Raw genomic sequence first — 104,568 nt, forward strand, 5'->3', positions numbered from 1 at the left:
GTTCATGGTCGGTGATGTGAAGCAGAGTATCTATCGGTTTCGTCTGTCAAGGCCGGAGCTGTTTATGGAGAAATACGACACTTACAGTCAAAAAGACAGCGACCGGCAGAGGATTGATCTACACAAGAACTTCAGAAGCCGGGAGGAAGTCTTAAGCAGTGTCAACTTTATTTTTGAACATATCATGCGGAAAGAATTGGGCGGAATACTCTATGATGAGCAGGCGGCACTTTATCCGGGGGCTGCTTACGACCCCCAGACAGATGAACGGGGGAACACAATCAATCAGGCCGAACTTCTGCTGGTGGACACGTCCGCGGACCAGATACCGGATGAGGTACGTGAGAATGCAGACGACAGCATGGATATTATAGAAGGGACCGGAAAACAGATGGAGGCCCGGGCCGTGGCAAAGCGCATCAAGGAGCTGATGCAGTCCGGCCGTGTTCTCGATAAGGCAACGGGAAATTACCACACTCCCATGTATAAAGACATCGTGATTTTGACCAGAAGCATCAAAGGCTGGGCGGATGTGTTTGCCGAAGTACTCGGGGAGGAGGGAATACCGGCCTATGCGGGGAGCAGGGAGGGGTATTTTGAAACTTATGAGGTCAGCATTCTGCTGGATTATCTCCAGATTCTGGATAACTTCCGTCAGGAACTTCCGCTGACGGCGGTGCTGACATCACCATTTGCAGGACTGGATGCACAACAGCTCGCAGATATCCGGAACACATTCCCGGAGGCCCCGTTTTATGATGCAGTCAACAGATATGCCTGTGAAGCATTGGAAAATGCAGGAGACGAAAGTGCTCACACAGAGGACGGACCAGAAATAAACTCTGAGATCAGAAAAAAACTTCAGCAGTTTTTAAAGGTGTACCGGCAGTTCCGAGATACCGTGCCATACACGGCAATCCATGAGCTTCTCTGGCATATTATTGAAGATACCGGCTATGGCATCTATATCGCATCCATGCCGGGTGGTGCCCAGCGTATGGCAAATGTAGAGATGCTGGTAGAGAAAGCGTCGGCCTTCGAAGGTACCAGTTATAAGGGTCTTTTTAATTTTGTGCGCTATATTGAGCAGCTTCAGAAATACGACGTGGATTACGGGGAGGCGAATATAGCAGACGAGCAGTCCGACACGGTGCGAATCATGACGATCCACAAGAGTAAAGGACTGGAATTCCCGATCGTGTTCGTTGCGGGGATGGGAAAACAGTTTAACACACAGGATGTAAAAGGCAGTATTGTGATCCACCCTGAGTGGGGAGTGGGAATTGATTCCATCGATCTGGAAAAACGGACAAAGATTCCAACAATTCTGAAAAAAGTGATTCAGGAAGAGATCACAAGGGAGAATCTCGGTGAAGAACTCCGGGTGCTCTATGTTGCCCTGACAAGGGCAAAGGAAAAACTAATCATGACGGCGCAGCTTCCCCATGCCCAGGAAGTACTGGAAAAATTAAGCGCAGACCCGCGGCAGGGAAAGCAGACGGAGGCCCTTCCGTACTACATGCTGGCCAGTGCCCGGTCTTATCTGGACTGGGTCCTTCCGCTGGTTCCATTGGTTACGGAGGAAATTCCTCTGGAAGTCCGTATAGAAGACTGCTGGAATCTGTCTGTGAATGAAACCGCGGACAGAAAAGCCGAAGAAATAGCAAAAGACGTGCTTCAGCACTGGGATACTGGGAAAGTTTATCATGAACAACTGGGGAATCAATTGAAGGAACAATTGGGGTATATTTACCCGTATGAGCCGGAAGGAAAACTGAAGCTTAAGTTTACCGTATCTGAGTTAAAGAAACGTGCCTACCTCGAAGAAGAGCCGGCAGAGGAGTTATACAAAGAGGCTGAGGTCGTACCTCTTCTCCCCGGGTTTCTGAAAGAGGAAGCCGAACTCAGCGGTGCATCCCGGGGAAGCGCTTACCACAGGCTGCTCGAGCTTCTGGATTTCAGACAACAATATAATGAAGAAACACTGGGTCAGGAGATCGAAAGGCTGGCAAAAGAAGGCAGACTTTCCGAAGACATGGCGCAGTGTATACGCATAGCAGACATACTGGGCTTCCTGAACTGTGAAAGCGGGCAGAGAATGCATCAGGCCGCTGCCAGAAATCAGCTAAGAAAAGAGCAGCCGTTCGTGCTGGGCGTAAAAGCCGAAGAAATCTATCCCGAAGAACAAAGTGGCGAGACCATCCTTGTTCAGGGAATCATAGACGTATATTTTGAAGAAGACGGTGCCCTGACCGTGCTCGACTACAAGACCGACAAGGTGCGTACTGCGTTGGAGCTCAAAGAAAAATACCATGCCCAGCTCGACTACTACGCTCAGGCATTGGAGCAGCTTCTCGGAAAGAAAGTGAAAGAAAAAATTATCTATTCATTCACCCTGAAAAAAGAAATTCAGGTTTAAAATAGGCGGCTGAATCACTATTCTGCACACCCGCAGGGGGCACAGCAATGATTCAGCCGCCAAAAAAACTACAAGAGAGGAGAACGATAGTGCAGCATAAATACATCATCATATACCTGATACTAATAAACCTCATTACCTTTTTCACCTACGGTGCCGACAAACAAAAAGCCAGAAAAAACAAATGGCGCATTCCTGAAAATACCCTCATCCTACTTGCCCTCTCCGGCGGCTCCATAGGGGCATACCTCGCAATGCAGACCTTCCGTCACAAAACCCAAAAACCTAAATTCAAGATAGGAATTCCCATAATCATACTGCTTCATGCAGCCCTTCTGGTGCGATTAATCTGGTAAAGCAATACATAGGATTAAAAACAGGGGTAGTCAATATGGCTGCTCCTATTATTCTTGAAATATTAAAAAGTCGTAGTTACTTCTGATTCTAAATTTTACTATTAAAATATTCCTGAGTCACTTTTAACTGTTTCTTCATAATTTCTTTCCACATATGTGAGTGTATTTCTCCTGAACCCTTAGACACTTTTGTCATGCGTATATTTCCATCTTCATCAATTTTTCTGTAGAAGTAATGGTCAGTATCTTTATATAATTCCCACCCATCCCTATCACAGAATCTCTTTAGTTCTTTCCATCTTGGCACTGTATTATATCTCCTATCTTTTTAGGATCATCCATAATTAATGCTTTAAATATATACGGAATATGCTTTTCCCTATTCGGGGTATGAGAATATAACTGATAATTACTATAATACTCCAATGAATATTCTATTATTGCATTTCCGAGGTTAACTCTCGCTTCTGATTCATCCTTTCCATTTTCAATCAAATCGATTTCATTTAGGGATAATGTAATAGAGCCATCATTTTCTATAAATTTTTCCGCTGTAAAAGAATAAATATCTAAGATTACAGACATTGTATTCAAATCAGAAAACCACATTTTGTCGCGAGTACGTTTTATAAATTTAGGTTTCTCCCTAATAACACTGTCACAAACCGCACTCCATTCTTTTCTAACTGTTGATGCTTGTGTCATTAACATATCGATCATCTCCTTTACTATCTCCATTATATCATAATTGTACACTTTGTCAATAATGTACAAAACGTACACTTATATAATCGTATGGATTTTCATACTGTTTTATTCATAAAAATCTTCCAAAGATTCCTAAAGATATTCTAAAGGTTTATAATAATGATTGACAGATGATATTATACATAATATAATATAGAAAAATAAATAATATTAATGAGTTCGTAATATTAAGCACATGATAATATTAAAAGATTCATAATACTATGATAAGGGAGTGATTATATGGTATTTAACACCGGTGCAGCACTGTTGGATGCAATTGTCCTTGCGGTTGTCTCCAGAGAAAGTGAAGGTACTTACGGTTATAAAATTACCCAGGACGTACGCAGGGCGATTGATGTATCGGAATCAACGCTGTATCCCGTACTGAGGCGTCTTCAGAAGGACGAATGCCTGGAAGTTTATGACAGACAGTTTGACGGCCGCAACAGGAGATACTATAAAGTAACAGAAAAGGGAATGGCACAGCTGAATTTGTACAGAGTTGAATGGAAGACTTATTCGAACAAGATTAACGAGATATTTGAGGGAGGTGTAACGGCATGAGTCGAAAAGAATTTATGGATAGGCTTGAGGCATTGCTGGCAGTAATTCCGGCGGAGGAGAGAAGTGAGGCTCTTCAGTTTTATACAGATTACTTTGAAGATGCCGGGGAAGAGAATGAGGCACAGGTGATAAAAGAACTGGGAAGCCCGGAGCAGGTAGCTGCGATGATCAAAGCTGATTTAAAGGGTGATAACAGTGACAGCGGTGAATTTACGGAACATGGATACTCAGATTCCAGATTTGACCAGAAAAACAACCCGGTACCGAGGCCGAACCGTTATAAGAGGGCAGAGGGCGGCTATACCTACCACAGTACAGACGGCGGCCAGTCATATGGAAAGCAGGGTTACGGCAGTGATTCATATAAGAACGGGGAAGAATACAAAGAAGGGCCCAGAACAAGCAAGACGTTAAAAATTGTCCTGATTATCCTGATCGCTCTGGCGGTTATCCCTGTAGGATGGCCGATCCTGCTCGGTATCGTGGGAATCTGCATCGGACTTGTATGTGCCTCGTTTGGACTGTTCGCCGGATTAGTTATAGGTGCCCTGGTATTGATGGGAGCGGGACTTTTCATCTTTATTCTGGGCCTGACCAAGATAATTGCGGCACTTCCGGTTGCACTTTTGACAAGCGGATCAGGATTAATCATCTTTATTCTGGGCCTGATTGCCGTTGTAGCGTCGGTCAGACTCTGCATTATAGTATACCCGGCGATTTTCAGATGCATTGTGAATATCTGCAGATGGCCGTTCCACAGAAAGGCGGTGTCATAACCAATGAAAAAAGGATGGAAGATTTTCTGGATTGTATGTATATCTGTTTTAGGCGCAGGCATCGTATTATGTATTGCAGGCACTATTATGGGGGCTACGCTGTCGGAAGTCCGCAGTGCCTACGGAACAGAGGAATACTACAGACATGGGGTTTTATGGTACCATAATAATTGGGGCGATCGGGAAGATTACGACGATTATGAGGATGATTATGACGATTACGACTATTATGACCATTATGATCAGGAAGAACATGAGGACCATTACGATGGAGAAACGCATGTGTCAGCGTCTGGACAGGATGTGCATAACTTTCAGGGAATCAGAGAAATTGATCTGGAGCTCAGTTACATGCAGGTAGTTGTCAAGGAAGGCAGTGGTGATTCAGTCATAGTAGACACAAGTGATGTAAATGAAAAGCTGAAAGACCGCCTGATTCTGGAACAGGAAGACGGTGAATTGAAAATAGAAGATCAAACAACTCATAACCTATGGAAAAAAATCAGCATAAAAGATGCAGGGACAATGGTCATTCAGGTTCCGAAGGACAGGGCCCTGGAAGATGTATCGCTGGAAGTAGGCGCGGGCCAGCTTTCAATAGAAAGTATAAATGCCGGGTGCCTGGATCTCAATGTGTCGGCAGGCAGGGCAGTTGTGAAGCAGTTTGAAGTAAAGGATCTCAATGTTGACTGTGGTGCCGGTGAGGCAAAATTATCTGGGACCGTAACACGCAATTCAGAAATTGAGTGCGGGGTAGGCCGTATAGAACTCGCCCTGACAGACGGTCAAAACGATTATGATTATGAATTAGACTGTGGTATAGGCCAGTTGAAAGTGGGAAATGACAGCTACACCGGTCTGAGCAATAAGCGCCATATAGACAATGGCACCGGCAAAAAAATGGAGATAGACTGCGGTATAGGAGAAATAGAAGTATCCTTCGGAGCATCATTATAAAGTCCCCTGTCCTTTGCAGTTACGGGAGAACCAATCACATTTAGTATCGATAATAGAGGAGGAATCATTATGTCACAGAAAAAATTATACCGTTCAAGAAGCAACCGCATGATTTGTGGAGTATGTGGAGGAGTAGGGGAGTACTTCAATATTGACGCAACTCTGGTACGTCTGTTGTTAGTCCTGCTGGGCTGTACAGGGTCAGGGATTGTGGCGTATTTTATAGCCGCTATCATCATTCCGGATGAGCCGGTTTAATACAAAGCATCTTGAAAACAGGCGCTGTGCCAGATGGACTACGGTAAACGGTACAGTATAATATCAGGATATGAAACATAAAAATCCGCCGCGGGAAGCAAACGGTTCCGCGGCGGATTTTATGCATTCTATCATTTTTTCTGCCCCTTCTTTGAATGTCTTCCGGCATACAGGCAATACTCCTACCAAACAAGAAAGGTAGGTAAAAAAATATGTCAGCAAAAAAAGAAAAACCAATAGACTTGAAAAATCTGGAACCGGATGAAAAAGTAAAGTACGAAATAGCCGAAGAATTAGGGCTTCTTGATAAAGTGATGGCGGAAGGATGGCGTTCATTATCCTCAAAAGAAACAGGCAGGATCGGAGGCCTCATTACGAAAAGAAAACGAAAGAGTTGAAAAAACTATGATTTTTTGATACAATTGTACGACTGGGGAGAAGAAGCATAGGTGATGTGAATGGAAAAGAGGATTAATATCTTTGATGTGGAGATTGACGGCTTCACAGCAAAGGCTGCCATGAAGGCGGCCGTTGAGTACATGCAGAGTGAGTCCATCAATACGATAGAAATTGTTACATTGGATATGCTCATGCAGGGACAGGACAGCCCTGAATGGAAAGAAGAGACGAAAGAGATAGACCTCGTGCTCCCAGGTGAAAAAGAAATCCTGGAAGCCGCTGAGATACTGGATAAAAGTTTATTGAAAGATGTTACAAATAAAATGTTTTTAAAGATGTTCCTCCGTTATCTCCAGAGGAACAGGAAGCGGATATTTCTGGTTGCAGGTTCAGAACAGGAGCTTGAGAAACTCAGAGAGGCCCTTGAGAAGTATAATAAAGGAATCATAGTCGTTGGAACCGGCATCCTGGATGCTGAAGGAAAATCAAAGGAAGAAGTGATCAATGAAGTGAACGGCGCGGAGACGGACTGTATATTTTCCGTGCTGCCGTCACCGCTTCAGGAAGAGTTCATTGTAAATAACAGTGCTTTGCTCAATGCCAGAGTGTGGCTGGGGTGTGGCCAGACACTTGTCCGCAATTACGGCGAGAGACAGACGGGCAGGGTACGCCGGTTTTTTATCAAAAAGATATTCCGCTACAGGGTGGAAAAAGAAAAGAAAGAGAATTAAAAGTTACTGTTAAAAAGCAGCCCGGACTCTCCGGCGGCCCCGGAAAATTATGGAAGCATTTTTGAACGAAGAATAATTTTGTGAACTATGTATAGTTTCGAAAATATGAATTTTTTGTAAAATATATGAGGAAATGCATAAAAAAGGTGGATTTCCTCTTTATTTTTTTGACGTTATGCATTAATATATAATTTATATATGTGCGTTCTCAATCTTACGGGAACTAAAACTTTGTGAAAAATGCACATGAGAATGAGCGGAGGAGATAAAGTATGATTTCAAATCAAATACTTCAAAACACGATTGAAGGCCTTAAAGGGATTTCCAGAATTGATTTCTGTGTTCTGGATACGGAAGGGAAGGCGCTTGCCACTACATTTGATGATTCGAAGGAATATGAGAGTGCTGTCTTATCTTTTGTAGAATCTCCTGCTGACAGCCAGGTGATTCAGGGATGCCAGTTTTTTAAGATTTTTGACGAGCAGCAGTTAGAGTATGTACTGCTTGCCGGCGGTGAGAGCGAAGAAGTATACATGGTCGGCAAGATTGCAGCATTTCAGGTTCAGAGCCTGTTAGTTGCTTATAAGGAGAGATTTGACAAAGATAACTTTATTAAAAATCTTCTTCTGGATAACCTTCTGTTGGTGGACATTTATAACAGGGCCAAAAAATTACATATTGACACAGAAGTAAAACGTGTTATCTTTATTATTGAGACATCTCATGAAAAAGACAGCGTGGCACTCGACAATGTAAGGAACCTTCTCGGAGGAAAGTCCAAGGACTTTATTACAGCTGTTGACGAGAAGAATATTATTGTCGTAAAGGAACTTTCTGACAAAGACGGCGGCAGGGAACTTGAGAAGATGGCAAAAGATATGCTTGATACACTGAGGGATGAGAGTGATGAAGAACATATCCATATTGCATATGGAACCATCGTCAGCGATATCAAGGAAGTTTCCAAGTCTTACAAAGAGGCAAAGCTTGCACTGGATGTAGGCAAGATCTTCTTCGATGAGAAAGACATAGTGGCATACAGCACGCTCGGTATCGGCAGACTGATCTACCAGCTTCCGATTCCGCTTTGCAAGATGTTTATCAAGGAGATATTCGAGGGGAAATCTCCGGACGATTTTGATGAGGAGACATTGACGACTATCAATAAGTTCTTTGAGAATAGCCTGAATGTATCAGAAACGTCAAGACAGCTGTATATTCACAGAAATACTCTGGTATACCGGCTTGATAAGCTGCAGAAGAGCACAGGCCTTGACCTTCGTGTCTTTGAGGATGCGATCACGTTCAAGATTGCCCTTATGGTAGTGAAGTACATGAAGTATATGGAATCATTGGAATACTAGAATCTATCAGATAAGAGGGGCGGGACGCATGGGGACCGCTTGGGATGATATACACGGAGTATGAATAATTAGGAGGAACATATGATTGAATTAAGAAATGTAACGAAGGAGTACTCTAAAGGCAATGCCGCGCTAAACGGCGTGTCTGTAAAAATTGAGCGTGGCGAATTCGTTTTCATTGTGGGAGACAGCGGTTCAGGTAAATCAACTCTGATTCGCCTGATCATGAAAGAACTGGATCCAACAGAAGGGACGATTATCGTTAACGGGCAGAACCTGAACCGGATGAGACATCGTCACATTGCAAAGTACAGAAGGGGGCTGGGAGTCGTTTTCCAGGACTTCCGTCTGTTGAAAGACCGTAATATTTATGAGAACATTGCATTTGCACTGCGTGTTACAGAGACACCTACGCGTGTGATCAAAAGGAAGGTGCCGGCGGCACTTTCACTTGTGGGACTGGCACAGAAGTATAAGTCATTCCCGAAGGAGCTGTCAGGGGGAGAGCAGCAGCGTGTAGCAATTGCAAGGGCAATTGTAAATGAACCTGCTATTTTGTTGGCCGACGAGCCGACTGGTAACCTGGATCCAACAAATTCATGGGAGATCATGAGTCTGTTGAAAGAGGCGAATGAGAGAGGGACAACTGTTTTGGTTGTTACTCACAACCAGGAAATCGTAAACGAGATGAACGAGCGCGTCATAACGATGAAACAGGGCGTTATCGTCAGTGATGAACAAAAAGGTGGGTATTTCGATGAGGATTAGTACTTTAGGATACGTAGGAAAACAAGGTGTTAAGAATATCGGCAGGAATAAGATGTTCTCGCTTGCATCTGTCGCAACGATGTCAGCCTGTATCTTCCTGTTTGGTCTGTTCTTCTCCATCCTGCTGAACTTCCAGCATATTATTAAGTCAGCAGAGGAAGGGGTGGCCATCACCGTATTTTTTGATGATGAGGCAACACAGGACCAGATCGACAACATCGGGGAGCAGTTAAGGAGCAGAGACGATGTTGCAGATGTGAAGTTTGTTTCAGCAGATGATGCATGGGACAAATTTAAGAATGATTATTTTGGTGATAATGCAGAACTGGCGGACGGTTTTAAGAATGATAACCCGCTGGCCGGATCTGATAACTATGAAGTATATATGAAGACAGGTGATAATGATGAAGAGAGCCTTTCGGTCAGGAGCAAGTCTCTTGCGGCGACACAGCAGGATCTTGTGAAGTTTGCAAAGAGTCTCGACGGGGTCAGAAAGGTCAACAAGTCTGATGTTGTGGCAAATACATTGTCCAGCGTGAATGTGCTCGTCGGCTATGTTTCCATTGCAATTATCATCATCCTGTTTGGTGTTTCCATCTTCCTGATCAGTAATACGGTTACGATGGGTATTACGGTCCGCAAGGAAGAGATTGCAATTATGAAATATATTGGTGCGAAGGACTTTGTTGTCCGCTCACCGTTCGTAATTGAAGGTCTGATCATGGGTCTGATTGGTGCGATTATACCGCTGGCATTACTGTACGGATTGTATGGCAAGGCGGTAGAGTATGTACTGACGAAGTTCCAGATACTGAATAACATTATCAATTTCCTGCCGGTAACGTATGTATATCGTTTCCTGCTTCCAATTGGTTTGTTATTAGGTGTTGGTATTGGTTTTATCGGAAGTTATTTCACAGTACGCAAGCACTTAAAAGTATAGGGGGAGCCTATGAACAGACGAAAGAGGAGTATAATAAGCGCGGTACTGGTGATTGTCCTTTGTTTTGGCATGGCTTTGAATGTGAATGCCGAGACAGTCGATGAGGCAAAGAAGAAGGCACAGGAACTGGAAGACAAGAAGAATGCGGCGGAAAAAGAAAAAGAAGCACTTGCCGCACAGCTGAATGCAGTCATCAGTGACATGGATAAGATGAGGGAAAAACTGGAAAAGAAGCAGGCTGAGATCGAGCAGGCAGAAGAAGAGCTTGTGCAGGCTAAGGTTGATGAGAACAACCAATATGAAAGCATGAAGAAGCGTATCAAGTTTATGTATGAGAACGGTAATTCCCAGTTGATTGAAATCTTGATAGAAAGTGATAATATTGGTGATTTTTTAAATAAGGCGGAGTATGTTTCTCAGATATCTGCATATGATAGAGAGATGCTCGTTGAGTTCCAGGATGTTGTAAAAGATGTAGAGGCTAAAGAAGAATCACTTCAGAGTGAATATACAGAGCTGAAGGGACTGCAGGATGACCTGATCGCGAAGCAGAATGAAGTTCAGACACTTTTGGAGGATAAGAAGGTTCAGATCTCCAGTCTGGATAAGCAGATCGGGGAGAACGCGGCGAAGCTTGATGAATTGATTAAGCAGGCCGAGGAGGAGCGCCAGAAGCAGATTCAGCAGCAGGAGGCGGCAAGGGCCGCGGCGAATAACAGCGGCGGGGGCGGAAGCTACGCACCACCTAGCAGTACGCCGGTAATCAGCGGAAGCGGACAGTTTACGAATCCCTGCCCCGGCTCATCGATATCCAGTACATTTGGATACAGAGATTTTGACGGAGCTTTCCATAAGGGGCTGGATTTGGCAGCCGGAGAAGGAACGCCTACATATGCAGCGGCGGACGGCTATGTTGTCATTGCAGGCTGGAGCGACAGCGCCGGGAACTGGGTTGTTATCAATCATGGAAACGGACTGGTAACAAAGTATATGCACCACTCAGCTCTTGCTGTTTCAGCAGGACAGACAGTATCCAAAGGTCAGCAGATCGGATACGTAGGAAATACTGGAAATTCATTCGGGGCACATCTGCATTTTCAGGTGGAACTGAATGATGTGGCAGTTGATCCGCAGGGGTATCTGTAAGAGATTACGGGTATCCGCAGAGGAAGGAAAGCCAATGGGCTTTCGTATATGAAAATCTCGAAGATTGGACATAGAATATGGAGAATCGTAATAAAAGTTTTATAAAGGGGGCGCTGTATGGCGCCCTCATTATGCTATTAATCGTTACAATGGGCGGCTGTGCATGGAGGTTTGTGAGTGACAGGACCCAGTCCCCGGGTTCGGCAGCCGTAAAAGCGGAGTCAGACAGTGCAACAGATGAGAAATTAAAACAGCTGGGAGAGCTGATTGATAAAAACTATCTGTATTCCGATGATATTGATACAAAGGCTCTTCAGGACGGCATTTACAGCGGTTATGTAAGCGGCCTTGGCGACCCCTATACCGTGTATTACAACGAGGAACAGACAAAAGACCTGATGGAATCGACAACGGGTGAGTATTCAGGAGTGGGAGCCGTCCTGACAAAGGATCTTACTACTGGTCTGATCACAATTGTAAATGTATACAAAGATTCGCCGGCGGAGAAGGCCGGACTGGAAGACGGTGACATTCTGTATCAGGTAGATGACCACGAGATTGCGGATGAGGACCTGACAGAAATTGTGTCGTGGATCAAGGGGGACGAAGGAACCGGTGTGACACTGCACGTTTACCGCGGGGATAAGCTGGAAAAGGTAGAATGCAAAGCGATACGCGGCGTAGTGGAAGCGCAGACTGTAGAGTATGAAATGAAGGACGGCGGTACCGGATATATCCGTGTGACCGAGTTTGATACGGTTACTTACGAGCAGTTTAAGAATGCTCTGGCTGATCTGGAGAATCAGGGCATGACCGGACTTGTGATTGACCTTCGTTCTAATCCCGGAGGGAATCTGGATACTGCCGTGGATATGTTGAAACTGATACTGCCAAAGGGAATGATTGTATCCACGAAAGATAAGTACGGTAATACAACCGAGTATTCAAACGAAGAAGACCACGAATTTAAGAAACCGCTTGCTGTTCTGGTAAACCAGTATAGTGCGAGTGCAGCCGAAATATTCGCCGGAGCCGTGCAGGATTACGGAACAGGGCAGATAGTAGGCGTCACCACTTATGGAAAAGGAATTGTACAGCAGCTCTTTGACCTCGGGGACGGAACCTGCCTGAAGGTAACGATTTCAGAATACTTCACACCAAACGGCAGAAACATTCATAAAAAAGGGATTACACCCGATGTAGAAGTAAAATTTACGGCCGATGAAAACAATAAAGAAGCAGATAACCAGCTCGATAAGGCTCTGGAAGTTATTAAGGGGGAATAAATTTCCTCTTGCAATTTGGAAAGTTGTGTGCTATTATTGGTAAAAGTTTTAACAGATTAAAGTGTTAAACGATAAAGGCTGTGAACAAGACTCTGATTTTCAGAAGCTGACAGGAAGCAGGCGTCACCGACTGAGAGCGCCGGACAGTGGAGAAGATTAAGGGAACACTTGGGAGCTGACCCGCTGAATGATTCAAAGTAGGCCGGTACGTTTTGCATACGTTACATGCACAAAAGTGGGATAGGTGTTATTTATTGCCTGTTCAATGCGGGTGGTACCGCGGATTATATGATAAGAATCCGTCCCGGGATGCAGATGCATCCCGGGACTTTTTGTGTTTACAGAAATACTATTTCAATCCGGGATGTATCAAAATATGAGACAGAAAGGAGAAAGAAAATGGAAATTGTAACTGGAAGAATGAAAAAAGACACACTGGAACTTCATGAACTGCTTAGAGAGGGAATTACTGGAAATCGTGTCAAAGTAAACGGTACAGTCCATACAATCCGGGACATGAAAACGGTAGCATTCATCATTTTGAGAAAACGTGAGGGACTGGTACAATGCATTTTTGAGGAGGGATTTTCAAAATTTGACTTGAAGGATCTGCGGGAAGCTGATACAGTCGAAGTAACAGGAATACCTGCACAGTCAGAAAAAGCTCCCGGGGGCATTGAGATCAGGATTGAAGATATAAGAGTATTGAGCAGTCCGGCAGAGACGATGCCGCTGCCAATCGCAAAGTGGAAGATGAAGACTTCCCTTGAGGCAAAGCTGAATTACCGGCCGATTGCACTTCGCAATGTCAGGGAGCGGGCGAAGTTTAAGATACAGGAGGGCATTGTCAGGGGATTTCGGGACTTTTTGTATGAGGAAGGATTTACAGAGATCCACACACCGAAGATCGGGGCAAAGAGCGCAGAAGGAGGGGCGAACCTGTTTAAGCTCGATTACTTCCACAGACCGGCGATCCTCCAGCAGAGTCCGCAGTTCTATAAGCAGATGATGGTGGGCGTGTTTGACAGAGTGTTTGAGACGGCACCTGTATTCCGGGCCGAGAAGCATAACACGAAACGGCATCTGAACGAGTACACGAGCCTGGATTTCGAGATGGGATTTATCGATGGTTTTGAAGATATCATGGCGATGGAGACTGGATTTCTTCAATACACGATGAAGCTTCTCGAGAAGGACTATGCGGCAGAGCTTGCGCTTCTGGATGTCGAACTCCCGAAAGTGGATGAGATCCCGGCAGTCAGATTTGATGAGATTAAGAAGAAGGCAGCGGAAAAATACGGCCGGAAGATCAGGACTCCATACGATCTTGAGCCGGAGGAAGAACAATTAATAAGCCGATATGCAAAAGAGGAATGGGATGCAGATTTCGTATTTGTGACTCACTATCCATCCAGAAAACGTCCGTTCTACGCAATGGATGACCCGGAAGATGAGACCTGTACTTTAAGCTTTGATCTTTTATTCAGGGGAATGGAGATTACAACAGGCGGACAGCGTATCCATGATTACAAATCCCTAATGGCTAAGATGGAGGCCAGGGGGATGGAAGATGAAGGGATGGAGCAGTACCTGAGTGCATTCAAACATGGCATGCCGCCGCACGGAGGCCTTGGTATAGGGCTGGAGCGGCTGACCATGAAACTGGTTGGAGAAGAGAACGTACGAGAGACAACATTGTTCCCAAGAGACTTAGGCAGGCTGGAACCATAAACAGTTTTCAGATACCGGGCTGAACTGCAGGGCACAGACACCTTTGCAAAAGAGGCCGGATACGGAATGAGAGGGGCCTATGTTTGAAAAGAGATGTTATTTATGCGGAGGGAAACTTGCAGATGGAAAATGTATAGACTGCGGACTCGATAATACAAGAAATGAGAAGATGACGTACCGCCTGAACCAGAGCAGCAGCTCAAGGATGGCGAAGGAGCGTTCCCACATTGAATCTACATGGGGGAAGCATGACAGGAGCGGGGAGGGCCAGAAAAGTGCAGACAATACAAATGCCCCGCATGCTGCAAAGCATAAGAGCAGTACGGACAGAATCAATCCTCCTGTAAGTCTGGGGAAAAAGGCAGGGACGCAGCAGAATGGAAATGTGCTAAAAGCGGCTGGCATGATTCTTGTATTAGTAGTCATGGTATCAGGAATTGTTTTCAATATGAAAAAGCAATATGATGAGAGCCTTCCTGCTGATTATGGGAATGTAACTTTAGTAGAGGATGAAGATCCGTATCAGTTTGCCGAAAGGGAGTTGTTAGCTGAGGGAGAAGACTATCGTGTTACGCTGGATCCCGGGGAATACCGGGTCGGTGTACATCTCCCGGAAGGGAATTACCAGGTAATTCTGGATGATGGGAGCGGGACAGTATCTGTAGACGATTATGAGAATTCTATCTACCTGTGGCAGGGGATCGGACCGGATGAGGAATACGATGAGCTTAAGGAATGGATTGATGTGAGGCTGTATCAGGGCGCGATGGTGGAAGTAAGTGGTAACCTGCGTGTAGAATTTATGACAGAAAATGGCCGGACCGACTGCATGGAAGAGCAGACAAAGAATCCTCTGACAGAACAGGTAGTACTGAAAAAGGGCACCGAGTTAACGGCAGGGAAAGACTTCCCGGCCGGAGTTTATGACATAGGGTCTGGCGGCGGGTGGACCAACATCAGGTACGAGGTTCCTTTATATACAGATTATGAGGATGAGGAGATGAATTTCTTAAGCCGCAGCAGATTTGTATCGGCCGACGAGATTGATTCCGTATACCGCAACACCGTTCTCCCCGGGGGGACGAAGATATGCGCATTGGATGCAGATGCACGCCTTATACCGAGTGAAGTGATAGAGACAGAAGATTACGATGCTTACTATGATGAGTACAGATAGTCAGAACATGTAAAGGGGTATGACCCTGAGAGTAAATGAAAGGTGGTTTTTATGTCCAACAAGATTTCAGACGAGACAATAGAATATGTGGGTATCCTCTCCAAGCTGGAGCTGTCCGGTGAGGAGAAGGAGGACGCAAAGGCAGACATGGAGAAGATGCTGGATTATATCGATATATTAAACGAACTGGACACGGACGGGATCGAACCGATGTCCCACGTATTCCCTGTAAATAATGTTTTCCGTGAGGATGTTGTTACCAATGGTGACAACAGGGAGAAAATATTGGAAAACGCACCTCTTAGAAAGGATGACAGCTTTGAAGTACCGAAAACGATTGGTTAGGAGGAGACAGGAAAGATGGGGATATTAAGTCTTACAGCTTTAGAACTTGCAAAAAAGATTCAGGATAGGGAGATTTCAGCAGTAGAGGCGGCAAAAGCAGCCATTGCACAGGCAAAGGCCGTGGAGCCGAAGATTCACAGCTATGTGACACTGGATGAGGATGGCGCCGTACAACGTGCAGAAGAGATTCAGAAGAAGATAGAAGAGGGTGTATTAACAGGACCGCTGGCAGGTGTGCCGGCAGCGGTAAAGGATAATCTGTGCATCGAGGGACAGCTTACCACGTGCAGTTCCAGAATCTTATCCAACTTCAGGCCTGTATTTACGGCACAGGCAGTCGTAAATATTCAGAAGTCAGGGGCGGTCGTTTTAGGAAAGACAAATATGGATGAGTTCGCTATGGGCAGTACGACAGAGACGTCTTACTTTGGCCCTACGAGGAATCCGCATAATCCGGAACATGTTCCGGGCGGTTCTTCCGGCGGCTCCTGTGCGGCCGTGGCAGCCCAGGAGTGCTGGTACGCGCTTGGTTCCGATACAGGCGGTTCCATACGCCAGCCGAGTGCTTTCTGCGGGGTTGTGGGACTGAAACCAACTTACGGGACGGTTTCCCGCTATGGGCTGATCGCTTATGGTTCTTCTCTGGACCAGGTCGGACCGGTTGCGAAAGATGTTGCAGACTGTGCGGCCATACTGGAGACGCTTGCTTCCCATGACGAGAAGGACAGTACTTCAGTGAAACGTGAGGACATCCGTTTTACCGATGCCTTAAAGGCAGATGTAAAGGGGGTACGCATCGGAATCCCGAAAGATTATATCGGGGAAGGGCTGGATCAGGAAGTCAGGCAGGCGCTTCTGGATGCGGCAAAGCTTCTCGGGAAAAAAGGGGCGGTTGTCGAGGAGTTTGACTTAAGCCTTGTGAAATATGCGATCCCGGCTTACTATGTGATCGCATCTGCGGAGGCAAGCTCCAACCTTGAACGGTTTGACGGAGTGAAATATGGATATCGGGCGGGGGACTATGAAGGGCTCCATAATATGTACAAGAAGACCCGTTCAGAAGGCTTCGGACCGGAAGTGAAGCGGCGGATTATGCTGGGGTCTTATGTATTAAGCTCCGGTTACTATGATGCCTACTATCTGAAGGCGCTGAGGACAAAGGCGCTGATCAGGCAGGCTTTTGACCGGGCATTTGAAAAATACGATGTGATCCTTGGCCCGGCGGCTCCTTCTACGGCGCCAAAGCTCGGTGAATCACTGAAAGATCCTTTGAAAATGTATCTGGGGGATATCTATACGGTAGCGGTCAATCTGGCCGGACTTCCCGCGATGTCCGTTCCGGCCGGAAAAGACAGCAGGGGGCTTCCCATCGGGATGCAGCTAATAGGAAACAGTTTTCAGGAAAAAACGCTGATTCGCGCAGCCTACACTTTTGAATGTGAGACAGAGAAACAGTTTGTTACTCCGGCAGCAGGAAAGGGGCGTGAATAATATGGGAAAACAGTATGAGACCGTCATCGGATTAGAGGTCCATGTGGAACTGGCGACAAAGACAAAAATATTCTGCGGGTGCAGCACTGCGTTCGGGGGCGCGCCCAATACCCATACATGCCCAGTGTGTACTGGACAGCCGGGGTCACTTCCGGTTTTGAATAAACAGGTAGTAGAATACGCGATGGCAATTGGCCTGGCGACAAACTGTGAGATCACCAGGGTAAGCAAATTTGACAGGAAGAATTATTTCTATCCTGATAATCCGCAGAACTACCAGATTTCACAGCTTTATCTGCCGATTGCCAGAAACGGATATGTGGAAATAGAGAGCGGTGGTGTCACCAAAAAAGTGAGAATCCATGAGATGCACATGGAAGAGGATGCCGGAAAATTAATTCATGATGAGTGGGATGATACAACACTGGTGGACTATAACCGGAGCGGCATCCCTCTGGTGGAAATCGTCTCAGAACCGGATATGCGTTCGGCAGACGAGGTGATCAGCTATTTAGAGAAGCTGCGCACGATCATCCAGTATCTGGGGGCATCTGACTGTAAGCTTCAGGAAGGCTCTATGCGGGCGGATGTCAATCTTTCCGTGCGGGAGGCAGGAAGCACGCTGTTTGGTACAAGAACCGAGATGAAGAACCTAAACTCTTTCAAAGCGATTGCCAGAGCCATTGACGGTGAGCGCAATCGGCAGATCGAACTGCTGGAGGCAGGAAAACCGGTAATTCAGGAGACAAGGCGCTGGGATGATAATAAAGAGCATTCTTATGCGATGCGTTCGAAAGAAGATGCACAGGATTACCGCTATTTTCCGGAGCCGGACCTTGTCCCGATTGTGATCAGCGAGGAATGGATCAAAGAAATAAAAGCGAAGCAGCCGGAACTGCGCTCTGAAAAATTGGAGCGGTATAAAAGAGAATACGATATCCCCCAATATGATGCGGAAATCATCACAGATTCCAGAATCATTGCGGATATCTTTGAATCGGCGGCAGCTTTATGTGGAAAACCGAAAAAAGTCTCCAACTGGCTGATGGTGGAAACACTGCGTCTCTTGAAGGAACATAATATGGAGCCGGAGGACATCCGTTTTTCACCGGAGAATCTGGCAAAGCTTGTAGATCTTACAGAGGCGGGCACGATCAACAGCTCTGTGGCGAAGGAAGTATTTGAAAAAATATTCGCTGACAATACAGACCCGGAGCGGTATGTGGAAGAAAATGGCCTGAAAACGGTAAACGATGAGGGGGCCCTGAAATCAGTCATAGAAAAAATTATCGCAGATAACCCACAATCCGTGGCCGATTACAAGGGTGGAAAAGAGAAAGCAATCGGCTTCCTTGTGGGTCAGGCGATGAAGGCAATGAAAGGGAAGGCAAATCCCCAGATGGTCAGCCAGATGCTCAAACAGGCAGTCACAGAAGGTGATTCATAATTTGCAATCATTTCAAACAGAGACACTATATGGTCTGATTCCGATACTGCTTCGGTGTCAGGCCATATGTTTTCTTAAACACATTCTGGAAGTAGGCCTGACTGGAGAAACAGAGGTAATTACTGATTTCGCTCAGAGTCTTGTCGGAGTAGGAGAGTAAACCTTTCGCTTCCTCCAGTTTACAGCGCATAATGAAGCTGCTGATATCGAAGCCGAGTTCTTTCTTGAATTTCTGTGTGATGTAGGACCTGCTTTTTCCGGAAAATGCCGCAACATCATCGACTCGTATCAGTTCATTCGTATGCTGCGAGATGAATTGTACACAGTCAAAAATATCCCTCGACAGGCCCTGGGGAATCTTACTTTGGGCAACTCTCTCCGTAAAATCATAAATGACTGTGCGCTGGAGCCCAAGTACGGCCTCCACAGTCTGCATCTTTTCCCCCTCCTGGATATATATGTCACTGAGCTGGTAAGCCTGTTCGATATCCATGCCTCCTGCAATTGCTGCCCTGGTGGTAAGGGTTGTGCATGCAATCAGCAGATTTTTGGCATTTCTTAACGGGGTATCACCAATCAGGCCGGTAACCAGATTGTGCTTTGCCTCTTCTGTCATCTTCATTAAACGCCAGGTCTCACCCTCACGGACGCATTCCAGATACTGCTGTTCAAAGGAATATGTATTATGGTAGATATGCCCCTCTTTCGCCTCATACACATTAGCCGAATGCATGGCTGAGATATCCTTTGATGACGGTATATCTGTCAGCCGGAAATGCTGTTCATAAACATCCGAACCGTGCTTTCAGTGACAGGCACACTGAAGACAGGGCCGATCACGATGAATTCGTCATGGCTTTCACGGGCCACATATCCAAAATAACTGAAGGACTGCATAATCACGTAGTCCGGGTTCTTTTCAAAATGAAGGAGTGACGGAAGCGATGAGTGCGTATCGTGCAGGCCCTCGAAAACTGTGGGATAAGAATAGAGTACATTTCCAGGGGTCCTGCACACACTAACAGGTATAAAAGTAGACGCATAAAACAGGCGGCAAAACTCTTTTAGATTCTCAATCATTTATGGATAAACTCCTTTCGGTATCTGATAATCGTATGAATGCTGTGATGGCGATATTTTCCCTGATGAGATGATTTTATAATAAAATGATTATAATTACAATACTTCCGGGCGGCTATATGTTATTTTATATAAAGCAGCATTAGTTATGATGATAATTTTATAATCAGAAGATCATGTAAAAGAAGGGAGTCAGCAATATGGAACAACAGAAATTAAAAGAATTGATTGCACAGATGACGTTAGAGGAAAAGGCTGGGTTATGCTCCGGTGCGGATTTCTGGCATACGAAAGGAGTAGAACGCCTTGGTATTCCGTCAGCAATGGTAAGCGACGGACCTCACGGCTTAAGAAAACAGGATGATAAAGCGGACCATCTGGGAGTCAATGATAGTATTAAGGCGGTATGTTTCCCGGCAGGCTGTGCCACGGCATCCAGTTTCAACAGGGAATTGGTGGAGCAGATGGGAGAGACTCTTGGAGAAGAGTGCCAGGCAGAGGGAGTCAGTACATTACTCGGGCCGGCAATGAATATCAAGCGTTCTCCACTGTGCGGACGTAATTTTGAGTATTATTCAGAAGACCCGTTTTTATCCTCCGAGATAGCGGGGGCGTTTGTACATGGCGTGCAGAGTAAAAATGTAGGTACGAGCCCCAAGCATTTTATGGCAAATAACCAGGAGTACCACAGAATGACTAGTTCTTCCGAGATGGATGAGCGGACGATGAGAGAGATTTACCTGGCATCCTTTGAGGGGATGGTCCGCAAAGAAAAACCGTGGACCATCATGAATTCCTACAATCGTCTGAACGGGACCTACCTCTGTGAAAATAAAGAAATGCTTACAGACATTCTGAGGGAAGAATGGGGATTTGACGGATACGTCATGACAGACTGGGGTGCTATGAATGACCGCGTAACCGCGTTAAAGGCAGGCTGTGACCTTGAGATGCCTGCTTCACATGGAATCACGGACGCACAGATTGTAGCGGCGGTACAGGACGGGACACTAGAAGGGGAAGTACTGGACCGGACCTGTGAGAGAATCCTGAACATTGTATACAGATTTGAAGACAACAGGGATAAGGAAGCTGTTTTCCATCTGGAAGAGGATCATGAGAAAGCACGTACAGTTGAAGAAGAGTGCATCGTGCTTCTAAAGAATGAGGATTCGATCCTGCCTCTGAGTGGCAATATGAAAGCTGCATTTATCGGGAAGTATGCTGAGACACCGAGATATCAGGGCGGCGGAAGTTCCCATATTAACAGCTTTAAAGTAGAATCAGCTCTCGAGGCTGCCCGCGGACTGGAAGAGTCTGCCGGTATAGAAGTTTCCTATGCAAAGGGATTTGACGATATCAAGGATGAGACAGATGAGGCACTTTTAAAAGAAGCCGTGGAAAACGCGAAGAATGCAGATGCTGCCGTAATCTTTGCAGGACTTCCGGATAACTTTGAGTCCGAAGGATATGACAGAAAGCATATGAGGATGCCGGACTGCCAGAATCGTCTGATTGAAGCAGTTACAGAAGTTCAGCCTAATGTCATTGTTGTTCTGCACAATGGCGCCCCTGTGGAAATGCCGTGGCTCAGTAAAGTGAAAGCGGTTGTAGAAGCTTATCTGGGCGGACAGGCAGTCGGAGGCGCGGTTGTCAACATCCTGTACGGCAGGACAAATCCGAGCGGCAGGCTGGCAGAGACCTTCCCGGTACGCCTGAATGATACACCGTGCTATCTGACATATGGCGGAGAGCATGATAAGTCTGCATATACGGAAGGTGTCTTTGTTGGATACCGTTATTATACATCAAAGGATATGCCGGTATTATTTCCATTCGGTTATGGGCTTTCCTATACAACATTTGAGTACAGCAATCTGGTACTTGACAAGAAAGAAATTAAGGAAAGTGAAAAGCTCTGTGTATCTGTCGATGTGACCAATACCGGCAAGTGCGCCGGAAAAGAAGTGGTCCAGCTCTATGTATCGGCAAAAGACAGCAAGGTGATCCGCCCTGTAAGAGAACTGCGTGCATTTGATAAGATTGCACTTAACCCGGGAGAGACGAAGACAGTCCGTTTCGAACTTGATGCACGTGCTTACACATACTGGAATATGGATATCCATAACTGGCATGTGGAAAGCGGAAATTATGAAATACAGATTGGAAAGTCAGCCAGTGAGATCGTCCTGAAAGAGAATGTGAAGGTGGAATCCGGGACTGTGATACCAAAGGAATATAACATGAACTCCACAATGGGTGAGATCCTTGCAGACCCGAAAGGTAAAGCAATTCTGGAACAGGCAATGGGGGCTTTGTCCGGCGGAATGGTGCCGGATACAATGGCTGAAGATGACGGCGGCGGAGCCATCGGCAAAGAAATGATGGAAGCCATGATGGACGGCATGCCGCTCAGACAGCTCTTGAGCTTTGTGCCGGGGATTCAGAAAGAAACATTGGAGCAGCTCATTGTGGCGCTGAATAGTTAGTTTACATATAGCCAGAACCAGCAAATTAACGGTTCTGGCTATTTATATTTTGTTAGAATTAGCACTCAGGGGTTGACAGTGCTAAAAATGCGTGTTATATTACAAGTAGAACAAAAAAGAGATAAATGTAATCTCCTTCTTGTTCTTTCTAAATAGATAACACCTCGGATTTCTCCGACAGTGCTATGTAACAAGATCAACTAATGTCATACCCAGAGATCTTTGTTTGAGACCCTGGGAAGATATGCGGCAGCATGAAAGGTTTAATAGGAAAGGAGATATGACTTATGATGATGCCTAGTATTTTTGGAGAAAATTTATTTGATGACCTGATGGATTTCCCGTTTGAGAAGGACTTCTTTGGCGGCAAGAACCCGCTGTATGGAAAGCATGCAAGGAACATGATGAAGACCGATATCCGTGAGACGGACAATGGATACGAAGTAGACATTGACCTTCCGGGATTCAAGAAAGAGGAGATTAATGCGAAACTGGAGAATGGATATCTTACCATATCCGCAGCAAAAGGACTTGACAAAGATGAGAAGGACGAGAATGGTAAATATATCCGCCGTGAACGCTACGCGGGCAGCATGAGCAGAAGCTTCTACGTTGGAGAAGAAGTAACGCAGGAGGATGTTCATGCGAAGTATGAAGACGGTATTCTGCGCCTGCAGGTTCCGAAAAAGGATGCACCTGCCGTAGAGAAGAACGACTATATAGCAATTGAAGGATGATCGTAAAAGGAAAAGGCTCACCGGCCCATGACAGGCCGGTGCGCCTTTTTTGTAAACAAATTCTTTCCATATCAGATTACATATTCCATAATATAGTCATCCATGATATAGCCATTACCTATATCAGCCTGCTGTGTGTTGATTGTCTCGAAGCCTAAATGACGGTATACAGCCAGGCTTCCATCATTATGTTTGTTGCAGGTGAGCCATATGGAGGTTAGCCCTCTTTCCCTGCACAGTGCCTTTAAGAAGTCAAATGCCTTTGATGCCAGCCGGCGTCCGCGGCATTCTTTTTTTACATAGAGTTTGCTCAGGAACAGTTTCCCGTTCTCTGGGTGTATGCCGCAGTAACCACAGAATTCCCCGCCGTCAAAAAGCTGGTAATACTCATATCCGTCTCCCAGCTGGGATTTCAGGGCCGGTACAGACTGGAATTTGTCTACCATGTATTCTACCTGTCCGGTTCCGATGATCGGTGTAAAATGTTCATGCCAGATGATATCTGCCAGTGCCGCTACTTCTTCAACCTGATTGTCGGTGTCTACTTTGATTGTCTGAAATGTGTCGGTCATAGTTGATACTCCTTTTATGTATAATAATTAAATAAGATGAAACATACTGTGTATGAATCAAATACATGCTAAAATAGCTGTAAATAAGTATAACACTTTTTACGGTGAAAGGTAAATGTCCGGGAAGTTTATAAATATTTTATATTTTTAATAATTTTATTAGCACTCACTTCAAAAGAGTGCTAATTTCTTATTGACTTTTAAAAACCAGTGTATTAGAATATCTACTAGATGACAAAGGGTCACATAAACTTGTACTATAATGAAAAGGAGTGTTATATATGGGAACAAAAAAAGGTAACTTATCCATTGACAGTGAGAATATATTTCCGATTATTAAGAAATGGGTATATTCTGACCATGATATTTTTATGCGTGAGCTTGTATCAAACGGCTGTGATGCCATCACAAAGCTGAAAAAGCTTGATATGATGGGAGAATATGAACTGCCGGATGATTACAAGGCTAAGATTCAGGTAATTGTCAATCCGGAAGAGAAGACTTTAAAGTTTATTGATAACGGTCTTGGAATGACGGCCGACGAGGTAGAAGAGTACATTACACAGATCGCGTTCTCAGGTGCAACACAGTTCTTAGAGAAATATAAAGACAAGACGACAGAAGATGATATGATCGGACACTTCGGTCTGGGATTCTATTCCTCATTCATGGTTGCTGACGAGGTTCACATCGATACTTTATCTTACCAGAAGGATGCCGCTCCGGTACACTGGGTAAGTGAAGGCGGTACCGAATATGAGATGCAGGAAGGGAATAAGACAGAAGTCGGAACTGAGATCACACTGTTCCTGAATGAGGACAGCCTCCAGTTTGCCAATGAATACAGGGCAAGAGAAGTGCTTGAGAAATACTGTTCCTTCATGCCAGTGGAAATTTTCCTGTCAAAGGCGAATGCAGAGCCTGAATATGAGACAATCGACGAAGAAGACATTCTCGATACAGATGAAGTTGTAGAACATATCACGGAGGAACCAAAAGAAGGAGAAGAGGGCGAGCCGAAGAAGAAAGCAAAGATCGTGAAACGTCCTGTTTCTTTAAGCGATATCCACCCATTGTGGGCGAAGAGTCCAAGTGAATGTACGAAAGAAGAATATATTGATTTCTACCGCAAGGTATTTATGGATTATAAAGAACCACTGTTCTGGATCCACCTGAATATGGACTATCCGTTTAACCTGAAAGGAATCCTCTATTTCCCGAAGATCAACACAGAATATGATTCCATCGAGGGAACAATCAAGCTGTACAATAACCAGGTCTTTATTGCGGACAATATCAAAGAAGTGATTCCGGAATTCCTGATGGTCTTAAAGGGCGTGATCGACTGTCCGGACCTGCCGCTAAATGTATCAAGAAGTGCGCTGCAGAATGACGGATTCGTAAATAAGGTTGCAGATTACATCTCCAAGAAGGTTGCAGACAAGCTGAACGGTATGTTCAAGACCGACAAAGAAAATTATGAAAAATACTGGGACGATATTAGTCCGTTTATCAAGTTCGGATGCCTGAAAGACGAGAAATTTGGTGAAAAGATCAAAGATTCCATCATCTTTAAGAATCTGGACCACAAGTACCTGACTCTGGAAGAGTGCATTAAGGCTAATGGCGGTCTGGAAGAGACTCCGGAAGAGGGAAAAGACACTGCAGCGGAGCCAGAGGCAGAAAATAAAGATTCCGATGCGGCAGAGAATGCTGACGAGAATGAAACAGAAGAAAAGAAGACAAATATTTACTATGTAACAAATGAACAGCAGCAGAGCCAGTATATCAAGATGTTCAAGGAACAGGGACAGGATGCGATCCTGTTGACACATAATATCGATTCCGCATTTATCACTTATCTGGAGCAGCGCAATCAGAATGTAAGCTTCCAGAGAATTGATGCAGAGGTGCATGATTCACTGAAAGATGAAGTGACAGAGGAAGAGAAGGAAGTATTCCAGAAAACAACAGACAGTCTGGTAGAAATTTTCCGTAAGGAATTGAACAATGATAAACTGGACGTAAAAGTTGAAAAGCTCAAAGATGATAATGTTGCGTCTATGGCAGTGCTGCCGGAACAGTCCAGACGTATGGAAGAGATGATGAAGATGTACGGCATGGGCGGAATGGATGCAGGTATGTTCGGAAGCCAGGCAACACTGATCCTGAATGCGAACCATCCGCTGGTACAGTTTGTTGTGGAGCATAAACGCAGTAAGAGTGTACCGGTAATCTGCAAACAGCTCTATGATCTGGCGATGCTGGCACATAAGCCGCTGAGTCCGGAAGAGATGACCGCATTCGTACAGCGCAGTAATGAGATTATGCTGCTGCTTACGAAGTAAAAGACTATTTATATAAAAGAAGAGCCCTGACGGGCCCATCTGTAGACTGAAATTACGGATGGGGCCCGTCAGGGCTTTTCTTCATTTTATATAGTTCATCGTAATCATAACTGCATCAGGATAAACTTTCGAAAGGAATCTGTTTTTGTGCAAGGTATCTTTGCACCATATTGTCCCATGCGTGCTCCAGAGACTTGTCCATCGAGAAGCTTTTCAGGGAAGTTCCGGTAATACACTGGAGCATGGTTCCGTCATAGCGTATATTCATGTAAAGCCCCTGTACCTGGCCAGGTTGGAAATCTAAATTATTTTGCTCGATGAGCCTGGCTATATTTTTAGGGGACAGGCTGAATATGAATTTGAAACTTAGTGGAGTCTTTTTGCCTTTGATAAGGGAAAAACAATAGTCCCGCAGAGATTTCCAGCTGGAGTATTCAGGCAGGTCCTCTTCTTCGGGGAAGAAGGGCTTCTGGATGAAGCCGTCTATTGTAAAGGTGTTGAAGGTTACGATTTCCCCTTCTATAAATAGGAAACTGTCGAATGTTTCGGATAACAGTAAGTGGGACATAAAATCTTTTACGCTGGTAAGGTGCAGGGATATCATATATGTTAACCTCCGTAGTGTGTTCTTGAATTAAGCTCGAAAATATCTCGCTAAGTGTAAATAGTATACCATAAATACGAAACTCGTGAAATACCTCGTTAAGTTTTTATGATTTTCTTAAAATTCGGTTCCCACGGGACAGAAACGTTGACTTTTGCAGGCAAAAAAAGTATGATAAAATGTATATTTACTATGTTATAAATAATGAAGGTATTTTGCAGGAGAGGTCTTAAATACGGATGATGAAGAAAAAGAAACATAAAGTGGCTAAATACTGCTGTATAGCTGTAGGCATTCTGATCCTTGGAATTTTGATTGCAGAAGGAATCAGCAGCCTGTCCCGCGGGAAGGTTGATACTTCGGAGGGACTCAAGATTATAAAGCAGGCTAAGAAAGCAGATGTGACTGCGATAGAGAATAAGATTGAGAAGCTGGAGGAGAAGGATAAGGCGGACAACAAGGAGAAAGACAAGGAAGATGAGGATACAGACAGAAACTATAAAGCGATATTCGCAAACGCCGTGATTATGGGAGACTCTATCTCAGAGGCATTTACAGAGTATGATATTCTGAACGCCTCAAGTGTGATTGCGAAGATCGGTGTGGAATTGGATGAGTTGGATGACCAGGTGGCTAAGGTGGAGAAGCTGAATCCGCAGGTGATTTTCCTGTCATACGGTATGAATGATATTATCGCGACAAACGGGAATACAGATGAGTTCGTGAAGCAGTATGACGCCCTGTTGAAGGAGCTGCAAAAGAAGCTCCCGGACACGAAGCTGTTTGTGAATTCGATTTTCCCGGTTCAGGATCAGGAGATAGAGAGGCAGCCGGTTTATGAAAAGCTGGCCGATTATAATGAAGTTTTGCGTGAACTCTGTGACAAGAGACAGATCGCCTTTATTGACAATACAGATCTGGCTTCAGATAGTGATTATGAAGAGGATGGTGTGCATTTTAAGGCGGAATTCTATCCTTACTGGCTGAACCGGATGGCGGAGGTGGCCGCATTATGATGCAGGAGAAAAATATACAGAGGCGTGGACCCGGAAAGAATATGATACTGAAATACTTCGTATTGGTGATGATCATTGCTTATATCGTCGTCCTTATGATTTATACGAGTGGCAGCACCAAGTCGTTCGATAAGATTGAAAAGGCTGTTGAGTCGTCCCTTGATACGGAAAATCTCACGAAAGTGGATGTTCAGGGCCTTAAGCGTTACTACGGGCTTAACAGTGCGGACTATGACGGTGTTATGCTTTACAGTTCACAGAAAAGTATGTCGACAGAGGAAGTCCTTCTGATTAAGGTGAAGAATGACGGGCAGATGCAGCACGTAAGAGATGCGGTCCAGAAGAGAATTGAGAACAGGAAGAATGATTTTGAGGGGTATGCGCCTGAGCAGGTAAAGCTGCTTGAGCAGGCGCAGCTGTCTGTGCGGGGAAAATACCTTTTCCTGGCCATTGCTCCTAAGGCAGAAGCCTACAAGGATGCCTTTGCAAAGAGTCTTTAAATACGGGGAGAGGAAGCTAAAAGATGTTATTTAGCAGTGTTACTTTTTTATTTGTGTTTCTGCCGGTTACAATGGCATTGTATTATATCGTCCCTCAAAAGTTCAGAAACGTAATCATGCTGATTGCCAGCCTGATTTTCTACGCATGGGGCGAGCCGATCTATATTGTTTTGATGGTTCTGTCCATACTGCTGAATTATATCTGCGGTCTGGACATTGAAGATAAGCGGGATGATCCCCGGAAGATGCGCAGAAGCCTGATATTTGCGGTAGTGGTGAATCTGCTTTTGCTGGGATTTTTCAAGTATTACGGATTCCTGCTGGACAGTCTGAATGCGGTGCTGCCTGTTGATATTCCTTACAGGGACCTGCCGCTGCCGATAGGGATTTCGTTCTATACATTTCAGGCAATGTCATACATCATAGATGTTTACAGGGGAGAGGCGAAAAGCCAGAAAAATATTCTGTATTTTGCTCTGTATATCAGTATGTTTCCACAGCTGATAGCAGGTCCGATTGTACGTTACGTCGATATCGAAGCGCAGCTTAAGAACAGGGTGCTTTCCATGAGGAAGTTTGGCCTTGGTGCTGAATATTTTATTATCGGTCTGGCGAAGAAAGTGATTCTGGCCAACTCTATCGGCCAGATTTATGAGCAGATCGCTAGTCTGCAGATGGGAAGCTTTTCCGTTTTAACTGCATGGGTCGGTTGTATCTCCTATGCATTCCAGATCTATTTTGACTTCAGTGGATACTCGGATATGGCTATCGGGCTCGGGAAAATGTTTGGTTTCGAATTCCGGAAAAACTTTGATTATCCGTACATTTCTACCAGTATCACCGAATTCTGGAGAAGGTGGCATATATCCTTAAGCACATGGTTTCGGGAATATGTGTACATACCGCTGGGAGGCAACAGATGCACACAGTCCAGACAGATCATGAATCTGCTTGTTGTATGGATGCTGACAGGGTTATGGCACGGGGCGGCATGGAACTTCCTTTTCTGGGGACTTTACTACGGTATACTGCTTGTGCTGGAGAAGTTTGTGTGGGGCAGGAAGCTGGAGCGGCTCCCTTCAGCTGCAAAGCATATTTATTCGATGGTATTCGTTCTCATCGGGTGGGTGTTCTTCTTTAGTCCGAGCCTTGGGTATGCATTCAATTATATCGGAGTGATGTTCGGCGCCGGGGCGAGTGCGTTTGCCGACAAACAGGCACTGTTCTACGTGTTTACACACTGGCTGCTTTACCTGATTGCAATTCTCGGGTCTTCTGCCCTTGGATTAAACCTCTTAAAGCAGATAATTGGTGGGTTTAACAGCGCCCGGATCAGAAAAGTGGCTGCAGGAGTAGTCTACATTAGTATATTTCTGATTTCGGTGGCATATCTCGTGACAGAGACATTCAATCCATTTTTATACTTTAGATTCTAGGTGGGAATATGAACAATAATAAGAGAAAAAAGAAAAGATGGCCGGAAAGCTTTGTTGGTAAGGCATTTATAATCTGCCTGCTTGTATTGATTGCGGCAAATCTTTTGTATCCTTCGAAAAAGAAATCTACAGAAGAGAATAGAATGCTGACAGAAAGGCCGAAAATGACGGTAAGTGGTCTGGTTTCAGGCAGTTATATGAAACAGTACGAGAGCTATCAGGCGGACCAGTTTATAGGACGTAATTTCCTTAGGAAATTGAAAGTCACACTGAACCGGATCGGTGGCAGCAAGGAAGAGAACGGCGTATTCATCGGGAAAAAGGGGCAGCTTTTGGAAGATATAGCTGTGCCTGAACAAGACTCTTTAAAAAGTAATGTTGATGCAATTAAGAACTTTGCGGAATCTTACGATGATATTCCGGTCAGCATGATTCTTGTACCGGATGCGGCAAGTGTGTTAAGCAGCAGACTGCCTTCGCTTGCGTCCGTTGCAGACCAGAATGCATGCATCAGCCAGGTAAAAAAGGAACTGGGCAGTTCTGTACAGTGGATCGATGCCGTACAGGCAATGAATAAGCATAAGGAAGAAAAGATATACTATAAGACAGATCATCACTGGACCACGCTTGGTGCTTTTTATACTTTTCAGGAAGCAGCACCGACGCTGGGAATCAGTACAGATGTATCCAGTTCCTTCGTTTCCTACCCGGTAGCCACAGATTTTAACGGGACACTGGCGGCAAAGAGCGGGTGCAGGATGGGTGAAAAAGAAGAGATTGACATCTATGTGCCGAAGGATGCGGATAATGATGTCATCGTGAATTATGTGGATGAGCAGGTGAAGGAGACGACGCTTTATGAGGCAGATATGCTGAAAACAAGGGATAAATACGCAGTTTTCCTTGGCGGCAATACGTCTCTTATCGACATTAAAACACTGGCGCCGGGACAGAAACGGCTTCTGGTGGTAAAGGATTCCTACGCCAACAGTTTTGTTCCGTTTCTGACTCCTTACTTCAGGGAAATCGTCATGCTGGATCCAAGATACTATACAGGGAATATACAGGATGTGATGGATACATATAACATTACGGATGTTTTATTCCTTTACAACGGCAATACTTTTTTCCAGGACAATAATATAAGCGGAGTACTGAGCAGTGAGCAATCGGATTAAACAGGAGTTTACAGAGAAAAAGGAGCCAGTAAGGCTGAATAAATATTTAAGCGAGGCAGGCGTCTGCTCCAGACGGGAGGCAGACAGGCTGATCGAAAGCGGACAGGTGAGCGTTGACGGGAAACGGGCGGATATGGGGATGAAGGTGTCCCCGGGGCAGACCGTGAAGGTCGGGCGAAAGACCGTGTCCCGCAGTGAAGAGATGGTCGTGCTTGCGGTGAATAAACCGAAGGGGATTGTCTGTACAGAAGAGCGCAGGGAACGCAGCAGCATTATCCGGTTTCTGAATTACCCGGTCAGGATTACGTACGTGGGCCGTCTGGACAAGGACTCCAGAGGCCTGCTTCTTATGACTAATAACGGCGATATCATTAATAAAATGATGCGTGCGGGCAACCGGCATGAGAAAGAGTACAAAGTGACCGTGGACAAAGAACTGACACCGGCATTTATCGAAAAGATGTCCAATGGAGTTCCGATTCTGGATACTGTGACGAGGCCGTGTACCGTAAAGAAGATCGGAAAGTATACATTTACGATTATTCTTACGCAGGGGCTTAACAGACAGATCAGAAGGATGTGCGAGGCACTCGGATACCAGGTGAAAGATCTTGTGAGAACGCGAATCATGAACATAGAATTGGGAAGGCTAAGAGAAGGGGAATACCGGAAGCTGACCGACCGGGAACTGAATGAACTCTATGAGCAGATCAAGGACTCATCCAGTGAAACGGTGATAGATGGAAGAGATTAAGAACAGGCAGGAGAGTATATATGGCAGACAAGAATAAAAGAATGCAGGAGCTGGTGGAGCTTCTGAATCATGCGCGCCGTGCATATGAGCAGGAAGACACGGAAATCATGAGCAACTTTGAATATGATAAATTATATGATGAATTACTGGGACTGGAACAGGAATTGGGAACGACTCTTGCATCCAGTCCTACCATTAATGTAGGCTACGAGGTGCTGAGTGAACTCCCGAAGGAACGCCATGAAAGGCCTATGCTGTCACTGGATAAAACAAAAGAAGTAGAACAGCTTAAAGATTTCCTAAGGGATCAAAAGGCCGTTATTTCATGGAAACTGGACGGACTGACAATCGTGCTGACTTATCAGGACGGGACGCTTTCGAAAGCTGTTACAAGAGGAAATGGCGAGGTGGGAGAGGTCATTACGAATAATGCACGGGTGTTCAAAAACCTGCCCCTTCATATTCCGTTTAAAGGAGAACTGATCCTGCGCGGAGAGGCTGTCATTGGATATAAGGATTTCGAAAAGATCAATGCAGAGATTGAGGATGTAGACGCAAAGTATAAAAATCCACGTAACCTGTGCAGCGGTTCCGTCCGTCAGTTGAATAATGAAATCACCGCAAAGAGAAATGTGTGTTTCTTTGCATTTACGCTTGTGAGTGCAGAAGGGGCGGACTTTAAAAACTCCCGCTATGAACAGCTTGAATGGCTGGGACGGCAGGGGTTCGAAGTAGTTGAGCACCACATGGTAACAGCAGATACAATAGAAAAAGAAGTTGAGTGGTTTGCAGGGGAAATAGCCGGTAATGACTTCCCTTCCGACGGCCTCGTACTGATTTATGATGACATCGCATACGGGCAGTCATTGGGAACGACGGCCAAGTTCCCGCGTGATTCCTATGCGTTTAAATGGGCCGATGAAATAAAAGAGACCACGCTTGAGGAGATCGAGTGGAGCCCGTCGCGTACAGGACTCATCAATCCCGTCGCGATCTTTGACCCGGTCGAGCTGGAGGGGACAACTGTCAGCCGTGCGAGTGTCCATAATATCAGTATTATGGAGGAACTGGAGCTGGGAGCCGGCGACAAGATTCAGGTATACAAGGCGAACATGATCATCCCCCAGATCGCAGAAAACCTGACGCGCAGCGGAGTAAAAGACATACCATGTGCCTGTCCGGTCTGCGGAGGCGCGACAAAGATTTCGATGGAGAATGACACAAAGACTTTATACTGTACAAACCCTGAGTGCCAGGCAAAACAGATCAAATCTTTCGCCCTGTTCGTCAGCCGTGATGCATTGAATATAGAGGGGCTTTCCGAGGCAACCCTTGAAAAGTTTATCGTAAGGGGATACATCAAAGACTTTGCAGACATCTTCCATCTGGACCGTTATGAGGAAGAAATCAAAACAATGGAAGGATTTGGTGAAAAATCCTATGTAAATTTGATTAACAGTGTGGAAAACTCAAGAACAACGACCCTCCCGAAACTGGTCTATAGTCTAGGTATTGCAAACATAGGGCTTGCAAACGCAAAAGTCATATGCCGGGCCCTTGATTATAATGTGGACAGACTGTACAGTGCAACCATAGAAGAGCTAAACGAAATCTCCGGGGTGGGGGGAGTTATTGCGAAAACATTCGTCGATTACTTTGCGGATGAAAAACACCGTAAAATCTTTGAAAAGCTCTTGAAAGAGGTTAACATCCCGAAAGAAGAAGTAGAGAAAGAAGAACAGATATTCCAGAACATGAACTTTGTAATCACGGGAAGCGTGGAGCACTTTGCCAACCGCAGCGAAGTAAAGGAACTCATCGAATCAAAGGGCGGCAAAGTAACCGGATCGGTCACATCAAAGACAAACTACCTGATCAACAACGATGTGCAGTCCACCTCGTCTAAAAATAAAAAAGCAAGAGACCTTGGGATCCCGATCATATCGGAGGAAGATTTCCTGAAACTGCTGGAGGGGAATTAATCTCCCTGTCAGCGGCTTTAGAAAAACTTCATTTGTATATAACGATATTCTGAGTTATAATGTAAGACATAATTTGTTATTGAAAGAAGGGAGAATTATGTCAGATAAAGATTTTATAATTATAGATGAACTGGAAAATGAGAAAAAGGATGAATATGATGTCGATGTGGCAGACGAGAAGAAGGGACATTCTGTAGTAACGCAGGAGAAAGCGGACAAGGATGACGACGGATATGAGAAATACTGTCTGATCTGTCACCGTCCGGAGAGTGTTGCCGGCAAGATGATCGATCTTCCGAATAATATTACAGTCTGCTCTGACTGTATGCAGAAGAGTTTTGATGCAATGACGAATGGTTCCATCGATTATACGAAGCTGTTTAATACACCGGGGATTCAATTTATGAATATGTCTGATCTCGAGAACATGACCCCGAAGAGTCAGAAGATCAAGAAGAAAAAAGAAAAACCAAAAGAGTTCCGTAAGCTTGATATTAACAATATCCCGGCCCCGCATAAGATCAAGGCACAGCTGGATGAATATGTGGTAGGACAGGAGTATGCCAAGAAGGCGATGTCTGTAGCGGTTTATAATCATTACAAGCGTGTGGCTACAGATACGATGGATGATATAGAGATAGAGAAGTCCAATATGCTGATGATCGGGCCGACAGGAAGCGGTAAGACATATCTGGTTAAGACTCTTGCAAAGCTTCTGGATGTGCCGCTTGCCATTACGGACGCGACTTCCCTTACGGAAGCGGGATACATAGGCGATGACATAGAAAGTGTTGTTTCCAAGCTGCTTGCTGCTGCAGACAATGATGTGGAAAAGGCGGAACAGGGGATTATCTTTATCGATGAGATCGATAAGATTGCGAAGAAGAAGAACTCCAGCCAGCGTGATGTCAGCGGTGAGTCTGTGCAGCAGGGGCTTCTGAAGCTTCTGGAGGGAAGCGAAGTGGAAGTGCCGGTGGGTGCAAACAGCAAGAATGCGATGGTGCCTCTTACGACGGTTAATACGAAGAATATCCTGTTCATCTGCGGGGGTGCATTCCCGGATCTGGAAGAGATTATTAAAGAGAGACTTTCTCACAAGACATCGATGGGATTCAATGCAGAGTTAAAGGATAAATATGAGCATGACAAGGAGATTCTTTCCAAAGTAACGGTAGAAGATCTGAGAACCTTCGGCATGATACCTGAATTCATTGGAAGACTGCCGATTATCTTTACCCTGAAAGGGCTTGATAAAGACATGCTTGTGAAGATCCTGAAGGAACCAAGAAATGCAATCCTTAAGCAGTATAAGAAACTTCTTGCGCTCGATGAGGTGAATCTGGAATTTGACGACGGATCACTCGAAGCAATTGCGGAGAAAGCAATGAAGAAAGATACCGGTGCCAGAGCACTGCGTGCGATCATAGAAGAATTCATGCTGGACATCATGTATGAGATACCAAAGGATGATAATATAGGTCAGGTTACCATTACGAGGGCATATATAGAGGGAACCGGAGGGCCGATTATACAGCTTCGCGGACAACAGGCGATCCCAAGATTGAGTTAAGCAAATATGGCAAAGAGACAGGCGGAATTATCTGCTTGTCTTTTTTTCTTTTATTATGTAGAAAACACATAAAAATAGTCGTAAAATGCTTGAAAATCTTATACAAAAGGTGTATTCTTGTATCTGTTCGAGTTGATGAGAGTAAGAAATGTGAGGAAAATAATTATGAGCAGCTACAGTTATTTGTTAGATTTGGCAATTATTTTGTTATTCACGAAAGTGTTGGGCCTTTTGACGAAGAGGGTCCAGATGCCGCAGGTCGTCGGGGCGCTTCTGGCGGGTCTGATTCTAGGACCGGCAGGGTTTGGAATCTTGAGTGAGACGTCATTTATCCATGAAATTGCGGAGATCGGAGTCATTGTACTGATGTTCTGTGCCGGTATGGAAACCGATATTAAAGAACTGAAAGCAAGCGGAAAGGCTTCCTTTGTCATCGCCCTCTGTGGTGTCATCGTACCTCTTGTGGGTGGTTTTGCGGCGGCATATTTCTTCAATAAACCGGGAATGATCGTTTCAGATGCAGATGCAAGCGTATTCCTGCAGAATATATTTATCGGGGTTATTCTGACAGCGACATCTGTAAGTATTACGGTTGAGACCCTAAAGGAGCTTGGCAAGCTGAAGACACGTTCTGGCAATGCAATTCTGGGGGCTGCAATTATAGATGATATTCTCGGTATTATCGCACTGACGGTTGTGACAAGTCTGGCGGATTCTTCCGTAAAGCTTGGGACAGTCATGCTGAAGATTGCCGGATTTTTTGTGTTTGCCGGGGTGGTCGGATTTATTTTCTACCGTTTATATAAAAACTGGGTGGATACAGCGAAAAAAGAGCTGCACCGCCATACAATCATTGCGTTTGTATTCTGCCTGCTGATGTCTTATATTGCAGAGGAAGTCTTTGGTGTGGCAGATATTACGGGTGCTTTTATCGCAGGACTGATCATTTCCAATGTAAGGCGGTCCGATTATTTACAGAGTAAGTTTGATACGATCTCATATCTGCTCGTATCACCGGTATTTTTTGCCAGCATTGGTCTGAAAGTTGTGCTGCCTGAAATGTCCGGATCGATCGTCGGATTCGCGGTTGTCCTGACAATCGTGGCAATCCTGACGAAGGTTGTCGGGTGCGGCTTAGGTGCTAAAATGTGTAAATACCAGAACTATCAGGCGAAACGTATTGGTGTGGGAATGATCTCAAGAGGTGAGGTCGCATTGATCGTTGCAAGCAAGGGAGCGAGCCTGGGGCTGCTGGGAACGGCATTTCTCGGTCCGATTATTATTGTGGTAGTAATCACGACAATCATTACGCCGGTATTTTTAAAAGTCGTGTTCAGGCCGGGAACAGCACCCGCACAGGAGCAGCTGGTTCCTGAGAGCGAGATGGTTACAAGCTATTATGAAAATGCAAATGAAATACGTGGAGAAGGACGCTGATAAGGCGTCCTTCGTTATTTTCAGGACGTTTTATATACTGCGTATTTCTTCGAAAATATTATAAACATTGAGCTGCCCGTACCCCCATTCCCGGTTGGGGTATGTCATGAATCCTGGCCGCATGGCTCCCAGTATAAACAGGCTTTTAATCTGATAGGAGTCGATTCCCGGGGTGCCGATCTGGTAGATGATCCATTCCATGAGAAGGGCGGCGGCGCCTGCAGTGATGGCGGTTGAAATACTGGAGCCTGAACGCACGGCAAAGCGCCCGCCGGGAAGCGCTCCCTTTACATTGATGCCGGGGGCGGTAATATCCGGATTTATCCGTTCATTCCGCGTGTAGCCCCTGCCCGAACTGAGGGCAATACTGTTATTACTTCCATCATAATAAGATACAACAATCGTACTTATGGTATTTGCAGGATTCGTCAGGGTATAGTATGGGTCAGGCTGCAGGAAATAAACTTCACCACTCAAAAATTCTTTCACCGGCAGCCAGATGTGGAAAAGTCCGTTGATTACGCGTACAGGTTCTACGATCAGTTTCCAGATACCGGCCATAGGCGTACTGAACCGGAAATAGATCAGTTCGGAGGTGCTTCTCTCAACGATGATCCGATAATCAACAGTGACCCGGGTCCTGTCAAGTATAAAATCAAGGACAGAGGAAGCCGAAGTCTGGAGCGGGACTGTCGGTGTGGCTTCCCCGGTAGGTGAGATAAGCGATATTGAGAGGATATTAGGGATTTCCGTCCATAGTTCCATTGTAAAACCGGTTACATTTTCTCCCACCCTTATTTCGACTGTATCCGTAGGGGAGCCGTCCCGGAGGGTATGTGAGTAGTGATGGCGCTGGTCTGCTTCATTACCGACGCCGATAACCGGAATCCGGTTCGTTGAAGTGCCATAATATTCAAAAATAGTAGAGAGCGGCAGAACACCGATATGTCCGCCCATATTAGTACCCACTGCGGTACACATGACCAGAGGCATGTTATTGCGTGCTGCAAGGTCACTCAGATATTTGAGGGCGAGTAGGATATCGGTTTCCTGAAAACAGGGGGCAGTGTCGGGTATGTAATAGAAATCGCGCAGGTATTGCTTGGCAGGCTTCAGTTTGACAACTGCCAATGTTGATTCGGGGGCGGCACCGATAAATTGTTCTGCGGGTTCTCCGCTTCCGGCCGCCAGGCTGGCGACAAAGGTTCCGTGGCCATTTATATCTTCCGATGGGACAATGGATTTTGGAGCATCTGATCTCAATGCCTGGTCGATCATTTCTCTTGTATACTCTGAACCGTAGACAAAGTCTTCTGGGGGAATACCGGTTTGGATTGTCTGATCCCAGATTCCGGCAATGCGGGTGTTGCCGTCTAAATTGCGGAAAAGGGGGCTTGTATAATCGATGCCAGTATCGACAAAGCCGATCATGACATTATTTCCTTTCAATTGGAGCGTTGGATAATTTTGTATTGGCAGAATACCTGCCTGGTTCATTGCGTCCATGCTTAAAAGAGTATAACATTTTGGGATTGATGTATAAAAAAAGCGGTCGAGATTGAGCGGGTCAGCAAGGAATTTCGGAAGATATATACAGCGGTAATCGAAGTCTGCCTCCTGTTCGCACAGCTGATCAGGAGGAATTTCTCCAATATTAAGAGGGCGGGTTTTAGAAATAATAAAATCACGATAGTCTTCGGATAAGATACGTTCTTTGCATATAGCAGGATCCATAATTGTTTTCCTATCATTTTTTATAAACAATATATGTATGGTACATCTGGAATTATAACCCGCTGGCAAGTTATTATATTAATATTAAATAAAAGAAAATCGGTTGAAGTTGTGCATTTATGGGGTATAATGTATATAAATAAGGAATCGCTGCATTGTGTTTCCGGACTATAATCCGGAAAGATAACGGATTCAAATACGAAGGGAGACTGACAGACATGAAATCATTTTTTGAAGACTTGGGGAGAAAGATTGGTGAGACTGCGGAGACAGTGACAAATAAAGCGGGTGAGGCAGTTGAGGTACAGCGCCTGAAGAATCAGATCAGGACACTGGAACGCGGCAATGAGAGAGATTATATGGATCTGGGAAAGATGGTATATGACCATTATAAAGAAGGGGAAGTCGTAGATGCGGAGGCAATCGGTATCTGCGAAGCGATCCAGAACAGGGAGGAGAGTATTGGAAAGTATGAGCAGCAGATTTCCGATGTGAAAGGCGATGTGACCTGTGACGGATGCGGAAAGTCTGTGGCAAGGGACATGGCTTACTGTCCGTACTGTGGAGCAAAAGCTCCTGAGAAAGCAGCGCAGGAGACAGCAGATTATGCCGATGCAGTGAAGGAAAAAGCTGAAGATGTGGCGGAGACTGTCAAAGATAAGGCAGAGGATGCAGCAGAGACTGTCAAAGAAAAGACAGCCAATGCAGCAGAGACTGTGAAGGAAAAGACGGCAGATGCAGCAGAGACTGTGAAGGAAAAGACAGCAGATGCGGCTGAAACGATAAAAGAAAAGACGGCAGATGCGGCTGAAACAATAAAAGAAAAAGCGTCTGATGCAGCGGATATGATGCGGGACAAAACGGCAGACGCGGCCGATCTGGTGAAAGATAAGACAGCGGACTTTGCAGAATCTGCTAAGAAGATGGCGGAAGAGGCCGAGGAAAAAGTAAAACAGATGATGGAAGATTAGGGGGGATTTTATGGCTATCCTGGTTATTATGAGTCTGACCCTCTGTTTGACTCTGATTGATATCGCTGCGAAATCATATGTGGAAGGTTACATGAAACGTGGGGAGGAACGTACTTTTGGAGGCGGGAAAGTGATCCTGCGCAAGGAGTATAACAAGGGAATGTGCCTGAACCTGCTGGAGAATGAACCTGAGTTTGTAAAGGTGTCATCCACGGTAGTAGCAATGCTCCTTACGATTTACCAGCTGATCACTCTGATGCGGAAAAAGCATTTCCTGAAAAAGGCGGGACTCTCACTGATGACAGCGGGGGCATGGAGTAATATATTTGACAGGTGGATCCGCGGATATGTGATTGATTACGTGGGTTTTCGTACCAAATGGAAAAAAATCACAGAAATTACGTATAATCTCGGTGATTTTTTCATCCTCGGGGGCAGTATTTTAATGGTTTTGTCCTCGCTGTTCCATGTTAAGAAAAGAAAGAACTGATCTGGCCCGCAATGATATCCATAAGCCGGGTGCGTGATTCCACACTCGCCCAGCCGATGTGGGGTGTGATAAAGAGTTTTTTGCTGTCCTGGATCTGAAGGAGAGGACTGTGCTTTGACATCGGTTCCTCTGAGAGCACATCCAGACCGGCAGCAGCGATCTGATTTTTATTTAATGCAGCGGCAAGCGCGTCTTCTAATACAATCTGGCCACGGCCAAGATTCAGGAAGATGGCATGCGGCTGCATTTTTTGAAATGCTGACTGATTCATAAGACCGTTAGTATGTTCATTCAGAGGGGCATGGACAGATACAATATCAGAGGAGGACAGCAGTGTGTCAAGATCTGTCTGCTGATAACCTTCCTGCGGTGCGGCGCCTGACGGTGAGTAATAGATGATTTTTGCGCCGAAGAGGCTGGCAATGTCAGCTACCCTGCGCCCGATATTGCCGAGCCCGATGATGCCCCAGGTCATGCCATGCAGTTCATGGAAGTGTTCCCCGAAATGAGAGAAGTCGGTATCACCCGCATACCGCCCGCTTTTTACATAGTCGTCATAATAGCGGAGCTTTTCCATCAGATAGAAGAGCATGGCAAAGGTATGCTGTGCGACTGACTCCGTAGAATAGCCGGCTACATTGCGCCAGGCAATGCCTCTTTTTTCCAGATAGTCCTTGTCCAGATTATTAGTGCCCGTGGCAGTGACGCAGACCAGCTTCAGGTTCCGGGCCGTGTGGATGGTTTCCTCATTAATCTGTATTTTGTTGACCACGAGTACATCGGCATCGGTGACTCTCTCAGGAACTTCTGCAGCGGAGGTAAAGGGGTATTTAACAACTTGACCGAGCCCGTCATAGCGGGAAAGGTCAATATCTTCCCCAATTGTTTTTGCATCCAGAAATACGATTTTCATATAAGACTCCCTTCATATACTAAAATAATTGTAATAGAATACATTATTAATATCTCTATTATTTATTAGTCCAGAGTAAATGTCAACATGATGTATCCGGTGGAATCTCTATTTTTATATTTAAGTCCATATGAAAGTGTGGTATGATGGAAGAGGAATTTATGAAAGCAGGGAGAAAACATGATTCAGGACATAGCACCACACGAGTATAGGAACGAGTACAGGCCTCTGCCTCCCGAGAAAGACAGTATCGCGCTGTATTATGAAGACCATACCGTACTAATGAAGAAGACCGCAGAAGGGATCGAATACCCGACGTTTGCAGATCTGGAGCATTTAAATGAAGAGATTTATGAGGATTATACATATTTATTTTCCATAGACAATGAGCGCTATTATCTGGTCGAAGAGATAAACCGGGAGCGCCTGTCGCCTTTTACGATGGAAAATACAGAGCTCTTCAGGGCAGGTGAACCACAGTACCGTGCGTTCGCGGGCATCACCGGATACCAGCTTTATACCTGGTACAAGAACCACAGATATTGTGGGCACTGTGGTACGATGATGAAGAAAGATACAAAGGAGCGGATGCTCTATTGTGAAGAGTGCCATAATATGGAGTATCCGAAGATCTGTCCGGCTACGATTATCGGAGTGACGGATGGTAACAGGATACTGATGTCAAAGTATGCAGGCAGAACTTATAAGAAGTACGCACTGCTTGCCGGATTTGTCGAGATCGGTGAGACGGTGGAAGAGACGGTTAAGCGGGAAGTCATGGAGGAGGTCGGCCTGAAGGTAAAGAACATACGTTACTATAAGAGCCAGCCGTGGTCCTTCAGCGATACGTTACTTATGGGGTTCTATTGCGATCTGGACGGGGAAGACAGCATTACGCTGGACGAGGAAGAGCTTGCACTCGCCGAGTGGTTTGAGCGGGAAGATATCCCTGTGGAACCATCCCGGGACAGCCTGACAAACGAGATGATTATGAAATTTAAAAATGGAGAGGTATAGGAGGAACGTAATATGAGAGCAGAATTTGATGAATCTTTGGTAACAGGAAATGAAATGATCGACGCACAGCACAAGGAGCTGATTGACAAGATCAATAAGCTGCTGGACAGTTGTGAGACCGGCGAGGGAAAAGTAGCAGCGATCAAGACGCTGGATTTTCTGGCTGACTACACAGAATTCCATTTCGGTGAGGAAGAAAAACTTCAGGCTGAGATTGAGTATCCGGGGATTGAGAAACATAAAGAAGAGCATGAAAAGCTCAGAATAGTCGTAAAAGAACTCTACGAGATGCTCGAGGAAGAAGAAGGACCATCAGCAGCATTTGTTGAGCAGGTGAATAAGAACGTGATTGAATGGCTGTACAGACATATCAAAGGGTTTGATACATCTGTTGCAGAGTACAAGTTTATGCGCGAAGACGGCGAAAGACTGTAGATAGAAGGTGCGTAAGCGGTAACTCTTGTATTGGAAAAGAAATTCCTTTTGCGGGTGTTGACAAAAGAACGGAATTAGATTAGACTAAAGGATAGAAGAGCACATGCGAATTATAATTTATAATTTGTAGGTGTTCTTTTTTGTGCTTAATTGGGGAAAACTATGATTCAGAGAGGTGAGACAGATGAAAAAAACGAACATAAAAAAACTTGCGTATGATATTATGATTGACGTGGCCGGAGGCATTCTGATCGGTATCGGTATTTACAATTTTGCGGCAAACGCGTCATTTCCACTGGCCGGAATTTCAGGTATTGCCCTGATTTTCTATCATTTATTCGGACTTCCGATTGGCTGGGTGACCATGCTTCTAAATGTGCCGATCGCGATTGGGTGTTACAAGACTCTTGGGAAGGAGTTCTTCATCCGGTCGGTAAGGTCGGTTATTATTACATCCCTGATCATTGACTATGTAGTGCCGCTTCTGCCTGTATATTCCGGTGACAGGATGCTGGCTGCTATCTGTACCGGTATTTTTTCAGGGCTCGGATATGCACTGATCTTCATGAACAACTCTTCCACAGGGGGGATGGATTTCATTACGGTTGCAATCAAGGTGAAGCGTCCGCACCTTACATTAGGGAGAATCGTATTCATAACAGATGCGATTATTGTAGCTATCGGCGGGGCAATCTTTAAAGATGTGGATGGGACGATTTATGGATTTATTATTACCTATCTGCTGACCCTTGTTATTGATAAGATTATGTACGGTATTGATTCCGGAAAGATGACTCTGATCGTAACGGAAAAAGGACAGGAAGTGGCTGACAAGATAGACAAGTATTCCGGCAGGGGGTCTACCCTTCTGAAAGGACGCGGCAGTTATTCAGGAATTGAAAAAGAGGTGGTTATGTGTGCCTGCAACAATAAGCAGATGTATACCATCCGCAAGATGGTACGGGAGGTTGATCCTTCAGCATTCACGGTCATCATGGAATCTAACGAGGTTGTGGGGGAAGGGTTCAAGGAAGAATAGAAACTTTTCCGTTGCTTCTATTAGTGTTACTTCTAAATTTTTAAGAATACATCGTCCGGTAACCAGTCGGACGATGTATTTCGTTATGAGTATTACTATCAAATCTTTTACAATCCCAAATGAAATATAATGTATATCAATTGACGGAATAAAACTAAAAGAGTAAAATTATATTAATATAAATAACTGAAAAATCAGAATATTTCGATTTCATAATTCATTGTACACGTCTGACCGGGAGGTGGTTGAATGGAACGGATAGCCCGCAAGGTGACGATACACAGGAAGCTGGTCGTGGGGATTTTCCTTGTGCTCACCTGCATATGCGCTGTTTTGATGACAAAGGTAAAGGTCAATTATACTTTAGCAGATTATCTGCCGGAAGATGCAGAATCTACGGTGGCCCTCAAGGTTATGGATAAGGAGTTCCATGCAGCAGTGCCGAACGAGCGGGTCATGATCTATGATGTCACTTTACCGGAGGCGCTGGAGTATAAAGAACAGCTCGAAGCAATTGACGGCGTGGATGCCGTGATGTGGCTGGATGATGTGGTAAACCTGAAGGAACCCCTTGAAACACAGGACAGAGATACGGTGCAGTCCTACTATAGGGACGGGAATGCGCTGTTTACAGTGACGGTACATAAGGGAAAAGAGATGGATGCCACCAATGCAGTCTATGAGCTGATTGGCGAAGAAAATGCTGTCGACGGAGACGCAGCCTCCAATGCATTCTCACAGAAAATCTCGGTGAAGGAATCGATGAACGCGATGATGATTCTGGTTCCCCTGATTATTGTGATTCTGCTGCTGACCTCATCTTCCTGGATTGAGCCGGTTCTCTTTCTTGCGACCATCGGGATCTCAGTCCTGATTAATATGGGAAGTAATTTCTTCCTCGGGGAAATCTCTTATATTACCCAGGCAATAAGCCCGATTCTCCAGATGGCGGTATCTCTGGACTACGCGATTTTCCTGCTTCATAACTTTGAAGAGCAGCGTAAGCTCACGGATGATGTGGAGAGTGCGATGGTAAAGGCGATGCATCTGGCATTTCCTTCGGTAGCGGCGAGTGCGGCGACTACTTTGTTCGGCTTTATGGCGCTGATGTTTATGCGTTTCCGGATCGGTTCAGATCTGGGACTGAACCTTGTAAAAGGCATTATCTTCAGTTATCTGTCGGTTATGGTGTTCCTGCCGGCGCTTACATTATTATGCTGCGGTCTGATCGACCGGACGAAACACAGGAAGCTTATTCCAGAACTGAAATGGGCAGGGGATGTGCTGCTTAAGCTGCGGATACCGGCATTTATCGTTGTGCTTCTGCTGATTGTTCCATGCTATCTGGCGCAGGCCAGATCGAATTTTATCTATGGCATGGGGGAAGCCAATGCAGCCATGAAGCTGGGACAGGACAGCCGGAAAATCAACGAAGTATTCGGACAGTCGACGTCTGTCGTGCTGTTGGTGCCGAAGGGCGATATGGCTAAGGAACTTCTGCTGAGCAGGGAGTTGGAAAAGATGGACCATGTGAACAGTGTCGTTTCCTATGCGGTAAGTGTAGGCAGTACGATTCCGCCAGGGTATCTGGACAGCCGGATTTTAGATAACTTCTATTCGGAGCACTATGCACGGATTGTGGTCGATACGGATACAAAGGAGGAAGGGAAAGAAGCATTTGATCTGGTAAGCAAAATCAGGAAGACGGCAGGGAGCTATTACAGTGAGTACTATTCATGCGGTCAGAGCACGAATCTGTATGACATGAAGCAGGTCGTATCCAGTGATACGAAACTGGTAAATGGCATTGCAATTGCGGCGATTGCCCTCGTACTTTTCCTGACCTTTAAGTCACTGCTCATTCCGGTTATCCTTTTGTTCATTATAGAAGCAGCCATCTGGATTAACCTGTCGGTGCCATATTTTGCAGGGAATTCTCTTGTATACATCGGCTTCCTTGTCATCAATACGGTACAGCTGGGCGCAACCATAGACTATGCGATTTTTATTACCAGCAATTACATGAACCGCAGAAAGGAAATGGGGAAGAAGGAGGCAATAACGGGTGTGCTGAACCGGAACCTCATTGCAATCATGACTTCTGCGCTGATCCTCGCCTCCGCGGGGTTCTGCCTGAAACTGACCTCTTCCAACCCCATCGTAGCCGAGCTGGGACTGCTGCTGGGCCGGGGGACATTCCTTTCACTGGCGATGGTTGCCGTCATACTTCCTATGCTGCTGCTTCTGCTGGACAAGGCAATCGGGGCAGTAACGTACCACTGTACATTTTACCGGGAGGTGAAGAAATGAGAAAACATAGAACGTGGACAGGCAGATTCCTGCCTGCGATATCAATCCTGTTGTCTGTAGCACTCTGCATGACGGGCATGCAGGTGTATGCCGGGGAGCCCGCGCAGATTACGAAGGAAGAGGTAGTATATTCTTCAATGAAGCCGGACGGGCAGGTGAAGGAAATATACGTTGTAAATGCATTTGATATGCCTCAGGACGGCACAATTACGGACTATGGGGACTATGCCCTTCTGGAAAACCTGACGGATATGGGTGAACTTCATTATACAGGTGATAAAGTGAGTGTGGATGCCAGGAAGGGAAGATTTTATTATCAGGGGAATATGACTGGAAAAAATCTTCCGTGGGTAATAGAGATTACTTATACTCTGGACGGAAAAGCGGTCCCTGCGGAAAAACTTGGCGGCGCATCAGGGAAAATCGGAATCGAGATTGACACAAGGCAGAACCCGGAGGCGGATAAGATATTTTATGAAAAATATATGCTGCAGGTAACAATAACACTGGATACTTCTATCTGCCGTAATATAAAGGCAGAGGATGCGGTGCTGGCAAATGCCGGGTCAGATAAGCAGATCACGTTTACTGTCATGCCTGAGACTGTTGGAAAGATGCGGATCAGTACAGATGCGGATACATTTTCCATGAGTGGGATTTCTATAGCGGCCGTCCCATTTTCGGCGGGGGCGGACATGATTGATATCGGTGAAATCGACAGGCTTACAGACGGACTGAACCAGCTAAGCCAGGGGGTAACAGAACTGGACAGCGGGGCAAAACAGTTAAAAAACGGTGCGTCGGCCCTGCATGGAGGCACCGCGGAACTCAAAAGTGGTGTGAACGAATTTAATCAGGGGATTGGCCGGCTGAAAGAAGGTGCCGAGAGTATCAGCAGCGGTGCGGGGCTTTTACAGTCAGGGTCGGGTGAGTTTCAGGAAGGTCTGAACCAGATGGCGTCCCTCTCCGATGAACTGCTTAACGGTTCCGGGGAAATCAATCAGGCACTACAGATGTTGAAAGCAGGGGTACAGGATTTTGGAAACCTTGATCTTACACCGCTGAAGGAGCTGCCCGGAGGACTGGACAGTCTGGCCGGTGCGCTGGAACAGGTGCAGACAGGATATGCCGGCCTGTTTCAGGTAATGGACCAGGTTATCGCACAGTACCCAATGCAGGATGTCACGGCAGAAGAATTATATGCGGCTTCGGAAGAACTGAAAGGAACATCTCCTGAGACACAGGCGGTGTTTGGGAAACTGGTAAACAACTATACAGCAGCTATGGCTGTAATCGGAACTTATCAGGGAATCAAACAAAATCTGGAACAGCTTCAGGGCGGGATGACAGAGATGGTGCAGAATCTGCGGGGAATGTCCACGCAGCTAGGAGCTTTGGATGGTATGGACCCGGAAGGCCTGAAAACGCTGTCTGATGGGATGACACAGCTTGCCGGCCAGTACGCAGGATTCCATGAGGGACTGTCCAAATATATGGACGGAGTAAAAAGCCTTGCAGGGGGATATGCAGAAATTCACAGCGGTATCGGCAGTCTGGCGGAAGGAACTGCAGGACTGTCAGGCGGTATCAGCCAGACAGCAGATGGTGCATCCGGCCTGCTTGGCGGTGTAAACAGTCTGGATGACGGGGCAAAGGAACTGTCGGACGGGGCGGCCCAGCTGTCAGGAGGGCTGGACACTCTGAATGAGTCCACGGCAAAGCTGCCGGAAGAAATCAGGAAAGGCATTGATGAAATGCTGGATAAATATACGAACAATGATTTTAAGCCGGTATCTTTTACATCTGTTAAAAACAGAAATGTCGGGGCGGTACAGTTCGTACTCTCTACAGAAGGGATCAGCAGGCCGGAGACTGAGAAGCCGGAGACAGAAGATACAAAAAAAGAAAGTGCATGGGAGAAGTTTATAAATCTTTTTCGGTAGGAGTGAAAAACATGAGTAGTCATAGATAGAATTTGTTATAAAAGTATATCTAATCAGTTAAAGTCCGGACTCCCGCCCGGACTTTTTTGTTTCATAGGATGTACATCCTATAAAGCATTTTCAACTGCGGACATTTCTTTATCTAAATGATAGAAATGCATTATAAAAATCGCGCCAGCGCATAGAGCAATAGGTATTACCAGGTAAACAGCCTCGATAGAATGTATGGCGGAGGGGGACTGCACAGACAGTTTTTGATTATACCCTCCGATTGAAAGAACAAATCCTGTCAGGGCGCCTCCGGTACTGGACGCAAGCTTTTCCATAAAAGTGGCGGCAGAGAAGGTGACTCCCTGTGTGCGGATTCCTGACTTGTATTCTCCATAATCGATCGCATCTGCAATCATAGCATATAGAAGTCCGGTTGCAAATCCATTTCCAAATCCAGAAATAAACATTCCTATATATAAAACAGACACTTTACTGCATATCAGAATCAAAATCCTTCCAAGAATCCCCAGAAAAAATCCAAAGCATACAAGATTTCTTTTCGAAAATCTTCTGTTCAAGCGTGGTATGGTCAGCATTGCAATGACAGAAGCATAATTCATGAGCGAAAGTGTAGACATCAGTGCGATGTTATGGACCTTGTATTTCAGATAGTACATGGCTCCGGAATTATAGACAGTCATATACACACTATGAAAAAACGTCAGCGCCATCAGGCAGTACAGTGGTACATTGCCCCTTAGTCCGCGCAGGGAGTCCCTTACCCCCAGCTTCGCATGCGCCTGCTTCTCAGACACATTTTCCCGAATCATCGTATAACAGAATAACAGACAAGCTCCGGCGAAAATCCCGTAGAGGGCAGCTGTCTTAAAATAGCCGGCCTTTTCATTTCCGCGGCCCAGATATGCAACTAACGGTATTGTGATGACAGAAGAGACGGCTCCGGCAAGCTGTCCAAAGACCATCCTCCAGGTGTTTACATTTGTGCGCTCCTGCGGGTCGTTAGTCATATTAGGCAAAATGGCGCCAAGAGGAATATTAACCGCTGTCGCTGCAATGCCATAACCGATATATGTGATGTAGGCAAATGCCAGTTTAAAGCCCCCGGACATGTCTGGAGAGAGAAAACACAGCGCTCCGAAAACTCCGAGAGGGACTGCATCGCCTAAAAACCAGGGACGGCATTTCCCCTTTCGGGAGTGTGTATTATCTACCAGATAACCGAAAAACGGATCATTGACCGCATCGAAAATTCTGGCAGCCAGAAACATAGTACCTACGGCTGCCGGATGAATGCCGGCCACGTCAGTATAAAAGTAGGTAAGATACGACATCTGAACCAGCCTTAGTAAAGTAGTTGATGCATCGCCCAGACCATATGCAGTTTTCGACAGGGCAGAAACCTTCGCTTGTTTGCCGGATTCCATTCTGATCATACCTCCCCGGATGTGTCCGATCAGGATTCTGAACGGTTACCTGTATTGTACTATATCCACAGGGTTTCCGGTACCTCATTTGACAATTTTGTGATTCATAATATGAATCAGGACTTGCAACTATCGGCTGATATATTTTCCTTTTCTTCGTGTATTCTGAAAAAAAGAAAAGAAAGGAGCAGCAGAATCATGGACAAGAATTTAGTATTTATGTATGTCAGTTCCTGGGCAGAGCACGGCGGTGTTCCGGGCCTGGGACAGTATACGTTTGATCAGCAAAACGGAGAGATCAGGTTTGTCAGGCAGATTAGTAATAAGGAGTCATTTAACGGCTCATATATTGACAGCCGGAAAAACAAACTGTATGTGAACAACGAGGTCATGCATTTCATGGGTGCACCCTGTTCTTCCGGGCGTATTTTCATATATGATTTAGACCCCGTAAGCGGCGAAGCAAAGGAAAATATGAGACTTGTTACGGAGTGCCCCAATCCGGCTTATGTTACGGTAGATCCAACCGGGATGTATTTATTTGAGGCACATCATTCATTCCCAATGGGAGTAGCGGTTCATAGAAGAAGCGCGGACGGTACAATTGAGACAAAAGTGACTTATGCGGAGGCCGATCTGCAGGTATACAGCCTGAATGAAGCCGGGAATCCGGTGCGCCTGGTAGAAAATGTCAATCACGGGGACGAAACCGGAAAGAAGGAAGCACATCCGCACTGTGCGGTATTTTCGCCCTCCGGGAAACTGATTGCAGTGGCAGACAAGGGAAATGGGTTCCTGTATCTGTATTCATTTGACTACAATCAAAAAAGGTTAAGACTGCTGAGCAGGACATTAACAGATACCGGGAATGCCTCTCCGCGATATGTCGTATTCCACCCGGAAAAACCGTATCTTTTTGTGAACCATGAGGCGTCATACGACGGCAAATGTTATGTGACGGCCTTTCGTTATGAGGAAGACGGAAATGTGGAAAAAATCTGTATAGAAAATGCACTGGACCAGAGTCTTCCTGTAAAGAAAACGACGAGGCTGGAGCAGCAGGGGTTTGTGATTGATCCCGAAGGAAGGTACCTGTATACATTAATCAATGCGGCCGATGTCATCGCAGTGATGGCGATCGATCAGGAGAGCGGGGCTTTAACACGGATTCAGAATCTTGCGGTGCCCGGGAACCGGCCGAGAGGCCTGGCGATTTCCCCGAATGGAAGGTATATCGTGTCAGCCTGCCTGGTCGGCGGTGAACTGACTTCCTACGAGATCGCAAAGGATGGTACGTTATCAGCCGCCTGCCAGGGGCCGGTACAGCCGGGGGCATCGTATATATCCTTTTACTGTCCGGAATAGGAGGCAAATATGAAAAGTGTAAAATTAATTGATTTTTCCAGCAGACATGAGCAGTATATTCAGAATCCGGACGGCTCATTCAGCCATATGGATGAAGCATACTTTGAGTCGGTGAAAACAGCCCCGGGGACGTGGAGAATTCTCAGTTCAGGAGATTTCTCTTATCTTGTGGAGGGAGAAAATGAAGCGCTTGCAATTGATACGGGCTACGGGGCCGGAAATATCCGTGAATATATGCAGAGCCTTACCGAAAAACCAGTCAAATCAGTGGTGAATACCCATGATCATTTTGACCATACGGCGAATAACGGTTATTTTGAACAGGCATTTATGTCGCAGGAGACAGGGCGTCTGGCGACGATTCCTTCCCCCAGCTTTGCGGGAATTACATTTCCGCAGGATTATAAGCGGATTATCATCGGGGAAGGATACATTTTTCATCTGGGGGAACGGGATCTGGAGGTTTTTGCGTTTCCGGACCATGCAGCCGGCAGCATTGTACTGCTGGACCGCCGGGAGAGGCTTCTGTTCTCCGGAGATGAGCTTACAGAAGGAGAAAAGCATCTGAACGGGGGGCTTACCTCTTTTGCGGAAAATTTAAGAAAACTTGCGGCACACCGCGGGGAGTTTGATACATTATGTGCAGGTCAGGGACACTTTGACGCAGCTGTCATTGACAGACTGCTGGCATGTGCGGAATACATTTTAGACGGACACGAGGGAGAAATTCCCCGCCCCCATAAGTTCAGGCTGCCGGAAATCACGGCACCTGACGGCAGCCGGGCCTATCACAGGCAGATGCCGCATCCTGAAGATATGCATTTTGACGGGGAAGGGGCAGATATGTCCTATCTGCGCCAGGTAGAATATGCAGGGACGAGTATCACGTATGACATTCGATTGAGAGAAAAATAAGAGAAAATGAAGACAGGAAGGAAATCATTATGAACAGTCAATATTATGAAATAAAAAATAAATATATACAACTAACCCACCGTCAGGGCGGTGTGGTCTATGAACCGGTCCGTCAGGAGGAACGTGCAGGCACGGGGATCGTACTGATGCATTCGGACGGAGACTACTATGGGTTCATTCCGGCACCAGAGCTTGCTAAAAGAGGATTTACAGTGGTGGCATCCAATGTAGGGGAATCCAGAGGGCCTTTTGAGGATAAACTGGAGGATGTCGGGAGAGCCCTGGAATATATGCAGTCGTATGAGGGAATCCAGAGGACTGTGCTTCTGGGGCACAGTGGGGGCGCCACTCTGATGAGCGCATATCAGGCAGTTGCAGAGAACGGAGTTTCTATATTTCAGGATGAACACCGGATTGTGAAGATGAGAGACATGAAGAAGCTGCCAAAGGCGGATGCGGTGATGCTGCTGGATTCAAACTGGGGAAATGGCGTTATGACGCTGGTAAGTCTGGAGCCGGGGATTACAGCTCAGACATCAAGCCGCAGCCTGAAGCCCGGATTTGACCTGTTTGATCCGAAAAACGGATTTCATCCGGAGGGCTCCCGGTACTCCGATGAATTTGTTGCAAATTACCACAAAGCGCAGGAGGAACGCAACAACGCATTGATAGCATATGCTCTGGAGCGGCTGGAGAAGATTGAAGCAGGTGCCGGAGATTTTGATGACGATGAACCGTTTATTATTGCCGGCGGCTCACAGATTGCACCGAATAATAAACTGTTCCCGCAGGATATCCGGTATTTATCCCACACGCAGGAAAAATACGATTTAATCCATGCAGACGCAGCCGTAACAAATGAGGTGATCTGTTCTCTGAGAAGCCCGCACTTTGATAAGAATATGGTGACAATGAATAAATTCGCCACAGATATCACAACAATCCGTACATATTTGACCTGCTCCTGCGTCCGCACGAAGGGATTCGGATATGACAGCACCCATATGTCCGGTATTGACTGGGATTCCTCTTTCAGCTGCACGCCGGGAAATATCCGGCATGTGAGGGTCCCTCTTTTGATTATGGGGATGACGGGAAGCTATGAATTTCTGGCTGCGGAAGAAATATATAAGCAGGCACCGGGAAAGGATAAAACGATCGCATTTGTAGAAGGTGCATCTCATAATTTTACCCCGCAGGAGGACGCAAAGGGGTACCCGTTTGGAGATACGGTGAAGAACTGTTTTGACTACATTGCAGTCTGGCTGGATAAACTGGGGGCCTAGAGTGTAAATCTGCCTGTTGAAATACAGAAAGAGATTCTGGTATACTGGTATCAACAATGTGGTGGTTTTACGAAAGAGGGTAGAGGTTAGGGTATGGAGACAAAAAATATTCAGGACTTTCTGGCACTGGCAGAGCTGGGGAGCTCTTACGCAGCAGCAGAGAAGCTGTTTGTATCGCAGTCCACTCTGGTACGTCACATCCAGTCTTTTGAGGAGGAGTTCGGCATCACGCTGTTTGACCGGACAAGGACTGGCTTTGTGCTGAATGAGGCGGGCAAGACATTTCTTCCATATGCGAAAAAGATTGCATTTGCACAGCAGCAGTGCTATAAGGCGCTGCACCATGAAGATGAGGAAAGCAATGTCATAAAGATTACGGCATTCGGTAAAATCATCGATCTGCTGATCGATTTTAAGAAGAAATATCCACAGTATACGCTGGAATATTATCATCCGGAGCATGCCGATATGAAGCTGCGTGAGGGACTTCTGGATGTTGTTTTTATGGCTGGGGCAGATAATCTGGATAATGAACTCGTGCTGTATCCTTTTATGAGCATCCGCATGCTTGCAGTTGTATATGATTCCCACCCGTTGGCAGACAAAGGCGCCGTATCGCTTGAAGAACTGAAGGATGAGAAGTTCGTTGCCATGACAGAGGATGCCACATTCAGCGATATGTTTATGGAGTTTTTTAACAAGCTTGGATTTACACCTGACATTACGGCCACGGCGCCGGTGGGGAATGATGTGCTTAAGATGGTAGAACAAAAGATTGGCATTGCGCTGATCCACGGAACACCAGAGTATGCTCCCAGCCGGCCGGGCCTGAAAATCCTGGATATTGTGCCAAATATAGAGTACAATATCGCTATGTGCTACCGCAATGACGGAAGTCTGTCCAAAGCGGCAGAATCATTTATCAGGTTTGCTAAGAAATGGAAGATAAACAATAAAGATATCAATCAAACACTATTAGAATAAAGATAGGCATATTATACAGAAGTCTGGTTTCACCAGGCTTCTTTTTTTGTGATATATAGAAAAAACTGCTGCACATAAAAATAAAATAAAGTAAAAATGCACAATGCGTTTTGCGCATCACAGCATCCAGATTGTGAAGTAACAAAAGCAGGAGACATATGGTAAATTCATTTTAGGGCAAGGAAACAGCATGAAAAATTCAGGTACAGGAGGGATTAATTTGGCGGATAAAAAGTGGATAAGCCATACAAACCGGAGACTGAGACAGAAGCTATATGAACGGGATGCTGATTTCAGAGGATTTCACAGCCATTCTTACCACAAGCATTTTGAGGATTACACGGAATATCGGAGAATGGGTGCCAATGGAAGGATGAAACTGGTTCGGGAATATACCGGTGTCTGGTACAGACAAAAGCTATCGCTGTGTCCGTATCTGCTGATACGAATCCTGTATGTACTATTGTCGGCAGGTATGGTATTTATGCTGATCCAGGCAGGGTGCAGGTTATCATCCACAGCCTGGTATCTGACAATCTCGGAATTCATGACTGTTCTTGTGCTGACAGCACTTAGTTATATACTGCTGATCAACTATGTGTTTGCTCCCAGGGCGATGACTGTCGGGCAATATAAAAGTGCATCCGTTTCTCTGGGCAGGATTTCGCTGGCCGCGGCAGGATGCTTTGCCGCGGATACGTTGTTTGTACTTCTGTCTTTTTTCCTGAGTCAGACAGGCTCGGGAAAAGGTACAGTTATGGCGGCAGCACAATTTTTAGCATGTGTGCTGTCCGCACTTGCAATGTCCGCTATAGAGAGGCGTGTTCCTTATGAAGTGAGCACTGCGGCAGAGCCCCCCGGGGATGACGGGGTACAGATCACAGTGGATTAAACAGCCGTCTTGAGAAAGCATTTATTCAATCAAAGGAGGAAAAATGAAATGAAGAAAAAAATGTTAGCTTTACTTTTGGCCGTGTCGATGACAGTTACGCTGGCAGCATGCGGTTCCGTAACGAACAAGGGGTCAGATTCGAAAAGTTCAGGTACGTCTGCGGAAGTGGACAGCGGGGATGCAAAAAGCCACATTCTGGAGAATGGACGTTATGATAAGCTGGTCGTGGCAATCTCGGAAGATCCGCAGGATCTGGAAGGGGACGATGTCAATCTGGGATCAAGATATTACTGGATTTATGGCATTTATGAGTCTCTCTTTGACATGGCAGATGACAATTCCGGGGAGCTGGTCCCATGTATGGCAGAATCATACGAGCCTTCAGAGGACGGAACATCCTGGACAGTCAAGCTGCACAATGACATCACGGACTGGGAAGGAAATAATATTACGGCAAATGATGTGAAATATTGTTTTGAAAAAATTATTGCAGCCGGGCAGGCGATCCGTTTTGATTATTATGATTCCATCGAAGTAATTGATGACTATACCTTTAAAATGAACTGGAAGGAAGTGCCGCCGGCTATTTCAGAAATTGAATTTCCACTGGTACGAACCCTGATTTTTTCACAGAAGGCCTATGAGGACCACGGCGGGATGGCAACGACTCCGGTCGGGACAGGCTGCTATAAGGTGACGGACTTTGTGACCGGTTCCAAAGTTGTGATGGAAGCAAATGACGATTACTGGGGACTGAAGTATCAGGACCAGCTGACGGGACGCCACAAAGCTACGGTTCAGACGCTGGAACTGGATGTAGTAACAGAATCTTCAACGGCAGTTGTAGGATTGGAAAACGGAACACTGGATGTGTGCAGTTATGTGCCGCTTGCGGATGAAGAAAAGTTTACCTCTGATCCACGCTATAAAGTAGAAGAAGTCGTACAGGGCGATTACTGGTATATTGCTCCAAACGGGCAGCGAATGGGAGAAGATTTAAGAAAAGCGGTTTATTATGCAATAGACAATCAGGCTGTATCAACGGCAATGGGCGGACAGTATGTCCCATCCACATCCCTTGGCAATTCTGCATATGCAGATTATGATGAAGCCCTGGAATTAGACGGAACCTATATTACGGATTATGATGTGGACAAAGCAAAGGATTATCTGGATAAAGCCGGTTATAAAGGGGAAACACTGAAACTTATCTGCGTAAACAATGAGACGGCCACAGCGGCAGCGCAGATGATACAGGTGCTGCTAGAACAGGCTGGCATCAAGCTGGAGATCAATGCGGTAACAAATGACACCTATAATACAATGACAAGTCCAACGTATTCGGACCAGTGGGATATGATGATCAACACAATCGGAGGACCGAGCATGGTAGGCTCATGGCACCTGCTGATGGATAATGAAGTAAACAACGGGCTTACATTTTCACTGATTGAGGATTCGAAGCTTCAGGAACTGTATGAGACAGCGACTGCAGATGCAACCCATGATACGGAGCATATGCGCGAGGTTCTGGACTATGTAATTGATAAGGGATATCTGTATTCGATTGCAAATGTCAGTACCGCACTTGTCTATACGGCTAATATGGAAGAGATGTATTACCGCGAAGGATATTACACTCCGGGTGCAGCAAAATTTATTGGACAGGAATAATTCACTAATTCTGGCAGGCATATGCTTTCCGGGTTAGATAAAAAACAGGAGGAGTCCTATGTTTCGATATATTGTCAAAAGAATATTGATGATGATCGTCATTCTATGGTGCGCCGGTGTGGTAATATTTACGTTGACATATCTGGTTCCCGGAGATGTTGCAAGCCTGATGCTGGGAAAAGAAGCCACTGTAGAAGTAATTAATCAAAAACGAACGGTGCTTGGACTGGACCAGCCATATCTGGTCCAGCTGGGCAGATATATGTATGATACTTTTATACGATTAGATTTCGGGGATTCCTGGATATTCAGCAGCTCTGTCATGGCAGAGCTCGCGGTCCGGCTCCCGAGAACGCTGCTGATCGGACTTTCCGCTATGGTGCTGAACGTTACGATCGGTACGCTCCTTGGCATATTTGCAGGAACACATGAGGGAAAATGGCAGGATTCTCTTGTGATGATAATTGCTATGGTGTTCATATCAGCTCCGGACTTTTTTGTGGCGCTGCTTTTGATCCTTTTGTTCTCCCTGAAGCTGGGGTGGCTCCCTGCATATGGCATTGAGAGTATGGCCTGCTATATTCTTCCGATCATCTCGTGTGCACTCGGCGGAATCGCAGTGAATGCAAGGCAGGCGCGCTCCAGTATGCTGGAGGTGATCCGGGCGGACTTTGTAACAACGGCCAGGGCTAAGGGACAGAAAGAAAAAGTGATCACGAGAAAGCATATGCTTCCAAATGCCATGATGCCGATTATAACAGGCGTAGGGGGCGGACTTGCCATGGTAGTTGCAGGTTCTCCCGTGATTGAATCTGTATTCTCAATCCCGGGTGTGGGCGCCTACATGCTTGCAGGCGTCAATCAGCACGATTATCCGGTGGTGCGGGCATGTGTTATCTTTTTTGCACTGTTCTGCTCCGTGGCAATCCTGATTATGGACCTGTGCTATGCCTTTCTTGATCCGAGGATCAAGGCCCAATACAGCAAAGGAAAGAAGGTGAAGTAGATGTCAAAGACCAGAAAGGTACATAAACAGAGTCAGACGCTGGAATTCTTTCAGCGCATGACAAAGGCATTCAGTGCAAAACTCGGGATTATTCTTCTGGCACTCATTGTCCTGGTCTGTTTGGCCGGTCCGTTCTTTTCCCCATATGAAGTGAACGGCGTGGACCTGGCTAATATGTATTCCGGTCCATCCTCACAGCATCTGCTGGGATGCGATTCGATGGGGAGGGACTTGTTCACCCGTCTGATGTATGGAGGGCGGTATTCACTGGCACTGGGAATCTGTGCTTCATTATTCGGGGCGGCAGTGGGCGTCATCATCGGGTCTATCGGCGGATATTTTGGCGGCATGACCGAGACGGTTATTATGAGGCTGATGGATGTATGGTCAGCACTTCCGGGGACCATGCTTTGTATTCTTGTTTCCAGTGCAATGGGCTCAGGATTCTTCGCAACCGTGCTTGCCCTTACGGTGGGAGGCGTGCCGGGAACCGTCCGGATGATACGCGGCCAGATCCTGTCGGAGCGGTCCAGGGAATATATAGAAGCGGCCCAGTCTATTAACTGCAGTAATCTTTCTATTATGTTTAAGCATCTGCTTCCGAATGTCATACAGCCGATTATCGTGACTATGACAATGGGAATCGGCTCCTGCATCATTATGGCAGCCTCTCTTTCCTACATCGGATTGGGAATACAGCCGCCGAATCCGGAATGGGGCGCCATGCTTTCCGAAGGGCGCGCTTATATCAGGACGTATCCGCATCTGATCCTGGTTCCAGGGATTATCATTGCTCTGGCGGTGTTTGCAATCAATCTGATGGGTGACGGCGTGCGCGATGCACTGGATCCAAAACTGAGAGACTGATAAAAGGAGGAGACAAGATGTCTGATCATAAAAAGGAAATATTCCTCTCTGTAAAAGACCTGAATGTGATTTACACGCAGTCCCATAAGATAGTCCATGCTGTAAACGGTGTATCTTTTAGCGTTCCAAAAGGTACAACACTGGGGTTGGTAGGAGAGACCGGTGCAGGAAAGACGACGATAGCAAAATCAATTCTTCGGATTCTGCCTGATCCGCCCGCGAAAATACTAAGCGGGGAAATCTGGATGGATGGGGAGGAGCTGCTAAAAAAACCAGAAGAAGGAATGCTGGATGTCAGAGGACAGAAAATTGCTATGATATTTCAGGATCCTATGACAGCGTTAAATCCTTTGATGACGGTAGGCGACCAGATTCTGGAGGTTCTGCTTCTGCATAATAATTATGGCAGAGAAGAAGGCATGAAGCGTGCAGGTGAAATGCTGGAGACCGTAGGGATTCCGGCGGAAAGATATGGAGAGTATCCGCATCAGTTTTCCGGCGGCATGAAACAAAGGGTAGTGATTGCGATGGCGCTTGCATGTAACCCGGAGCTGCTTCTGGCAGATGAGCCGACGACAGCACTGGATGTTACGATACAGGCACAGGTACTGGATCTGATCAACCAATTGAAAGAGAAGTTCAGGACCTCCATGATTCTGATTACACACGATCTGGGCGTGATCGCCCAGACCTGTGATAATGTCGCAGTCATCTATGCAGGAAAAATCGTTGAAAAAGGCTCGAAAGAAGACTTGTTTGACCATCCCTCACATCCTTATACAAAGGGGCTGTTTGATTCACTGCCCAGTCTGGCAGGAGACGACGAGATGCTGCATCCGATTGCAGGCATGCCTCCGGACCCAACAAATCTGCCGCAGGGCTGTGCCTTTTCACCGCGCTGCCCTTATGCGTCAGAGGCCTGCAGGGAGGGTGACATTCCGATGCAGGAAATCTCACCGGGACATTTCTGCGCATGCATCAGGAAAGGGGGACTTAAGTGATGGGTGAAGAGTTTATAAAGGTAGAACATCTGAAAAAATACTTTAAGGTACCTGCCGGAACGAACCATGCGGTTGATGATGTCAGCTTTGCCATTCAAAAAGGTGAGACTCTGGGAGTCGTCGGAGAATCGGGATGTGGAAAGAGTACACTGGGGCGTACTTTGATCCATCTTTTAGAGGCAACAGACGGGAATATCTGTTTCAAGGGACAGGATATTACACATGTAAAAGGAAAAGAACTGAAAAAAATCAGGGAGAAGATGCAGATTGTATTTCAGGACCCTTATTCCAGCCTGAATCCTCGTCTGCGCATAGAAAATACAGTGATGGAGCCTTTAAAGCGTTCCGGACGCTTTCATTCGAAGGCAGAACTGAGGGAAGAGGCGACCCGGCTGATGGAGCTGGTAGGCATTGATGAACGTCTGCGGATGTCCTATCCCCACGAGCTGGACGGCGGACGCAGACAGAGGGTCTGTATTGCCCGTGCGCTGGCGCTCAATCCGGAATTTATTGTCTGTGACGAGCCTGTCTCCGCGCTGGATGTATCAATACAGGCGGCAGTGCTCAATCTGCTTAAAGAGTTGCAGCAGAAGATGGGGATGGCTTATATGTTTGTTACCCATGACTTATCGGTTGTGAGACATATTTCTGATAACATATGTGTGATGTACCTTGGACAGCTTGTGGAAAAAAGCAGTACGAAAGAGTTGTTTAGCAATACACTGCACCCCTATACAAAGGCACTGCTGTCAGCAATCCCTTCTACAGATATTCATCGTCCGATGCAGCGGATTCAGCTGAAGGGTGAAATTACAAGTCCAATTAACCCCCGGCCCGGATGCCGTTTTGCCTCACGCTGCCCGTATGTGCAGGAAAAATGCCATCAGCCGCAGATATTAGAGGAAGTATCACCAGGACACTTTGTATCTTGCTGCCGGAACAAAGAAATCGGATAAGGAGGCAGGCTATGAATGCAATTTCTGCTTTTGCAAATGGAACATTTGATCCCGGGGCATTCAATACGTCTGAGTATGGAATGAATGCTTTTGAAATGCAGTATGTCTATAAAAGCTATAAGGATGCACCGCTGCATCCTTATGTTTTAAAATACTGGAAAGCACGTGATGTGAAGAAGAAAATATACGATCTGGGGAATCATGGCAGGGTATATTCCGTCCTTTCCCCCCTTCAGGCAGAGATGGGGCGAAGCTATCCGGTTATCTACTGCTATCATGACAGCTCGGATGACATATTCTGTGCCGAGACTTATGGATATAGTGACCTGATTGCAAAGGAGAAGCTCATCTGCGTATATCCCGAGTACCATCTGAAAGAACTGAAAGGGCTGGAGGATGATTTCCGATATATCATGCATCAGTTAGAAGAAAACGGATATGCCGTTGACCGGGAACGGATCTACGTAACTGGTTTTGGCTATGGGGCATCGGCTTCGGCCAAACTGACAGTACGGTTAAAGGACAGGCTTGCAGGCACGGGCCTCGTATGTGGAGCACATATATTCAGAGGCAGTGAGCTCGCAGGAATTTTAAAGGAATCTGTGAAAGAGTCCTGTCCGAGACAGGCTCTTATCTGCATCGGAGGAAAGATGGATGGGAAAAATATCTGGCCTCTGGAAGAGGAAGCGTATATCACTACATTTAATCAATGGATGCTGAAATTTGCACAGACAGAAAACTATCAGCAAATCAGCCTCGCCAGATCTCAGGATATCTTCCATAACTCTGAGGACAGAGTAAAGCGTGAATTTGGTCTGGATTTTGATCATACGTGGATGGATTATATGGAGGGAACCTACTGGTACTGCGGACAGTATGAAAACGTATCGAAGGTGCCTGTGGCCAGATTTATCAGTGTAGAGGGACTTCCCCATATACATTGTAAAAATGTGGCTGTACAGGTATGGGAATATTTGAGACGATTCCGAAGAGACACCGCTTTTGGGACATTGGAATACATACAGGAAAAAGAGACACAACAGCCGTTTTGAAAGGAAAAGGAGGAGCTGCCATAAAACAGCTCCTTCTTTTTATTTGGCTGTAAATGCCGGTAAAGCAGTGTTTAAATTGCTCCGGCCCGTTTCCAATACTTCCTAAGCTCCTCATATGCCGAGTAAGTAGTATCGGTATTTTCATAATTAAAAACAGCCGTTTTTTCCGCATCCTTTATCAGAATACAGGAGCCAGCTCTGGATGAGGCATAGGCCTGATATGTGCCAAGAAGGTCACTGCACCACAGACCGTACATGTTACCGCCGTTTGATATACTGCCGTCCAGACATTTTCCGTAATCAGGTTCTTCTACGAATGAGATTTCCTGTACATTCTTCAGAAGAAATGTGGCGGAGTCAGATTCCCCACCGGAAAATGTGACGGAAAGGTCATTTTCTGAGAACTGCATGGAGGCACCGGGCTGGGAATAAAAGAAATAATATACGCTAATCAGTACAAGGACCGCCAGCAGAAAAAGGGTGTTGCGTTTTTTAAAATCTCCATGAAACATAAAATCTCCTCCTAAAAGTTTTCTCTTCTTATTTTGATTATAAATGTATATGAAGGAGAGAGCCCCTTATATTTTGCATTACAGAGACTGAAATGTGCATCATACAAACTTTTATTTCCTGTTTACAATATAAAGAAAGAAGGGCTGTATTTACAGTTCTGCGTAAGGGACGCAAGGAGGTAAAAATAAGGATGACAGAGAAAATCAATCTGGCAGGGAACCCGTTCTACTTAACGGGAGAGCAAATCAAGTGGGTAGAAGATGCTTATCAGAAACTTACTGTGAAACAAAAGATAGGACAATTGTTTTGTGTTATGGGGCAGGATTACAGTATTGAGGAGTTGACGAATATGGCTGCAGAGCAGGGAGTAGGAGCCGTGCTCTACCGTCCGGCCCCGTCAGGGGAAATCCGGGAGAACTATGCAAGGCTCGATGAGGCAGCCCCGGTACCGTTACTGAAAGCAGCCAACCTGGAAGAGGGTGGTGCGGGAGGAACTGCGGAGGGAACACTGTTCGGATGGCCGATGATGGTCGCAGCGACAGATGATTTGTCGATGGCGGAGAAATTTGCACAGGTCTGTGCGGCAGAGGGGCGGGAAACCGGTATAAACTGGACCTTCTCTCCGGTTTCGGACCTGGATCTGAATTTCATGAATCCCATTACGAATGTCAGGTCCTATGGAAGCAGCCTAAAGCGCGTCATGGCGTTTACCGAGGTTTACATGAAGACAGTACAGGAATGCGGCGTGGCGGCATGTGCAAAACATTTTCCCGGGGACGGTGTCGATTTCAGAGATCATCATCTGCACCCTACTTATAATAGTCTTTCATCAGAAGAGTGGTATGCATCCTATGGAAGAATCTACCAAAACATGATAGACAAGGGACTTCTCAGTATCATGGCGGGCCATATTGTACAGCCGAATGTGGCAATGAAAAAAAATCCGGATCTTACCATCGGGCAGTGCCTGCCGGCATCACAAAGCAGGGAACTGCTGACGGGAGTTTTAAGGGAAGAGTTCCACTTTAACGGGGTGATAACGACCGATGCTACAATTATGGGCGGTTATTGTATGACGATGCCCCGGCGGGAAGCTATCGTGGCTTCCGTTATGGCGGGCAGTGATATGCTTGTTTTTAACACGGATTTTCAGGAGGATTATCAGTATATGATGGATGCCTTAGAAAGTGGTGCATTGACAGAAGAAAGACTGAATGAGGCCGTTCTGCGTGTTCTTGCATTAAAAGCAGCTGTGTGTCAAAAGGTATTTGTTCAGCCCGAGACAGATGCCCGCGGATGGCACAGAGAGTGTGCAGATAAGGCGGTGACACTGGTAAAGGATATCCAGCACATTCTGCCGGTGACAACAGATAAATACTCCGTAATTCGGCTGATTGTAATCGGAAGGGATGATATACGGGGAAAAAGTATGACTGCGACAGCCGTTTCCTATCTTGAACAGGAAGGCTTCAGGGTGGAGGTATACGAACCTCTCAGGGATGACCTCCACGGCAGTAAAGGTCTTCCCGGGGACAGGCTGACACTGTATCTGGCGAACATGGAAACGGCGAGCAACCAGACAACGGTACGTATCGGGTGGTGTCCGAAGCATGCTCTCGAAATACCGCGCTTTGTTATGGAGGAGGATGCAATTTTTGTATCCTTTGCAAATCCATACCATTTGCAGGATATCCCAAGAATCCGTACATATATCAATGCCTATACGGCAACTGAAGATAGCATTTATGCAGTACTCGATAAAATTATGGGAAAAAGTGAATTCAAAGGCGTGAGTCCGGTAGATGCATTCTGCGGGCTTACGGATACGAGATTATAACAGTACAAATACCAAAAGGAGGGAACGAAATTGCAGCCTGAAGAAGTAAAAGTAAGCTGGCTGGATGTCAGGATAGCGGTGGCAGTTATGATCTGCAGCCTGACTGCGGCAATGCTAAATCATTTTGGAATCAAATTTACGTTTGGAGAGATGAAACTGGAGGTGATACAGAAAATGACAGCATGTATAGCATGCCTGCTGTGCTGCCAGGATAATACGAAAATCAGCCTGAAGGCAGGAATAAACCGTTTGATCATTACGGCGCTGGGCGGGATTGTCGGTATCGCTGTCATCCTTATTGATGGTGCACTGGGAAATGAGTGGGGGCTTTCTGTCATGGTCGGGGCGGGGGTTTTGCTGACCCTGTTTCTGTGCAAAGCAGCCAAAGTACCTTATATCAATGCGAGGATTGGCGGGGTCACTTTCGTACTGGTATCCTGCACTCTGTCCGGAAATGCCAGGATATGCTATGCAGTGTTCAGGCTCATTTCAACATGTTACGGCGTACTGGTTGTCATGCTCGTGACATGGGTATTCAGTAAGGCAGTAAGAGAAAAGCCGGATAAGTGTCAGGGGGAAGTTCTGAAAGCATGAAAACGCAGTCTAATATTGAGAAAAGGGATCTGACAAGCGGGAGTGTGTTTCAGACACTGATCGTATTTTCACTTCCTTTTATGCTCTCTACATTACTTCAGACATTGTACAGTATGGTGGACATGATGGCGGTCGGAAATTTTGTCGGGAAGGAAGGTTTGTCTGCCGTAGCAACAGGCGGACAGCTTATGGAGCTTATCACCGTATTCTGTGTCGGGTTTTCTACAGCGGGACAGATTATCATCTCCCAGCATATGGGGGCGCATCAGGAAGCAAAAGTCTGCAGGATCAGCGGTACTCTATGTACAATACTGGCAGGACTGGCTCTCTTCTTAACGGCAGTGGGTATTCTGGGGGCAGATGTATTTCTGAAAATTTTGAATATACCGCCGGAAGCGGCGGGCCATGCACATACATATGTTACCATCTGCAGTCTGGGAATTTTGTTTACAGGATTCTACAATATGATTGCGGCAGTGTTCCGGGGTATGGGGGACAGCAGACATCCGCTGATCTTTATCGCCATTGCATCCGTTATTAATATTCTACTGGATCTGTTCTTCATCGGGGTTCTGAAGTGGCAGGTGGCGGGCGCCGCTGCCGCAACGGTGATTGGACAGGCATCCTCTGTAATATGTTCTGTCATTTTTTTGTACCAGCATCAGAAAGAATTTTATTTTTCGTTCCAGCTTCAGAATTTCAAACCGGACAGACGAATGGCAAAGCTGCTGCTGAGTCTGGGCATCCCTCTTGGTTTACAGTCCAGTGCAGTACAGATTTCATTTCTGTTTGTTAATAGTATGATTAACGGGCTCGGCGTATCTGTGTCTGCTGTATTCGGGGCAGGGCAGAAATTGAGGAATATACCGGGCATCATGACGCAGGCAATCGGGCTTGGGGCCACCGCGATGATCGGGCAGAGCTTTGGCGCGGGATTAACAGATCGGGTGTCAAAAATCTATAAGAGCGGCTGCATGGTAAATGCAGCGATCGGAACCGTGATAACCGTTGTATTCTTTCTTTTTCCGGAGGCATCCTTCCGTCTGTTTACTGCGGATAAGGGAGTGCTTGAATATGCACCCGTATTTATGTTTACCCTGTTGATTGAAATACCTGCCAAGATCTTCATGCCGAGCGGGAGCGCCCTGATAAGCGGTGTAGGAAATACAAGGCTGTCTATGACGCTGGCATTGTGTGATGCATTTGCCGGAAGAATATTCCTGACCTGGCTGTTTGGAAATAAGCTGGGACTCGGCGCCTTTGGATGCTTCTTAGGATATACGCTGGCTACTTATGTGACTGCTGTCCCGCAGGTGGTTTATTATCTGGCCGGAACATGGAAAGGGCGGAAGCGCCTCATTGCAGAATCGTAGAAAGGAGAGCAGTATATGCGGGTTGGTGCGGGGAAAGCGAGAATAATTTTAAAAGAGGAATTCATGGAGCCGGAGGAATTTGGAAGCATTCATCTCCCGCTTCATGCCCGGGCACTTTTCATCGAAAGTGTGAACTGCGTACTGATCGTCTCACTGGAATTGACATCACTGCCGGATGCAGAAGCCAATGAGATGAAACGGGAGATTGCCGGATATACCGGGTTGGGGGAAGAACAGATATGGATATGCACGACGCATACCTTTTCCGCGCCACATCTTGGGATAGTCCGTGATGGAAAAAAGGAAGATAGAGTGTCCGTGGAATACGGATATCTGGAAGCTGTGAAAACAGCCGTCTCAGAGGCAGTCCGGATGGCAGCGGGCAGTCTGGAGGACGCAGGTTTGCAAATCGGAACGGGGTACTGTGATATCAATACCGGAAGAGATGTCGAACTTCCGGACGGATGGTGGATCGGGAAAGGGGATGGGCTGACTGACCATGAGGTTACTGTTCTTCGTTTCCTCGGCCGGCATGGCAGGACAATTGCCATACTCTACCACTATGCCGTGCAGTCTTCTGTCCTGGACGGAATGCGTTTAAGTTCAGGAATGAAAGTCGTTTCACCGGACATTACAGGAATCGCCGGTAATACCATTGAAAAATATTATGAGGAAGACGGTGCATATGCCCTGTTCCTTGTCGGGGCGGCAGGGGATCAGGCGCCGGTTAAAAAGGCAGTTGCTGAAACATATAAAAATGGAAACAAGGTTATAACGGATGCGGGGGAACAAGCAATTTCTGTCTGCGAGAAGCTGGGGAGGAAGCTGGGACGCACTGTGATTGAAATATCACAGCATACGCAGTGTGTGCGCGGAAACGGTAAAATTTCACTGGGAAGGATTTCGTTCAGAGTTCGCGGCAAGAAAATGGAAGCCAATGTGAAACACCTTTATCCGGCCAGGGATTACGTCTATGTACCGGACCAGGAGCGGGAAGTTTGTGTGGAGGCCTTATGCCTCGGAAATCTCGCAGTTGTGGGAGTAAAGCCCGAGCTGAACTGTATTACAGCCATTGGGATTAAGGAACGGTCGCCCTTCCCTTATACAATCATTGCCACTATGGTCAATGGTTCTGCAAAATATATGGCAGATAAAAAATCGTATGAGCGCTGTACATATGAAGCGATGAATTCGCCGTTCTATGCAGGCGCAGCCGAAATCCTGGCCGAAAAAGCAACCCTTCTGCTGGAACAGATGCAGGCAGAAAATTCATTTTTAAATCATACAGGAGATAAAAAATAGATGAAAGCATTTATATTTGATTTAGACGGTGTGCTGGTATTTACGGACCGGTTCCACTTTCAGGCATGGAAAACGATTGCAGACCGTATGGGGATTTCCTTTGACGAGTCGGTGAATGACCGGCTTCGGGGAATAAGCAGGGCGGAGAGTCTGGAGATTATTCTGGAAAAGTATGACAAAGCATTGCTGTCAGATTCTGAGAAAAGGGACCTGCTGGAAGAGAAGAACCAAATCTACAGAAAATATCTCTCTGGAATGACACCCGAACATGTTTCACCGGAGGTCAGGGAAACGCTGCTGAGTCTGCGTGAGGCAGGGTTTAAACTGGCAGTGGGCTCATCCAGCAAGAATGCCATTTTTATTCTTGAACAGACAGGATTGATGGATATATTCGATGCAATAGCAGATGGAAATCATATTACCCGCTCCAAACCGGATCCGGAGGTGTTCCTGAAGGCGGCTGAATATCTGGGAGTCGAACCGGCAGACTGCATGGTCGTGGAGGATGCATATGCAGGGATTGAGGCAGCCAGAGCGGCCGGAATGAAAACAGCCGGTATCGGAACCGCTTCAGGAGATGAACGGGCAGACTATAAAATACAGTCATTCCGGGAGCTGTTAAAAATCGCCGGAATATAAGAAAAGACAGAGAATGCTTTATTCCCGCGGGCGTCTGGGCTCCTATAGAATAAGGTTTTCTCTGTCTTTCATTCATTGATTATAAAAAATACCAGCTATTGTGCGTAAATCTTTACCAGTTCCACGGTGATATCCGCTGCCAGATCCATTCCCTCGGCAGTGATATGCTCATAAGGACCATGATAACCATGACCGCCTGTTCCCAGATTCGGGCACGGCAGGCCTTTGAAGCTTAACTGTGCACCATCTGTGCCGCCGCGGATTGGAAGTACGAGCGGTGTGACTCCGGCATTCTCACATGCTTTTTTTGCATTCTCGATGAGGTGCCTGCAGCCATCGATAACTTCTGACATATTGCGGTACTGCTGTGTAATCGTCAGCTTTGCCGTCCCTGCGCCCCATTTCTCATTGATGAGTTTCTCGATGTGGCGGAGTGTCTCCTGACGCACTTCGAATACCGCCGGGTTATGGTCGCGGACAATATAATTCAGTTCGGCATGTCCAACTTCACCGGACATGCTGACCAGATGATAGAATCCCTCGTAATCTTCTGTGCCGCGCGGAGTGTCCCCTGACGGAAGCATGGAGTTGATCTCCATAGCTACCAGGCTGGCATTGATCATTGTGTCCTTGCTGGAACCGGGATGCACGTTGACACCTTCGATTTCGAAAACTGCCTTGCAAGCATTGAAATTCTCAAACTGAATCTCTCCCTCAGTATCCCCGTCCAGAGTATAACCAAATTCCGCACCAAATTCTTCGACGTTAAAATGTGATGCCCCGGTACCGATCTCTTCATCTGGTGTGAATGCAATGGACAACGGCCCGTGCGGGATGTTCTCCGCATGCAGACGCTCGATCATGGTCATAATCTCTGCAATGCCGGCTTTGTCATCGGCTCCCAGAATGGTCGTCCCGTCACTTGTGATCAGGGTGCGTCCCTTTAAGTCAGGCAGATGTTTAAATGTTTCTGTGCTGATGGTACGTCCGCTTGTCCCCAGAACAAAGTCTTTTCCATCATAATTTTCTGTAACGACCGGGATGATATCATGGTCACAGAAATCGGAAACTGTGTCCATGTGGGCGATAAAGCCCAGCTTTGTCTTGTCCTCATATCCGGGAGTTGCAGGGATGTGGCCGTATACATAACACTGCTCATCCACTCTTGCGTCAGACACCCCAAGGTTCTTTAACTCCTGTACAAGCACATGTGCCAGGTCAAACTGGCAGGCAGAAGATGGAACAGTCTCGCTGCTCTCATCACTTGGTGTACGCACAGTGACGTACTTCAAAAGTCTTTCATAAGCTCTCATAATGACATTCTCCTTTTTTTATGACATTTCCTGCTGAATATTATACCATAAATACTAAACTCGTGAAATACCTCGTTAAGTATTTTGGTGAAAGCCTGCTGACAGGATCAGTTCTATACATTTTATACATTATTTGATACAATGTTACACAAAAGAAACAGCAAGGAGAATCTTTTATGAGTACAATCGGGTATATCAATGTTGCTTTGGAGTTTTTTGGCGGCCTGCTTTCCCTTATTTTTATACTCTGCCTCTGTATGTCCAACCATACAAAGGAGAAGCTGGACCGGCTGTATATACGGGTTCTTGCTGTAAATACCATAGTATTATTCTGCGATGCCGCTGCATGGCTTTTTAAAGGCAGATCCGGTACCTTCTGTTTCTGGACCGTGCGGACTGCGAATTTTTGCGTATATGTTTTTGGGTATGTGCTTCTGGCCGTGTTTACGGATTATCTGACCGGTTTTATTGCTTCCAGAGGGGCAAAGATTACGAGGACCCCACTGCGGATTATGTGGTGTTTTACGTCTCTGGCCATTTGTCTTGTCATTGTTTCCCAGTTTACACATATGTATTACTTCATAGACAATGGGAATATTTACCACCGGCAGGAATGGTTCTGGGTATCCCAGATGTTTGGAGTCATCTGCATGCTGCTGAACAGTACCCTCCTGATCCGCTACAGGAAATGGATGACGGGCCGGGAACTGGGCGCTCTGGGGGCATACATTGCCATGCCGGTTATTGCCCTTGTGATCCAGATGTTTATTTACGGGGTTGCCGTCCTGTATTTGGCCACGACGCTTTCTGCACTATGTATTTATATCAGCATACAGGTGGAGCAGTCACATAAACTTGAGCAGGAGGAACTTGAACTGGAAAAAAAACGTACCGCGATTATGCTCTCGCAGATCCAGCCTCATTTTTTATATAATTCTCTCTCTGTCGTGAAAGGCCTGTGCCAGACAGATCCCGGGCAGGCAGAGCTGGCGGTAGACCACTTCTCGGACTTCCTGCGGGGGAATATGGACTCTTTAACCAATCCGGATCTGATTCCTTTCGAACAGGAGCTTTTGCATACGCAGCATTATCTGGAACTGGAGCAGATGCGTTTCGGCGAACGGGTCAAGGTAGTCTACGATACACCTGCCCTTCAGTTTATGGTTCCGCCCCTTACGCTGCAGCCTATCGTAGAAAATGCCGTCCGGCATGGCATCACGAAGTGTGAGGACGGGGGGACGGTTATAATTGCTACCGAAGAAACACCATCCGCCTATAGAATTATTGTAACAGACAATGGGGCCGGTTATAATACGGCCAAACCTGTAAAAGACAACGCACGTCACATCGGTACGTCCAATGTCAGGAAAAGGCTGCAGTCGCAGTGCGGCGGTGAACTCACGATTCAGAGCGCAGTGGGGCAGGGAACAACGGCAGTCATAACAATCCCGAAGGAGGAAAATCTATGATATTTATTGCTGTAGATGATGAACCAATCGTCCTGAGTGTCCTGACCCGGGTTCTGGCCGAGGTTGAGCCATCCAGTGACATACACAGCTTTGGCAGCGCGAGAAAAGCCCTGTCAGCTCTGGAAGGCGGCCTTCGGCCGGATGTGGCTTTCCTGGACATTGAGATGTTCGGAATGAACGGCCTTGAGCTGGCGAAACATATCCGTGAGGTTTCCAACAAAACTAAAATCGTATTTGTGACCGGATATCCCCAGTACGCACTGGAGGCTTACCATCTCCATGCAAGGGGGTATTTGCTGAAACCGGTATCCATCAAAAAGGTCCGCGCGGAGCTGGAAGAGTTAAAAAGCCCCCCACTGCAGGATTATGGACGCATCCATGTACAGACTTTCGGCAATTTTGAAATATTTGCAGACGGTAAGCCGCTCCATTTTAAACATTCAAAAACGAAAGAGCTCCTTGCATTCCTGATCGACCGCCGCGGCTCTGCTGTGAACACAAGTGAACTTTGTGCGGTGTTATGGGAACAAAAGCCGGACAGCCGATCTGTCAGGAGCCATCTGCGGACATTGATAGCCGATTTAAACCACACGCTGTCGGATGCCGGAGCGGAAGAAATTCTGATCAAAAAACGAAACAGCTTTTCCATTGACTGTCAGCAGCTTGACTGTGACCTGTATGATTTCCTGCGCCGGGAGACTTATGCGGTCAATTCTTACAATGGGGAATATATGTCGCAGTACAGCTGGGCGGAAATGACACTGGCCACTTTGGAACAGCAGGAGTAGGTCTTCTGCCTGCTTTCCCTTCTTTTGCGCTTCTTTTGCGCTCTCTCTGCTATAATGGTCCCAAAATTCGCGGAGGGGGAATCGAATTTATGAAGTCAATTCAGACAAAATTTATTATTTTAATATTAGGCTGTGTCCTGAGTTCATCATTTGTCATCGGAGGTGCGGGGATTCTCAGTTCCAAGAAAGTAGCAGATGAAGATTCTGCACGTATTATGAATCTCCAGTGTGAGAATAATGCAGAGGACATCAATGGCCTGCTTTCGCTGATTGAACAATCCGTTAATACGCTTGCCGTCTATGCCAGCGAAGAACTGACGGATGTGGAACGGCTCAAGACAGATCCTGCTTATGTCAGTGAGTATACTAAAAATATTCGGTCTGTCGCCGTAAATGCAGCCAATAATACTGAGGGAGCCCTTGCCGTTTATGTCCGGTACAACCCAGAATTTACGGAGCCTACATCGGGACTTTTCTGGAGCAGGACTGCTCTGGATAATACCTTTCAGCAGCTGACACCTACAGATTTTTCCCGCTACAGCCCGGATGATGTGGAACATGTAGGCTGGTATTACATCCCGGTAAAGAGCGGGAAAGCAACCTGGCTGGAGCCCTATGAAAATAAGAATATCAATGTTGAGATGATCTCCTATGTTGTCCCGCTCTATGCAGATAATACAACAATCGGTGTCGTGGGTATGGATATTGATTTCAACGTTATTAAAGAAATTATCGCATCGACCAAGGTCTACCAGTCAGGATATGCATTTCTGACTGATGAGGATGCAAACATCATGTATCATAAAGAACTGGAAAAAGGAACGGCCATGTCCGGTCTGGAAACCACTCTTCAGCCAGTGGCAGAGGAACTGAAAAACGGCGGCGGAATTAATCACTTGTTTCCTTATTCATGGAGATCTGAAAAGAAGGAGATGACCTTTGCTACTCTGATTAATGGAATGAGACTTGCAATTACTGCCCCTGCCTCTGAGATCAATGCAACTAAAAATACTTTGATTTTGCAGATGAGTATTGCATCGGTGGTAATTGCACTATTGGCGGTCCTGCTGACAATTTATATGACACGCCGCCTGATCAAGCCGCTCCGTGAACTTAATACGGCGGCACAGAAGATTGCGGGAGGAGACCTCTCCGTTTCCCTGTCTTACCAGACAAAAGACGAAGTCGGCACACTGGCAGACAGCTTCCAGCAGACAGTCAACCATCTTAGGAAATACATTGATTACATTAACGGTCTGGCCTATCGCGACGGCCTTACCGGGGTTAAGAATAAAACGGCTTATCAGGAAGCAGTGGCCCTTCTGGAAGAGAAATCCCGGACAGGAAAGCCAGAGTTTGCAATGGTTGTCCTCGATATCAATAACCTGAAGACGGTTAATGATACCTATGGCCATGACTTTGGAGATATGGTTATCATCGAGGCATGTAAGGTCATTTGCAAGGTCTTTAAGCGCAGCCCTGTCTACCGTACCGGCGGGGATGAATTTGTGGTTATTCTGGAGAACGGAGATTACGACCATTATGAAGAACTTCTGGACCGGTTCCAGATGGCACTGGATGAGTTTAATGAATATGCAAGACACGACGGCAAACTGTCTATTGCACGCGGCATTGCCGTATATGATGAATACATTGACCTGTCCGTTGATAATGTATTCAAACGGGCGGACGAAGCCATGTACCAGAATAAAATGATGATGAAAAGGATGCAGAAGGAAGAGGCTGAACACATTAGGGATATATAAGAATGAGCCTGACCCATAAACCCCGTTTATAGGTCAGGCTCATTCTTATTTCAGCTATAGATGCCGCAGGCGCGAATTTCGCAAGCGAAACTCTATTTTAAAACAGCAGCATAATATTTTTCAAAAGGCCGGCCGCGATATCGGACAATGGGACACGGCGTGACTTGATGTAACCATACTGGGCTGTTATATGGCAGTCGGAAAGCGGCAGGATCCGTATGTTTTCCCACGGGTTGAAGAGCATGAAGGATTCAGGCGTTGCCGAGACAAGCCCCACTGCGGATGTTGTCTGAATGGTTGTATAGAAAAGCTGGCTGTTGTTTACATGGACTTCACCATATGCATGTGCGGAAAGTCCGATGACATAAGGCACAGAATGGTGGGCATCCCTCGTTGGAGATCCGTACTGAATAATTGTGTATGGGTACAGGTCTTTAATCAAAACCGGCCCTTCTTTCTTATACAGCGGATTCTCCGGTCCAACAATGGCGCAGACAGGTGCTTCTGCAAATGGGTAGTATTCAATGGAATGGTTCTCCAGCTTATTGATTACCTGTTTCAGAAAGGGGGAAAGGTTGCCGATGATTGCAAAATCCACCTGTGAGGTGTCAACAAGGGGCAGTAATTCATCTAAAAAGGAATATGTGAGAAAGGAAAAGTTAATCGGGCTTGCCATATATTGCTTGATTACTTCGGAGAAGGCAAGTACAGTGCGGCTTACATTAAGGGATGCCACATTGAGGTACAGCTGTCCGCGCGTGCGGGGGGAGTTAAGAAGCGACTGTACCTGGTCATATTCCTGTTTTAGGATCCGGAAACGTTCAATTAAAGCCCTTCCTTCCGGCGTCGGGAAAGTTCCTTTCGAAGTACGGGTAAAAAGAGGGAAACCTACTTTTTCTTCAATCTGTTTGACAGCATGGCTGAGATTTGGCTGCGAAATGTAAAGATTGCGGGCAGCCTGACTGAAAGAACAGGTATCTGCTATTTCAATTGCATAAAAAAATTGTTCAATTTTCATTCATTTTCACCATTCTCCTCATAAAGTTCACTGCGTGCTATATGGCATATTTATCTATATTTGATAAAAATTATATATTTGTTTGTATATAGTGTCAAGTGTTATCATAAATGCAAGCAAGACAAAGGGAAACGAAAAGCGGCCGCAATTTGAAATCCGGAGTGTCTTAGCAGAACGCTTAGAGAAAAAGAGAAATGAGGAGGAGTTTTATGAGCCAAATGACCATTTGCTTAATTATTTTTATCCTGACCCTCGTAGGATTTGCTTTCGGAAGTAAATACATATCCATTACGACGATTTCCCTGATTAGTATGGTGGCCCTGATGCTTACAGGATGTCTGGCCCCGGAAGACGCACTTGGCGGATTCGGCAATTCGAGTGCGATTCTGATGGCAAGCATGTTTGTTGTAGCCGCGGGACTGAACCGGACACAGATGATTAACAAAATATCTGCATACATCTGCAAAATCAGTAAAGGTTCCTTTCGCAAAGTTTTAGCAGGATATGTGATTTTAACATGTATCCTTGCACAGTTTATCCCGAGTGCCGTAGTGTGTTTCAGTGTCGTATTCCCGATGGCATTAGGCGTCTGCCGTGAGATGAAGATCAATCCGTCGAAAATGATGTTTTCTTTAGGCATCACGGCGATCGGAACTGTCATTACACTTCCGCTTTCTTCAGCGGTCAGCGAGTTTGCAAGAATTCAGGGTTTTCTGGAAGCATATGACTATACAAAATACAATATGACGATTACAGATATTACTTATGCAAAGCTGCCTACGATGATCGTAATCCTGCTGCTTGCTATATTTGTGATACCGCGTTTTGCCCCGGATATTAAAACAGAAGGGCTGGCTGTTGAGGCAAAAGAAAACAAGGCGCAGAAACCACTGGACCCTGTCCGTGAGATTGTTGGGTATGTGACATTTATCGCAGTTTTACTCGGGCTGCTTTTCTCGGCAAAGATTGGGATCGCCACATGGCAGATTGCACTTGCAGGAGCCGTTGTAATTTCTGCATCAGGGGTCCTTAAAAAGAATGAGATTATAAATTCTATGAACCTGAGCATGGTACTGCTTTATATCGGTGCACTGGGGATCGGAACCGCACTTTCAGCGACGGGAGCCGCAGACCTGATTGGTGACCAGCTTGCGAAGATTATAGTGAATGTGAATAACAACTATATTGCAGGACTTTTATTCTTCCTCGTTCCGTTTATTTTAACCCAGTTTATGCTGAACCTTGGTATTTATTCGATTTTTGTGCCGCTGTACATCATGCTGTGTAAGTCGATGGATGCTAACCCGATCGGGCCGATCATGCTTTGTATGATAGCTGCGATGACTGCATTTTTCACCCCTCTGGCGACACCGGCTGTCCCCGTTATGATGGGGGCGGGCAATTACCAGATAAAGGATCTTGTAAAAATGGGACTCATTCCGTTTGTGTTTATAACTGTAGTAAGCGTAGGGTGGATTATGACAATATATCCAGTTTTTTAACCGGACAGTTCTTCAAACATGACGTGTATGAAAAAGCGGAATAAATTATAAATTGGGAGAAAGGAATAAAGCATGGAAGCGGAAAAAAAACGACTGGCAGTAGATTATGCAGAATCCCATAGGGATGAATCACTGGAATTATTGCGTACACTAGGGAAAATTCCGGCACCCAGCCATCACGAGGAGCAGAGGGCGGCATTTTGCAGGACTTGGTTTCTGGAACATGGTGCAGAGGATGTAACAATTGACTGCGCAAAGAATGTAATATGCAGGATCGGAGGCGGGGAGTGTGATGAATATGTGGTTTTTGCAGCCCATACAGACGTAGTGTTTGATGATCTGGAACCCCTGCCTGTGAGAGAGGATGAAGAAAAGCTTTATGCACCGGGAATCGGGGATGACACATCGAATCTGGTGAATCTTATGATGGCGGCAAAATATTTGCTGGAAAATAAACTGAAGACAACCTGCGGTATCCTGATCGTGGCGAATGCATGCGAAGAAGGTCTGGGAAATCTGGATGGGACAAAAGAACTTTTTGCAGCCTACGGCAGCAGGATCAAAGCATTTTACTCCTTTGACGGATACACCCCCCAGTGCTGCAGCAGCGCAGTCGGCTCATACAGATACCGTATTAACTGCAGGACAACAGGAGGACATTCTTACTTGAATTTTGGAGAGCCGAATGCGATAGAAATCCTGTGCGGGCTTGTTAAAAAGCTGTATGCGGTCCAGACGCCGGAAGAGTTTAAGACAACCTACAATGTCGGGAAGATAGAAGGCGGCAGCACGGTAAACAGTGTTGCGGAGGAGGCTTACATACTCTATGAGTTTCGTTCTACCTCCCAGGCATGCCTTGAGAAGATGGAGAAATTGTTTAATGAAGTGGTAGATTCCTGTCGTGGAAATGGTGGAGAGCTTACGGTGGAACTGCTCGGAATACGTCCGGGAAACGGAGCAGTGGATTCAGAGGAATTAAGAAAGTTTACAGCCCAAAATGCTGAAATCATCCATGAATTCTACGAGGAAGAATTAGATTTTGCGGCCTATTCTACTGACAGCAATGTGCCACTGTCTCTCGGAATCATGGCAAATACGATTGGAACGGTGATTGGAGGACTGGCCCATACAAGAGAAGAATGGGTACAGAAATCCAGTTTAAAGGAGGGGCTTAAGATTGTTTTAAGTCTGATGCTCCAATATGTGAAGTAATTCTTGAGTAACAAGAGATGGAGAAGTAGGGAGATGCAGAAATTACGAAATATGCCTTCCATTCAGGAGGCGTTGGAATTGATAGAGCAGGAGGATGCCCGGACACTGAAGGAACAGTTGGAAATGTGTGAGATTCCGGCACCGTCCCATCAGGAAGAAAAGCGTGCCGGATATTGTCTGAAAAAGTTTAAAGAAATCGGCCTGAGTGATGTACATATGGATGAAGTATACAATGTATACGGTACGATCAGGGGAAACGGAAGTGGTCCAAGGCTTATGCTTGCGGCCCATACAGATACCGTTTTTCCAATTGATACTGACCTGACAGTAAAAAAAGAAGGCAGCCGGTATTACTGCCCGGGAATCAACGATGATACGCGGGCAGTAGCTGAACTTTTTACCATTGCAAGAGCCATGAAGAAGAAACAAATCTGCGGTGAAGGAGATATTGTTTTCTGCGCCAATGTGTGCGAGGAGGGACTCGGGGATCTCAAAGGAGTAAAACATATCTTTCAGACGGAAAGCTATGATGGATTTGTTTCCATAGATAACCCGGTACCGGGAGGCATCGTATATACAGCGACAGGAAGCAGCCGCTTTCGAATCACTTTCTGCGGGAACGGGGGACACAGCTTTGCCGATTTCGGGACACCCAGCCCTATCCATGCATTGGGCAGGGCAATTGCAAAGATTGCGGAGTTCCAAGTGCCCAGTCTCCCCAAAACGACGTTTAATGTCGGTGTGGTTGAAGGCGGAACCTCCGTAAATACCATCGCTGAAAGTGCGTCCTTCCTTTTGGACATCCGCTCGGATGACCCAAACGAATTGAAACGTCTGGAGGAAGAGACGATCCGTATCGCAGAGCAGGCGGCACAGGAAGAAAATAAAAGAGGGGATGGTTCCCTAAATGTCTGTGCCCGGATAGAACTACTCGGAAAAAGACCGGCGGGAACGCAGCCGTATGACTGCAAAATCGTGCAGGCGGCATGGAAGGCCGCGGAAGTATTAGGCATGGAACCAGAACTGAGAGATGAATCAAGTACTGACGCAAATATCCCGATCAGTATGGGGATACCGGCGATAACCGTGGGAAGAGGCGGGAAAGAAGGCGGGGTCCATACAATACATGAGTGGTTCGAACCTGAGGATGCTTATCTGGGCCCCCAGAAAAATCTGCTGTTAATTCTGGCATTGTCCGGGGTAGACGGGTATCGGGAATACCAGTTGAAGAAAATACAAGATAGAGAATAGATGCTGTGCATTACAAAACGGCGCCATACCCTGCGGGGCGGGCGCTGTTTTTGCGTTATTTGTTTCCAGAAACTGTCACGATACTGTGATAATTCCCCGATTGCAGTGTGCAGTCCGCATCTGTATAATAAAGACATAAGCAGGAGGTTCATATGCAGAAAATATTGATTATAGAGGATGACAGAGAACTGAATAAGGGAATTTCTTATGCGCTGGGGAAGGCGGGGTACAGGACGGTATCTGCGTACTCTCTGGAACAGGCAGAATTTTCTTACAGAGAGGGAGAACCGGACCTGATCCTGTTGGATATCAACCTGCCGGATGGGGAGGGATTTGAGTTCTGCAGACAAGTGAAGAAAAATTCCTCAACACCGGTGATGTTTCTTACTGCAAGGGATCTGGAAAGGGATGCGCTTAAGGGCTATGATGCGGGGGCGGACGATTACGTGACAAAGCCGTTTTCCATTAATGTCCTGATGAAAAAGGTCGGTGTGATGCTGAAACGCACGGAGGGCAGCAGGCCCCAGATATATGATGACGGTTTTCTGAGAGTTGACTTTGATGCGGCAAAAGTAAGGGCAGGGGCGGCAGAATGTATTCTTACGCCGACAGAGTTCCGGATACTGAGGCTTTTTATCGAGAACAGGGGGCAGCTGCTGACATATTCTGTGCTGCTGGAACGGCTTTGGGACAGTCAGGGGCAGTTTGTCGACAAGCATACGCTGGCTGTGAACATGAACAGGCTGCGTGGGAAGATTGAGGACGGGCAGCATAAATATATTTCGAATGTATATGGGATGGGATATCAATGGCTGAAATAATAGCAGTACTCTGCCTGATTGCAGTGGCCGTAATGTGGCACAGGATAAGAATGTTGAAAAAAGATATATATTCTTTTTCAGACAGGCTTGAGCAGTGTCTGGATGCGATGATTTCCGGACAGGATATCGAGAATTTTGGTGAGCTTAAGGATTCCCTTTGGGATAAGATCTATGAGAAGCTTCGCAAGCTGGATCATATGTGGCTGGGACAGAACCAGTATAATCAGGAGGAAAAGCGGCAGATCAAAGAGCTGATTTCCGACATTTCCCACCAGACGAAAACACCGATTGCGAATATTAAGATGTATCTGGAAATTCTGGAAAATGAAGAAGATGCCGCCCGGAGGACGGAATTTTTGGGGCACCTCAAGGGGCAGACGGAGAAGCTTGATTTTCTGCTCCAGAGTCTGGTGAAAATGTCCCGTCTGGAAACCGGAATCATCGAAATAAGCAAACAGGCAGCCAGAATATATGAGACACTGGGACGCTCGGCGGCGTCCATTGTGCCGAAGGCGGAGCAAAAAGGGATCAGCCTGTTTGCAGACTGCGATGAACGGCTGATGGCTGTCTATGATAAAAAATGGACAGAGGAAGCTGTTTTCAATATTCTGGATAATGCGGTCAAATATACACCGTCAGGCGGAAGTATTCATATTACGGTCAGTGTACAGGAATTTTTTACAAAGATCAGCATTAAGGACAGCGGGAAGGGAATTGCCCGGGACCGGCAGGCACAGATATTCGGAAGGTTTTACAGGGAGCCGGAGGTACATGATGAGGAAGGGATCGGGGTCGGGCTGTATCTGGCGCGAAAAATTATCACCCTGCAGAACGGGTACATCGAGGTGGTATCCGAACCCGGGAAGGGTGCGGATTTTCAAATATATCTTCCAAACGAAGCGATCAGCTGAAATAGTGTTACTATGCATGGCCAGAGGCCATGCATAGTAACGAAATAGTCACAGTTTTGTGAAAATATCTGATTGAGAACGGTTTGTGATTTTTCGGGACTATGCTTGCAGTATAAGGAGGGACACCAATATGAATGAAATTGTAAAGACACAGGCATTGAAGAAATATTACAAGCTCGGGGAGAATACGGTGAAGGCTCTGGACGGGGTGGATTTTACGGTCAGAGAAGGAGAATTCGTGGCGATTGTCGGTAAATCGGGCAGCGGGAAAAGTACTCTGCTCCATATGATCGGGGGTCTTGACTACCCAACCGGCGGTAAGGTATATGTGGATGGGAAACAGCTGTATAAGCTGAATAAAGAACAGCTTGCAGTGTTCAGGAGGAGAAAGGTCGGTTTTGTGTTTCAGAGTTTTAACCTTGTGCCGGATTTGAATGTGTATGAAAATGTCGTCCTGCCGATTGAACTGGACGGCGGGCATATTGACCGGGATTTTGTGGACGAAATCTTAAGGATATTAAAACTGGAGGAAAAGAAGGAGGCTCTGCCCGGCACGCTTTCGGGCGGCCAGCAGCAGAGGGCGGCAATCGCAAGGGCACTGGCGAATAAACCGGCAATACTGCTGGCGGATGAGCCCACAGGGAATCTGGACACCGGAAGCAGCCATGACGTCATGGGACTTTTGAAAATGGCGGCAAAGCGGTATCACCAGACGGTCGTTTTGATTACCCATGATGCAGATATTGCACAGCTTGCGGACCGGATCGTACAGATTGAAGACGGACGGATCGTGAAGGGAAGTGACACTTATGCTGGAGAATAATAATAGCAGGATCGTCACAAGAATGGCTGTGCGTTCTATCAAAAGCGGCAGGCAGAAGAATCTGATTATGGCCGCGGCAATCACACTGTCGACCTTTATGCTGTTCTGCATTTTAACGGTGGGAAGTACTTATTTTAAGATGCAGCGGCTTCAGAATATCCGTATGAACGGGGCAGATTATGACGCATTTATTTATGGCGGTTTTACAGAGGAACAGAAAGAAACCTGTGAGAAAAATCCTTATATTCAGACTGTCGGCGTACAGGGGATGGCGGGATGGACCGTAAGTACGGATACTGACGACACGCTCAATACAGTGATGCTGTGGTCTGACGGGGCACAGTGGGATGTATTGTCGAAACCTGCGGTTATCTGGCAGAAAGGAGAATACCCGCTAAAGGAGAATGAAGTGATGGCAACGGTCGCGGCATTAAAAGACTGCGGACTTGAGGATGCCGGGGTGGGGGATTCGTTTACCTTAACTTACGGAGACAAACAGGGCGAGCATACGGCGGAATTTACGATTTCGGGGCTTCTGAAGACTTATAAAAATGAAAAGATATTCTATGTTTCGAAGCCATTTCTGGATAAGTCCGGTTTCTCTCTGGACGATTACGGGAGAGGCTTCCTCTATATGAAGTTTAAGTATCCGGTTGTGCCGGAGCGTGTTTTCCGGGAACTGGAGAACAGCCTGAATCTGGGGGAGCAGCAGTATCTGCTGATAGAGCCGGCTACACAGAGTTCGGTGCAGATACTGGCCGGGCTCGCAGGTCTGGTATTGATTACTTGTTTCAGTGCCTATCTCCTGATCTATAATATCCTTTATATCTCTGTTTCCAGCAATGTCAGACATTACGGACTGCTGCAGACAGTAGGCATGACTGGCAGGCAGATATACCAGATGGTCCTGAGACAGATGTTCATGGTGGGGGCATGCGGTATTGCCGGAGGAATCCTGCTCGGAATGCTGACGTCTTTTCTCCTGATACCAGAAGCGGTGAAAGTCCTTGGCATCCGGAAGGAAGAGATTTCGATTGCATTTCATCCCGCGGTCTTTCTCCTGAGTATACTGATAGCCGGGGGCACGATCTATCTTGGAAGCAGAAAACCTGCGAAAAAGGCAACAGAAGTTTCCCCAGTGGAGGCATTGGGGTATCGCGGGGATTTCGGGAAACGCAATTCACATGGAACAAGGAAAGGAAGGCTGGTCTGGCGGCTTGCATGGGATCAGGTTACCAAGGATAAGAAAAAGACGATGATCGTCCTCCTCTCACTGGCTGCAAGCTTGTCAGTGTTCCTTTGCCTGACAACACTAATAGAAAGCCAGGGGCCGCGTACAATCGTTTCTAATTATATGGATGCGGATATGATCCTCATTAATGATACTATCAAGAAGGATGATAAAAACGATTGGAAACAGCTGATGGATGAAGCATTTCAGGTAAAAATCAAAGAAGGCGGCCGGATCAAAGAGTCACATCAGGTGCTGATTGACCAGATTGTGGTTCCGTGGGAGCCCGAATTCGTAGATACTTGGATGAAAGCATTTTACGCAAAATGGATGGAAGAATCTTACGCTGATATAGAGACAGAATTTAAACAGAATCCGGAGAAGTTTTCTTCTTATATAATCGGTATTGATGAAGCAGCATTTACTTATTTAAACAGTACTCTGGAAACACCGATAGATGAACAGAGCTTCAAGGAAGGCAAAAGCTGTATCCTGTACCGAGATTCACTGAATCTTAAAGAGGCGGATTATCAGGAAGAAAATATAGCCTGCTATTTATATGAAGGGGACGGGGAATCCCATTCGTTTCAAATCGGAGGCCTGACGGATGATTCTTATTATAGAAGAGGCGGAATCACTCCAACTGTCATTGTAAGTGATGCATACCTGAATCGTATTTCAGATGCCCCATATGTTTTCAAAACGAGTATACAATATGAGCAGGAGTATGACACGGCCGCAGAAGCAGACGTGAAAAACGCGATAGACACCAGTGCATACCCGAAAGATTTTTCCTACGAATCAAAAATTGAAGAAATGAAGAGTGTCAGTAAGGCACAGGGGAATATGATGGGAATTGGAATCGGGATCGCCTTCATCCTCGCTTTGATTGGTATCCTGAATTATGTCAATACAGTTACAGGAAACATCCATAACCGTCAGATGGAGCTGGCGATCATGGAAAGTGTCGGAATGACAGAAAAGCAGGTAAAAAGCGTATTGATAAGAGAAGGAATCCTCTTTGCGGGCGGATCACTTGCACTGACGGCAACGCTGGGCCTTTTCATAACATATCTCCTGTACCAGTCCATGAACTATATGCAGGTCACATTTGCAATACCCGTACTGCCGTCCGCCTGTATGCTCCTGTTCATCCTGTGCGTCTGTGTGGCGGTTCCACTGGCTGTATACCGGTTTGTAACGGGGGAAAAAGCAATCGTGGAGAGAATAAAAACGAATGAGTAGTAAAAAATAGAATGGCAGGAAATGAAGGGAAAGATTGATATGAAGAAACACCGTCTAAGTCGAAACTTTGTTTTAGGCGGTGTTTTTGTGTGCCCGGCCATAGTAAATCAATGTTTTCCAGACTTCATAATTTTTTTATAATTTAATTAGCACTCGAACCTTGACAGTGCTAACAACAGGTGCTATTGTTATATTGTTAGTAGAACAAAGCACATGAAATGACAAAGGAGGTCTTTCTATGAACATAAATAAGTTTACTCAGAATTCTCTTCAGGCGGTCCAGAATTGTGAAAAGGTGGCCTACGATTACGGCAATCAGGAGATCGCGCAGGAGCATCTGCTGTATGCACTCGTCACACAGGACGACAGTCTGATTTTAAAATTACTTGAAAAAATGAATATTCAGGGCACATTGTTTATCAACCGTGTGGAAGAAGCACTTTCCAAGCGTCCGAAGGTTCAGGGCGGACAGGTGTATGTGGGGCAGGATCTGAATAATGTCCTGATCCATGCAGAAGATGAAGCGAAACAGATGGGTGATGAGTATGTATCTGTAGAGCATCTCTTCCTTGCACTTTTGAAGTATGCAAGCCGTGACCTGAAGGGGCTGTATAAGGAATTCGGCATCAGCCGGAACTCATTTTTGCAGGCCTTGTCCACGGTCAGGGGAAATCAGAAGGTGACAAGTGATAATCCGGAAGCAACCTATGATACTCTGAATAAGTATGGTCAGGATCTTGTGGAACGTGCAAGGGACCAGAAGCTGGACCCGGTAATTGGCAGGGATGAGGAAATCCGTAATGTGATACGGATTCTTTCCCGTAAGACAAAGAACAACCCGGTGCTTATAGGTGAACCCGGTGTTGGTAAGACAGCGGTTGTTGAAGGTCTGGCACAGAGAATCGTCAGAGGTGACGTACCGGAAGGGCTGAAGGATAAGACGATCTTCTCTCTGGACATGGGCGCACTTGTTGCAGGGGCCAAGTACAGGGGTGAGTTCGAGGAACGTCTGAAAGCGGTTCTGGAGGAAGTGAAAAACAGTGACGGAAAGATCATCCTGTTTATTGATGAGCTTCATACCATCGTCGGCGCAGGTAAGACAGACGGGGCGATGGATGCGGGCAATATGTTAAAGCCTATGCTGGCGCGCGGTGAGCTGCACTGTATCGGTGCGACGACACTGGATGAATACCGTCAGTATATTGAAAAAGATGCGGCTCTGGAACGCCGTTTCCAGCCGGTTATGGTAGAGGAACCGACTGTAGAGGATGCCATTTCTATCCTCCGTGGTTTAAAGGAGCGCTATGAAGTGTTCCACGGTGTTAAGATTACCGACAGTGCACTTGTTGCGGCGGCAACGCTTTCCAACCGTTATATTTCTGACAGATTCCTGCCCGATAAGGCGATTGACCTTGTAGATGAGGCCTGTGCCCTGATTAAGACGGAGCTGGATTCCATGCCGACAGAGATGGATGAACTGAGCCGCCGTATCATGCAGCTGGAAATCGAAGAAGAGGCACTGAAGAAAGAGGAAGACCGGTTAAGCAGAGAACGACTGGAGCATCTTCAGGAGGAACTGGCCGGCCTGCGTGAAGAATTTGCAGGGAAAAAGGCACAGTGGGATAATGAGAAGGCATCTGTGGAGCGTGTCCAGAAGATCCGTGAGGAGATCGAACAGGTGAACAAGGACATCCAGAAGGCCCAGAGGGAATACGACCTGAACAAGGCGGCCGAGCTGCAGTACGGACTTCTGCCGCAGCTTCAGAGACAGCTTGAGGAAGAAGAGGAGCGGTTAAAGGAAAAAGAAATGTCGCTCGTACACGAGGCGGTTACGGATGAAGAAATTGCAAAGATCATCTCCAGATGGACCGGGATTCCGGTTGCAAAGCTCAATGAGAGCGAGAGGAGCAAGACGCTGCATTTAGGGGATGAACTGCACAAACGTGTCATCGGCCAGGATGAGGGTGTAGAACTGGTAACAGAGGCAATCATCCGGTCCAAGGCAGGTATCAAGGACCCGTCCAAACCGATCGGATCATTCCTCTTCCTCGGACCTACCGGTGTTGGTAAGACGGAACTGGCAAAGGCTCTGGCGGAAAGTCTGTTTGACGATGAGAACAATATGGTCCGAATCGATATGAGTGAGTATATGGAGAAATACTCCGTATCCAGATTAATCGGAGCGCCTCCGGGATATGTTGGATACGACGAAGGCGGCCAGCTTACAGAGGCTGTCAGAAGAAAACCTTATTCCGTTGTATTGTTTGATGAGATCGAGAAAGCACACCCGGATGTATTTAATGTACTGCTTCAGGTGCTGGATGACGGCCGTATCACGGATTCACAGGGTCGTACCGTTGACTTTAAGAATACCATTCTGATCATGACCTCCAATATCGGGGCAAACTACCTGTTGGAAGGTATTGAGGAAGACGGTACGATTGATCAGGCGAGCGAGGACATGGTAATGAACGAGCTACGTGCACACTTCAGGCCGGAATTCCTGAACCGTCTGGATGAAATCATTATGTTTAAACCGTTGACGAAAGACAATATTTATGCAATCATTGACTTGTTAGTAACTGACGTCAACAAACGGCTTGCCGATAAGGAACTTTCCATCGAACTGAGCGAAACGGCCAAGAATTTCATCGTAGACGGCGGGTATGAACCGATGTATGGTGCAAGGCCGCTGAAGAGATACCTGCAGAAAAATGTAGAGACACTTGCAGCAAAACTGATTCTGGCAGGCAATGTCGGCCGGGGAGATGTAATTGTAATCGAGGTTGTTGACGGGAAATTAAATGCAAGAGCGAAAGGACAGCTGGTTTCATGACGCCGATCATTTTCCACATTGATGTCAACTCCGCATATTTGAGCTGGACAGCGGTAGAACAACTGAAAAATGGTGCAAAGCAGGATCTGCGGGAGATTCCAGCCATTATTGGCGGGGATCAGAAAGCACGCCGCGGCGTGGTACTCGCTAAATCAATTCCCGCTAAAAAGTATGGCATTCGCACGGGGGAACCTGTTGCGAATGCCTTTCGTAAGTGTCCGAATCTCGTGAGTGTACCGCCGGACCACCGGATGTACCGTGAAAAAAGTGACAGGCTGATGGACTATCTGAAAAGTTTTACAACAAAGATCGAACAGGTCAGTGTTGATGAGTGCTACATGGATTTTACAGAGATCGCCTGGAAATACCCGTCTCCCGTGGATGCGGCGCTGATTATAAAGGACGGGATAAGGGAGCAGTTTGGCTTCACGGTCAATATCGGGATATCTTCCAACAAACTGCTGGCAAAGATGGCATCTGATTTTGAGAAGCCGGATAAAGTACATACACTGTTTCCTGAGGAGATACAGGTGAAAATGTGGCCGCTCCCGATCGGGGAACTCTATATGGCCGGCCGTTCCAGTGTGGAGACACTGAAGAAACTGGAAATCTATACGATCGGGGATCTTGCACAGGCGGACCCGGAAGTCATCAGCCTGCATATGAAGAGCCACGGCAGGATGCTGTGGGAGTCTGCCAACGGGGCCGGGGATTCTCAGGTTCAGTCGGAGCAGGCAGAGGCAAAGGGGATCGGGAACTCTACCACGCTGTCTGAAGATGCAGTCACGGCAGAAGAAGCGATGGAAGTATTCCGGGAGCTGGCGGCAAGTGTAGGCAGGAGACTCCGTAAAGCGGGACAGAAGGCGAACATGGTCAGCATGGAAATCAAGTACCATGATTTTCAGACAGTATCCCACCAGAAGCAGCTAAGCAAGCCTTCCAGTGAAGATGATGTGCTATACGGGGCGGCATGCCAGTTATTTGAGGAGACGTGGGACGGTGAACCCATCCGCCTGCTGGGAATACGGACGGCTAAGCTGGTGGATGCGTCGGAGCCTGTGCAGCTTTCGATCTTTGATATTGAGATGCCAAAGCCTCCGGATGAGAAGCACCGGAAACTTAACATGGCAATGGATGAAATACGGAAAAAGTACGGTGAGGATGCCGTGGTCAAGGCGAGCCTTATGAAACCGGGAAAAGGGAAAAAGGGACATGAAGACTAAGAACTACAATATGGAACTGATCAGGACCGTCTCATTTGTGATGGTCATTATCATACATGTAACAAATTATTACTGCAGGGCATATGCGGATATCGGCCGGGATGAATATCTGTTTTCGGTAATTCTGGACACGGTATCCAGAGTCAGTGTGCCCTGTTTTTTCATGCTCAGCGGCGCCCTGCTGCTTGGAAGGACGGAACGGCTTAGGAAGAACGGGGAAAGGCTGGTACGGTTTCTGGTTGTACTGGTGTTCTGGAGCGTTGTTTACTATTTCTTTAATGTATACTATATGGACACACCAGTTGACTTGCGCGAAATCTTCTTTGAGCCCGCAGAGCCGCATCTCTGGTACCTGTATGCGACGATTCCGATCTATCTGGTGCTTCCTTTTTTCCAGACCATGTGCAGGGGGATGAGTGCAAATATGGATAAGGCATTTCTGCTGATGGGAAGTCTGGCGTCTCTGTTTCTATATGTTTCCTCCCTGCTCCATGCAGAGGCATATTATGATGTGCCGATCATCGGGGACCGGGTATATACATTTTATTTTTTCCTTGGATATTTTATCAGCAAATACAGGGAAAGAATCACATGGAGTATCTGGCGGACATTGGGCATTTTTCTGGGAAGCACCTCTCTGAATATACTCCTGACGGTGCTGATTACTTTCCGCAGGGGGGAACATTATGAAAGACTGCTCGAGTATGGCTGCCCGCTTGTCATCATCAGCGGGGTGTCATTCTTTGCATTATTTATGCAGATAGGGGGAGGGCATGTCAGACTGAAAGATAATACAAGAAAATGGATCGACAGGTGGTGCGCCTGCTCCTTCGGTATCTATCTGATACATATCATCTTTCTGGATAATTATAAGAAATTCGTGGACCCGGAGGAACTGTCAGCATGGATCGCAGTACCTACGCTGACACTTGCGATTCTGATTGTGTCCTTTATCTGCATATACTTTATCAGGAAGCTGCCTTTCGGAAAAATGATTTCATAAACTGTTTTTTTAACTTCACGAAGTTTTCATGAATAGAATTTTGCAACAAGGAAAGGTTTGTGTTATTCTATAATAGTATACCCAAAAAGCAGGAGGAATGCAGATGAAACTAACACAGTTATTAGAACGTTTAGAATATGAAGTAATACAGGGAAACGATGAGATCGAGGTCCGGGAGCTGATCAATGATTCCAGAAAAGTCAGGGAAGGCAGTGTATTTGTCTGTATCAGCGGCGCAGTCGTTGACGGACATGAATTTGTCGGCGATGTGGCGGCGAAAGGGGCGGCCGCGGTTATTGTAGAGAAGGACGTAGAAGCCCCGGAAGATATGACGGTGATCCGGGTACCGGATACAAGATATGCGTTGGCTCTGATGTCCGCGGCTTATTTCGGATATCCGGCGGATAAGATGAAGATCATTGGAATTACCGGTACAAAGGGGAAGACAACAACGACTTACATGATCAGGTCTATCCTTGAAGGGGTCGGGCATAAGGTCGGCCTGATCGGTACAATAGAGGCGATTATCGGGGACGAGACGATACCGGCCGCTAATACGACGCCGGAGTCTTATACGATCCACCAGTATTTTGCCAGAATGGCGGAAGCAGGCTGTGACTGTGTTGTCATGGAAGTTTCATCACAGGGGCTGATGCTCCACAGGACCGCAGGGATCTCGTTTGAGATCGGTATTTTCACCAATCTGGGAAGAGACCACATTGGGCCGAATGAACATGCGGATTTCGAAGATTACAAGCGGTGCAAAGGGCTTTTGTTCCAGCAGTGCAGACTCGGGATCGCCAATGTGGATGACCCGTATTTCGTGGATGTGTTTGCAAAGGCAACTTGTACAACGGAGACTTTTGGATTTTCAGAAAAGGCAGATCTAAGGGCCACGGACACACATCTTGTTTCCAGACCCGGGTATCTGGGCGTGGCCTATCATGTGAGCGGCCTGATGGATTTTGATGTAGAGATTGATATTCCGGGCAAATTCAGTGTCTACAATTCGTTGACGGCCATTGCAGTCTGCAGACATTTCCAGGTGCCTGCTGATAAGATACAGAAGGCTCTGAAGATGGCAAATGTGAAGGGCCGCATCGAGATGGTGAAAGTATCGGATGAGTTTACACTGATGATTGATTATGCACATAACGCCATGAGTCTGGAAAGCCTGCTGACAACGCTGAAGGAGTATCAGCCGGCCCGTCTGGTCTGCCTCTTCGGATGCGGCGGCAACCGGTCTAAGGACAGACGCTATGAGATGGGGGAAGTATCAGGCAGGCTCGCGGACCTGACAATTATTACATCGGATAATCCAAGGTTTGAGGACCCACAGGCAATCATTGACGATATCAAGACAGGAATCGGCAGGACAGACGGGAAGTATGTGGAGATCTGTGACAGGAAAGAAGCCATCCGGTATGCGATCGAGCATGGACAGCCGGGGGATGTCATCGTGCTGGCCGGAAAGGGACACGAAGATTATCAGGAGATAAAGGGTGTGAAGTATCCGATGGATGAAAGGGTTCTTATTTCCGAAATCCTGTCCGGGAACTAGAAAAGTAGGTGATGACATTTACATGTATGCGGATATCATTGTAGATATTACACATGAAAAACTGGACAGAGTCTTTCAATACAGGATCCCCTCCCGTCTGGAAGGGGAACTTTCTGTCGGGATGGAAGTGATCGTTCCTTTTGGCAGGGGCAACCGTGAGACAAAAGGTTATGTAACCGGCCTGTCGGATAAATGCAATTATGATGAAACAAAAGTAAAAGAACTGCTGGACATTTCCAGAAGCGGCATGGCGATCGAAGGAAAACTGGTCGCACTCGCCGCGTGGATGAAGGAACAGTATGGCGGGACGATGATACAGTCACTGAAGACGGTCCTCCCGATCAAGCAGAAAGAGAATGCGAAGGTGAAGAAACGGGTACGGCTTCTTCTGGACGAGGAAGAGGGAAAGAAAAAGCTGGACTTTTATCTGGAGAAGAACCAGAAGGCCAGGGCAAGACTTCTGGCGGCGCTTCTGGATGAGCCAATTCTTGACTATGAACTGGTATCGCGCAAGCTGAACATAACGCTTACCGTCATCCGGGCAATGGAAGAACAGGGGATCGTGGCTCTGGAATCTGAGCAGGTTTACCGGAATCCTGTGAAAGGGGAACGGATTGAGAACGGTATTACGTTTACAGAGGAACAGAGGCATGCCATCCAGAGATTCTGGGAAGACTATGAACAGGGAAAACGCGGCACTTATCTGATCTACGGAGTGACCGGGAGCGGCAAGACGGAGGTTTACATCGAGATGATACGCCGGGTTGCGGAACAGGGAAAGCAGGCAATTGTACTGATCCCCGAAATTGCCCTCACATATCAGACTGTCATACGGTTCTACAGGAACTTCGGGGACAGGGTGTCCATTATGAATTCCAGGCTCTCTGCAGGAGAGCGTTATGACCAGATGATGCGGGCAAAGGAGGGGAAGATCGATGTCATGATCGGTCCCCGTTCTGCTTTATTTACCCCGTTTCCGAATCTTGGGCTGATTGTGATGGATGAGGAACATGAGACGACTTATAAAAGTGAGCAGGTGCCCCGTTACCATGCGAGGGAAACGGCCATTGCGAGGGCGGAAATGGAACATGCAAGTGTGATACTCGGTTCTGCGACCCCGTCTCTTGAGGCCATGTATCGTGCGAAAAAGGGCGAGTACCATCTCCTGGAGATGCGTAACCGCTCCGGAATGCAGGATATGGCGGAAGTATATACAGTGGACCTGCGCGAAGAACTAAAAAACGGGAATCGTTCCATCCTGAGTATAAAACTACAGGAACTGATGGCCGACAGGCTCGAAAAGAAAGAGCAGATCATGCTTTTCCTGAACCGGCGCGGATATGCGGGATTCATATCCTGCCGGGAGTGCGGACATGTCATCAAGTGCCCGCACTGTGACGTGTCCCTGTCTTCCCACAGGAACGGGAAGATGGTATGCCATTACTGTGGGTTTGAAGAGCCGAAGCCATCTGTCTGCCCGGAATGTGGTTCCCGGCATATCGGAGAGTTCAGGGCCGGGACCCAGCAGATCGAGGAGATCGTAAAAACGTTGTTCCCACAGGCGCGGGTGCTGCGTATGGATATGGATACGACCCGGCAGAAAGACGGCCATGAGAAGATCCTGTCGGCATTTGCCAATGAGGAGGCTGACATTCTGGTCGGCACGCAGATGATTGTTAAGGGACATGATTTCCCGAATGTGACACTGGTCGGCGTCCTTGCCGCGGATATGTCTCTGTATTCCGATGATTACCGGGCGGGAGAGCGGACATTCCAGCTGCTGACACAGGCGGTTGGCCGTGCGGGGCGCGGTACAAAGAAGGGGGAAGCGGTCATTCAGACATACAGTCCGGAGCATTACGGGATTGTGACTGCTGCGGAGCAGGATTACGAGGCATTTTATGAAGAAGAGATCCGGTACCGGGAACTGATGGGTTACCCGCCCGCCGAGAATCTGCTTGCAGTGCTTGTGAGCTGTGAGGATGAGCCGCTCCTTGAAAAGGGGTGCAGGTATCTGAAAGAGTATGCACTGCGTTTCAGGAAAGATGCACAGATGGATATCATCGGGCCAGCCAGCCCGGGGATCGGGAAGATCAACGATGTATATCGGAAAGTACTCTACCTGAAAGCGGAAAGATATGATACACTGATAAGGATGAAAAATTATATGGAGCAGTACATCGAGGTGAATCCGGGATTTCAGAAGATGAGAATCCAGTTTGATTTTAACCCGATGAATGTTTTTTAGTAAAAATAGCAGAATAGTAATGTGGAGGAAGTTATGGCAATCAGAGAGGTCAGAGAAATTGGAGACGAGATCTTAACGAAAAAATGTAAAGAAGTGACAAAGATGACTCTTCGGACAAGAGTACTTATCGAAGACATGCTGGATACGATGTATGAGAAGTTTGGTGTAGGGCTTGCGGCCCCGCAGGTCGGAGTGCTGAAGAACATCGTCGTGATTGATGTGGGAGAGGGGCCGATCGTCCTGATCAATCCCGAAATCATTGAGGCGGATGGCGAGCAGACCGGAGAGGAAGGGTGCTTAAGCGTGCCGGGAAAATGGGGGATTGTAACCAGACCGGACCATGTGAAAGTCCGTGCCCTCAATGAGGAGATGGAGGAATTCGAGATAGAAGGCGAAGGGCTGCTGGCAAGGGCATTCTGCCATGAGATCGACCATCTTTCAGGTGATCTGTATGTGAACAAAGTGGAAGACGGGCTTCATGATGTACAGACTGAGGAGGAAGAAGAATAAAATGAGAGTCATATTTATGGGAACCCCTGATTTTTCAGTCGGAACACTGGAGGCATTGATTGCGGCGGGACATGACGTATGTCTGGCCGTGACACAGCCGGATAAGCCGAAAGGCAGAGGTAAGGAGATGCAGTTCACCCCGGTCAAGGAGGCCGCAGTGAAGCATGGAATCCCTGTATACCAGCCGGTCAAAGTAAGACAGCCGGAATGCGTGGCGAAGCTTCGCAGCTATCAGGCTGATGTGATCGTCGTTGTAGCGTTCGGACAGATCCTGCCGAAAGACATTCTGGATCTGACTCCTTACGGCTGCATCAATGTCCATGCGTCCCTGCTTCCGAAATACAGAGGCGCGGCCCCGATCCAGTGGGCGATCATCAGAGGGGAAGAAGTGACCGGTGTTACAACGATGCAGATGGATGAAGGTCTGGACACAGGTGATATGATTTTAAAGACAGAGATTCCGATTACTGAAGAAGAAACAGGAGAGAGCCTGCATGACAAGCTGGCAAGGGCAGGTGCAGACTTATGTGTAGAGACGCTTGCGGCACTGGAGGACGGGACGGCTGTATTCGAGCACCAGCAGGAAACGCCGACCCCGTATGCGAAGATGCTGAACAAGCAGATGGGAAATATCGACTGGACACAGTCCGCCCGGGAGATTGAACTTCTGGTGAGGGGACTGAACTCCTGGCCGAGTGCCTATACCCACTGGGGGGATAAGGTGGTAAAGATCTGGAAGGCAAAGGCGGTGTCAGGTGAGGCGTTTTCCACTAAAGAGCCGGGAACGGTACTTACGGTAGAGAAAGACTGCTTCACGGTGCAGACCGGAAACGGGGTACTGAAGATCAGCGAACTCCAGCTTCCCGGGAAAAAGAGAATGGAGACGAGTGCATTTCTGAGGGGATATACACTGGAACCCGGTACCATATTCACGGCTTAGTTTCCCTGTAAGGGGCTTTCATGCCGTGTATCTTAACTAGACAGGAGGAAGTCATATGTTTTTTTATTATGATCCTACGTATATACTTGTATTAATAGGGGCGCTGATCTGTATCATAGCTTCAGGCAGGGTCAACAGCGTGTTTAACCGTTACTCCCAGGTGCGCAGCCATTCCGGCATGACGGGGCGCGAGGCGGCGGAGAAGATTCTGAGGGCAAACGGAATCCATGATGTGACCGTCCAGCATATATCAGGGAATCTGACAGACCACTATGATCCAAGAAACAAGACATTGAGTCTGTCCGACGCCACATACCAGTCTACATCGGTTGCGGCGATCGGGGTTGCGGCACATGAGTGCGGCCATGCGGTGCAGCACCATGTCGGTTATGCACCGCTGAAGATCAGGGGTGCACTTGTACCCGTTGCGAACTTTGGTTCTATGGCGGCATGGCCGCTGATTATCATCGGGCTGTTTATAAACGGCAACATGTCCCTGATGCTGATCAATCTGGGAATCCTGCTGTTTTCAGCAGCAGTCCTGTTCCAGCTTGTGACACTGCCGGTGGAGTTTAACGCATCCAGAAGGGCCGTAAAGGTTCTTGAAAATACCGGGATGCTTTACCCGGAGGAAGTAGATGCAACAAAGAAGGTACTCGGGGCCGCTGCGCTGACTTACGTGGCGAGTGCGGCATCAATGATTCTGCAGCTGTTAAGATTACTCTTGATCAGCGGACGCAGACGCGGCGATTGAGAATAGATAAAATTGGAGGATATAGTATGACAAAACCGTTAAGCGAGCGGGAGATTGTGCTCGGAATTTTAATGGATGTGACGGAACATGATGTTTACAGCCATATTGCACTGGGAAATGTGCTCAGTAAATATCAGTATCTGGATAAGAAGGAGCGCTCGTTTATCACAAGGGTGACAGAGGGGACGCTCGAGCATATGATAGAGATTGATTATATCCTCAATCAGTTTTCAAAAGTAAAAGTACAAAAGATGAAGCCGGTCATCCGCAATATTCTGCGCAGTGCGGTATACCAGTTAAAATACATGGACAGTGTGCCAGATTCCGCCGTCTGTAATGAGGCAGTAAAACTGGCTGTGAAAAAAGGATTCGGCACACTGAAAGGATTTGTGAACGGTGTGCTTCGGAATGTGGCACGGAAAATGGATGAGGTCAGTTATCCCAAAGAGCCGGTGGAGGCCCTTTCTGTGAAGTACTCCATGCCGGGCTGGATACTTGATTTGTGGCTGGAAGAATACAGCATCGATACCGTGGAGAAGATCCTTGCCGATTTCCAGAAGGAGAAGCCAGTGACAATCCGCTGTAATACAAGCCGTATCAGTCCGGAAGAACTGGAAGAGAGGCTGAAAGCAGAAGGTGTTACGGCTGTGAAACATAAGTACCTGGCTTATGCGTACAGTATCACCGGATATGATTATCTGGGGGAGATGGAGAGCTTCCGGCAGGGACTTTTTGCGGTTCAGGACATAAGTTCCATGTTGGTAGGGGAAATTGTATCCCCGAAGGAAGGCGACAATATTCTTGATGTGTGTGCGGCTCCCGGCGGGAAGTCCATCCACCTTGCGGATAAATTAAACGGGACAGGGCATGTGGAGGCACGGGACCTGACAACATATAAGACAGGGCTGATTCAGGAAAATGTAGGCCGGATGCAGTTTGGCAATATATCCGTGGTACAGTGGGACGCGACAGTTCCGGATGAGGCCGCGTTTGACAGTGCGGATATTGTGATAGCTGACCTGCCGTGCTCAGGTCTGGGTGTGCTGGGCAGAAAGACAGACCTGAAGTATAAGACGATGAAAGAACAGATACAGGAACTCTCAGGGCTTCAGAAGAAGATACTGGATGTTGTCCGCCGGTATGTGAAGCCGGGCGGTGTCCTGATCTACAGCACCTGTACGATCAGCCGGGCCGAGAATATGGATAATGTACACTGGTTTTTAGAGAAATACCCGGAGTTTACACTGGATAACATAGAAGATAAGGTGTGCAGTGAATTAAAGGACAGTGTGACAGAACAGGGGTGTTTAAGGCTCCTGCCGGGCGTACATGAGAGTGACGGGTTCTTTATTGCAAGATTTCGCAGAAGTTTAGAGTAATTAAGGAAGGCACGGAGTATTATGAAAAAAGATATTCGCGCATATACATATGAACAACTACAGGAAGAAATGGCATCCCTGGGGGAAAAGAAGTTCCGCGCAAAGCAGATTTACGAATGGCTCCATGTAAAACTGGCGGAAGATTTTGAAGAGATGACAAATCTTTCAAAAAGTTTACGTGAAAAGCTGGAAAAAGAATATACGATACTGCCGGTGAAAATGCTGGAAAGGCAGGAATCGGCTCTGGACGGCACCAATAAGTTCTTATTCCGGCTGTATGACGGGAATGTGGTGGAAAGTGTTCTGATGCGCTATAAGCACGGTAATTCCGTGTGTATTTCCTCACAGGTAGGGTGCCGGATGGGATGTCGTTTCTGTGCATCCACCATAGGCGGCCTTGTCAGAAATCTTTCCCCGTCGGAGATGCTCGGCCAGATCTACCAGATTCAGCGGATCATCGGAGAGCGGATTTCTAATGTTGTCATCATGGGGACCGGAGAGCCTCTGGATAATTTTGAGAATTTTCTCCGTTTTATCAGGCTTCTGACAGACGAACACGGACTAAATATCAGCCAGAGAAATGTGACAGTTTCTACATGCGGAATCGTGCCGAAGATGCTGGAGCTGGCAAAAGAAAAACTACAGATCACACTGGCACTCTCCCTCCACGGGGCGACTCAGGAGAAGCGGAAAGAGCTGATGCCTGTGGCAAATAAATACAGCCTGGATGAAGTGCTGGATGCGTGCGATGCGTATTTTGAAGAAACAGGACGGCGTATCACGTTTGAATACAGTCTCGTACACGGTGTGAATGACCGGGATGAAGATGCAAAAGAGCTGACAGCCATACTGAAACAAAGGAACTGCCACTTGAATCTGATCCCTGTGAATCCGATCAAAGAACGCACTTTTGAACAGCCGAGCAGGAAAAATGCTCTTAATTTTAAAAATAAACTTGAAAAAAGCGGAATAAATGTTACTATAAGAAGGGAAATGGGCGCAGATATCGATGGGGCCTGTGGACAGCTCAGACGACGTTATGTGCAGACAAACAACGAATAAAGGAGATATGCTATGAAGACATTTTCCATTACCGATGTAGGAATGGTAAGACAAGTGAATCAAGATTATGTCTATACGACAGATAACGCTCTTGGACCTCTCCCAAACCTGTTTGTGGTGGCTGACGGGATGGGCGGGCATCAGGCCGGCGATTATGCTTCAAAATATACAGTAGAAGTTCTGCAGAGAGAATTAAAACAAAGCGATGAGGAAGACGTGGAAAAGGCCCTGGTTGCGGCGATCAAGACGGCTAACAGGGAGATTATTAAAAAAGCGTCTCAGGATTCCCATCTCAAAGGAATGGGAACAACTGTCGTAGCGGCTACAATCGTGAATCAGATGATGTATTTTGCTAATGTAGGGGACAGCAGGCTTTATCTGATCAATCAGGGAATAACCCAGCTGACAAAAGACCATTCTCTTGTGGAGGAGATGGTGCGTCTCGGCGGTATCAAGCCGGAGGAGGCAAAGCACCATCCTGACAAGAACATTATCACAAGGGCAATCGGTGCAAAGGACAGCGTTGAAGTAGATTTTTATGAGCACCGTCTGAAAAAGGGAGACATCATACTGATGTGTACAGACGGACTCAGTAATATGGTGGAGGATGAAGAACTCTTCCATATTGTACAGGGGGGCAGGGACATTGTGGAAGCCGCAGAGTCTCTGGTAGAAACAGCAAAAGAAAACGGCGGTACGGATAATATAGGGATTATCCTTGTAGAGCCGTTTGCGGATGAGGTGAGTATATGTTAAAAGAAGGAGTATTTTTAGGGAAACGTTATGAAATATTAGGGCGTGTCGGTTCAGGCGGTATGGCGGATGTCTACAAGGGCAAAGACCATAAACTGAACCGCTACGTTGCAATTAAGGTATTGAAAAGTGATTACCGCACAGACGAGGTATTTATCCAGAAGTTTTTAAGCGAGGCACAGGCTGCGGCAGGCCTGATGCACCCGAATGTGGTCAATGTCTACGATGTGGGCCAGGACCGTGGACTGTATTATATGGTCATGGAACTGGTTGAGGGAATCACTTTAAAGGAATATATTGAGAAAAAGGGAAGACTCACCGCTAAAGAAACAATCAGCATTTCTATTCAGATGGTGACTGGTATTCAGGCTGCCCATAATCAGCATATCATTCACCGTGATATCAAACCTCAGAACATCATCATTTCCAAGGAAGGAAAAGTAAAAGTAACCGATTTTGGGATTGCGCGGGCAACGACGTCCACCAAGACCATTAGTTCGAGTGTCATGGGTTCCGTCCACTATACGTCACCGGAACAGGCGAGGGGCGGCATTGTGGATGAGAAGAGCGATATCTATTCCGCAGGTATTACCATGTATGAAATGGTGACAGGCCATGTGCCTTTTGACGGTGACTCCACAGTAGCTGTTGCGATTAAGCATCTGCAGGAGGAGATTGTCTCCCCGGCGGAGGAAGTACCGGATATCCCGTACAGTCTGGAATGTATTATCATGAAGTGTACCCAGAAGAATCCGGAACGCAGATATCCGAACTGCCAGGCTCTGATTCTGGACTTAAAACGGTCCCTCGTCAGCCCGGATGGTGAATTTGTAAATATGTCTCTTTATTCGAATGATACCACGGAGACCGTCATGATGACGCCGGAAGAACTGGAACGCATCCAGGGACGCGGATATAATGATGATGATGAATATGACGACGATTATGATGATGATTACGACGATGATTACGACAGCGATGATTATGATGATGATTACGACTATGACTATGACGACGATGATGAAGACTACGAGGGCGGCGGGGACTACGAAGCTGACAGAAAGAAAAAGAGCGATGTAGACCCGAATACAAAAAAAATCATGAAGATTCTGATGATTGTCGCAGCAGTCATTATTGCGTTTATTATAATTTTTGCAGTTGGCAAGGCTGCCGGTATGTTTAAAAACGGAACAGGTACGACCCAGACAGAAACTACGACCAAAGTGAAGGTGCCTGATGTACGCGGAATGACAGTGGATGAAGCAACGACGACTTTGAGCAAGAAGAAACTTGGTATTAAGATTGCGAAGCAGGAAGCGTCGGACACCTATGAAAAGGGTACGATTATCAGGCAGGACCCGGAGGGTGATTCAAAAGTAGATAAGAATACGGAAGTCAGGGTTGTTGTCAGCACCGGAAAAGAAATCAAGACGGTTCAGGTACCTGATGTATCCGGTAAAGATGAAAATAGTGCACAGAAAGCTCTTGAGGCAAAGAATCTGGTTGTTGAATTCAAATCAGAGTATAACGACAGTGTGGATGAAGGAAAGGTTATTTCTACAGACCCTGCGGCAGGCACGGAAGTAAAAGAAGGAACAACCGTGACGATGATTGTGAGCCAGGGGGCAGAGAAGGCCACCGTTCCGACACTCGTGGGGCTGAGCCAGGAAGACGCAGACGCTGCACTGGCGGCGGCAGGGCTGGTTACCGGAAGTGTGACAGAGGATTACAGTGACCAGTATGAGGCCGGAATTGTAATGTCCCAGAAGACAAAAGAGAATAAGAAGGTAAACAAAGGGACAACGGTGGATTATGTGGTAAGCAAAGGACCAAAGGTAGAGAAGGTATCTGTACCGGGTCTGGGGAATATGACCTATGATATGGCTATGCAGGCATTATCTGACCGGGGCCTTGTCGGGAATGGAACAGAGGAATACAGCAATGTGACTGTCGGATATGTGGTGTCACAGTCAGCACCGGAGGGTACTATGCTGGAAAAGGGCTCAACAGTTAATTTTGTAATAAGCCTGGGGCCAAAACCGTCGGAAGTTCCTGAAAATCCGGATAACGGAAATGGAGACGGCGGTAATTCAGATTATACAGAAGGTCAGTAATATATGCAGGGAAAGATAATAAAGGGAATTGCCGGATTCTACTACGTTCACGTAGTAGAATCCGGTGTTTATGAGTGTAAAGCAAAAGGTGTATTCCGCAAGGAGAAAATAAAACCGCTCGTAGGAGATAATGTTGAGATTGAAGTGCTCGACGAGTCAGAAAAAACAGGGAATATCACAGAGGTCCTGCCAAGGAAGAATGAACTGGTCCGGCCTGCAGTGGCGAACATTGATCAGGCACTGGTTGTATTTGCCGTTACTGAACCGGAACCGCATTTCAATCTTCTTGACAGGTTTCTGGTTATGATGGAATGCAAAGAGATTCCGGTTGTCCTGTGTTTTAACAAAAAGGACATTGCAAGCAAGCCGGAGCTTGCCTCCCTTCAGGAAATCTACCGCGCCTGCGGATACCAGGTAGTCTTTACGAGTGCACTGAATCAGGAAAACATAGAGGAAGTCGGGAAACTGCTTTCCGGTAAGACGACAGTTATCGCCGGTCCGTCCGGGGTCGGGAAGTCTTCTCTGATCAATCTGCTGCAGAGCGGGGTGCAGATGGAGACGGGCAGCATCAGCAGGAAAATAGCCAGAGGGAAGCATACGACCAGACATTCCGAGCTGATTACAATAGATGAAAATTCATATATCATGGACACACCGGGTTTCAGTTCCCTGTATGTCAATGATTTTGATAAAAGCGAACTGAAGTACTACTTCAGGGAATTCGCACCCTATGAGGGAAAATGCAGGTTCAGTGGATGTGACCATGTCCATGAACCGGGATGTGCGGTAAAGGAAGCATTGGATGAAGGGAAGATCCATCCAGTCCGCTATGAGGATTACCTGGAGATGTACCGGGAATTACAGGAAAAGAAGAGGTATTAGTATGAAGAAGATATTAGCATCATCCATATTGTCAGCAGATTTTAAGGTACTGGGGGATCAGATACGCACGACTTCGGACAACGGGGCAGAGTATCTGCATTTTGATGTCATGGACGGCATGTTTGTGCCAAGCATTTCTTTCGGCATGCCGGTTCTGCAATCCATTCAGGGGGTGAGCAGTCAGGTGATGGATGTCCATCTGATGGTGACCGACCCGATCCGCTATGTAGAAGCCTTCAAAGAGGCAGGGGCGGAAATCTTAACCGTGCATCTGGAGGCGTGTGAGGATATTCAGGCTGTGCTTGATAAAATCCATGCATGCGGTATGAAAGCAGGTGTGTCTGTGAAGCCGGCTACTCCGGTGGATGCGCTTCTGCCGATTCTTGACCAGGCGGAAATGTTCCTGATCATGAGTGTAGAGCCGGGATTCGGGGGACAGGCTTTTATTCCGGAATCACTGGATAAGATCCGTGCTTTACGTGCACTCCTGAATGAGAAGGGGCTGGATACGGATATCGAGGTAGACGGCGGCATCTATCTGACGAATGTGAGGGAGGTTCTGGATGCGGGTGCCAATGTGATCGTGGCAGGCTCCGCGGTATTCAAAGGGAACATCGGTGAAAATGTAAAAGGATTTATGGAGATATTCAAAGAAAATGAGTAAACGAACAGTGATTGTCAGCGGCGGTCTTCTGGAAGAGGATTTTGTAGTTGATATCTTAAAAGACGAAGAAACAGAATTTATAATTGGCGTGGACAGCGGTCTTAGCTTCCTGTATGAACATGGAATACTGCCGGACTATATTGTCGGGGATTTTGACAGTGCACCGGAAGAGATCATCACGTACTACAAAGAAGAGACAAAAGTGCCGGTCCGGGAGTTTAACCCTATCAAAGATGCCTCTGATACAGAGATTGCACTCAGGCTCTGCCTTGACCTGCGCCGGCAGAATATATTAATCCTCGGCGGGACAGGCACAAGGCTTGACCATGCGTGGGCGAATGTCCAGACACTGAAGATTGCCCTGGATGCGGGGGCAGACGCCAGAATCGTGGACAGGCATAATCAGATCCGGCTTCTGGACAGAGATTTTGTACTGAAAAAAGAAGAGGCGTTCGGACCATATTTTTCAGTTTTCCCACTGGACGGCACGGTAGAGAACTTCTGCCTGAAGGGCGCCAAATACCCTCTTAACCACCACGCACTGACGCCGTTTGACAGCCTCTGCGTGAGCAATGAGATCGCGGGGGACGAGGTAGAGATTACATTCCCGTTCGGGGTGGTCGTGCTCATGGAGACGCGGGACTGAAATTAAATCTAATCAAATAATGCACTATAAATATAAGGAGTACAAAGAATTATGAAATTAGGAATTGTTGGTTTACCCAATGTAGGAAAGAGCACGCTGTTTAACTCACTGACGAAGGCAGGCGCAGAATCTGCGAACTACCCGTTCTGCACAATCGACCCAAATGTGGGGGTGGTTACAGTACCGGATAAGCGTCTGGATGTTCTGGGAGAGATGTATCATACGAAGAAAATCGTTCCGGCGGCCATTGAATTTGTTGATATTGCGGGCCTCGTAAAAGGTGCTTCCAAAGGGGAAGGACTGGGAAACCAGTTTCTGGCCAATATCCGTGAGGTAGATGCAATTGTACATGTTGTAAGATGCTTTGAAGACAGTAATATCGTTCACGTGGACGGGAATATCGATCCTTTACGTGATATTGAGACGATTAATCTGGAGCTGATCTTTTCTGATCTGGAAATTCTGGAGAGAAGAATCGCAAAAACGACAAAGGTTGCAAGAAACGATAAGGCGGCAGCAAAAGAGCTTGAGCTTCTGGAGCGTATCAAGGCACATTTGGAAGATAATAAAATGGCAAAGAGTTTTACGACAGATGATGAGGATGAGCAGGAATGGCTGGGCAGTTATAATCTTCTGACAGCAAAACCGGTTATCTTTGCAGCTAACGTGACAGAAGACGATCTGGCAGATGATGGTGCGTCCAATGCAGGGGTTCAGGCTGTCCGCGAGTATGCGGCACAGGAGGACTGTGAGGTATTCGTCGTATGTGCACAGATTGAGCAGGAGATTGCTGAACTTGATGATGAAGAGAAGAAAATGTTTTTGGAAGATTTAGGTTTAGAAGAGTCAGGACTGGAAAAACTGATAAAGGCAAGTTATCATCTTCTGGGCCTGATCAGTTATCTGACAGCAGGCGAACCGGAAGTCCGCGCGTGGACGATCACAAGGGGGACCAAGGCACCGCAGGCAGCCGGAAAGATCCATACAGACTTCGAACGCGGATTCATCCGCGCCGAGGTAGTCAGCTACGATGACCTGATGGCATGCGGCACACATGCGGCAGCGAAGGAAAAAGGTCTTGTCAGACTGGAAGGAAAAGACTATGTAGTACAGGACGGGGATATCATCTTATTCCGCTTCAATGTATAAAAAATAAAATTGTAGTTCCAAGCAGCATAGAAAGGGAGCATGAAATATGCACTATAACATTAATTTTCCACATCTGGGAATTCATCTGGACCATGTCGGAAAATCCATCACCGTATTCGGTTTCGAGATCGCGTATTACGGGATTATCATAGGCACGGCGATTCTGATCGGTTTCCTGATCGCCACACAGGAGGCTAAGAGAACGAGACAGAATCCGGAAAATTATCTGGATATGGGAATCATCGGCGTGATCTGCGGTATCGTTGGTGCCAGACTCTTTTTTGTCATATTTTCCTGGGATATGTACAAAGACGATCTTCTTGAAATCTTCAACACCCGGCATGGCGGTCTGGCAATTTATGGAGGAGTTATAGCGGCAGTCATCACTGTGTTTGTGTATGCCCGTATAAAACGGCTGAGTGCCCCCCAGATATTCGATACAGTAGCAATGGCTCTGGTCAATGGCCAGATGCTTGGCCGCTGGGGAAACTTCTTTAACAGAGAAGCCTTCGGAGAATACACGGACAACCTCTTTGCCATGCAGCTGCCGCTGGATGCGGTCAGAAGCGGGGATGTGACAGAAACGATGCGCAGCCATATACAGGTAATTGACGGCATCAGCTACATTCAGGTGCACCCGACATTTCTCTACGAGTCTCTCTGGTGCTGCGCCATACTGATCATTCTGTTTGCCTATAGAAAACACAAAAAATACGAGGGTGAGCTGTTCCTCATTTACCTGTTCGGATATGGTCTCGGCAGAGTCTGGATAGAAGGCCTGAGAACGGACCAGCTCCTGATCCCCGGACTTGGCTTCCCGGTATCACAGCTTCTCGCCGGTACCATCGTAGTCGTAACAGGGGCTATGCTGCTATACTGCAGAAAGAACCATAAAAGAATGCCCTTTTTAAAAAGCGGCAAAAAATATGAACCAATGCCTGACAAACCTGAAGGAAAAAAACGGCCAAAGGCAAAGGACAGGCTCTTTAAGTAGAAGCCCAAATATTGAATACATTTCTGGAGACTGTTATGAGCTAAAAATAGATGGAAAAACCACCCACAAGTGGCTTGACCTGTGGAAAAAGTAGAAAAACCACCCTGATACTGGTTAAAGTTTTTTTAGGGTGGTTTTTCTATATGTCTGCATTCGGAATGATACAAGGTTATTCTAATATTTGATTCACTTTATCTATACTCATGTTACAGATGTCAGCAATTTCTTCCGGAGATTTGCCCTGCATGTATAGTTTGAAAACCTGACGGGCCTCCTGAACCCCCATACGTATTCCGGCTTCTTGCCCAGCTTTCAGTCCTCTTTTTTCAGCACTGCTGATCTGGGTATTATAATCCTTCAATGCCTTTTCCCGGGCCTCATATTCCAGCCGTTTCTTTTCATCGGCACTCAAATGGAGCAGTGTATTGTATGCTTCATCAAGATATTCGTTTGTTTTAGCCATAGTTTGAAACTCCTCTCTGCTTTCACCACTGAAAAACTTCATCCATGCAAGAACATCCTCACTGGTCTTAACTTCCGGGGGCAGCTTTTTCAACTCCAGTATCTGAAGCTCCATTTTATCGGAATACAGATTATAGGTGCTGTCGTCCCGGAAATGGATCCTGCGGTAACACTCTTTGTCGTTCGGAAAATGGATAAAATCTAAAATACTTACATGGATACATTTCTGCAGGTTTTCATAGGATTCGCCTTTGCGGATCTGACTGTCAAACATCTTACTGAGGTAGAACATGGCGCGTTCGTCCCAGTATTCAAAGTATTTGACCTGCATTTCCATATTCATCTGCGTCCCGTTCTTAAGCAGTACACGTACATCCATGATTCCCAGCTTATCATCAGCCGAGTCTCTCGGTAGCAGCGTGGGCAGAAGAACCGTATCTTCGACTTCGTCCGGGGGCAGGTTCAGCAAAGCTGAAATGAAGCCCTTCCTGACTTTGGGGTTCTGCATCAGTTCCTTGAAACAAAAGTCCACAGTGGGTAACATAATAAAGTTGTTTTTGCTCATAAATTGAAATCTCCTTTCCTGTGCAGAAAACGAAAGGTACACATGTAAGGAGTTCTTCTGATTTACTATTATCATATCACGAAATACAGATATGTAAAAGACAGGAATACCTTCAATATGTAGTGCCCGGAGTTGTTTTCTGCGGTTCTAATAAGTGATTAATTGGGTAAACCGGCGAACTGCCGATTGAAAAATGAAAGGTGAATACCTTTCGAAGTTTCTGACGAGAGTATATCACGAGATAAGGGAAAGGGCAATTAGGCAATTTGACGAAATTTATGCCGCAATATTGCTCTGCGGCTATGACGCATGGCGTTC

92 protein-coding genes (1 of these 92 cut by a window edge) are annotated in these 104,568 nt (G+C 46.6%); 79 read left to right on the top strand and 13 right to left on the bottom strand.

Annotated features, from left to right (window positions below; genetic code table 11):
- On the top strand, positions 1 to 2,419 hold the 3' portion of the coding sequence (addA, locus tag DWX43_RS09000; RefSeq protein ID WP_118620073.1) for a helicase-exonuclease AddAB subunit AddA. The gene continues 1,271 nt to the left of window position 1, outside the view; the window shows 2,419 of its 3,690 coding nt (coding positions 1,272-3,690); its start codon lies beyond the left edge, outside the window; it ends in the stop codon at positions 2,417 to 2,419.
- Between the two features lie 47 nt (positions 2,420 to 2,466).
- Entirely contained in the window at positions 2,467 to 2,775 is a 309-nt protein-coding gene (locus DWX43_RS09005) for a DUF1294 domain-containing protein (protein WP_118620074.1), read from the top strand.
- Between the two features lie 88 nt (positions 2,776 to 2,863).
- Here the strand turns inward: DWX43_RS09005 and DWX43_RS09010 are convergent, their stop codons facing one another.
- Together DWX43_RS09010 and DWX43_RS09015 are read right to left on the bottom strand one after the other, a co-directional pair.
- Positions 2,864 to 3,082, bottom strand: a complete 219-nt coding sequence (locus tag DWX43_RS09010; RefSeq protein ID WP_118620075.1) for a type II toxin-antitoxin system HicA family toxin — start codon at positions 3,080 to 3,082, stop codon at positions 2,864 to 2,866.
- Positions 3,061 to 3,486: a hypothetical protein gene (locus DWX43_RS09015; RefSeq protein WP_182440660.1), complete on the bottom strand. Its 426-nt coding sequence runs from the start codon at positions 3,484 to 3,486 to the stop codon at positions 3,061 to 3,063. The genes DWX43_RS09010 and DWX43_RS09015 overlap by 22 nt, the downstream gene beginning before the upstream one ends.
- A 279-nt stretch (positions 3,487 to 3,765) precedes the next feature.
- Between DWX43_RS09015 and DWX43_RS09020 the strand changes: the two genes are divergently transcribed.
- From DWX43_RS09020 to gatB, 16 genes are all read left to right on the top strand, one after another.
- The gene (locus DWX43_RS09020; protein ID WP_109730985.1) at positions 3,766 to 4,089 is read left to right on the top strand and encodes a PadR family transcriptional regulator; all 324 of its coding nucleotides are present in this window, start codon (positions 3,766 to 3,768) and stop codon (positions 4,087 to 4,089) included.
- A complete protein-coding gene (locus DWX43_RS09025) occupies positions 4,086 to 4,865 on the top strand; it encodes a DUF1700 domain-containing protein (RefSeq protein ID WP_118620077.1) in 780 nt (259 codons plus the stop codon). The genes DWX43_RS09020 and DWX43_RS09025 overlap by 4 nt, the downstream gene beginning before the upstream one ends.
- A 3-nt stretch (positions 4,866 to 4,868) precedes the next feature.
- Entirely contained in the window at positions 4,869 to 5,822 is a 954-nt protein-coding gene (locus DWX43_RS09030) for a DUF4097 family beta strand repeat-containing protein (RefSeq protein ID WP_118620078.1), read from the top strand.
- 69 nt (positions 5,823 to 5,891) lie between these two features.
- On the top strand, positions 5,892 to 6,080 hold the full coding sequence (locus DWX43_RS09035; protein ID WP_109730988.1) for a PspC domain-containing protein: 189 nt from the start codon (positions 5,892 to 5,894) through the stop codon (positions 6,078 to 6,080).
- Positions 6,081 to 6,292: 212 nt separating this feature from the next.
- Entirely contained in the window at positions 6,293 to 6,478 is a 186-nt protein-coding gene (locus DWX43_RS09040) for a small, acid-soluble spore protein, alpha/beta type (protein ID WP_109730989.1), read from the top strand.
- 60 nt (positions 6,479 to 6,538) lie between these two features.
- Positions 6,539 to 7,210, top strand: coding sequence for a WecB/TagA/CpsF family glycosyltransferase (locus tag DWX43_RS09045; RefSeq protein ID WP_109730990.1), 672 nt, complete (start codon positions 6,539 to 6,541; stop codon positions 7,208 to 7,210).
- 272 nt (positions 7,211 to 7,482) lie between these two features.
- The gene (locus tag DWX43_RS09050) at positions 7,483 to 8,574 is read left to right on the top strand and encodes a helix-turn-helix domain-containing protein (RefSeq protein WP_109730991.1); all 1,092 of its coding nucleotides are present in this window, start codon (positions 7,483 to 7,485) and stop codon (positions 8,572 to 8,574) included.
- A gap of 81 nt (positions 8,575 to 8,655) precedes the next feature.
- Entirely contained in the window at positions 8,656 to 9,342 is a 687-nt protein-coding gene (gene ftsE, locus DWX43_RS09055; protein ID WP_109730992.1) for a cell division ATP-binding protein FtsE, read from the top strand.
- A complete protein-coding gene (gene ftsX, locus DWX43_RS09060) occupies positions 9,332 to 10,285 on the top strand; it encodes a permease-like cell division protein FtsX (protein WP_118620079.1) in 954 nt (317 codons plus the stop codon). The genes ftsE and ftsX overlap by 11 nt, the downstream gene beginning before the upstream one ends.
- Before the next feature lie 9 nt (positions 10,286 to 10,294).
- Positions 10,295 to 11,431, top strand: coding sequence for a M23 family metallopeptidase (locus DWX43_RS09065; protein ID WP_118620080.1), 1,137 nt, complete (start codon positions 10,295 to 10,297; stop codon positions 11,429 to 11,431).
- A 77-nt stretch (positions 11,432 to 11,508) separates the two neighbouring features.
- Positions 11,509 to 12,717, top strand: a complete 1,209-nt coding sequence (locus tag DWX43_RS09070; RefSeq protein ID WP_118620081.1) for a S41 family peptidase — start codon at positions 11,509 to 11,511, stop codon at positions 12,715 to 12,717.
- Positions 12,718 to 13,116: 399 nt separating this feature from the next.
- Positions 13,117 to 14,448 (top strand): aspartate--tRNA(Asn) ligase, encoded by a 1,332-nt coding sequence (aspS, locus tag DWX43_RS09075; protein WP_109731118.1) that lies wholly within the window; start codon positions 13,117 to 13,119, stop codon positions 14,446 to 14,448.
- Between the two features lie 79 nt (positions 14,449 to 14,527).
- Positions 14,528 to 15,625, top strand: a complete 1,098-nt coding sequence (locus DWX43_RS09080; RefSeq protein ID WP_118620082.1) for a hypothetical protein — start codon at positions 14,528 to 14,530, stop codon at positions 15,623 to 15,625.
- A gap of 51 nt (positions 15,626 to 15,676) precedes the next feature.
- A complete protein-coding gene (gene gatC / locus DWX43_RS09085; RefSeq protein ID WP_109730997.1) occupies positions 15,677 to 15,970 on the top strand; it encodes an Asp-tRNA(Asn)/Glu-tRNA(Gln) amidotransferase subunit GatC in 294 nt (97 codons plus the stop codon).
- Positions 15,971 to 15,985: 15 nt separating this feature from the next.
- Positions 15,986 to 17,461 carry an Asp-tRNA(Asn)/Glu-tRNA(Gln) amidotransferase subunit GatA gene (gene gatA / locus DWX43_RS09090; RefSeq protein ID WP_118620083.1) on the top strand — a complete coding sequence of 492 codons (1,476 nt, stop codon included), beginning with the start codon at positions 15,986 to 15,988 and terminating at the stop codon, positions 17,459 to 17,461.
- A 1-nt stretch (position 17,462) separates the two neighbouring features.
- Positions 17,463 to 18,908, top strand: a complete 1,446-nt coding sequence (gene gatB, locus DWX43_RS09095; RefSeq protein WP_118620084.1) for an Asp-tRNA(Asn)/Glu-tRNA(Gln) amidotransferase subunit GatB — start codon at positions 17,463 to 17,465, stop codon at positions 18,906 to 18,908.
- A gap of 25 nt (positions 18,909 to 18,933) precedes the next feature.
- Here gatB and DWX43_RS09100 read toward each other — a convergent pair whose 3' ends face one another.
- Complete coding sequence (locus tag DWX43_RS09100; RefSeq protein ID WP_118620085.1) at positions 18,934 to 19,641, bottom strand: helix-turn-helix domain-containing protein; 708 nt, start codon at positions 19,639 to 19,641, stop codon at positions 18,934 to 18,936.
- A 32-nt stretch (positions 19,642 to 19,673) separates the two neighbouring features.
- Positions 19,674 to 19,988 (bottom strand): hypothetical protein, encoded by a 315-nt coding sequence (locus tag DWX43_RS09105; protein ID WP_118620086.1) that lies wholly within the window; start codon positions 19,986 to 19,988, stop codon positions 19,674 to 19,676.
- A 200-nt stretch (positions 19,989 to 20,188) separates the two neighbouring features.
- Here DWX43_RS09105 and DWX43_RS09110 point away from each other — a divergent pair, with 200 nt between their 5' ends.
- A complete protein-coding gene (locus DWX43_RS09110) occupies positions 20,189 to 22,477 on the top strand; it encodes a glycoside hydrolase family 3 C-terminal domain-containing protein (protein ID WP_118620087.1) in 2,289 nt (762 codons plus the stop codon).
- A 287-nt stretch (positions 22,478 to 22,764) separates the two neighbouring features.
- The gene (locus tag DWX43_RS09115) at positions 22,765 to 23,214 is read left to right on the top strand and encodes an Hsp20/alpha crystallin family protein (protein ID WP_118620088.1); all 450 of its coding nucleotides are present in this window, start codon (positions 22,765 to 22,767) and stop codon (positions 23,212 to 23,214) included.
- 71 nt (positions 23,215 to 23,285) lie between these two features.
- On the opposite strand, the gene DWX43_RS09120 is transcribed toward DWX43_RS09115, so the two are convergent.
- On the bottom strand, positions 23,286 to 23,786 hold the full coding sequence (locus DWX43_RS09120) for a GNAT family N-acetyltransferase (RefSeq protein WP_118620089.1): 501 nt from the start codon (positions 23,784 to 23,786) through the stop codon (positions 23,286 to 23,288).
- 281 nt (positions 23,787 to 24,067) lie between these two features.
- On the opposite strand from DWX43_RS09120, the gene htpG reads away from it, so the two are divergent.
- Positions 24,068 to 26,134 carry a molecular chaperone HtpG gene (htpG, locus tag DWX43_RS09125; protein ID WP_118620090.1) on the top strand — a complete coding sequence of 689 codons (2,067 nt, stop codon included), beginning with the start codon at positions 24,068 to 24,070 and terminating at the stop codon, positions 26,132 to 26,134.
- A 115-nt stretch (positions 26,135 to 26,249) separates the two neighbouring features.
- Here htpG and DWX43_RS09130 read toward each other — a convergent pair whose 3' ends face one another.
- Positions 26,250 to 26,738: a DUF5721 family protein gene (locus DWX43_RS09130; RefSeq protein WP_118620091.1), complete on the bottom strand. Its 489-nt coding sequence runs from the start codon at positions 26,736 to 26,738 to the stop codon at positions 26,250 to 26,252.
- A gap of 239 nt (positions 26,739 to 26,977) precedes the next feature.
- Between DWX43_RS09130 and DWX43_RS09135 the strand changes: the two genes are divergently transcribed.
- The 8 genes from DWX43_RS09135 (at position 26,978) to DWX43_RS09170 (ending at position 36,611) form a co-directional block, all read left to right on the top strand.
- A complete protein-coding gene (locus DWX43_RS09135; RefSeq protein WP_330582238.1) occupies positions 26,978 to 27,754 on the top strand; it encodes a GDSL-type esterase/lipase family protein in 777 nt (258 codons plus the stop codon).
- A complete protein-coding gene (locus DWX43_RS09140; RefSeq protein WP_243099283.1) occupies positions 27,751 to 28,254 on the top strand; it encodes a DUF4358 domain-containing protein in 504 nt (167 codons plus the stop codon). The genes DWX43_RS09135 and DWX43_RS09140 overlap by 4 nt, the downstream gene beginning before the upstream one ends.
- Before the next feature lie 23 nt (positions 28,255 to 28,277).
- On the top strand, positions 28,278 to 29,690 hold the full coding sequence (locus DWX43_RS09145) for an MBOAT family O-acyltransferase (RefSeq protein WP_109731005.1): 1,413 nt from the start codon (positions 28,278 to 28,280) through the stop codon (positions 29,688 to 29,690).
- Positions 29,691 to 29,698: 8 nt separating this feature from the next.
- Positions 29,699 to 30,868, top strand: a complete 1,170-nt coding sequence (locus DWX43_RS09150; protein ID WP_109731006.1) for a DHHW family protein — start codon at positions 29,699 to 29,701, stop codon at positions 30,866 to 30,868.
- A complete protein-coding gene (gene rluF / locus DWX43_RS09155) occupies positions 30,852 to 31,622 on the top strand; it encodes a 23S rRNA pseudouridine(2604) synthase RluF (RefSeq protein ID WP_109731007.1) in 771 nt (256 codons plus the stop codon). The genes DWX43_RS09150 and rluF overlap by 17 nt, the downstream gene beginning before the upstream one ends.
- Before the next feature lie 20 nt (positions 31,623 to 31,642).
- The gene (gene ligA, locus DWX43_RS09160; protein WP_118620092.1) at positions 31,643 to 33,604 is read left to right on the top strand and encodes an NAD-dependent DNA ligase LigA; all 1,962 of its coding nucleotides are present in this window, start codon (positions 31,643 to 31,645) and stop codon (positions 33,602 to 33,604) included.
- A 97-nt stretch (positions 33,605 to 33,701) separates the two neighbouring features.
- Positions 33,702 to 35,174: an ATP-dependent Clp protease ATP-binding subunit ClpX gene (clpX, locus tag DWX43_RS09165; protein WP_109731009.1), complete on the top strand. Its 1,473-nt coding sequence runs from the start codon at positions 33,702 to 33,704 to the stop codon at positions 35,172 to 35,174.
- A 165-nt stretch (positions 35,175 to 35,339) separates the two neighbouring features.
- On the top strand, positions 35,340 to 36,611 hold the full coding sequence (locus DWX43_RS09170; protein ID WP_118620093.1) for a cation:proton antiporter: 1,272 nt from the start codon (positions 35,340 to 35,342) through the stop codon (positions 36,609 to 36,611).
- Positions 36,612 to 36,641: 30 nt separating this feature from the next.
- On the opposite strand, the gene DWX43_RS09175 is transcribed toward DWX43_RS09170, so the two are convergent.
- Positions 36,642 to 38,345 carry a S8 family peptidase gene (locus DWX43_RS09175; RefSeq protein WP_118620094.1) on the bottom strand — a complete coding sequence of 568 codons (1,704 nt, stop codon included), beginning with the start codon at positions 38,343 to 38,345 and terminating at the stop codon, positions 36,642 to 36,644.
- 218 nt (positions 38,346 to 38,563) lie between these two features.
- On the opposite strand from DWX43_RS09175, the gene DWX43_RS09180 reads away from it, so the two are divergent.
- Both DWX43_RS09180 and DWX43_RS09185 read left to right on the top strand, forming a co-directional pair.
- Positions 38,564 to 39,316 carry a hypothetical protein gene (locus tag DWX43_RS09180; protein ID WP_109731122.1) on the top strand — a complete coding sequence of 251 codons (753 nt, stop codon included), beginning with the start codon at positions 38,564 to 38,566 and terminating at the stop codon, positions 39,314 to 39,316.
- Positions 39,317 to 39,326: 10 nt separating this feature from the next.
- Positions 39,327 to 39,806, top strand: a complete 480-nt coding sequence (locus DWX43_RS09185; protein WP_109731012.1) for a signal peptidase II — start codon at positions 39,327 to 39,329, stop codon at positions 39,804 to 39,806.
- Here DWX43_RS09185 and DWX43_RS09190 read toward each other — a convergent pair.
- Positions 39,787 to 40,719 (bottom strand): D-2-hydroxyacid dehydrogenase, encoded by a 933-nt coding sequence (locus DWX43_RS09190; RefSeq protein ID WP_118620095.1) that lies wholly within the window; start codon positions 40,717 to 40,719, stop codon positions 39,787 to 39,789. The two genes, DWX43_RS09185 and DWX43_RS09190, sit on opposite strands and share 20 nt — an antisense overlap.
- Before the next feature lie 180 nt (positions 40,720 to 40,899).
- Between DWX43_RS09190 and nudC the strand changes: the two genes are divergently transcribed.
- The 5 genes from nudC to DWX43_RS09215 all read left to right on the top strand — a co-directional run bounded on the left by nudC (position 40,900) and on the right by DWX43_RS09215 (position 47,463).
- Positions 40,900 to 41,736, top strand: a complete 837-nt coding sequence (gene nudC, locus DWX43_RS09195; RefSeq protein ID WP_109731014.1) for an NAD(+) diphosphatase — start codon at positions 40,900 to 40,902, stop codon at positions 41,734 to 41,736.
- A gap of 12 nt (positions 41,737 to 41,748) precedes the next feature.
- Complete coding sequence (locus tag DWX43_RS09200) at positions 41,749 to 42,171, top strand: hemerythrin family protein (RefSeq protein ID WP_109731015.1); 423 nt, start codon at positions 41,749 to 41,751, stop codon at positions 42,169 to 42,171.
- A gap of 184 nt (positions 42,172 to 42,355) precedes the next feature.
- Positions 42,356 to 43,210 (top strand): YitT family protein, encoded by an 855-nt coding sequence (locus DWX43_RS09205; protein ID WP_109731016.1) that lies wholly within the window; start codon positions 42,356 to 42,358, stop codon positions 43,208 to 43,210.
- A 249-nt stretch (positions 43,211 to 43,459) separates the two neighbouring features.
- Positions 43,460 to 45,520, top strand: a complete 2,061-nt coding sequence (locus DWX43_RS09210) for an MMPL family transporter (RefSeq protein ID WP_118620096.1) — start codon at positions 43,460 to 43,462, stop codon at positions 45,518 to 45,520.
- Complete coding sequence (locus DWX43_RS09215) at positions 45,517 to 47,463, top strand: hypothetical protein (RefSeq protein ID WP_118620097.1); 1,947 nt, start codon at positions 45,517 to 45,519, stop codon at positions 47,461 to 47,463. The genes DWX43_RS09210 and DWX43_RS09215 overlap by 4 nt, the downstream gene beginning before the upstream one ends.
- A 107-nt stretch (positions 47,464 to 47,570) precedes the next feature.
- Here the strand turns inward: DWX43_RS09215 and DWX43_RS09220 are convergent, their stop codons facing one another.
- Positions 47,571 to 48,908, bottom strand: coding sequence for an MFS transporter (locus DWX43_RS09220; protein WP_118620098.1), 1,338 nt, complete (start codon positions 48,906 to 48,908; stop codon positions 47,571 to 47,573).
- A 189-nt stretch (positions 48,909 to 49,097) separates the two neighbouring features.
- Here DWX43_RS09220 and DWX43_RS09225 point away from each other — a divergent pair, with 189 nt between their 5' ends.
- From DWX43_RS09225 to DWX43_RS09275, 11 genes are all read left to right on the top strand, one after another.
- Positions 49,098 to 50,264 (top strand): beta-propeller fold lactonase family protein, encoded by a 1,167-nt coding sequence (locus DWX43_RS09225; protein WP_182440661.1) that lies wholly within the window; start codon positions 49,098 to 49,100, stop codon positions 50,262 to 50,264.
- 9 nt (positions 50,265 to 50,273) lie between these two features.
- A complete protein-coding gene (locus DWX43_RS09230) occupies positions 50,274 to 51,179 on the top strand; it encodes an MBL fold metallo-hydrolase (protein WP_118620100.1) in 906 nt (301 codons plus the stop codon).
- Positions 51,180 to 51,208: 29 nt separating this feature from the next.
- Positions 51,209 to 52,465 carry an alpha/beta hydrolase gene (locus DWX43_RS09235; protein WP_118620101.1) on the top strand — a complete coding sequence of 419 codons (1,257 nt, stop codon included), beginning with the start codon at positions 51,209 to 51,211 and terminating at the stop codon, positions 52,463 to 52,465.
- A 93-nt stretch (positions 52,466 to 52,558) separates the two neighbouring features.
- The gene (locus DWX43_RS09240) at positions 52,559 to 53,449 is read left to right on the top strand and encodes a LysR family transcriptional regulator (RefSeq protein WP_109731023.1); all 891 of its coding nucleotides are present in this window, start codon (positions 52,559 to 52,561) and stop codon (positions 53,447 to 53,449) included.
- 220 nt (positions 53,450 to 53,669) lie between these two features.
- A complete protein-coding gene (locus DWX43_RS09245; protein ID WP_147356298.1) occupies positions 53,670 to 54,341 on the top strand; it encodes a hypothetical protein in 672 nt (223 codons plus the stop codon).
- Positions 54,342 to 54,389: 48 nt separating this feature from the next.
- Positions 54,390 to 56,015, top strand: a complete 1,626-nt coding sequence (locus tag DWX43_RS09250) for an ABC transporter substrate-binding protein (protein ID WP_109731025.1) — start codon at positions 54,390 to 54,392, stop codon at positions 56,013 to 56,015.
- A gap of 58 nt (positions 56,016 to 56,073) precedes the next feature.
- Positions 56,074 to 57,021: an ABC transporter permease gene (locus DWX43_RS09255; protein ID WP_109731026.1), complete on the top strand. Its 948-nt coding sequence runs from the start codon at positions 56,074 to 56,076 to the stop codon at positions 57,019 to 57,021.
- Positions 57,022 to 57,888 carry an ABC transporter permease gene (locus DWX43_RS09260; protein ID WP_242996034.1) on the top strand — a complete coding sequence of 289 codons (867 nt, stop codon included), beginning with the start codon at positions 57,022 to 57,024 and terminating at the stop codon, positions 57,886 to 57,888. It abuts the gene before it with no gap.
- 17 nt (positions 57,889 to 57,905) lie between these two features.
- On the top strand, positions 57,906 to 58,889 hold the full coding sequence (locus DWX43_RS09265; protein WP_118620103.1) for an ABC transporter ATP-binding protein: 984 nt from the start codon (positions 57,906 to 57,908) through the stop codon (positions 58,887 to 58,889).
- On the top strand, positions 58,889 to 59,845 hold the full coding sequence (locus tag DWX43_RS09270; protein WP_118620104.1) for an ABC transporter ATP-binding protein: 957 nt from the start codon (positions 58,889 to 58,891) through the stop codon (positions 59,843 to 59,845). Before DWX43_RS09265 ends, DWX43_RS09270 begins: the two co-directional genes overlap by 1 nt.
- An 11-nt stretch (positions 59,846 to 59,856) precedes the next feature.
- On the top strand, positions 59,857 to 60,897 hold the full coding sequence (locus DWX43_RS09275) for a hypothetical protein (protein ID WP_118620105.1): 1,041 nt from the start codon (positions 59,857 to 59,859) through the stop codon (positions 60,895 to 60,897).
- Between the two features lie 71 nt (positions 60,898 to 60,968).
- Here DWX43_RS09275 and DWX43_RS09280 read toward each other — a convergent pair whose 3' ends face one another.
- Entirely contained in the window at positions 60,969 to 61,409 is a 441-nt protein-coding gene (locus DWX43_RS09280) for a hypothetical protein (protein WP_118620106.1), read from the bottom strand.
- 191 nt (positions 61,410 to 61,600) lie between these two features.
- Here DWX43_RS09280 and DWX43_RS09285 point away from each other — a divergent pair, with 191 nt between their 5' ends.
- From DWX43_RS09285 to pgmB, 5 genes are read left to right on the top strand one after another with little or no spacing between them, the layout of a single operon-like run.
- Positions 61,601 to 63,247, top strand: a complete 1,647-nt coding sequence (locus DWX43_RS09285; protein WP_118620150.1) for a glycoside hydrolase family 3 N-terminal domain-containing protein — start codon at positions 61,601 to 61,603, stop codon at positions 63,245 to 63,247.
- 30 nt (positions 63,248 to 63,277) lie between these two features.
- Positions 63,278 to 63,841 carry an FUSC family protein gene (locus DWX43_RS09290; RefSeq protein ID WP_118620107.1) on the top strand — a complete coding sequence of 188 codons (564 nt, stop codon included), beginning with the start codon at positions 63,278 to 63,280 and terminating at the stop codon, positions 63,839 to 63,841.
- The gene (locus DWX43_RS09295; RefSeq protein WP_118620108.1) at positions 63,838 to 65,214 is read left to right on the top strand and encodes an MATE family efflux transporter; all 1,377 of its coding nucleotides are present in this window, start codon (positions 63,838 to 63,840) and stop codon (positions 65,212 to 65,214) included. Before DWX43_RS09290 ends, DWX43_RS09295 begins: the two co-directional genes overlap by 4 nt.
- A gap of 15 nt (positions 65,215 to 65,229) precedes the next feature.
- Entirely contained in the window at positions 65,230 to 66,516 is a 1,287-nt protein-coding gene (locus tag DWX43_RS09300) for a hypothetical protein (protein ID WP_118620109.1), read from the top strand.
- Positions 66,517 to 67,155 (top strand): beta-phosphoglucomutase, encoded by a 639-nt coding sequence (gene pgmB, locus DWX43_RS09305; protein ID WP_118620110.1) that lies wholly within the window; start codon positions 66,517 to 66,519, stop codon positions 67,153 to 67,155.
- Between the two features lie 95 nt (positions 67,156 to 67,250).
- Here pgmB and pepT read toward each other — a convergent pair whose 3' ends face one another.
- Positions 67,251 to 68,468, bottom strand: a complete 1,218-nt coding sequence (gene pepT / locus DWX43_RS09310) for a peptidase T (protein WP_118620111.1) — start codon at positions 68,466 to 68,468, stop codon at positions 67,251 to 67,253.
- Between the two features lie 176 nt (positions 68,469 to 68,644).
- Between pepT and DWX43_RS09315 the strand changes: the two genes are divergently transcribed.
- The 3 genes from DWX43_RS09315 (at position 68,645) to DWX43_RS09325 (ending at position 72,491) form a co-directional block, all read left to right on the top strand.
- Positions 68,645 to 69,937 (top strand): histidine kinase, encoded by a 1,293-nt coding sequence (locus tag DWX43_RS09315; RefSeq protein WP_118620112.1) that lies wholly within the window; start codon positions 68,645 to 68,647, stop codon positions 69,935 to 69,937.
- Positions 69,934 to 70,725, top strand: coding sequence for a response regulator (locus DWX43_RS09320; RefSeq protein WP_118620113.1), 792 nt, complete (start codon positions 69,934 to 69,936; stop codon positions 70,723 to 70,725). Before DWX43_RS09315 ends, DWX43_RS09320 begins: the two co-directional genes overlap by 4 nt.
- Before the next feature lie 89 nt (positions 70,726 to 70,814).
- Positions 70,815 to 72,491, top strand: coding sequence for a diguanylate cyclase (locus DWX43_RS09325; protein ID WP_118620114.1), 1,677 nt, complete (start codon positions 70,815 to 70,817; stop codon positions 72,489 to 72,491).
- 97 nt (positions 72,492 to 72,588) lie between these two features.
- Here DWX43_RS09325 and DWX43_RS09330 read toward each other — a convergent pair whose 3' ends face one another.
- Positions 72,589 to 73,509 (bottom strand): LysR family transcriptional regulator, encoded by a 921-nt coding sequence (locus DWX43_RS09330; protein ID WP_118620115.1) that lies wholly within the window; start codon positions 73,507 to 73,509, stop codon positions 72,589 to 72,591.
- Positions 73,510 to 73,718: 209 nt separating this feature from the next.
- Here DWX43_RS09330 and DWX43_RS09335 point away from each other — a divergent pair, with 209 nt between their 5' ends.
- The 24 genes from DWX43_RS09335 to lgt all read left to right on the top strand — a co-directional run bounded on the left by DWX43_RS09335 (position 73,719) and on the right by lgt (position 103,223).
- Positions 73,719 to 75,011: an SLC13 family permease gene (locus DWX43_RS09335; protein WP_182440662.1), complete on the top strand. Its 1,293-nt coding sequence runs from the start codon at positions 73,719 to 73,721 to the stop codon at positions 75,009 to 75,011.
- Positions 75,012 to 75,083: 72 nt separating this feature from the next.
- Positions 75,084 to 76,223 (top strand): M20/M25/M40 family metallo-hydrolase, encoded by a 1,140-nt coding sequence (locus DWX43_RS09340; RefSeq protein ID WP_118620117.1) that lies wholly within the window; start codon positions 75,084 to 75,086, stop codon positions 76,221 to 76,223.
- Positions 76,224 to 76,256: 33 nt separating this feature from the next.
- Positions 76,257 to 77,474, top strand: a complete 1,218-nt coding sequence (locus tag DWX43_RS09345) for a M20/M25/M40 family metallo-hydrolase (RefSeq protein ID WP_118620118.1) — start codon at positions 76,257 to 76,259, stop codon at positions 77,472 to 77,474.
- Between the two features lie 152 nt (positions 77,475 to 77,626).
- Positions 77,627 to 78,295, top strand: coding sequence for a response regulator transcription factor (locus tag DWX43_RS09350; RefSeq protein ID WP_109731044.1), 669 nt, complete (start codon positions 77,627 to 77,629; stop codon positions 78,293 to 78,295).
- Positions 78,283 to 79,206 (top strand): HAMP domain-containing sensor histidine kinase, encoded by a 924-nt coding sequence (locus tag DWX43_RS09355; RefSeq protein WP_118620119.1) that lies wholly within the window; start codon positions 78,283 to 78,285, stop codon positions 79,204 to 79,206. The genes DWX43_RS09350 and DWX43_RS09355 overlap by 13 nt, the downstream gene beginning before the upstream one ends.
- Before the next feature lie 130 nt (positions 79,207 to 79,336).
- Entirely contained in the window at positions 79,337 to 80,029 is a 693-nt protein-coding gene (locus DWX43_RS09360; RefSeq protein WP_118620120.1) for an ABC transporter ATP-binding protein, read from the top strand.
- Positions 80,016 to 82,505 (top strand): ABC transporter permease, encoded by a 2,490-nt coding sequence (locus DWX43_RS09365; protein WP_118620121.1) that lies wholly within the window; start codon positions 80,016 to 80,018, stop codon positions 82,503 to 82,505. Before DWX43_RS09360 ends, DWX43_RS09365 begins: the two co-directional genes overlap by 14 nt.
- Positions 82,506 to 82,743: 238 nt before the next feature.
- Positions 82,744 to 85,341: an ATP-dependent chaperone ClpB gene (clpB, locus tag DWX43_RS09370; protein WP_109731050.1), complete on the top strand. Its 2,598-nt coding sequence runs from the start codon at positions 82,744 to 82,746 to the stop codon at positions 85,339 to 85,341.
- Positions 85,338 to 86,564: a DNA polymerase IV gene (locus DWX43_RS09375; RefSeq protein WP_118620122.1), complete on the top strand. Its 1,227-nt coding sequence runs from the start codon at positions 85,338 to 85,340 to the stop codon at positions 86,562 to 86,564. The genes clpB and DWX43_RS09375 overlap by 4 nt, the downstream gene beginning before the upstream one ends.
- On the top strand, positions 86,554 to 87,567 hold the full coding sequence (locus DWX43_RS09380) for an acyltransferase family protein (RefSeq protein ID WP_118620123.1): 1,014 nt from the start codon (positions 86,554 to 86,556) through the stop codon (positions 87,565 to 87,567). The genes DWX43_RS09375 and DWX43_RS09380 overlap by 11 nt, the downstream gene beginning before the upstream one ends.
- A 103-nt stretch (positions 87,568 to 87,670) precedes the next feature.
- Positions 87,671 to 89,128, top strand: coding sequence for a UDP-N-acetylmuramoyl-L-alanyl-D-glutamate--2,6-diaminopimelate ligase (locus DWX43_RS09385; protein ID WP_118620124.1), 1,458 nt, complete (start codon positions 87,671 to 87,673; stop codon positions 89,126 to 89,128).
- A gap of 22 nt (positions 89,129 to 89,150) precedes the next feature.
- On the top strand, positions 89,151 to 91,376 hold the full coding sequence (priA, locus tag DWX43_RS09390; RefSeq protein WP_118620151.1) for a primosomal protein N': 2,226 nt from the start codon (positions 89,151 to 89,153) through the stop codon (positions 91,374 to 91,376).
- A 33-nt stretch (positions 91,377 to 91,409) separates the two neighbouring features.
- Positions 91,410 to 91,886, top strand: coding sequence for a peptide deformylase (def, locus tag DWX43_RS09395; protein WP_109731054.1), 477 nt, complete (start codon positions 91,410 to 91,412; stop codon positions 91,884 to 91,886).
- Position 91,887: 1 nt separating this feature from the next.
- The gene (gene fmt, locus DWX43_RS09400; protein WP_118620125.1) at positions 91,888 to 92,826 is read left to right on the top strand and encodes a methionyl-tRNA formyltransferase; all 939 of its coding nucleotides are present in this window, start codon (positions 91,888 to 91,890) and stop codon (positions 92,824 to 92,826) included.
- A gap of 55 nt (positions 92,827 to 92,881) precedes the next feature.
- Complete coding sequence (locus tag DWX43_RS09405; protein WP_118620126.1) at positions 92,882 to 93,580, top strand: zinc metallopeptidase; 699 nt, start codon at positions 92,882 to 92,884, stop codon at positions 93,578 to 93,580.
- Between the two features lie 26 nt (positions 93,581 to 93,606).
- Positions 93,607 to 94,959: a 16S rRNA (cytosine(967)-C(5))-methyltransferase RsmB gene (gene rsmB, locus DWX43_RS09410; protein WP_118620127.1), complete on the top strand. Its 1,353-nt coding sequence runs from the start codon at positions 93,607 to 93,609 to the stop codon at positions 94,957 to 94,959.
- Between the two features lie 21 nt (positions 94,960 to 94,980).
- Positions 94,981 to 96,021, top strand: a complete 1,041-nt coding sequence (gene rlmN, locus DWX43_RS09415) for a 23S rRNA (adenine(2503)-C(2))-methyltransferase RlmN (RefSeq protein ID WP_109731058.1) — start codon at positions 94,981 to 94,983, stop codon at positions 96,019 to 96,021.
- A 12-nt stretch (positions 96,022 to 96,033) separates the two neighbouring features.
- Positions 96,034 to 96,777: a Stp1/IreP family PP2C-type Ser/Thr phosphatase gene (locus DWX43_RS09420; protein ID WP_109731059.1), complete on the top strand. Its 744-nt coding sequence runs from the start codon at positions 96,034 to 96,036 to the stop codon at positions 96,775 to 96,777.
- A complete protein-coding gene (pknB, locus tag DWX43_RS09425) occupies positions 96,771 to 98,888 on the top strand; it encodes a Stk1 family PASTA domain-containing Ser/Thr kinase (protein ID WP_109731060.1) in 2,118 nt (705 codons plus the stop codon). The genes DWX43_RS09420 and pknB overlap by 7 nt, the downstream gene beginning before the upstream one ends.
- 3 nt (positions 98,889 to 98,891) lie before the next feature.
- Complete coding sequence (rsgA, locus tag DWX43_RS09430) at positions 98,892 to 99,770, top strand: ribosome small subunit-dependent GTPase A (protein WP_118620128.1); 879 nt, start codon at positions 98,892 to 98,894, stop codon at positions 99,768 to 99,770.
- A gap of 1 nt (position 99,771) precedes the next feature.
- The gene (gene rpe / locus DWX43_RS09435; protein WP_118620129.1) at positions 99,772 to 100,434 is read left to right on the top strand and encodes a ribulose-phosphate 3-epimerase; all 663 of its coding nucleotides are present in this window, start codon (positions 99,772 to 99,774) and stop codon (positions 100,432 to 100,434) included.
- The gene (locus tag DWX43_RS09440) at positions 100,427 to 101,080 is read left to right on the top strand and encodes a thiamine diphosphokinase (protein ID WP_109731063.1); all 654 of its coding nucleotides are present in this window, start codon (positions 100,427 to 100,429) and stop codon (positions 101,078 to 101,080) included. The genes rpe and DWX43_RS09440 overlap by 8 nt, the downstream gene beginning before the upstream one ends.
- A 51-nt stretch (positions 101,081 to 101,131) precedes the next feature.
- On the top strand, positions 101,132 to 102,229 hold the full coding sequence (gene ychF / locus DWX43_RS09445) for a redox-regulated ATPase YchF (RefSeq protein ID WP_118620130.1): 1,098 nt from the start codon (positions 101,132 to 101,134) through the stop codon (positions 102,227 to 102,229).
- A gap of 46 nt (positions 102,230 to 102,275) precedes the next feature.
- Entirely contained in the window at positions 102,276 to 103,223 is a 948-nt protein-coding gene (gene lgt / locus DWX43_RS09450) for a prolipoprotein diacylglyceryl transferase (protein ID WP_109731065.1), read from the top strand.
- A gap of 169 nt (positions 103,224 to 103,392) precedes the next feature.
- Here lgt and DWX43_RS09455 read toward each other — a convergent pair whose 3' ends face one another.
- Positions 103,393 to 104,250 (bottom strand): Rpn family recombination-promoting nuclease/putative transposase, encoded by an 858-nt coding sequence (locus tag DWX43_RS09455; RefSeq protein ID WP_118620131.1) that lies wholly within the window; start codon positions 104,248 to 104,250, stop codon positions 103,393 to 103,395.
- Positions 104,251 to 104,568: the final 318 nt, after the last annotated feature.

The organism is Clostridium sp. AF19-22AC, assembly GCF_003479085.1.
Classification (GTDB): Bacteria; Bacillota; Clostridia; order Lachnospirales; family Lachnospiraceae; genus Faecalicatena_A; species Faecalicatena_A orotica.

Coding starts and splice junctions, on each gene's coding strand:
- DWX43_RS09380 (WP_118620123.1), top strand. CDS start 86,554: ATGAAGACTAAGAACTACAATATGGAACTGATCAGGACCGTCTCATTT.
- DWX43_RS09020 (WP_109730985.1), top strand. CDS start 3,766: ATGGTATTTAACACCGGTGCAGCACTGTTGGATGCAATTGTCCTTGCG.
- DWX43_RS09170 (WP_118620093.1), top strand. CDS start 35,340: ATGAGCAGCTACAGTTATTTGTTAGATTTGGCAATTATTTTGTTATTC.
- DWX43_RS09050 (WP_109730991.1), top strand. CDS start 7,483: ATGATTTCAAATCAAATACTTCAAAACACGATTGAAGGCCTTAAAGGG.
- def (WP_109731054.1), top strand. CDS start 91,410: ATGGCAATCAGAGAGGTCAGAGAAATTGGAGACGAGATCTTAACGAAA.
- lgt (WP_109731065.1), top strand. CDS start 102,276: ATGCACTATAACATTAATTTTCCACATCTGGGAATTCATCTGGACCAT.
- DWX43_RS09015 (WP_182440660.1), bottom strand. CDS start 3,486: ATGTTAATGACACAAGCATCAACAGTTAGAAAAGAATGGAGTGCGGTT.
- DWX43_RS09180 (WP_109731122.1), top strand. CDS start 38,564: ATGAAATCATTTTTTGAAGACTTGGGGAGAAAGATTGGTGAGACTGCG.
- gatA (WP_118620083.1), top strand. CDS start 15,986: ATGGGGATATTAAGTCTTACAGCTTTAGAACTTGCAAAAAAGATTCAG.
- DWX43_RS09025 (WP_118620077.1), top strand. CDS start 4,086: ATGAGTCGAAAAGAATTTATGGATAGGCTTGAGGCATTGCTGGCAGTA.
- DWX43_RS09105 (WP_118620086.1), bottom strand. CDS start 19,988: ATGATTGAGAATCTAAAAGAGTTTTGCCGCCTGTTTTATGCGTCTACT.
- DWX43_RS09005 (WP_118620074.1), top strand. CDS start 2,467: ATGATTCAGCCGCCAAAAAAACTACAAGAGAGGAGAACGATAGTGCAG.
- DWX43_RS09185 (WP_109731012.1), top strand. CDS start 39,327: ATGGCTATCCTGGTTATTATGAGTCTGACCCTCTGTTTGACTCTGATT.
- DWX43_RS09145 (WP_109731005.1), top strand. CDS start 28,278: ATGTTATTTAGCAGTGTTACTTTTTTATTTGTGTTTCTGCCGGTTACA.
- DWX43_RS09360 (WP_118620120.1), top strand. CDS start 79,337: ATGAATGAAATTGTAAAGACACAGGCATTGAAGAAATATTACAAGCTC.
- rpe (WP_118620129.1), top strand. CDS start 99,772: ATGAAGAAGATATTAGCATCATCCATATTGTCAGCAGATTTTAAGGTA.
- DWX43_RS09030 (WP_118620078.1), top strand. CDS start 4,869: ATGAAAAAAGGATGGAAGATTTTCTGGATTGTATGTATATCTGTTTTA.
- pknB (WP_109731060.1), top strand. CDS start 96,771: ATGTTAAAAGAAGGAGTATTTTTAGGGAAACGTTATGAAATATTAGGG.
- priA (WP_118620151.1), top strand. CDS start 89,151: ATGTATGCGGATATCATTGTAGATATTACACATGAAAAACTGGACAGA.
- DWX43_RS09285 (WP_118620150.1), top strand. CDS start 61,601: ATGACAGAGAAAATCAATCTGGCAGGGAACCCGTTCTACTTAACGGGA.
- DWX43_RS09295 (WP_118620108.1), top strand. CDS start 63,838: ATGAAAACGCAGTCTAATATTGAGAAAAGGGATCTGACAAGCGGGAGT.
- DWX43_RS09350 (WP_109731044.1), top strand. CDS start 77,627: ATGCAGAAAATATTGATTATAGAGGATGACAGAGAACTGAATAAGGGA.
- DWX43_RS09275 (WP_118620105.1), top strand. CDS start 59,857: ATGAATGCAATTTCTGCTTTTGCAAATGGAACATTTGATCCCGGGGCA.
- ftsX (WP_118620079.1), top strand. CDS start 9,332: ATGAGGATTAGTACTTTAGGATACGTAGGAAAACAAGGTGTTAAGAAT.
- clpB (WP_109731050.1), top strand. CDS start 82,744: ATGAACATAAATAAGTTTACTCAGAATTCTCTTCAGGCGGTCCAGAAT.
- DWX43_RS09130 (WP_118620091.1), bottom strand. CDS start 26,738: ATGATATCCCTGCACCTTACCAGCGTAAAAGATTTTATGTCCCACTTA.
- aspS (WP_109731118.1), top strand. CDS start 13,117: ATGGAAATTGTAACTGGAAGAATGAAAAAAGACACACTGGAACTTCAT.
- DWX43_RS09255 (WP_109731026.1), top strand. CDS start 56,074: ATGTTTCGATATATTGTCAAAAGAATATTGATGATGATCGTCATTCTA.
- DWX43_RS09115 (WP_118620088.1), top strand. CDS start 22,765: ATGATGATGCCTAGTATTTTTGGAGAAAATTTATTTGATGACCTGATG.
- DWX43_RS09205 (WP_109731016.1), top strand. CDS start 42,356: ATGAAAAAAACGAACATAAAAAAACTTGCGTATGATATTATGATTGAC.
- DWX43_RS09365 (WP_118620121.1), top strand. CDS start 80,016: ATGCTGGAGAATAATAATAGCAGGATCGTCACAAGAATGGCTGTGCGT.
- DWX43_RS09065 (WP_118620080.1), top strand. CDS start 10,295: ATGAACAGACGAAAGAGGAGTATAATAAGCGCGGTACTGGTGATTGTC.
- DWX43_RS09270 (WP_118620104.1), top strand. CDS start 58,889: ATGGGTGAAGAGTTTATAAAGGTAGAACATCTGAAAAAATACTTTAAG.
- clpX (WP_109731009.1), top strand. CDS start 33,702: ATGTCAGATAAAGATTTTATAATTATAGATGAACTGGAAAATGAGAAA.
- DWX43_RS09210 (WP_118620096.1), top strand. CDS start 43,460: ATGGAACGGATAGCCCGCAAGGTGACGATACACAGGAAGCTGGTCGTG.
- DWX43_RS09320 (WP_118620113.1), top strand. CDS start 69,934: ATGATATTTATTGCTGTAGATGATGAACCAATCGTCCTGAGTGTCCTG.
- htpG (WP_118620090.1), top strand. CDS start 24,068: ATGGGAACAAAAAAAGGTAACTTATCCATTGACAGTGAGAATATATTT.
- DWX43_RS09220 (WP_118620098.1), bottom strand. CDS start 48,908: ATGATCAGAATGGAATCCGGCAAACAAGCGAAGGTTTCTGCCCTGTCG.
- DWX43_RS09250 (WP_109731025.1), top strand. CDS start 54,390: ATGAAGAAAAAAATGTTAGCTTTACTTTTGGCCGTGTCGATGACAGTT.
- DWX43_RS09150 (WP_109731006.1), top strand. CDS start 29,699: ATGAACAATAATAAGAGAAAAAAGAAAAGATGGCCGGAAAGCTTTGTT.
- DWX43_RS09215 (WP_118620097.1), top strand. CDS start 45,517: ATGAGAAAACATAGAACGTGGACAGGCAGATTCCTGCCTGCGATATCA.
- DWX43_RS09315 (WP_118620112.1), top strand. CDS start 68,645: ATGAGTACAATCGGGTATATCAATGTTGCTTTGGAGTTTTTTGGCGGC.
- DWX43_RS09260 (WP_242996034.1), top strand. CDS start 57,022: ATGTCAAAGACCAGAAAGGTACATAAACAGAGTCAGACGCTGGAATTC.
- rlmN (WP_109731058.1), top strand. CDS start 94,981: ATGAAAAAAGATATTCGCGCATATACATATGAACAACTACAGGAAGAA.
- DWX43_RS09080 (WP_118620082.1), top strand. CDS start 14,528: ATGTTTGAAAAGAGATGTTATTTATGCGGAGGGAAACTTGCAGATGGA.
- DWX43_RS09335 (WP_182440662.1), top strand. CDS start 73,719: ATGAGCCAAATGACCATTTGCTTAATTATTTTTATCCTGACCCTCGTA.
- DWX43_RS09140 (WP_243099283.1), top strand. CDS start 27,751: ATGATGCAGGAGAAAAATATACAGAGGCGTGGACCCGGAAAGAATATG.
- DWX43_RS09110 (WP_118620087.1), top strand. CDS start 20,189: ATGGAACAACAGAAATTAAAAGAATTGATTGCACAGATGACGTTAGAG.
- DWX43_RS09190 (WP_118620095.1), bottom strand. CDS start 40,719: ATGAAAATCGTATTTCTGGATGCAAAAACAATTGGGGAAGATATTGAC.
- nudC (WP_109731014.1), top strand. CDS start 40,900: ATGATTCAGGACATAGCACCACACGAGTATAGGAACGAGTACAGGCCT.
- gatC (WP_109730997.1), top strand. CDS start 15,677: ATGTCCAACAAGATTTCAGACGAGACAATAGAATATGTGGGTATCCTC.
- DWX43_RS09455 (WP_118620131.1), bottom strand. CDS start 104,250: ATGAGCAAAAACAACTTTATTATGTTACCCACTGTGGACTTTTGTTTC.
- fmt (WP_118620125.1), top strand. CDS start 91,888: ATGAGAGTCATATTTATGGGAACCCCTGATTTTTCAGTCGGAACACTG.
- DWX43_RS09175 (WP_118620094.1), bottom strand. CDS start 38,345: ATGGATCCTGCTATATGCAAAGAACGTATCTTATCCGAAGACTATCGT.
- DWX43_RS09240 (WP_109731023.1), top strand. CDS start 52,559: ATGGAGACAAAAAATATTCAGGACTTTCTGGCACTGGCAGAGCTGGGG.
- gatB (WP_118620084.1), top strand. CDS start 17,463: ATGGGAAAACAGTATGAGACCGTCATCGGATTAGAGGTCCATGTGGAA.
- ligA (WP_118620092.1), top strand. CDS start 31,643: ATGGCAGACAAGAATAAAAGAATGCAGGAGCTGGTGGAGCTTCTGAAT.
- DWX43_RS09300 (WP_118620109.1), top strand. CDS start 65,230: ATGCGGGTTGGTGCGGGGAAAGCGAGAATAATTTTAAAAGAGGAATTC.
- DWX43_RS09345 (WP_118620118.1), top strand. CDS start 76,257: ATGCAGAAATTACGAAATATGCCTTCCATTCAGGAGGCGTTGGAATTG.
- DWX43_RS09235 (WP_118620101.1), top strand. CDS start 51,209: ATGAACAGTCAATATTATGAAATAAAAAATAAATATATACAACTAACC.
- DWX43_RS09040 (WP_109730989.1), top strand. CDS start 6,293: ATGTCAGCAAAAAAAGAAAAACCAATAGACTTGAAAAATCTGGAACCG.
- DWX43_RS09385 (WP_118620124.1), top strand. CDS start 87,671: ATGAAACTAACACAGTTATTAGAACGTTTAGAATATGAAGTAATACAG.
- DWX43_RS09325 (WP_118620114.1), top strand. CDS start 70,815: ATGAAGTCAATTCAGACAAAATTTATTATTTTAATATTAGGCTGTGTC.
- pepT (WP_118620111.1), bottom strand. CDS start 68,468: ATGAGAGCTTATGAAAGACTTTTGAAGTACGTCACTGTGCGTACACCA.
- rsgA (WP_118620128.1), top strand. CDS start 98,892: ATGCAGGGAAAGATAATAAAGGGAATTGCCGGATTCTACTACGTTCAC.
- DWX43_RS09120 (WP_118620089.1), bottom strand. CDS start 23,786: ATGACCGACACATTTCAGACAATCAAAGTAGACACCGACAATCAGGTT.
- rsmB (WP_118620127.1), top strand. CDS start 93,607: ATGACAAAACCGTTAAGCGAGCGGGAGATTGTGCTCGGAATTTTAATG.
- ftsE (WP_109730992.1), top strand. CDS start 8,656: ATGATTGAATTAAGAAATGTAACGAAGGAGTACTCTAAAGGCAATGCC.
- DWX43_RS09420 (WP_109731059.1), top strand. CDS start 96,034: ATGAAGACATTTTCCATTACCGATGTAGGAATGGTAAGACAAGTGAAT.
- DWX43_RS09135 (WP_330582238.1), top strand. CDS start 26,978: ATGATGAAGAAAAAGAAACATAAAGTGGCTAAATACTGCTGTATAGCT.
- DWX43_RS09405 (WP_118620126.1), top strand. CDS start 92,882: ATGTTTTTTTATTATGATCCTACGTATATACTTGTATTAATAGGGGCG.
- DWX43_RS09440 (WP_109731063.1), top strand. CDS start 100,427: ATGAGTAAACGAACAGTGATTGTCAGCGGCGGTCTTCTGGAAGAGGAT.
- DWX43_RS09045 (WP_109730990.1), top strand. CDS start 6,539: ATGGAAAAGAGGATTAATATCTTTGATGTGGAGATTGACGGCTTCACA.
- DWX43_RS09280 (WP_118620106.1), bottom strand. CDS start 61,409: ATGTTTCATGGAGATTTTAAAAAACGCAACACCCTTTTTCTGCTGGCG.
- DWX43_RS09200 (WP_109731015.1), top strand. CDS start 41,749: ATGAGAGCAGAATTTGATGAATCTTTGGTAACAGGAAATGAAATGATC.
- DWX43_RS09100 (WP_118620085.1), bottom strand. CDS start 19,641: ATGCATTCGGCTAATGTGTATGAGGCGAAAGAGGGGCATATCTACCAT.
- DWX43_RS09070 (WP_118620081.1), top strand. CDS start 11,509: ATGGAGAATCGTAATAAAAGTTTTATAAAGGGGGCGCTGTATGGCGCC.
- DWX43_RS09330 (WP_118620115.1), bottom strand. CDS start 73,509: ATGAAAATTGAACAATTTTTTTATGCAATTGAAATAGCAGATACCTGT.
- DWX43_RS09340 (WP_118620117.1), top strand. CDS start 75,084: ATGGAAGCGGAAAAAAAACGACTGGCAGTAGATTATGCAGAATCCCAT.
- DWX43_RS09230 (WP_118620100.1), top strand. CDS start 50,274: ATGAAAAGTGTAAAATTAATTGATTTTTCCAGCAGACATGAGCAGTAT.
- DWX43_RS09355 (WP_118620119.1), top strand. CDS start 78,283: ATGGCTGAAATAATAGCAGTACTCTGCCTGATTGCAGTGGCCGTAATG.
- DWX43_RS09265 (WP_118620103.1), top strand. CDS start 57,906: ATGTCTGATCATAAAAAGGAAATATTCCTCTCTGTAAAAGACCTGAAT.
- pgmB (WP_118620110.1), top strand. CDS start 66,517: ATGAAAGCATTTATATTTGATTTAGACGGTGTGCTGGTATTTACGGAC.
- DWX43_RS09035 (WP_109730988.1), top strand. CDS start 5,892: ATGTCACAGAAAAAATTATACCGTTCAAGAAGCAACCGCATGATTTGT.
- DWX43_RS09375 (WP_118620122.1), top strand. CDS start 85,338: ATGACGCCGATCATTTTCCACATTGATGTCAACTCCGCATATTTGAGC.
- DWX43_RS09225 (WP_182440661.1), top strand. CDS start 49,098: ATGGACAAGAATTTAGTATTTATGTATGTCAGTTCCTGGGCAGAGCAC.
- ychF (WP_118620130.1), top strand. CDS start 101,132: ATGAAATTAGGAATTGTTGGTTTACCCAATGTAGGAAAGAGCACGCTG.